The organism is Nodularia spumigena CCY9414 (assembly GCF_000340565.2).
Taxonomy (GTDB): Bacteria; Cyanobacteriota; Cyanobacteriia; order Cyanobacteriales; family Nostocaceae; genus Nodularia; species Nodularia spumigena.
This window is the reverse complement of sequence record NZ_CP007203.1, coordinates 2842928-2958270: the sequence shown is the minus strand read 5'-3', so window position 1 is coordinate 2958270 and position 115343 is coordinate 2842928. Positions and strand designations below refer to the sequence as shown.

94 protein-coding genes, 1 other RNA gene and 4 pseudogenes (1 of these 99 cut by a window edge) are annotated in these 115343 nt (G+C 40.4%); 48 read left to right on the top strand and 51 right to left on the bottom strand.

Translation table 11 applies throughout. From position 1 onward, the window contains the following. The 7 genes from hppD to pstS all read right to left on the bottom strand — a co-directional run. Positions 1–424, bottom strand: partial view of a 4-hydroxyphenylpyruvate dioxygenase gene (hppD, locus tag NSP_RS12775; protein WP_006198936.1) — the beginning only. The gene continues 608 nt to the left of window position 1, outside the view; the window shows 424 of its 1032 coding nt (coding positions 1–424); its start codon is at positions 422–424; its stop codon lies beyond the left edge, outside the window. A gap of 111 nt (positions 425–535) precedes the next feature. Further along, positions 536–1597 (bottom strand): NYN domain-containing protein, encoded by a 1062-nt coding sequence (locus NSP_RS12770; protein WP_017804121.1) that lies wholly within the window; start codon positions 1595–1597, stop codon positions 536–538. 220 nt (positions 1598–1817) lie between these two features. Beyond that, the gene (locus tag NSP_RS12765) at positions 1818–2603 is read right to left on the bottom strand and encodes a phosphate ABC transporter ATP-binding protein (RefSeq protein WP_006198595.1); all 786 of its coding nucleotides are present in this window, start codon (positions 2601–2603) and stop codon (positions 1818–1820) included. Between the two features lie 968 nt (positions 2604–3571). Continuing rightward, positions 3572–4351: a phosphate ABC transporter ATP-binding protein PstB gene (gene pstB / locus NSP_RS12760; RefSeq protein WP_017804120.1), complete on the bottom strand. Its 780-nt coding sequence runs from the start codon at positions 4349–4351 to the stop codon at positions 3572–3574. A gap of 43 nt (positions 4352–4394) precedes the next feature. Further along, positions 4395–5276 carry a phosphate ABC transporter permease PstA gene (pstA, locus tag NSP_RS12755; RefSeq protein WP_017804119.1) on the bottom strand — a complete coding sequence of 294 codons (882 nt, stop codon included), beginning with the start codon at positions 5274–5276 and terminating at the stop codon, positions 4395–4397. A 38-nt stretch (positions 5277–5314) separates the two neighbouring features. Further along, positions 5315–6307 carry a phosphate ABC transporter permease subunit PstC gene (gene pstC, locus NSP_RS12750; RefSeq protein ID WP_006198598.1) on the bottom strand — a complete coding sequence of 331 codons (993 nt, stop codon included), beginning with the start codon at positions 6305–6307 and terminating at the stop codon, positions 5315–5317. Between the two features lie 84 nt (positions 6308–6391). After that, positions 6392–7441 (bottom strand): phosphate ABC transporter substrate-binding protein PstS, encoded by a 1050-nt coding sequence (gene pstS / locus NSP_RS12745; RefSeq protein WP_006198599.1) that lies wholly within the window; start codon positions 7439–7441, stop codon positions 6392–6394. A gap of 436 nt (positions 7442–7877) precedes the next feature. Here pstS and NSP_RS24775 point away from each other — a divergent pair. From NSP_RS24775 to NSP_RS12710, 6 genes and pseudogenes are all read left to right on the top strand, one after another. After that, positions 7878–9021, top strand: a pseudogene (locus NSP_RS24775) (transposase). A gap of 257 nt (positions 9022–9278) precedes the next feature. Beyond that, positions 9279–9440, top strand: a pseudogene (locus NSP_RS12730) (transposase); the annotation flags it as partial. A gap of 70 nt (positions 9441–9510) precedes the next feature. Next, a complete protein-coding gene (gene egtC / locus NSP_RS12725; protein WP_006198604.1) occupies positions 9511–10299 on the top strand; it encodes an ergothioneine biosynthesis protein EgtC in 789 nt (262 codons plus the stop codon). Then, positions 10274–11545: an ergothioneine biosynthesis protein EgtB gene (egtB, locus tag NSP_RS12720; protein WP_006198605.1), complete on the top strand. Its 1272-nt coding sequence runs from the start codon at positions 10274–10276 to the stop codon at positions 11543–11545. The genes egtC and egtB overlap by 26 nt, the downstream gene beginning before the upstream one ends. Before the next feature lie 220 nt (positions 11546–11765). Continuing rightward, positions 11766–12800, top strand: a complete 1035-nt coding sequence (gene egtD, locus NSP_RS12715; protein ID WP_006198606.1) for an L-histidine N(alpha)-methyltransferase — start codon at positions 11766–11768, stop codon at positions 12798–12800. A 191-nt stretch (positions 12801–12991) separates the two neighbouring features. Then, the gene (locus NSP_RS12710) at positions 12992–13714 is read left to right on the top strand and encodes a hypothetical protein (protein WP_006198607.1); all 723 of its coding nucleotides are present in this window, start codon (positions 12992–12994) and stop codon (positions 13712–13714) included. Between the two features lie 365 nt (positions 13715–14079). Here the strand turns inward: NSP_RS12710 and NSP_RS12705 are convergent, their stop codons facing one another. Beyond that, positions 14080–15213, bottom strand: coding sequence for a quinone-dependent dihydroorotate dehydrogenase (locus NSP_RS12705; RefSeq protein ID WP_006198608.1), 1134 nt, complete (start codon positions 15211–15213; stop codon positions 14080–14082). A 104-nt stretch (positions 15214–15317) separates the two neighbouring features. Here NSP_RS12705 and NSP_RS12700 point away from each other — a divergent pair, with 104 nt between their 5' ends. The 3 genes from NSP_RS12700 (at position 15318) to NSP_RS12695 (ending at position 19570) form a co-directional block, all read left to right on the top strand. Further along, complete coding sequence (locus NSP_RS12700) at positions 15318–18194, top strand: sensor histidine kinase (RefSeq protein WP_006198609.1); 2877 nt, start codon at positions 15318–15320, stop codon at positions 18192–18194. A gap of 97 nt (positions 18195–18291) precedes the next feature. Continuing rightward, complete coding sequence (locus NSP_RS24180) at positions 18292–18447, top strand: DUF2256 domain-containing protein (protein ID WP_006198610.1); 156 nt, start codon at positions 18292–18294, stop codon at positions 18445–18447. A 169-nt stretch (positions 18448–18616) separates the two neighbouring features. Next, the gene (locus NSP_RS12695; protein WP_006198611.1) at positions 18617–19570 is read left to right on the top strand and encodes an isoaspartyl peptidase/L-asparaginase; all 954 of its coding nucleotides are present in this window, start codon (positions 18617–18619) and stop codon (positions 19568–19570) included. 149 nt (positions 19571–19719) lie between these two features. On the opposite strand, the gene glmU is transcribed toward NSP_RS12695, so the two are convergent. After that, positions 19720–21087, bottom strand: a complete 1368-nt coding sequence (glmU, locus tag NSP_RS12690) for a bifunctional UDP-N-acetylglucosamine diphosphorylase/glucosamine-1-phosphate N-acetyltransferase GlmU (protein ID WP_017804117.1) — start codon at positions 21085–21087, stop codon at positions 19720–19722. A 101-nt stretch (positions 21088–21188) separates the two neighbouring features. Continuing rightward, the gene (locus NSP_RS12685) at positions 21189–22427 is read right to left on the bottom strand and encodes a response regulator (RefSeq protein ID WP_006197290.1); all 1239 of its coding nucleotides are present in this window, start codon (positions 22425–22427) and stop codon (positions 21189–21191) included. Positions 22428–23450: 1023 nt separating this feature from the next. Here NSP_RS12685 and NSP_RS12680 point away from each other — a divergent pair. Further along, entirely contained in the window at positions 23451–24284 is an 834-nt protein-coding gene (locus NSP_RS12680; RefSeq protein ID WP_006197292.1) for a sulfurtransferase, read from the top strand. On the opposite strand, the gene NSP_RS12675 is transcribed toward NSP_RS12680, so the two are convergent. The 3 genes from NSP_RS12675 to NSP_RS12665 form a co-directional block, all read right to left on the bottom strand. After that, complete coding sequence (locus tag NSP_RS12675) at positions 24270–25307, bottom strand: hypothetical protein (RefSeq protein ID WP_231859461.1); 1038 nt, start codon at positions 25305–25307, stop codon at positions 24270–24272. The two genes, NSP_RS12680 and NSP_RS12675, sit on opposite strands and share 15 nt — an antisense overlap. A gap of 110 nt (positions 25308–25417) precedes the next feature. Continuing rightward, a complete protein-coding gene (locus NSP_RS12670; RefSeq protein ID WP_006197294.1) occupies positions 25418–25741 on the bottom strand; it encodes a hypothetical protein in 324 nt (107 codons plus the stop codon). Between the two features lie 110 nt (positions 25742–25851). Continuing rightward, positions 25852–26226: a TauD/TfdA dioxygenase family protein gene (locus NSP_RS12665; protein ID WP_006197295.1), complete on the bottom strand. Its 375-nt coding sequence runs from the start codon at positions 26224–26226 to the stop codon at positions 25852–25854. A 264-nt stretch (positions 26227–26490) separates the two neighbouring features. Here NSP_RS12665 and NSP_RS12660 point away from each other — a divergent pair, with 264 nt between their 5' ends. From NSP_RS12660 to NSP_RS12635, 5 genes and pseudogenes are all read left to right on the top strand, one after another. Then, positions 26491–28242: a diflavin flavoprotein gene (locus NSP_RS12660; RefSeq protein WP_006197296.1), complete on the top strand. Its 1752-nt coding sequence runs from the start codon at positions 26491–26493 to the stop codon at positions 28240–28242. A 298-nt stretch (positions 28243–28540) separates the two neighbouring features. Continuing rightward, positions 28541–30272 (top strand): annotated as a pseudogene (locus NSP_RS12655) (diflavin flavoprotein). A 550-nt stretch (positions 30273–30822) separates the two neighbouring features. Next, positions 30823–32682: an NAD(P)H-quinone oxidoreductase subunit F gene (locus NSP_RS12645; protein WP_006197299.1), complete on the top strand. Its 1860-nt coding sequence runs from the start codon at positions 30823–30825 to the stop codon at positions 32680–32682. 111 nt (positions 32683–32793) lie between these two features. Continuing rightward, the gene (locus tag NSP_RS12640) at positions 32794–34296 is read left to right on the top strand and encodes an NADH-quinone oxidoreductase subunit M (protein ID WP_006197300.1); all 1503 of its coding nucleotides are present in this window, start codon (positions 32794–32796) and stop codon (positions 34294–34296) included. A gap of 93 nt (positions 34297–34389) precedes the next feature. Next, positions 34390–35703 carry a CO2 hydration protein gene (locus NSP_RS12635; RefSeq protein WP_006197301.1) on the top strand — a complete coding sequence of 438 codons (1314 nt, stop codon included), beginning with the start codon at positions 34390–34392 and terminating at the stop codon, positions 35701–35703. Between the two features lie 430 nt (positions 35704–36133). On the opposite strand, the gene nifJ is transcribed toward NSP_RS12635, so the two are convergent. Next, the gene (gene nifJ, locus NSP_RS12630) at positions 36134–39715 is read right to left on the bottom strand and encodes a pyruvate:ferredoxin (flavodoxin) oxidoreductase (RefSeq protein ID WP_006197302.1); all 3582 of its coding nucleotides are present in this window, start codon (positions 39713–39715) and stop codon (positions 36134–36136) included. Between the two features lie 274 nt (positions 39716–39989). Here nifJ and NSP_RS12625 point away from each other — a divergent pair, with 274 nt between their 5' ends. Beyond that, the gene (locus tag NSP_RS12625; protein WP_006197303.1) at positions 39990–40931 is read left to right on the top strand and encodes an AAA family ATPase; all 942 of its coding nucleotides are present in this window, start codon (positions 39990–39992) and stop codon (positions 40929–40931) included. A gap of 86 nt (positions 40932–41017) precedes the next feature. Here NSP_RS12625 and NSP_RS12620 read toward each other — a convergent pair whose 3' ends face one another. Beyond that, positions 41018–41458: a YidH family protein gene (locus NSP_RS12620; protein WP_006197304.1), complete on the bottom strand. Its 441-nt coding sequence runs from the start codon at positions 41456–41458 to the stop codon at positions 41018–41020. A gap of 103 nt (positions 41459–41561) precedes the next feature. Here NSP_RS12620 and NSP_RS12615 point away from each other — a divergent pair, with 103 nt between their 5' ends. The 4 genes from NSP_RS12615 (at position 41562) to NSP_RS12600 (ending at position 44531) form a co-directional block, all read left to right on the top strand. Then, a complete protein-coding gene (locus NSP_RS12615) occupies positions 41562–41855 on the top strand; it encodes a hypothetical protein (protein ID WP_006197305.1) in 294 nt (97 codons plus the stop codon). Between the two features lie 3 nt (positions 41856–41858). Continuing rightward, complete coding sequence (locus NSP_RS12610; RefSeq protein WP_006197306.1) at positions 41859–42263, top strand: type II toxin-antitoxin system VapC family toxin; 405 nt, start codon at positions 41859–41861, stop codon at positions 42261–42263. A gap of 62 nt (positions 42264–42325) precedes the next feature. Beyond that, positions 42326–43066 carry a cytochrome c biogenesis protein CcdA gene (locus NSP_RS12605; protein ID WP_017804115.1) on the top strand — a complete coding sequence of 247 codons (741 nt, stop codon included), beginning with the start codon at positions 42326–42328 and terminating at the stop codon, positions 43064–43066. 91 nt (positions 43067–43157) lie between these two features. Then, a complete protein-coding gene (locus tag NSP_RS12600; protein ID WP_006197308.1) occupies positions 43158–44531 on the top strand; it encodes a cytochrome c biogenesis protein in 1374 nt (457 codons plus the stop codon). 59 nt (positions 44532–44590) lie between these two features. Here NSP_RS12600 and queF read toward each other — a convergent pair whose 3' ends face one another. The 5 genes from queF to NSP_RS12580 form a co-directional block, all read right to left on the bottom strand. Continuing rightward, on the bottom strand, positions 44591–44977 hold the full coding sequence (gene queF / locus NSP_RS12595) for a preQ(1) synthase (protein WP_006197309.1): 387 nt from the start codon (positions 44975–44977) through the stop codon (positions 44591–44593). Positions 44978–45051: 74 nt separating this feature from the next. Continuing rightward, a complete protein-coding gene (locus NSP_RS12590) occupies positions 45052–45459 on the bottom strand; it encodes a hypothetical protein (protein WP_006197310.1) in 408 nt (135 codons plus the stop codon). 130 nt (positions 45460–45589) lie between these two features. Next, complete coding sequence (locus NSP_RS12585; protein WP_006197311.1) at positions 45590–45991, bottom strand: phasin family protein; 402 nt, start codon at positions 45989–45991, stop codon at positions 45590–45592. Positions 45992–46018: 27 nt separating this feature from the next. After that, positions 46019–46115, bottom strand: an RNA gene (ffs, locus tag NSP_RS24175) — signal recognition particle sRNA small type. Positions 46116–46153: 38 nt separating this feature from the next. Then, positions 46154–46420 carry a YciI family protein gene (locus NSP_RS12580; RefSeq protein WP_006197312.1) on the bottom strand — a complete coding sequence of 89 codons (267 nt, stop codon included), beginning with the start codon at positions 46418–46420 and terminating at the stop codon, positions 46154–46156. Positions 46421–46499: 79 nt separating this feature from the next. Here NSP_RS12580 and NSP_RS12575 point away from each other — a divergent pair, with 79 nt between their 5' ends. Beyond that, positions 46500–47087 (top strand): 2'-5' RNA ligase family protein, encoded by a 588-nt coding sequence (locus NSP_RS12575; protein WP_006197313.1) that lies wholly within the window; start codon positions 46500–46502, stop codon positions 47085–47087. 309 nt (positions 47088–47396) lie between these two features. Here NSP_RS12575 and NSP_RS12570 read toward each other — a convergent pair whose 3' ends face one another. The 5 genes from NSP_RS12570 to dcuC are packed head-to-tail and all read right to left on the bottom strand — an operon-like array spanning position 47397 to position 53411. Then, complete coding sequence (locus NSP_RS12570; protein ID WP_006197314.1) at positions 47397–48869, bottom strand: ABC transporter substrate-binding protein; 1473 nt, start codon at positions 48867–48869, stop codon at positions 47397–47399. Positions 48870–48875: 6 nt separating this feature from the next. Continuing rightward, positions 48876–50351 (bottom strand): MFS transporter, encoded by a 1476-nt coding sequence (locus tag NSP_RS12565; RefSeq protein ID WP_006197315.1) that lies wholly within the window; start codon positions 50349–50351, stop codon positions 48876–48878. Between the two features lie 20 nt (positions 50352–50371). Continuing rightward, positions 50372–51310, bottom strand: a complete 939-nt coding sequence (locus NSP_RS12560; protein ID WP_006197316.1) for a DUF1822 family protein — start codon at positions 51308–51310, stop codon at positions 50372–50374. Then, the gene (locus tag NSP_RS12555) at positions 51307–52047 is read right to left on the bottom strand and encodes a hypothetical protein (RefSeq protein ID WP_006197317.1); all 741 of its coding nucleotides are present in this window, start codon (positions 52045–52047) and stop codon (positions 51307–51309) included. Before NSP_RS12555 ends, NSP_RS12560 begins: the two co-directional genes overlap by 4 nt. Positions 52048–52100: 53 nt before the next feature. Next, the gene (gene dcuC / locus NSP_RS12550; protein WP_006197318.1) at positions 52101–53411 is read right to left on the bottom strand and encodes a C4-dicarboxylate transporter DcuC; all 1311 of its coding nucleotides are present in this window, start codon (positions 53409–53411) and stop codon (positions 52101–52103) included. A 313-nt stretch (positions 53412–53724) separates the two neighbouring features. Between dcuC and NSP_RS12545 the strand changes: the two genes are divergently transcribed. Next, positions 53725–54924, top strand: coding sequence for a M20 metallopeptidase family protein (locus tag NSP_RS12545; RefSeq protein WP_006197319.1), 1200 nt, complete (start codon positions 53725–53727; stop codon positions 54922–54924). Positions 54925–55367: 443 nt separating this feature from the next. Then, positions 55368–57248 (top strand): ABC transporter ATP-binding protein, encoded by a 1881-nt coding sequence (locus NSP_RS12540; protein WP_006197320.1) that lies wholly within the window; start codon positions 55368–55370, stop codon positions 57246–57248. 105 nt (positions 57249–57353) lie between these two features. On the opposite strand, the gene NSP_RS12535 is transcribed toward NSP_RS12540, so the two are convergent. The 7 genes from NSP_RS12535 to NSP_RS12505 all read right to left on the bottom strand — a co-directional run bounded on the left by NSP_RS12535 (position 57354) and on the right by NSP_RS12505 (position 63239). Then, positions 57354–58331, bottom strand: coding sequence for a sucrase ferredoxin (locus tag NSP_RS12535; RefSeq protein ID WP_017804114.1), 978 nt, complete (start codon positions 58329–58331; stop codon positions 57354–57356). Between the two features lie 346 nt (positions 58332–58677). Further along, entirely contained in the window at positions 58678–58995 is a 318-nt protein-coding gene (locus tag NSP_RS12530) for a hypothetical protein (RefSeq protein ID WP_006195731.1), read from the bottom strand. 607 nt (positions 58996–59602) lie between these two features. Continuing rightward, entirely contained in the window at positions 59603–59788 is a 186-nt protein-coding gene (locus tag NSP_RS12525) for a hypothetical protein (protein WP_006195732.1), read from the bottom strand. After that, positions 59789–60166 carry a hypothetical protein gene (locus tag NSP_RS12520; RefSeq protein ID WP_006195733.1) on the bottom strand — a complete coding sequence of 126 codons (378 nt, stop codon included), beginning with the start codon at positions 60164–60166 and terminating at the stop codon, positions 59789–59791. 27 nt (positions 60167–60193) lie between these two features. Then, positions 60194–60817: an exopolysaccharide biosynthesis protein gene (locus tag NSP_RS12515; RefSeq protein ID WP_006195734.1), complete on the bottom strand. Its 624-nt coding sequence runs from the start codon at positions 60815–60817 to the stop codon at positions 60194–60196. An 824-nt stretch (positions 60818–61641) separates the two neighbouring features. Further along, positions 61642–62568 carry an N-acetylmuramic acid 6-phosphate etherase gene (murQ, locus tag NSP_RS12510; protein ID WP_006195735.1) on the bottom strand — a complete coding sequence of 309 codons (927 nt, stop codon included), beginning with the start codon at positions 62566–62568 and terminating at the stop codon, positions 61642–61644. A gap of 221 nt (positions 62569–62789) precedes the next feature. Further along, positions 62790–63239 (bottom strand): DUF3110 domain-containing protein, encoded by a 450-nt coding sequence (locus tag NSP_RS12505; RefSeq protein ID WP_006195737.1) that lies wholly within the window; start codon positions 63237–63239, stop codon positions 62790–62792. Between the two features lie 287 nt (positions 63240–63526). On the opposite strand from NSP_RS12505, the gene NSP_RS12500 reads away from it, so the two are divergent. After that, on the top strand, positions 63527–69214 hold the full coding sequence (locus NSP_RS12500; protein ID WP_006195738.1) for a translocation/assembly module TamB domain-containing protein: 5688 nt from the start codon (positions 63527–63529) through the stop codon (positions 69212–69214). Positions 69215–69547: 333 nt separating this feature from the next. Here the strand turns inward: NSP_RS12500 and NSP_RS12495 are convergent, their stop codons facing one another. Next, positions 69548–70633 carry an aromatic ring-hydroxylating dioxygenase subunit alpha gene (locus NSP_RS12495; protein WP_006195739.1) on the bottom strand — a complete coding sequence of 362 codons (1086 nt, stop codon included), beginning with the start codon at positions 70631–70633 and terminating at the stop codon, positions 69548–69550. Positions 70634–70980: 347 nt separating this feature from the next. On the opposite strand from NSP_RS12495, the gene NSP_RS12490 reads away from it, so the two are divergent. After that, positions 70981–71391: a heavy metal-responsive transcriptional regulator gene (locus NSP_RS12490; RefSeq protein WP_006195740.1), complete on the top strand. Its 411-nt coding sequence runs from the start codon at positions 70981–70983 to the stop codon at positions 71389–71391. 48 nt (positions 71392–71439) lie between these two features. Here the strand turns inward: NSP_RS12490 and NSP_RS12485 are convergent, their stop codons facing one another. Next, positions 71440–72138 carry a BON domain-containing protein gene (locus tag NSP_RS12485; protein WP_006195741.1) on the bottom strand — a complete coding sequence of 233 codons (699 nt, stop codon included), beginning with the start codon at positions 72136–72138 and terminating at the stop codon, positions 71440–71442. 404 nt (positions 72139–72542) lie between these two features. Continuing rightward, positions 72543–74411, bottom strand: a complete 1869-nt coding sequence (gene ftsH, locus NSP_RS12480; RefSeq protein WP_006195742.1) for an ATP-dependent zinc metalloprotease FtsH — start codon at positions 74409–74411, stop codon at positions 72543–72545. Positions 74412–74738: 327 nt separating this feature from the next. Between ftsH and NSP_RS12475 the strand changes: the two genes are divergently transcribed. The 4 genes from NSP_RS12475 (at position 74739) to NSP_RS12460 (ending at position 80762) form a co-directional block, all read left to right on the top strand. Next, positions 74739–75284, top strand: coding sequence for an NADPH-dependent FMN reductase (locus NSP_RS12475; protein WP_006195743.1), 546 nt, complete (start codon positions 74739–74741; stop codon positions 75282–75284). Between the two features lie 216 nt (positions 75285–75500). Then, positions 75501–76415 carry a DUF4007 family protein gene (locus NSP_RS12470; protein WP_006195744.1) on the top strand — a complete coding sequence of 305 codons (915 nt, stop codon included), beginning with the start codon at positions 75501–75503 and terminating at the stop codon, positions 76413–76415. Between the two features lie 79 nt (positions 76416–76494). Beyond that, positions 76495–80001, top strand: a complete 3507-nt coding sequence (locus tag NSP_RS12465) for a hypothetical protein (RefSeq protein WP_006195745.1) — start codon at positions 76495–76497, stop codon at positions 79999–80001. A gap of 131 nt (positions 80002–80132) precedes the next feature. Further along, positions 80133–80762: a Uma2 family endonuclease gene (locus NSP_RS12460; RefSeq protein ID WP_006195746.1), complete on the top strand. Its 630-nt coding sequence runs from the start codon at positions 80133–80135 to the stop codon at positions 80760–80762. A gap of 138 nt (positions 80763–80900) precedes the next feature. Here the strand turns inward: NSP_RS12460 and NSP_RS12455 are convergent, their stop codons facing one another. Beyond that, complete coding sequence (locus NSP_RS12455) at positions 80901–81785, bottom strand: DUF4351 domain-containing protein (protein ID WP_006195747.1); 885 nt, start codon at positions 81783–81785, stop codon at positions 80901–80903. Between the two features lie 105 nt (positions 81786–81890). Here NSP_RS12455 and NSP_RS12450 point away from each other — a divergent pair, with 105 nt between their 5' ends. The 10 genes from NSP_RS12450 to NSP_RS12415 all read left to right on the top strand — a co-directional run bounded on the left by NSP_RS12450 (position 81891) and on the right by NSP_RS12415 (position 89037). After that, positions 81891–82118 carry a hypothetical protein gene (locus tag NSP_RS12450; protein ID WP_006195748.1) on the top strand — a complete coding sequence of 76 codons (228 nt, stop codon included), beginning with the start codon at positions 81891–81893 and terminating at the stop codon, positions 82116–82118. Positions 82119–82230: 112 nt separating this feature from the next. Further along, entirely contained in the window at positions 82231–82518 is a 288-nt protein-coding gene (locus NSP_RS12445) for a hypothetical protein (RefSeq protein WP_006195749.1), read from the top strand. Then, complete coding sequence (locus NSP_RS12440) at positions 82518–82913, top strand: type II toxin-antitoxin system VapC family toxin (protein ID WP_006195750.1); 396 nt, start codon at positions 82518–82520, stop codon at positions 82911–82913. Before NSP_RS12445 ends, NSP_RS12440 begins: the two co-directional genes overlap by 1 nt. 207 nt (positions 82914–83120) lie before the next feature. Then, a complete protein-coding gene (locus NSP_RS24165; protein ID WP_006195751.1) occupies positions 83121–83303 on the top strand; it encodes a phosphoadenosine phosphosulfate reductase domain-containing protein in 183 nt (60 codons plus the stop codon). Next, positions 83269–83562 carry a Uma2 family endonuclease gene (locus tag NSP_RS12435; protein WP_006195752.1) on the top strand — a complete coding sequence of 98 codons (294 nt, stop codon included), beginning with the start codon at positions 83269–83271 and terminating at the stop codon, positions 83560–83562. The genes NSP_RS24165 and NSP_RS12435 overlap by 35 nt, the downstream gene beginning before the upstream one ends. A gap of 170 nt (positions 83563–83732) precedes the next feature. Beyond that, on the top strand, positions 83733–84866 hold the full coding sequence (locus NSP_RS24770; RefSeq protein ID WP_006195753.1) for an HNH endonuclease domain-containing protein: 1134 nt from the start codon (positions 83733–83735) through the stop codon (positions 84864–84866). Between the two features lie 125 nt (positions 84867–84991). Then, positions 84992–85825, top strand: coding sequence for a DEAD/DEAH box helicase (locus NSP_RS26920; RefSeq protein ID WP_338107277.1), 834 nt, complete (start codon positions 84992–84994; stop codon positions 85823–85825). Beyond that, positions 85819–85965, top strand: coding sequence for a hypothetical protein (locus NSP_RS26915; protein ID WP_006195756.1), 147 nt, complete (start codon positions 85819–85821; stop codon positions 85963–85965). The genes NSP_RS26920 and NSP_RS26915 overlap by 7 nt, the downstream gene beginning before the upstream one ends. After that, on the top strand, positions 85962–87785 hold the full coding sequence (locus NSP_RS12420; RefSeq protein ID WP_006195757.1) for an ATP-binding protein: 1824 nt from the start codon (positions 85962–85964) through the stop codon (positions 87783–87785). Before NSP_RS26915 ends, NSP_RS12420 begins: the two co-directional genes overlap by 4 nt. 94 nt (positions 87786–87879) lie before the next feature. Then, on the top strand, positions 87880–89037 hold the full coding sequence (locus tag NSP_RS12415; RefSeq protein WP_173403283.1) for a cysteine desulfurase family protein: 1158 nt from the start codon (positions 87880–87882) through the stop codon (positions 89035–89037). 7 nt (positions 89038–89044) lie between these two features. Here the strand turns inward: NSP_RS12415 and NSP_RS12410 are convergent, their stop codons facing one another. Together NSP_RS12410 and NSP_RS12405 are read right to left on the bottom strand one after the other, a co-directional pair. After that, positions 89045–89647, bottom strand: a complete 603-nt coding sequence (locus NSP_RS12410) for a Uma2 family endonuclease (protein ID WP_006195759.1) — start codon at positions 89645–89647, stop codon at positions 89045–89047. A 179-nt stretch (positions 89648–89826) separates the two neighbouring features. Further along, on the bottom strand, positions 89827–90945 hold the full coding sequence (locus NSP_RS12405; protein ID WP_006195760.1) for a ferrochelatase: 1119 nt from the start codon (positions 90943–90945) through the stop codon (positions 89827–89829). A 377-nt stretch (positions 90946–91322) separates the two neighbouring features. On the opposite strand from NSP_RS12405, the gene NSP_RS12400 reads away from it, so the two are divergent. Both NSP_RS12400 and NSP_RS12395 read left to right on the top strand, forming a co-directional pair. Beyond that, positions 91323–91916, top strand: a complete 594-nt coding sequence (locus tag NSP_RS12400) for a hypothetical protein (protein ID WP_006195761.1) — start codon at positions 91323–91325, stop codon at positions 91914–91916. Between the two features lie 160 nt (positions 91917–92076). Next, complete coding sequence (locus NSP_RS12395; protein WP_006195763.1) at positions 92077–93345, top strand: MFS transporter; 1269 nt, start codon at positions 92077–92079, stop codon at positions 93343–93345. A gap of 7 nt (positions 93346–93352) precedes the next feature. Here the strand turns inward: NSP_RS12395 and NSP_RS12390 are convergent, their stop codons facing one another. The 7 genes from NSP_RS12390 to hoxE form a co-directional block, all read right to left on the bottom strand. Further along, the gene (locus tag NSP_RS12390) at positions 93353–95539 is read right to left on the bottom strand and encodes an acetate--CoA ligase family protein (protein ID WP_017804111.1); all 2187 of its coding nucleotides are present in this window, start codon (positions 95537–95539) and stop codon (positions 93353–93355) included. 31 nt (positions 95540–95570) lie between these two features. Next, positions 95571–96020 (bottom strand): hydrogenase maturation protease, encoded by a 450-nt coding sequence (locus tag NSP_RS12385; protein ID WP_006195765.1) that lies wholly within the window; start codon positions 96018–96020, stop codon positions 95571–95573. Positions 96021–96321: 301 nt separating this feature from the next. Then, positions 96322–97773, bottom strand: coding sequence for a Ni/Fe hydrogenase subunit alpha (locus NSP_RS12380; RefSeq protein ID WP_006195766.1), 1452 nt, complete (start codon positions 97771–97773; stop codon positions 96322–96324). A gap of 166 nt (positions 97774–97939) precedes the next feature. Continuing rightward, positions 97940–98485: an NADH-quinone oxidoreductase subunit B family protein gene (locus NSP_RS12375; RefSeq protein ID WP_006195767.1), complete on the bottom strand. Its 546-nt coding sequence runs from the start codon at positions 98483–98485 to the stop codon at positions 97940–97942. 221 nt (positions 98486–98706) lie between these two features. Beyond that, complete coding sequence (hoxU, locus tag NSP_RS12370; RefSeq protein ID WP_006195768.1) at positions 98707–99423, bottom strand: bidirectional hydrogenase complex protein HoxU; 717 nt, start codon at positions 99421–99423, stop codon at positions 98707–98709. Positions 99424–99488: 65 nt separating this feature from the next. Then, complete coding sequence (locus NSP_RS12365) at positions 99489–101090, bottom strand: NuoF family protein (protein ID WP_006195769.1); 1602 nt, start codon at positions 101088–101090, stop codon at positions 99489–99491. Further along, on the bottom strand, positions 101077–101616 hold the full coding sequence (hoxE, locus tag NSP_RS12360) for a bidirectional hydrogenase complex protein HoxE (RefSeq protein ID WP_006195770.1): 540 nt from the start codon (positions 101614–101616) through the stop codon (positions 101077–101079). The genes NSP_RS12365 and hoxE overlap by 14 nt, the downstream gene beginning before the upstream one ends. Positions 101617–102041: 425 nt before the next feature. Here hoxE and NSP_RS12355 point away from each other — a divergent pair, with 425 nt between their 5' ends. The 3 genes from NSP_RS12355 to NSP_RS24150 all read left to right on the top strand — a co-directional run bounded on the left by NSP_RS12355 (position 102042) and on the right by NSP_RS24150 (position 105790). Beyond that, on the top strand, positions 102042–103121 hold the full coding sequence (locus tag NSP_RS12355; RefSeq protein ID WP_006195771.1) for an ATP-dependent 6-phosphofructokinase: 1080 nt from the start codon (positions 102042–102044) through the stop codon (positions 103119–103121). Continuing rightward, positions 103118–105283 (top strand): heavy metal translocating P-type ATPase, encoded by a 2166-nt coding sequence (locus tag NSP_RS12350; protein ID WP_006195772.1) that lies wholly within the window; start codon positions 103118–103120, stop codon positions 105281–105283. The genes NSP_RS12355 and NSP_RS12350 overlap by 4 nt, the downstream gene beginning before the upstream one ends. A 333-nt stretch (positions 105284–105616) precedes the next feature. Beyond that, positions 105617–105790 (top strand): transposase family protein, encoded by a 174-nt coding sequence (locus NSP_RS24150; protein ID WP_107806880.1) that lies wholly within the window; start codon positions 105617–105619, stop codon positions 105788–105790. Positions 105791–106019: 229 nt separating this feature from the next. On the opposite strand, the gene NSP_RS12345 is transcribed toward NSP_RS24150, so the two are convergent. Then, positions 106020–107273 carry a hypothetical protein gene (locus tag NSP_RS12345; protein ID WP_006195773.1) on the bottom strand — a complete coding sequence of 418 codons (1254 nt, stop codon included), beginning with the start codon at positions 107271–107273 and terminating at the stop codon, positions 106020–106022. A 232-nt stretch (positions 107274–107505) separates the two neighbouring features. Next, positions 107506–109428 carry a tRNA uridine-5-carboxymethylaminomethyl(34) synthesis enzyme MnmG gene (mnmG, locus tag NSP_RS12340; RefSeq protein WP_173403282.1) on the bottom strand — a complete coding sequence of 641 codons (1923 nt, stop codon included), beginning with the start codon at positions 109426–109428 and terminating at the stop codon, positions 107506–107508. 204 nt (positions 109429–109632) lie between these two features. Between mnmG and NSP_RS12335 the strand changes: the two genes are divergently transcribed. Then, positions 109633–110208 (top strand): TIGR04376 family protein, encoded by a 576-nt coding sequence (locus tag NSP_RS12335; RefSeq protein WP_042201993.1) that lies wholly within the window; start codon positions 109633–109635, stop codon positions 110206–110208. A gap of 252 nt (positions 110209–110460) precedes the next feature. On the opposite strand, the gene acsF is transcribed toward NSP_RS12335, so the two are convergent. Next, a complete protein-coding gene (acsF, locus tag NSP_RS12330) occupies positions 110461–111537 on the bottom strand; it encodes a magnesium-protoporphyrin IX monomethyl ester (oxidative) cyclase (RefSeq protein WP_006195778.1) in 1077 nt (358 codons plus the stop codon). 580 nt (positions 111538–112117) lie between these two features. Here acsF and NSP_RS12325 point away from each other — a divergent pair. After that, positions 112118–112616, top strand: a pseudogene (locus NSP_RS12325) (TM2 domain-containing protein). Here NSP_RS12325 and NSP_RS12320 read toward each other — a convergent pair. After that, positions 112613–113218, bottom strand: coding sequence for a DUF2996 domain-containing protein (locus NSP_RS12320; protein ID WP_006195782.1), 606 nt, complete (start codon positions 113216–113218; stop codon positions 112613–112615). The pseudogene NSP_RS12325 and the gene NSP_RS12320 sit on opposite strands and share 4 nt — an antisense overlap. Positions 113219–113324: 106 nt before the next feature. On the opposite strand from NSP_RS12320, the gene NSP_RS12315 reads away from it, so the two are divergent. Together NSP_RS12315 and NSP_RS12310 are read left to right on the top strand one after the other, a co-directional pair. Continuing rightward, a complete protein-coding gene (locus tag NSP_RS12315; RefSeq protein ID WP_006195783.1) occupies positions 113325–113546 on the top strand; it encodes a type II toxin-antitoxin system HicB family antitoxin in 222 nt (73 codons plus the stop codon). Beyond that, positions 113536–113748, top strand: a complete 213-nt coding sequence (locus tag NSP_RS12310) for a type II toxin-antitoxin system HicA family toxin (RefSeq protein WP_006195784.1) — start codon at positions 113536–113538, stop codon at positions 113746–113748. Before NSP_RS12315 ends, NSP_RS12310 begins: the two co-directional genes overlap by 11 nt. A 69-nt stretch (positions 113749–113817) precedes the next feature. Here the strand turns inward: NSP_RS12310 and NSP_RS12305 are convergent, their stop codons facing one another. Both NSP_RS12305 and tnpA read right to left on the bottom strand, forming a co-directional pair. Beyond that, a complete protein-coding gene (locus NSP_RS12305) occupies positions 113818–115086 on the bottom strand; it encodes an RNA-guided endonuclease InsQ/TnpB family protein (RefSeq protein WP_006194805.1) in 1269 nt (422 codons plus the stop codon). Then, positions 115079–115343 (bottom strand): IS200/IS605 family transposase (gene tnpA, locus NSP_RS12300; RefSeq protein ID WP_044482764.1); only part of this gene is annotated, 265 nt, incomplete at its 5' end. The genes NSP_RS12305 and tnpA, both read right to left, overlap by 8 nt.

Sequence of the window (115343 nt, the reverse complement as noted above, 5' to 3'; positions counted from 1 at the left end):
AAGTATAATCTGTTGTTTGTGGTGCATCATCCCCTGATCTGGAAATTAACGTATGAGACAACCCACCCCAAGCGGCTATTTTACCACACTTGCGAGAGACATCACCAAACGCCTGTGACTGAATGGGTTGAATGACAGTAGCGCCGTGAGTTTGAGCGAGTGCGATCGCACCTTCCACATCTTCCAAAGCAAAAGCCACATCTGCTACCCCTGGTGGATGTTGGCGCAGAAACTCAGCCACTGGACTCGTAGGTAATAAAGCTGAAGACAGCAAAAAGCGAACAATACCGTTGCTCACTACTTCCGTACAAGTGTGAACCGAACCGATGCGACTGTCTACTGCTGTAAACCCCAGGTGGTGTACAAACCAATCCCGCCAGACTTTGGCATCTTCAACATAGAAATGAACGTGATCAATTTTCATAAATCCTGAGAATCCAGCACAACAGCTTACCTATCTGTAGTTTTTGTCTTTTTTGCTAGATTATCAAGTATTTCCTGATTAATCATACACCACTATGGATACTCTGAGAATTTAACGTAAAGTAATTTGCCATGCTTTCCCTGTTTGTTTCAGGTTAAAAGATTTACACGACTGTAAAAATTTAAGAAAATTACCATTCAACTTTAAAGATTTGATTTGTTCTGTTATAGGTTTACCATAGCGGTGACTAAATTCCACACCCAATGGGCTAATATCAATGTAGCTGGTAGGAGATTTGATAGTTAACTCTTGAAGAATATCCTTGAGTGCTTTTTCCAAATCTGCTGGGGAATTAATCCTAGATAATAAAGGAGACTGATTATTACTACTTAATGAAGCATCTTCCTTCTCATTTATAAGTGGCGACTGATTAATTTGAAATAGTGTTATGTATATTTCAGATGATGTATCGACTTGGTGAACCGCAAATTCAGCCGGATAGTTAATAAAAATATCCCTCGCTCTTTTACCAGGTAAATGCTGAGAAACTACTTGACTGATAGTAAAATTATATTTATCTTTAAAAATCTTAGAAAGAGCGGAAAGTTTAACCCAATAAATTTTATTTTGTTTTTGCTCTGCTTGGATTAACTGTTTAATTTGCTGAAGAAAAATTTCAATTGTGGGAATCTCAGGAGTAGCTTTGGGAAATTGTGTGATGGGTTTTCCTGTAGAGCTATTCAATACTATCAGGACTTCTTCTTTCTTCATAGCCTGATAAACTATTAATCCATTTTGCTGAAGCTGGTTGCACAGATTGGTCATCACTTTATCTGACGAACAAACTATAACTTCTTTAGCATGGTTGTAACGTTCATGAACTGACGAACCCAAGGCGATCATTTTACCATCAGCATTATCTTTACCGACAGGAACGTGAATCAATTCGTATCCACGCTGATGTAATTCTACATCTCGTTTACCCATTTTAGACCAATTAGCAAAGGCAATCTTAACTTGCAGGGGATAGCTAGAAACTGTGGTTAAAAACTTCTCCATTTTAGCGTTGAGTTGTAAATTTTCTGCATCTAGCAGTAGAATAGCGATCGCTGGAGGAGAAAAAGAGCTTTTATTATTTTCCGATACTTGTACAGTCTGTTCGTCATTTGACATAATTCATGCATTACATTAGGATAGCCTGGTTTAGACCATCATCAAGGATGGTTAGTGACAGTGTATTATTATATCTAATTAAAAACAACTGATAACCGTAAAACTGCCTACAGGAAACACTTTAAATTTACCTAAATTATGGGACTAAGTATCGAAATTAAATTAATTTAAACTGCAATTGTAATGTTAAAAATGATTAAGACTGACACAAGAAAAGAGTTTAATTAAGATTGTCAAAAATATATTCGCGGGTACGATAATCAATAGGGTTAGTAAAGATTTTTTGTGTAGTTCCAAATTCAACCATTTCACCAATCCGATTTTCATTACCATGAAAAAAAGCTGTGAAATCAGATAATCTTGTAACTTGCTGCAAGTTGTGACTAATAATGACCATTGTCAATTCTGAACGAAAACGCAAACTTTGGATTAAACTTTCAACTTTCATGCTAGCAGTATGATCAAGAGCAAAACAAGGCTCATCCATGAGAATAATTTGTGGCTTGACTGCTAAAGCACGAGCAATGCAGAGTCGCTGTTGTTGACCGCCAGAAAGGTCTAAAGCCGACTTGTGCAATTTATTTTTTACTTCATCCCAAAGATCAGCATCTTTAATAGCAGATTCAACAATCACGTCTAATTCTGCTTTCGGATGCCACCCGACTATTTTAACTCCATAAGCCACATTATCGTAAACGCTCATCGGAAAAAGATTCGGCTTGGGGAGTACCATGCTAATTTGGCGGCGTAGGCGATTTAAGTTAACACGACGCTCATAAATATTTTGATTAAAAAATTCTACCCTCCCCTCGATTTGCGCTTTTGGTTCTAATTCAATCATGCGATTGAGACATTTAATAAAAGTAGACTTTCCGCAACCACTAGGGCCAATAATAGCAGTTACTTTGCTCTGGTAAATATCCATTGATATATTTTCAAATATCTTTTTGGTATTGTAAAAAAAACTGAGATTTTTGACTTTGATAGCTGGAATTAGTTGAGTCATGCTAAAGAATTAGGCAATAAATATTTACGAAAAAGCAGTAAAATTAAGTAGTAATATGTCGTGATTTCTCAGCCAATATGGACTTGTTATAGTTGCAAATAAAGAAGGCTAGGATTCATTCATTGATAGTTACCCAGCAGTATTTAGTGGATATTTGTATCAAAATCAATACTTGTGTTGGCATTAAAGGTAATTGCTTATTTTCAAAATAAACACAATAGATTATATTGATTAAATCAAATTAAAATGCAGCAAATAACATTACAGTATTTTTTAAATCACCTAACCAATTCAAATGGAAATAATAGATATATGCCTTAAATGATCACCGGATTATCTCATGATTTAAGATTGCTATCAGGTAAATAGCGGTTTTGTAGGCTTTGTCCTATAGACTCTAGTAAATTTGCTGAATCCTTGTGAGTAGCGCCAGGCTACACTAAGGCTACCTTTGTAGTCTAAACATTACTAGCCCAAATGTCGAGATCCAAATATACTGGGTATGCACCAGTGATACCAGTTTTAGTCTACTCTAATTACTGATTTGACAAAATCTGATCATTGTTATTAGAGATATTTCTCAAGAAACATTGATATATTCTCGCGTCTATAGATGCAATAGATTTTTCAAAAAATTTTAATATTTTGTAAATAACTAGTAAAAAGTTGCGAATAAATTATAGAAAAAATATCTTACTTATCTCTAAAACAGCTAAAAAATGCTTTCCGGGAACACCAAAATAAATTACCCAAAAAAGTTTGGGTGAATTGCACTACCGTAACCCACCCTAAAAATTTGAGATTTTTTTATTTGTCAGTCCCTAGGACGTATTTTCAAAGTCTAGAAGTAGGTTGGGTTAAGCGCAGCGCCACCTGTACGAAGCAAACCAAATATTGGGTAAAGTTGGGTTTCCCAAAACCTCAAACCAACCTACATTTACGTCTAATTTTGGGTTTGAAAACAGTCCCTAGCCAAAACGTCCTGAAACATAGTCATGGGTTCGGGAATCTAGAGGGTTGTTAAATATCTGATTTGTCACACCAAATTCAACCATTTGACCAATACGACTTTCATCGGTGCTGAAAAAAGCTGTGAAATCTGAAACACGAGTGGCTTGCTGCATATTGTGAGTCACAATAGCAATGGTTAATTCAGAGCGCAAACTATGGATTAGTTCCTCAATTTTCATTGTGGCGATGGGGTCCAGAGCCGAACAAGGTTCATCCATCAGCAGTACTTTTGGTTTGACGGCTAAAGCACGAGCAATGCAAAGTCGTTGTTGCTGACCGCCAGAAAGACTTAAAGCTGATTTATTTAGCTTATCTTTAACTTCATCCCACAGAGCAGCTCCTTTCAAGGCAGATTCCACGACTGCATCTAATTCTGTTTGCGAACATTTACCAGCTATTCTCATACCATAAGCAATATTTTCGTAAATGCTCATGGGAAAAGGATTTGGTTTTTGGAAGACCATACCAATTTGGCGGCGTAGTCGATTTAAGTTGATGCGGGGGTCATAAATATTTTGACCAAAAAACTCTACACGTCCTTCTACTTTCACCGAACTTTCTAATTCGCCAATACGATTAAGACTCTTGATTAAGGTGGATTTACCACAACCACTAGGACCGATAAGTGCAGTTACTTGATTTTGATAAATATCTAATGAAACCTTTTCAATTGCTTTGGTGCTGCTGTAGTAAAAGCTGAGATTTTTGACTTGAATCGCTGTTGTTAATGTGTTCATTTTTTAGAGAAATTTGTCATCAAAAGTTTCAATATTTGATTTTTTACTTAATTTTCATTTTACGAGTCACTAAGCGAGAGATAATACTGACACATAAAACTAAGCCAAGTAGGACTATAGAAGTAGTCCAGACTAATTGATGTTTTTCCGGGTCGGGGTCGTTGTAGAGGTTGAAAATTAATACTGGTAAGGAAGCGGTTGGGCTGAGTAATCCTGTTGACCAATTTAGACTAAACAAAGCGGTAAAAATTAGGGGTGCTGTTTCCCCAGCTGCACGGGCGACGGCTAAGAGAATACCTGTGGTAATTCCAGGAATGGCAGTTGTAACTACGATGCGAAAAGTAGTTTGAAAGCGAGTACCTCCTAAAGCTGCGGAGGCGAGACGTTGGTCTATGGGGACGAGTTTTAAAGCTTCTTCGGTTGTGAGGACGATTACGGGTAGCATGATTGTAGCTAAGGCAAAGCCCCCAGCGATCGCACTAAATTTTTTAGTTACTAAAACAATGACACCGTAAGCGAATACACCCACAATAATGGAAGGAACACCAGTGAGAATATTAGTGATAAAGCGTACAAAATTAGCTACTGGGTGAGTACGTCCAAATTCTGCTAAAAATATCCCCGTTAATATACCCACGGGAACACTTAATATAGCGGCAATGGTAACAATTGTTGCTGTTCCTAAAATAGCATTACCAAATCCAAAATCAATTACAGGATTGACAAACATTTCTAGCTTTAGTCCAGATATTCCCCGTGCGATAATTTCCCACAAAATGGATAATAAAGGAATTAAAGCTACAACCGTTAATCCCAAGGCGATCGCATTCATTAAATAAGTAAATAGCTGCCTTGATTTTGGTAAAGGGCTGAATAATTCAGTAGTTAAAGATTGCTCTATTTCCGACTTTTGATAACCATCCATATTTATTAATATTGTGATTTCAATTTACTGATAATGTCTTAGCGATTTTTCTTACCAACCAACTGTATCAGAAGAACAGCACCAATATTCACCGCCAGAGTCACTGCAAACAAAACTAATCCCAGATAAGTTAAAGCCCCGATGTGTAATCCTGGGTTGGCTTCGGCAAATTCATTAGCTATGACAGAAGGGATTGTGTAAGCTGGATCTAATAAAGAAGCACTGATTTGAGCAGAATTACCAATCACCATAGTCACAGCCATTGTTTCGCCCAAAGCTCTTCCTAAAGCCAGCATTGTGGCGCTGACAATTCCTGAAAATCCAGCAGGTAGCAACACTCGAAAAATTGTTTCCCAACGGGTACTACCCAAAGCCATAGATGCACTACGTAATTCTTTAGGAATTGCTAATAACACCTCACGGCTAATTGCTGCTATTGTGGGCAGAATCATAATTGCTAGGATAATTCCCGCAGTTAACATATTTGTCCCAAAAGGGTCTGTCGTATTAAATAGTGGTATCCAACTAAAATATTTGGCTATCCACTTTTGTAAGGGTTCTAAAACTGGAATAAAAATAAAAATTCCCCATAAACCAACAATTACACTGGGAATTGCGGCAATTAACTGAACCACAAATGCTAGAGTTGTTTGTATAGAAACTGGGACAAAATTTTCACTAGTAACCAATGCAACTGCTAAACCTACAGGGAAAGCAAAAATAATTGCGATCGCACTACTTACCAAAGTTCCATATATATAAGGTAAAGCACCGAAAATCTCATTATTTACATCCCAATTTTGCCCCCATAAAAACTTTATCCCAAACTTAGCAATAGCTGGTCGAGCTTCTTGAAAAACAATCCAACTCATCACAAATAGCACCGCCACAGTCATCCCGGCAAAAGTATAGACGAGCCATGTAAATCCTTGGTCAAACCAACCTTTTATGCCATCCTTAGCTATCAATTCAATATTTTCATCATTTAGAGGCAATGAATTATTGTAGGGTGAATTAGATAAATTTTTCATAAAAAATCGCAAAACTTAGACTATTTTGGCTGAATAGGGTGAACAAATAGCCCACCCTGCTTAAAAAAGAATTACAATGGTAAATTATGGTTTAACAGTACTATTCACTGTCTGCAATACCCGATTTGCCACTGCGGGGGGAATTGCCGTATAGTTCATTTCATCATTTAATTTTTGACCATCGGTCAACACCCAATTAATCCATTTTTTGACAGCATTAGCTTTAGCAGCATTAGGATACTGTCTATAAACCATCATCCAGGTGAGACCCACGATAGGATAACCTTGTGCTGGATCTCCTTCAAAAACACGGTAGTTATCAGGAAAATTCACAGATGCTAAAGCTGCGTTTGCAGACTGCAAAGAAGGAGCCACAAATTCTCCTGACTTATTTTGCAACTGTGCTGATTTGAGTTTGTTTTGGCTAGCGTAGGAATATTCCACATAACCAATAGAGCCAGGAGTCCGAGCGACTAAAGCAGCTACACCTGGATTACCCTTACCTTTGAGGACATTGGGTAAAGTCCATTTGGGAGCAGTACCAGTTCCGACTCTACCCTTGAAATAAGAGCTAATTGCACTCAAATGGTTGGTAAAAATGAAAGTTGTACCGCTACCATCAGCACGAACAGCAAATCTAATTGCTTGGTTGGGTAGATTTACACCAGGATTATCAGCTTTAATCTTCGGATCATTCCAGTTGGTAATTTGACCAGAAAAAATACCTGGTAAAGTAGTACGAGATAATCTGAGATTATTCACACCGGGCAGATTATAAACCACAGAAACAGCACCACCTGCTGTAGGGACTAAAATCACACCATTCTTGACTTTAGCTATATCCCCGTCTGTCATAGCAGCATCACTACCACCAAAGTCAACGGTTCCAGCAATCGTTTGACGAATACCACCACCACTACCAATTGCTTGGTAGTTAATTCTCATATCTGGAAATTTCTTTCTGACTTCACGAGCGTATCTTTCGTACAAAGGCGCTGGAAAAGTGGCTCCTGCACCATTGAGAGTTTGAGCTTGAGCTTTGCCAGGCGCTGTATAAATAGAACCAAGTGCAACAGCCGTTGTTAGCACTGAAGTAGTAAATGCTCGTTGCAAAATGGTGGTTGAAAAACTCATAATACCTCTATTCTTCAGGATGGATTTCGGTTTTATTTACAACCTTAGATAAGTTAATTTATACAAGGTTAATTTTTGCTTAAGCTTAACTTAATCACAGTTTAAGTTATTATTAAAAAACCTTTTGCCTTGGCAAAAAGTTAAATTAAATATCCAATTGAGTTTTCCGGAATTTTTAGTAATTAGGGCTTGCTGAATAAAGCCAAAAGCTAGATAAATAAAGGGCTTCGGGGTCAGAAAATAGGGATAAGGTGGAAGGAAAAAGGGTAGAATAAGTAAAAACCTTTGCATTAAGATGCGTTAAGATGTATCGAAAAGCGCAGAAACAAGACACGCCTTCAGAAAGCTTTGAACTGCCCTTTGGGGGAAAACTAGTACCGCAAGGCGGAAGTCAAAAGTCAAAAGTCAAAAGTCAAAAGTCTGACTTTATAGGCTTTTGATTGATTTTAAATGGTTGTCCTATTTACGCCGAACTGTACTAGCCTCAGATAACCGTTGGGTAGTCTTGGCGACAATAATACCTTGGTCAGAGTTTGAAGCAGAATACGCAGCCATATTTACAGAACAAATAGGCGCACCAGCCAAAACATTTAGGATGGCATTGGGAGCGTTAATAATTAAAGAGAAACTAGGAACAAGTGATAGAGAAACAGTGGAGCAAATCAGGGATAACCCCTATTTACAATACTTTATAGGAATGTCAGCCTACAGTAACAAACCGCCATTTGACTCTTCAATGCTGGTTCACTTTCCAGAAAGAATAGATATAAATTTAGTCAACAAAATCAATCAAGAAATTGTCAAACAGGTGTTAGAAAAAAAAGAGGAGGAGGAAGTAAAATCAAAAAAGTCAGAATCCGAGGATTCAAAAAGTGAACCGACCAATAGGGGAAAATTAATATTAGATGCCAGTTGTGCGCCATCTGAGGTTATATGAAAATAAAAAACGGAGTATAGAAGACCGGATTGTCAGTTTAAGTCAGCCACATATTCGTCCAATAGTCCGTGGTAAAGCCAGAACCAACGTAGAATTTGGAGCAAAGTTTTCCGCCTGTTGCTTTGATGGCTATGTATTTTTAGACCACATCAGTTGGGATAATTTTAATGAATCAGGGGATCTAAAATCACAGGTTGAAGCCTACAAAAATTACACTGGATATTATCCTGAATCTGTTCATGTAGATAAAATTTATCGGACACGGGAAAATCGCGCTTGGTGTAAAGAAAGAGGAATTAGAATCAGTGGTCCACCACTAGGTATACCACCTAAAAATGTCAGTCCTGAAAAAAAGAAACAAGCTTTAGAAGATGAACGGATTCGTAACTCTATTGAAGGTAAATTTGGACAGGGTAAACGCAGATTTAGCCTGGGTAGAGTTATGGCTCAACTGCCTCATACTTCTTTAACTTCTATTGCCCTAACTTTTTTAGTCATGAATCTTTCCACCCTGTTATTACGGCTTTTTTGGGGATTTTTATGTCAATTTTTCAAAATTACGTCTTTTCCCCCGGTTCATATTAATAAAATTGATGACTTAGGGAGTTTTAGACAACGAAAACTTATCTTTATTCCTGCCTGACTACCCACTCAATTCTCCTCAAGTTTTTTCTCGACTTTTTCAGCAAGCCCTAATTACTGGACTTTAGACTAAAAGCACAAATCACGGAATAACGAACCACACCAGACGCAGAGGACACAGAGTTAAGAGGGCTTAAGAGGGTTTTTGCGTAAGTCCTGTCTTTAAATGAATATCCTGATAATTCACTTTCGACAAATTCCGAATCTGCTAAAGTCGATACCAATGATTGTGCTAATTTTATACTTAAAGGTACTCTAGAGGGCTTTATGTTGCTCAAAAAACGTTGGGTAGTAGAGCGCACTTTTGGTTGGCTGATGGGGTGTCGGCGATTAGTTCGAGATTATGAGTTATTGCCCGAAACATCGGAAACCTTTATTTACCTTGCCATGAACCGGATCATGGTGAGGCGATTGGCATAGAATTTGACCCCTCAAAACTTTTCAAACACCCTCTAAGCCTAGTTTAAATTACCAAAGCAACTTTTTATCTATGTGCCGTTTACTTGCCTACCTGGGTGCGCCTGTAACCTTAGAGGATATTCTGTATAAACCTGAACATTCCTTAATAGTTCAGAGTTACCAACCGCGTGAAATGACTTCTGGAGTTGTGAATGCAGATGGCTTTGGCGTAGGTTGGTATCATAGTCAAAAAAGTACAGACCCCTTTACGTACCGAAATACAGTACCTATTTGGAATGACTTAAATCTACCTCAAATTAGCCGTTATGTAGAATCTAAATGTGTACTTGCTTATGTTCGCAGTGCTACACCTGGACAGGCTTTAGATTTTGCTAATTGTCAGCCGTTTAATTATCAACAACAGCTATTTATTCACAATGGATATATTGATAACTTTCGCAAAAAATTACACAGAAAAATCCGCAGTATATTAACTCCTGATTTTTACGAACAAATTAATGGTAGTACTGATTCAGAACACATCTTTGCACTGCTACTTTCCCAAAGCCAAATCAATAAACATCGACCTCCAGAAGATGCTTTACGCGATACATTACTAACTTTACTAGAAATGGCAAAAAGCCATCAAGTCAAAGTTTCCGCCAATATAGTCTTCAGTGATGGAAATCGTTTAATTGCTTCGCGTTTTTCTACCAATGCGCCTCCTCCGTCGCTATATTGGCTAAAGAATCATCAAAATTTTCCTAAATCTGTAATTATTGCGTCTGAACCGTTATTTACTGGTAATTGGACTGCTTGTCCAGAAAATAGCATTATCAGTGTGGGAGAAGACTGTGATATCCAGATTAAACCAATCTAGTGTCAAAGAGACTCTTGTTCGCGATTTGTTTGAATGTCGTCTGAAAACCTTGAAGCTGTTTGAGGATATGGATGAATCTACATTTTGTAGTCAGGCTCATCCTGAGTTTAGTCCGGTTGGTTGGCATTTAGGACATATTGCCTTTACTGAGTCTTTATGGTTATTAGAACACAGTGGGGGTTTGCCTTGTTCGTTTCCCCAATACAGAAAACTATTTGCGGCTGATGGTTTACCTAAATCACAACGTGTGCTGTTACCTAATATACACGAAACTCATGATTACCTGGACGCGGTGAGAAAAGAAGTTTTACAACGTCTAGAATTTGTTGATATTGAACAAGAAGAAGCTCTTTGGCGCTTTTTGATTCAGCACGAAAGCCAACACTGCGAAATTATTAGCTTTGTGCTGGAATTGATGAAGTGGGAACAGGGGAAGACAGAAGAGGTGGGAGAAAATATTAGTTATACGTCTCCCATCAATAATATTACGGAGATGATTTTCATCCCGGCTGGTGAATTTGAACAGGGAAGTAATGATACAGATGCTCTGGATAATGAGCGCCCTGCACATAAGGTGTATTTAGAGAGTTATTATATTGACCGTTATCCGGTGACTTGTGGACAGTATCGGCTGTTTATGGAGGCTGGAGGCTACCAAAATTCTCAATGGTGGTCGGAAGCGGGATGGGAATGGCGACAAACTCAGAAGGTGATTAAACCGCTTTACTGGTCTGGGGAGCGCAATTGGGATAATCATCCGGTTTGTGGTGTGAGTTGGTATGAGGCGCAAGCATATTCGCGATTTGTGGGGAAGCGGCTACCTACGGAAGCTGAGTGGGAAAAAGCTGCTAGTTGGGATGCAAATTCTGGTTGTCGGCGCATCTATCCTTGGGGGGATAAATCACCAAGTTCGGAAAATTGTAATTGCGATCGCCTCATTGGTCATACTACACCAGTAAATACCTATCCCGCCGGACAAAGTGCCTATGGTTTATACGATACTCTCGGTAATGTCTGGGAGTGGACTGGTTCCTGGTTTGATGGTTACCAGGGTTTCCAGAGTTACCCTTACGTCGGTTATTCTCAAGTTTATTTTGACAACAAGCACCGGGTTTTAAAAGGCGGGAGTTGGGCTACACGTCATTGGGGACTGCGTGCTAGTTTTCGCAATTGGTATGATCCCGGCGTGTACCAAATTTTCGCCGGTTTTCGCTGTGCTGCTAGTGAAGTGTTGACTGCTGAGTAAAAAATCATTCGTATCCGTTTTTATGAGAAAATCCTTAAAGAAGCCGTAAAAGCTTGATCAATCTGGCTCAGGCGTGATGTTATGACCTATGGCTATGTGTTTCACTTGCTTGAGTCCAGGTTTGCTTTCAAAAGGAATCTCATATACCCATTCGGCAAAAGAAGGCTACAGATGCTCTTTTTCTGAATGAGGAATTGGTATCGTACACAATGGAGGTTGAATGTCAATATCTAAAGCTGCTAGCAGCAATGTTGCTTCCCCAAAAAGCATTGAAGAGCGCTTGCAGATCCAACGTTTGGTTCCAGAAACGGAAGTAGTTACATATAATGCTGGAACTGATGTAATTCGGGGATTAACTCAAACATCTAAAACGCTTCCCACTCACTACTTTTATGATGATCGTGGCTCTGAGTTATTTGAGCAAATCTGTGAATTACCAGAATATTATCTGACACGCACAGAAACATCGATTTTACAGCAGTATGCTGGTGAAATTGCCAGAATAACTGGTCCTTGTGAATTGGTGGAACTTGGTAGTGGTAGCTCTACGAAAACCAGAATTATCCTAGATGCTTACCAGCAGCTAGGCTACCCCATGCTATATGTACCCATTGATGTGAGTGCGGGGATATTAGAAAGTAGTGCTAGGCAGTTATTAGCAGATTATCCTTCTTTAAAAGTTCATGCACTTGCGGGAACATACGAGTTAGCCTTGGCAAAAATCTTGCCCTCAGAATTACCAAGTCGGATAATTGGTTTTATTGGCAGCACTTTGGGTAATCTCAAACCTCAAGAGTGTGAGATTTTTCTGTCTCAAATTACTAATGCTCTGGAAGTAGGGGAGTATTTCTTGTTGGGGATAGATTTACAAAAGCCAAAACATATCTTGGAACCTGCATATGATGATAGCCAAGGTGTGACGGCGGCTTTTAACTTGAATATGTTAGAGCATTTAAATCGGCGATTTGCGGGTAATTTTGACACGACGCAGTTTGAACACTGGTCGTTTTATAACGAAACTGAACATCAAATTGAGTCGTATTTACGCAGTTTGCGATCGCAATCTGTAGAATTACGCGCTCTCAACCTGACGGTTAATTTTGCTCTGGGGGAAACTATCCACACGGAAATTTCTCGCAAATTTGACCTCAAAATTATTCAAGAGCAACTCACCGCCGGGGGTTTAGTACCTCTGAATGTGTGGACTGATCCTAATCAGTGGTTTGGTTTGTTGCTTTGTCAACGACAAGGATAAAGAGCCAGAGGGGCAGGGGGCAGGGAGCAGGGGGGAGTTAGAAATTACTTTAAACTTCCGGTTACTTAACAACCTTTCCTCTTCTCCCCTGCATCTTTTTCTGTAACTTTGCCAAAGGATACAAAAAAATGTCCCAATTTTTGCCAAGATAATAGTATTATTTTCCAAAAATTTTATTGGCAATAATCGGCATGAGTGAAAAACTAATAGAAAGCAACGGGAAAGGGTTCCTGGTTCTACTTTTGCCAATCTCGTTTTTGATTATTTTCCTGGTTGCTACCTGGAGAATTTTACTGGTAATCCTGATGCTGGTGATTGGTTTCAAAGTTTTGCAACAATATCAATGGCAAAAGTGGTGTCAGCAAGTTAATCCGGTTTTCCATGAGATGATTCGGGAAACTCAAGGCAAGATTACGCCAATGGATTTGGCAATTACGGGCAATTTTTCGGGGACAACGGCAAAACGCTATTTAGATGCTAAGGCTACTGAGTTCGGTGCGAGTATCCAAAACTCACAAGAAGGGGGTGAGGTTTATTACTTTATGACTGCCAGTATTCTTGGCGATATCCTTGATAGTAGTGAACCGGCGAAAGAGCTACCATCTCAACCAGTTAGTAAAACTGCGCGAGCATCGCTTTTAGCACCACCGGAACCCCAGCCAGTGAAGTCAGAACCGGAAACTGAAGCACCACCGCCAGAAACCCATCAGGAAGTTAAGCGATCGCTCGAACAGCAGTTATTGTTTGGTTCTCTGATCCAATCTGAACTAGCCAAGCGGCTAAACGTTTATTCCAGCACGGTTTACAAACGCCGCAATGATCCGGATTTTCCAGAGTGGTGTCGTTACAAAGACCCTGATGGTATCGCCTGGAAATACTCGGAAAAAACTAAGGAGTTTTTCCCACTGGAGTAAGAGCAAGTCCTAAGTTGACAATTTCATAGACAAAACTATACTTATATTGACAAAAATCAATATATATTTTAGGAAAAAATCAACTACTTGATATATAATACGGTGATATCAAGTATTGAATTGAGACTATTGCCGACGCGAAAACCAAGCAATGATGGTGGTAGTCTTTTTCAGAAACTTAATTGGAACACAATCGCGTCTGGCTAAGGCGTGAAAGTCTACTGAGGGATAACTGCTCCCATGCTCCCGTTGAAGTAGAAAGTAAAGTCTAGTTTTGTCTAGGTTTTATATAGCAGGAAAGTTAACCAAGAGCAAAGGGAGTTATTTTGTCTCAAACTCCCCCTTGCTCCCTGCTCCCTGCTCCCTTACTTTTTTTCACACGTACCTACGGCTTCGGTGATGGAATTTAACTTATTTTTTTCCAGGTATAAAAGCAAACCTTCGAGAATGCGGCGTACCATCATCGGCCCTTGGTAGATCCAGCCGGTATATACTTGAATTAGACTGGCACCAGCCGTGATTTTTTCCCAAGCGTCTTCTGGGGTAAAAATGCCACCAACGCCGATAATGGGGATTTTTCCTTGGGTTTGCTGCCAAATAAACCGGATGACTTCAGTGGAGCGATCGCGTACTGGCGCACCGCTAATTCCGCCGGCTTCATCCAGGGGTGATTTGCCGGTTTGTTTAATTACCTGAGTTTTTAATCCATCACGGCGGATGGTGGTGTTGGTGGCAATAATTCCGGCTAGTTGGTAAGTTTTGGCTAAAGCAATAATGTCAGCGATCGCCTCCCATTCTAAATCTGGGGCAATCTTGACAAATATCGGTTTTTGTGCTGGGTTTTCCTGGTGTAATAAATCCAAGATAGCACTGAGCATAGAAGCATCTTGGAGCGATCGCAACCCTGGAGTATTGGGAGAAGAGACATTCACTACAAAATAGTCGCCCAACTCTTTGAGTAAACGAAAACTGTTAAGATAATCTCCTGCGGCAGCCTCTAATGGTGTAACCTTAGATTTACCCAAATTTATCCCTATGGGTATAGAGCAGGCTAACTCTTGTCGGTCTTGTGCTAACCTTGCAGCCATTGCGGCAGCTCCGCTATTATTAAAACCCATACGATTGAGAGCAGCTTGATCCAATGGTAAACGAAATAACCGGGGGCGCGGGTTTCCTGGTTGTGCTACAAAGGTGACAGTTCCTAATTCGGCAAAGCCAAAACCCAGGCTAGACCAAATGTTAGCAGCAATTCCATCTTTATCAAAACCGGCTGCTAGCCCTAAAGGATTAGGGAAGTTTAGCCCAAACAAATTTTGTCCCAGGCGTGGATCTTTCAGACACAAAGAATGCTGGAGACGTTGATTTACCCAATGAGCAGAAGGGTTGCTGGTTTGTGATAGCCAGCTTAAACTCCGAATTGTCTGCTGATGTAACCACTCTGGATCTGTTTTGAGAAAATTGAATAATAGTGGACTAATTGCAACTTGATAGATATCCATGTAAATTTACCCAGAAGTTACAGTAATTATCCGTAGTTATCTGAATTCAGGATCTTTTTCTGGGCATCTTAATATATTACAAGCTAAGTTGATCAATAATTCAGATGGGGCAACCACAAAAATCTTTCACTGACGAACAACAGATTGTAGCCTTGAACAACGTCCTCCAAAGCTTGAGAGAAGAGGATGATATTAACATTCTAATTTCAACTACTATTTCCTATATCCAAAAACAGTTTGACTATAGTGTGATTTGGATTGCAGTTTACGATCGCCATAAGCACACATTATGTGGCAAAGGTGGCGTTATACCTGATAAAAACACAAATTTTTTATATAAACAGGTTGTGCTTAATCCCGGCGACATATTAGAGCAAGTCGTTATTGAACAAGGACCATTAGGGGTAGTAGATTTACGTAACGAACCCCGTGCCGCAATATGGCAAGAATTTGGCAAAAAATTTAACATCCAAGGCACGATTTTTTGGCCAATTCGCCATAAAAATCGGTTTTTAGGTTTACTATTACTCGGTTCACAACGTTGGGGTTACTTATTACCAGGAGACTCCAAGACAAGATTGACAATAGTTCTAGGGACACTAGGAGCAATACTGTATCAAAAAGAGATAGATTTACAGAAACAGCAAACTAAACAGCCTAATGAACCATTATTAAAATTACTAGAAAATTTACGTGTCCTTGATAATCTAGATCAAAGGCTGAAAGCAGTCGTAGAAGCAACTCATGCATTTGTCGCTCCCAGTCGGACAAATATTTATTGGTTTGAGCGACAAGGGCGTTACTTTTGGTGTCGGATGAGCAATCATCTGGCGAATATGGGGCGTAATTCTCCCGATTCCACACAAGCAGCCGGAATGACGGTGCTGGAGTTGAGCGAATTGTATTATGCTTTGTCAGTGAATGAAATTGTGTGGATTGGTGATGCACGTAGTTCTCTCAAAAGCCATTTTACGGCCAAATTGTTACAACGCTTGCGGGTGCGATCGCTATTAGCAGCACCAATTATCTGGAAAAAGGATCTACTCGGTTTTCTGGCTGTAGAAGGTAATGAACCACGAATTTGGGCAGAAGCGGATCAAAATTTTGTCCAAGGTGCGGCGGGGCTAATTTCTTTGGTTGCTCCTATCGACAGCATGGAAACCACCATTCAACAAATTCAAGATGATACGCAGCTGACTAGTCAAGTTGCCCAAGCTATTTATAACAAAGATGATTTAAACGAAACTTTGTCCACCTGTGCGACACAAGTTTTGCAGCGACTAGCTGCTACCCGCTTTTTAGTATTACAATACGAATTTGATCAGAATAATTATCAAATTATCTACCAAAGCCAACCTCATAAACGCCGACTTTTGACATTCAATTTCCATAATCTCGTAGAAGTGGATAGTTCTTTATTGAAATCTGCTACCAGTGCAGTAGAAGTGGAGAAATTGGATGAAGATCTGCGGTTTTTTAACTGGCGAAATTCTCTGCTAGAAAATGGTGTGCGATCGCTGTTAATTTGTAATTGTACTCAAGGTCATGCACCAAAAGTGCTGCTACTGATCACTCACGAAACTTATCGCACTTGGTCAACCTTAGAAAAACAACTGCTGTGGGTTGTGAGTCAACAAATTGGTGTGATTGTCCAGCAATGGCAACTGCGAAGTGATAATGAGCGCCAACAAAAGGTATTGTATAGTATTCAGCAATGTTTGCGGATTCTCGAACAAAGCGACCCCAGTCAAACAGACGCAACCGCCGCTAAGGATTTAGAAAGAACTGTTCTCGAACAAATCGCATCTATTCTCGGCTGTCCCTTGGTACTGATGTTATCTTGGTCTTCTGGTGAAACCGATGCAGAAATTATAGTCAAGCCAATTGCTGATGATCAATTTGCAATTGTTGCGGATGCACAAGTAACTATTGAGTATGAAGCTCTCATCCAGTGGGCGCTTTCCCAAAATGGTTATCTGAATTTTGCCGTAGAGCATTTACCACCGGCAACCAGAGCATGGTTGAATGGTCCAGGAATTGGTCAAATTTTAATCATCGCATTACGTACTGCTGCTATTTATGAACCCACAGCCGTAGTGGTGATAGCAGACTCTAAGGAACGTCAATGGTTACAGCTAAGTCTCGATGCGACACAAACGCTGCTGAATCAATTCGCGTGGTCACGTCGTCAACAGCGAATTACCCAACTTTTAGAGTCTAGGAACCTGGAATTACAACAACTCAATTGGTATAAACATAGTCGTCTTGAGGAAATTCAAAGAACCACAGCGCTGTTACTCAGACAAATACATGATTTGGGTATTCCTAGTCATGATCTGACTCGGACACGTTACCAGTTACTATTGCAGCAGTTAGACCAGACAACCGCCTCCATGACTGGATTGCTCAAACAGGAACAATGGCATTTACATAAGAGTGGGGAGACTATGCCCATTTCTAGTTTACTCAAGCGATCGCTCGAACGAGTAGAAACTTTATTTCAGCAACACAAGTTATGGGTGAGTGTGCATGGTTTAGGACAATCGGGTGCAGAACAAGAATCAGTTAATAATTCTTCATTCCTGCAAGGAATTCACACCTCAAGCTATCCTTCCCCAATGGCGATCGCTGGTGATATTGTCAAATTTGAATTAGTCCTGCATCAATTATTAGTATTTGCCTGTCACCGTTCTCAAAGGGGAGGCAGAATTGATATCTGGTGTCGCCGTTCAGATGAGCAATTATTAGAATTATCCATTACAGATAATGGCATCATTGAAACACAGCTACTGGCAGAGTTAGATCAAAATACACCCAAGGATGTCTTAGCGCTCTCGGTTCTCGACCAACCTCCCGGCTTACATCTGCTGATTTGCCAAAACCTCATGCAGCAGCTAGGAGGAGAATTGCATATTTATCAGTTACCCGATAGTCGGGTAGTCAGCCGTTTAATTTTGCCGTTAGCTGTCAAAAATTATTAGGAAATTATTTTTAATCTATCCTCCCTTGATCGCAAACTCGTTATAATAATTTTCCATTGCTTTCAAAAATCCCACTCACATCTCCACGGTATTCATCATGGGACGAGTTCGTTCTAAATCAGACCTACCCACAAAAATTTGTCCGGTATGTCAACGTCCCTTCACTTGGCGCAAGAAATGGCAAGATTGTTGGGACGAGGTGAAATACTGCTCAGAACGTTGCCGTCGTCGGCGTTCTGAGACTAAAAATTAAAGGAACTGGATGTACGGGCGGGTTGAGTCATATTGTGGGGTTGGGCATCCTGCCGTGGGGTGGGCATCCTGCCCGCCTTCCCCAGTAAAAAGGTTTTTCATAACCAATACTCATTTTATGGTAAAACCAACTGCAATTGATACGCAAATAGCGCAAGGGTTATAGATAAATGAATTTACAGGTGCAACCTAAAGTAATTATTCATGGCGGAGCTGGTAGTTCTCTCCACGGTAAAGGCGGATTAGAATCGGTGCGCCGATCACTATATCCGGTAGTAGAGGCAGTTTATTCTCTCCTACTGTCAGGCGCAGCTGCATCTGAGGCGGTGTTGCTGGGTTGCCAAATGTTAGAAGATGACCCCCGCTTTAATGCTGGTACGGGTTCGGTACTGCAATCTGATGGTCAAATCCGCATGAGTGCTTCCTTCATGGATGGCACTTCAGGGCGTTTTAGTGGTGTAATTAATATTTCGCGGGTAAAAAATCCCATTGAGTTGGTACACTTTTTACAAAGTTCGCCAGATCGTGTACTTTCTGATTATGGTGCTGCTGAATTGGCACGGGAGTTACAAGTTCCTTTATTCAATGCTTTAACTGATTTAAGATTAAAAGAATGGATGCAAGAGCGCCAGGATAATTTTAAAAGCACAATGGCTGGTGTGGTTGCGGAACCGGAATTGGTGGAAAGCAGTAATGCTGGACGTGGCACTATCGGTGTGGTTGTTTTAGATTCATTCGGTGGGTTGGCTGTTGGTACTTCTACTGGCGGTAAAGGCTTTGAGCGCATTGGTAGAGTCAGTGATTCTGCTATGCCCGCAGGTAATTATGCTACCAGTCATGCAGCAGTTAGCTGTACTGGCATTGGGGAAGATATCATTGATGAATGTTTAGCCGCCAAGATTGTGGTGCGGGTGACTGATGGAATGTTTCTCAAAGATGCTATGCAGCGCTCGTTTACCGAAGCTAGTAAGAATCAGCGCGATTTGGGCGCGATCGCTTTAGATGCTTCTGGGGCTATATCATGGGGGAAAACTAGTGAGGTTTTACTTGCTGCTTACCACGATGGCACAAGCATTGGTGATACTTTGGAATGGAATAATGGGGATTTAGTTGGCTGTGCTTGAGTTTTAGAGAATTTTTGAAACGCAAAGGTTCGCAAAGGTTAACGCAGAGGTTCGCTGAGGGTTTTTCTGTGGGAATTGTGATTTTTGCTTCCAATGTTTCAAGCGCCGCTTTTGTAATTATCACCAGATATGCGGCGCTTTTTTACACATCATGAAGTGGTTTTATTGTCAAGTGGTTTCTTTTGCCAATCTTGTTTAACTACTTGACGACTACGGGCAATTACTAAAGAATTATCAGGTACGTCTTCGGTGACAGTTGAACCTGCTGCGACATAAACATCGTCTCCTAAAGTGACTGGTGCTACTAAAACACTATTGGAACCAGTTTTAGTGCGATCGCCTATGTGGGTAGGATGTTTTTTTACGCCGTCGTAGTTGGCAGTAATTGTACCTGCACCAATATTTACTTTAGTACCTGTGGTGGTATCACCTAAGTAGGATAAATGTGCGGCGTTAGTGCGATCGCCTAACTGAGTATTTTTTAACTCTACAAAATTACCCACTCGGCAATTAGCACCTACTACTGCATGACCACGTAAATGAGCATAAGGGCCTATTCGGCTTCCTGTCTGCACAATGCTATCTGTGACTACAGAATACTGCACTGTTACGTTTTCACCCAATTGGCTATTTTCAATTAAACTCCCAGGACCAATGCAACTCCCTGTGGCAATCGTAGTATTTCCCCGCAGGTGAGTTTGAGGTTCAATAATCACATCTGGCTGTAATTCTACTGTATCATCAATGGTGATGCTGTGAGGGTCAATCAGGGTTACACCAGCCATCATCCATTTTTCTTTGACGCGGTTTTGTAAAATTTCGTAAGCCGTTGCTAGTTGTCGGCGATCATTGATACCGAGAATTTCTTGGTAATCTTCCACATCAACAGCCATGACTTTGCCCACTTGGGTGACAGCATCGGTGAGGTAATATTCTTTCTGGGCATTATTTGCCTGTAATTGGGGCAGAACTTTCGCTAATTCCTGCCATTTAAAACAGTAAACTCCCGCGTTAATTCGACGATTTTGTCTTTGAGCCGCAGTACAATCTTTATCTTCGACGATTTGCTGTACTACATTTTCACTATTACAGAAAACGCGACCGTAGCCCTGGGGTTCAGGTAGATGTGAGGTGAGGATGGTGGCGGCGTTTTGATGTTCTTGGTGAGTTTGTAATAGGTGTTTGAGGGTTTGGGTGCGTAATAACGGTACATCGCCATTTAGTACCAGCAAATCCCCTGTGTAACCCTCAAGGTGGGGTAATAATTGCTGGATTGCATGACCTGTCCCCAGTTGTTGAGTCTGTTCGACAAACTCCAAGTTAAGGGAGTGCATGGCTGTTTTGACGACTTGGGCTTCATATCCCACAATCACCATCCGCCGTGAAGGCGAAAGCGGTTCTACACTGTTAAGAACTCTCTCAACGAGCGATCGCCCACCTAAAGAATGTAAAACTTTGGGTAGGTGTGATTTCATCCTGGTACCACGTCCCGCCGCTAGAATTGCTACAACTACCATAATTTAGCTATCAGCTATTAGTTAACTACGTTTTCGCGCTTGATATTTTGATATATTTAGGCTCAAATTATACCAGTTAATCTAACCAACACCAAAATTTCTTAGACAGAGGCTATGGAACATCGGTAGGAGATAAACTCGATAAACTGCTGTACCAGTTTGGGATTGCGCCAACCTGAATCAGTTTCTTGCTGCAGTATACATATTGCTTCTTCCAAACTAAACGGTTTTTTATAAGGTCGTTCACTAGTTAGGGCATCATAAATATCAATGATCTGAAATATTTGTGCCAGATAAGGAATATCATCCCCTTTTAATCCATCTGGATAGCCTGATCCATCCCAGCGCTCATGGTGATTGCGAATAATGGGAATGACACCCTGCATACTACGAAGTGGTAGGCAAATTTGTTCCCCTATCAAAACGTGCTGCTTCATAATTATCCAATCTTCGGGGGTGAGTTTGCCTTTTTTCAGTAACACCGCGTCGGGAATACCCACTTTGCCGATATCGTGAAGATAACCACCCCACATTAAATCTCGAATTTGGTAGCGTGAGAGATGGAGGTATTCCCCAAAAGCCTGTCCTATTTTGACTAGCCGTTCGCAGTGATCGCCTGTATTGGGATCACGACTTTCAATGGCTCTAGCAATCGAAAACAGCACTTTCTCTGCGTGGTCTAAATCTTCATTCAAGCGCTTCTGACGCACTAAGGACTTAACACGCGCTGTTAGTTCTACGTTGTCAAAAGGTTTGCTCAGAAAATCATCCGCCCCGACTTCAATTCCCCGGATGCGCGATCGCCTGTCATTTAAGGCTGTAATAAAAATTATTGGTATGAGCCTAGTATGTTCATCCTGCTTCAGCCTCTGACACACTTCAAACCCATCCATGATCGGCATCATCACATCCAGTAAAATTAAATCTGGTTGTTTTTGTTTCACCATCAGTAAAGCCGTATGACCACTTTCCGCCTCAATCACTTCGTATCCTTCCATCGACAAAAGGGCAGCAGCACTGATCCGACTCATGGTATGATCATCAACCACTAAAATTGTCGGCAATTCTGAATCAACACTGTTCACTACAGTAGAAGCTGTGGCTTGTGGAGTTATAGATATTAAAGAATCGTAACCATAAATATCACTGTTCATCCCAGCAGGTGCTATTTTTGACTTTTCTAGCAAAAGGTGTTCCTCAAATAAGTTTAAGGGATAACCTGCCAAATTTTGCAATTCTAATCCATGATTGTTGTCAATATTATTTACTTTTTTTATGGGGGGCGAACCTCCAAATTCTTCTTCAGTAGAGTTTGTATAGTTGGAACTCCATGAAATCACGATCTCACCCCACTTTTTTCAAAAAGTTAACAGTGTTGGACTGTAAATACAAGTTTTACTATTTAACTATATTACAGTTAACAATAATCGTACCTTCAGACATTGCTTCAGGATACTTGTCTAACTATAGATAGTAGTTTCATCTGCCATGAGAACACTATAGCCATTCTGAGCTAATTTGTGAAAATCGCTAATAATTAAATAATTTTATTTGTTAGTTAATAAATTTTATTTGGTAGCCTATTTAAGCATATACAAAATTTTGGCAGCTTTTATCAAAATTTTCCACCAGCTATATAAATATTAATATTTACTTCATATTTATATAATAAAAATTTCCTCTCAAATTTAGTAATTTCTAATTCCATGATAATTAATTACCCCAAATGTTAAATTAGGTTTTGTACTGAAATCACTTCACATACAATTGCCATCAAATATCATCATTTTTGCCAGCTTATCAAAATCAAAGTATTGTATTCAGAGTTGATTTTTTTTATATTTTTCAGAGAAAACCACATCATTTTTTTTATGCCCTATACAGCATTTCCTAGTCTGCTAGGTTATATTATCTGTGGTCGAATAATTCTTGTAGTACCGATTGAAATGGAAATCGCTATCTCAGAAAATACAATAAAATTTGTAGTTTAAGATACAAATTTTACATTTGGTAATCTAAATTATAAAAACTTCTAAAAATTTGCTGTAAAAGTAGCTGGTATGTGAATTACAGTTGATGCTTGCAGTCCTCAGAATCAGTATATAGTTTGATGCGGCAGCTGTGTTGTATCCTAGACCATAACAAATATCTCATAGCCGCAAAACTCGTTTGTGAGCATATTTGACTAATTTAGTAGGAACTACAAACTTCCAAAAACTTTCCTGTTTCGCTCCAAAATGGCTATGAAACAATTCACCAAACTCTTGGGAGACAAATGTAAATGAACCATCGGCTGTGATTTGTGGTATAAATTTTCTAACTCTGGCATAGCAATTTTAATGAGATATATATTTTGAGTAATTATGGATAATACCCAACTGGTTGTTTCCCCAACTTGGCTTTTTGAACATCTTCATGATCCACACATCGTCATTGTAGATTGTCGCTTTTCTCTTGCTGATCCTCAACTAGGAAAACAACAATACCAAGCAAGTCACATCGAGAATTCTTATTATTTAGATTTGAATCAGGATCTTTCCAGTCCTGTAGGTCAGCATGGCGGTAGACATCCTTTACCTAATGTCAATGATCTCGCTCACAAATTATCAGCAATTGGAGTAAATTCCCCAAACACTTTAGTTGTTGCTTATGATGATTCGCGCTTGGCTTTTGCATCTCGTCTTTGGTGGTTATTACGTTATCTAGGACATGAGCAAGTAGTTGTATTAGATGGAGGATTTACAGCATGGCAAAAAGCTGGTTATGCTGTTACCAATGTGATTTCGCTACCCAAGTCAGGTAATTTTATACCCAAAATTAGACCAGAATTGTTAGTAGATTTTGAAACTGTGAAAAGTCGCAAAGATTTACCAGAAGTAGCTTTAGTCGATTCCAGAGAAAGCGATCGCTACCGAGGAGAACGAGAACCAATAGATACAATTGCTGGTCATATTCCCGGTGCTATTAACTATCCTTGGCAAGAAATTACAAACTCTTCTGGTTATTTACTTTCCCCATCAGAGCAACGCCAACGGTGGGAGAAACTAGAAAAAACCGCAGAAATTCTAGTTTACTGTGGTTCTGGTGTAACTGCTTGTGTGAATTTACTTTCTTTGGAACTAGCCAATATTCACACAGGAAAACTTTATGCTGGTAGTTGGAGTGACTGGATTAGTTATGAGTCAAAACTGACCTAATCGCCAATTATAATTAATACTAAAAAACCAGCCATCAAAATTAATCTTCTTGTCTGTAGAATCACCAAATCTCCAGCCACTCTGTAAATTAATCTTGCTAGAGTCAGATATTTGGTAAATCAAGCTAGCATATAGCTGATGATAATAGTCATTTCGTTGTCGTTGTGTAAAGTCTGAAAACTTTAACTGGTAATTCAGACCGACTTTCAGAGGCTGTTGTAATGTATAGTTTAAAGAAACCCGCCCAGAATTGATCATCCGACTACGGCTATTTGGCTCCGCAAAATTTAGTTTAAACTCATAAAAACTATTGAGCGTTAATTGTGGAGTGAGGGGGTCTCGTCGTCCTAAAGACAGCGACAGAGAATTTTCACTTAAAAAGCGATCGCTATTCTTAGCATAGAACAACTGTTGATTACTCCAGGCAATTGTTCCATGCATTCGTGGCGATAGCTGTTGGTAAACACTCAAGTAAAATTTTGCCCGATTGTAATTATAGATGGATTGGTTGACATAACGACCCAAGCTACCATCAATTGAGCCATTCACAAAAGTCTGAGATCCCAAAGGGAAATATACAGAAGCTAGTTTCACTCCAAAAGAAATCAAACCATCTTCTATAGGGTTAACATCAGAAGAAAAAACATTGCTGGTATGATAATAACCGAAACGAGCTTGTAAATTGCCTATAGGTTTCAACTCAGGCAAAGGTTTCTCGCGCACCCGCAACCCCATTTCCTGAAACCTATCTGACTCATCAGATATTGGCTGTCTTCCCACACGCAACCGCCGTCTTAGCCTTTCTAGCCTTTCAGCTTTATCTCTCTGAGACTGATGCAAAAGTTGCTCAATTGGTATTGGGGAAAATGGTAAAAAATCCCTTGGCTGTAATTCTAGCTGGAGTGACTCATTCAGCCGTGGACTATTACCAGTATTTTCCATATCTAAATTTACAGCCAAAGCCGTATTTACCGCAATACCACAACCCTTTGTAATATTGGAAGCTAACCAAATAGAAAACAATAAATTTTTCCAATTGTGGGGTTGCATCTGATATTTAAAAGTGGTTAATTATGTCTGGCAAAATCTGACATTCTCCACAATAAATCAAACCCCCTGCAAAACATAAATTGTTATTTACTCGCATTTTCAAAATCTGCTAACGCGTAAGCAAACTCACTAAAAGCTGTTTTAATTAAAACCTCTTTCATACTTCTGTCTAGCTGAGAGTTGCGGATGAGTTCTGCTAACTCGATAAACAGCAAAGAAAACATATAACGGTCTTGGCGGTCAACTTGTTTTAAGCCAGAGAAGATAAAATCATAAAGTTCAGTCTGTCTGGCTTTGGTTTGTTCATCCCATATTTGAAAACCAAGCCGGAAAGTCTTTAAGCGGATTTCATTACTATTGTAGGACGTATCTTTGTAGCGAATTGATACGCGCTGAGGTATGTCCATAATTTTTTAGGCATGGGGACTTAATTTAAAGTACTATTCATTCGTTTCGAGATTAATCCGGATAAAAGATGATTAACATTTCTGATATTGCTGCCAAACAGTAGAAAATATCAACTGTTGTCCACCAATCCTACACGTAAAGCAACGCGTTTATACTTGCTAGCATCGTAGGGAATACCAGCGTGCATCACTTGCGAATTGTCCCAAACAACAAGATCACCAGGTTGCCATATATGAGTATAAACTGGTGTGCGCTCCAGAACAGTTTCAAACAAATCCTGCCAAAACTGTTTTGCTAAATCCAATTTATCCTCCATACCCACAGGAATTGAGGTATCTGAACCAAGATATAATCCTTTCTTGCCAGTTACCTGATGAATAGAAACAATGGGATGCCTTTTCATTGGCACATCATGTCCTGGCTGATAGTTTCTTGGTGGTAGATGATACAATGTTCTTTCACCGTCTGAAATTGCATTTTCCAAACCCTCTAAATATTACTCCTTCTGATTCTCTGCGCCTCTGCGCCTCTGCGTGAGATAACGCCCAAAATTCATCACTATTCACTACTCAAAGTGAGTATAAGAGTTTGGAAATGGTTAGTATTGACAAAATTCAATGCTGCTTCAATGCAAATAAACAATAAATATTACTAATCAATCGCTTGAGAAATTGCGATTTTACTAATTAGGGTTTTTAGTTCAAGATAAAAGCATACTGAATTCCCCATATTTTTTAGGTGAAAAACAATGGTCATACTTACAGAAAATACTCCAGCTATTAATGTCGGACGTTTGACTGTCCAAACAGTAGAAATTGCCCATAACACCACTGCTATTCGCTGTCTCGATTGGGATCGGGAGCGTTTTGATGTGGAATTTGGTTTAAGAAATGGAACAACATATAACTCTTTCTTAATTCAAGGTGAAAAAATTGCCTTAGTTGACACTTCCCATCGCAAATTTGAGGAACTATATCTTGAGATAGTTGCGGGCTTAATTGACCCCAATAAAATAGACTATTTAATTGTTAGCCACACGGAACCAGACCATAGTGGTTTAGTTAAGGATATTTTGCAGTTAGCGCCTGAGATTACTATTGTTGGTTCTAGGGTAGCAATTCAGTTTCTAGAAAATATGCTTCACCAGCCATTTAAATCGCTGCTGGTCAAAAGCGGAGAACGTTTAGATTTAGGTAATGATCACCAATTAGAATTTATATCAGCACCTAACTTACACTGGCCTGATACTATTTTGACCTACGATCACAAAACAGGTATTCTCTACACCTGCGATGTGTTTGGGATGCACTATTGTGATGACCATACCTATGATGAAAATTTCTCCATGATTGAAGAAGATTTTAAATATTACTATGATTGTCTCATGGGACCGAATGCCCGGTCTGTCTTAGCAGCTTTAAAACGGATTGCAAACTTAGAAATTAAGACAGTAGCTACAGGTCACGGACCGCTCTTAAAACATCATATTCACCAATGGTTAAACAAGTATCTAACCTGGAGTTTAGAACAAGCTAAAACAGAGATATTAGTTGCTTTGTTTTATGCTGAAGATTACGGCTATAGTGAACATTTAGCCCATCATTTGGGGCTGGGATGTAATAAAACAGGTGTAGCTGTAGAATTGATAGACCTCAATAGTGCTGAACCACAAGAAGTGAGAGAATTAGTATCTCAAGCTTCTGGTATAGTGATTGCTATGCCATCCCAATATTCAGTTACGGCTCAAGCTGCTTTAAATACTATTTTGGCGGCTGTGCATCAGAAGCAATCAATAGGTTTATTAGAGTCTGGTGGTGGAGAAGATGAGCCTGTTTATCCCTTACGGAATAAGTTTCAAGAATTAGGATTATTTGAAGCATTTCCCCCGATTTTAATTAAAGAAACTCCAGGAGAAAGAGCAGAACAATTGTGTGCAGAAGCGGGTACAGATATGGGTCAATGGTTGACGCGCGATCGGCAAAGCCGCGCCGGAGGCGATCGCACTATCAAAAAAATCAAATCCATTAACTCCGAATTAGAAAAAGCTTTAGGCAGAATTAGCACTGGATTATATATCATTACCACCAAAAAAGGTGAAATTGAAAGTGCGATGTTGGCTTCTTGGGTGACACAAGCAAGTTTAAAACCTTTAGGGGTAGCCATTGCTGTTTCTAAAGAACGCGCAATTGAATCTTTAATGAAACGAGGCGATCGCTTTGTTTTAAATGTCCTCGGAGAAGATAACTATCAAGGATTAATGAAACATTTCCTCAAGCGTTTTGCTCCCGGTGCAGACCGTTTTGAAGGAGTAAAAACTTATCCAGCAAGTAATAATTCCCCCATCCTTGCAGACGCTTTAGCCTATATGGAATGTGAAATCACCAGCCGCATGGATTGTGGCGACCATTGGGTTATTTACAGCACTGTCCAAACTGGTAGAGTCGCCAACGTCAACGCCCTGACCACAGTTCATCACCGCAAAATCGGCAATCATTACTAAATCAATTTAAGATTGAAACCCCATCCCCAATCCCCAATGATATAGCAGTCCTAAATAATTTCTGAACCTCTTCACTTCTTCACTTGGCGACCTTCTCCCTTGGCGCTAGCCTCTCCCTTTGGGAGAAGGGGAGAGGCTAGCGCCAACGCGTTCTTCTCCCTTGGCGCTAGCCTCTCCCTTTGGGAGAAGGGGAGACGCTACGCGAATGTGGTTCGTTTTTTCATGATTTTGCGTAAGTCCTGGTTAAAAGTCAAAAGTCAAAGAGTATTAATATCCATTCCCAACTGAGGAGAATATTATGACCGTTGTTACATTCAGTCGCCCCAGAGATGTACAAGTGGCAAATATTGGTGAACAAACGCTAATGTTGCGATCGCGCACTTGGGAACGTCTAAAATTTGAAATTGAGTATTCCCGTCAAAAGGGGACTACAGCCAATTCTTATCTAATTCAAGCTGACAAAAAAGCGTTAATTGACCCTCCTGGTGAATCTTTCACGGCTATTTACCTAGAACAACTAGCCCAACATCTTGATTTCATTAGTCTCGATTATATAATTCTCGGTCACGTCAACCCCAACCGCCGAGTTACCCTGGAAAAGTTGCTTTCCCTAGCACCGCAAGCTATTGTAATTTGCTCCCGTCCTGCTGCGAATGCTTTAAAAACTGATTTTCCTGAGTGGGAATCACGCATTCAAGCTGTGCGTTTTGAGGATACTTTGGATTTAGGACAAGGACATCACTTGACATTTATCACAGTTCCTACTCCTCGTTGGCCTGATGGTCTTTGTACCTACGACCCTGTAACCCAGATTCTGTACACAGATAAATTTTTTTGGCGCGCATATTTGCGAAGATACCTTATTTGATGAAGACTGGAAAACATTAGACGCGGAACGTCATTATTACTTCGACTGTCTTCATGCGCCCCAAGCCAAACAAGTGGAAGCAACTTTAGATAAATTGGCGGTGTTGGGAGCTAGATGTTATGCTCCTGGTCATGGGCCAGTGGTGCGTTATAGCCTCAGTCGTTTTACTTATGATTACCGTCAATGGTGTCAAGCACAAAAATCTCAAGATTTAAGCGTCGCTTTGCTGTATACTTCTGCTTATGGCAGTACAGCAATTTTAGCCAATGCGATCGCTCAAGGTTTAATTGAAAATGGTGTAAATGTCGAATCCATCAACTGTGAACTCGCAGACCCCGCAGACATTACCCGGATAATCGACGCTAGCGATGGATTTATTATCGGTTCTCCCACTTTAGGCGGTCATGCACCAACCCAAATTCAAACGGCTTTAGGTATAATACTCTCAACGGCGGCGAAAACTAAGTTAGCTGGGGTATTTGGTTCCTACGGTTGGAGTGGCGAAGCCATAGATTTAATTGAAGGTAAACTCAAAGATGCTAACTACCGTTTAGGCTTTGAAACAATTCGAGTCCGCTTTAGCCCTACACAAGAAATTCTCGAACAATGTCAAGCCGCAGGTGCGACTTTTGCCCAAACCTTAAAGAAAACCAAGAAACTGCGTACTCCCCGCCAAGTCGTTCCAGAAGCTAAAATCGACCGTACCGAACAAGCCGTAGGCAGAATTATTGGTTCTTTGTGTGTAGTCACCACCCGTGATTTAGAAAGCCATAAAGGTATTTTAACTTCATGGGTATCTCAAGCCACATTTAATCCCCCAGGAATTATGATTGCTGTTGCTCAAGATCAGAATGCAGACTTAATGCGTCAACCTGGGGATAGATTTGTGCTAAATATTCTCAAAGAAGATAGAAATTTACGACGTTATTTTTTCCGTCAAAGCACATTAGGAGAAAATCCCTTTACCAATCTGGAGACAAAAACTGCTGATAATGGTTGTTTAGTCTTAACTGAAGCATTAGCTTATTTAGAATGTACCGTCACCAACCTACTTGAATGTGGTGATAGATGCTTAATTTATGCCGTGGTCGAGCAAGGGGAAGTGTTAGAAAACGATGGTGTGACTGCTGTTGAACATCGCAAATCAGGTAGCCAATATTAACAGTTAACAGTTATCAGTTATCAGTCAAGAGATATACAGCAGGTTGCAGGTAGATGAGATACAAAGAGCAACAGTGAAACTCTTGTGGGGTGGGCAAAGATGCCCGCCCTTGTGTACGGATACAATTCAAGCTGTTGAACATCGCAAATCAGGTAGCCAATATTAACAGTTATCAGTTATCAGTCAAGAGATATACAGCAGGTTGCAGGTAGATGAGATCCAAAGAGCAATAGTGAAACTCTTGTGGGGTGGGCAAAGATGCCCGCCCTTGTGTCGGATAAAATTCAATCAGTTATACTAAATTAACTCCAGCCTCATCCATAGAGTATAATCTATGGTTAATACCCAAAAATGATTATATAAGAATTAATTACAGTAGACATCATCGATTTATTTTGTTAAATAATTCCTTTTTGGTAAATATAACGGTAAAATAAAAATAATATTAAGCAAAAATAAATTTCGTCTATTTACAATCAATTGCTGACTGAGAGCCTTAAATTTGCTCCCAGAATGGCTAATTTGTGCTACAAATCCAGAGGTTAATTTCATGGCTCAGTTTCTACTGGAGACTGTTTGGCTAGTTCCTTGCTATGCCTTATTAGGTGGACTTTTGGCGATTCCTTGGTCACCAGGAATCATTCGCAAAACAGGCCCAAGACCAGCAGGTTATGTAAATTTAATCATGACCTTTTTGGCATTAGTTCATAGTGTCTTAGCTTTACAATCAACTTGGAACCAACCACCCCAAGAAATATTTATTCCTTGGCTATCTACCGCAGGTTTGAATCTCACCATTTCCTTAGAAATTTCTTCGGTAAGTATAGGCGCAATGGTGGTAGTAACTGGCTTAAATTGGCTAGCCCAAATTTTTGCCATTGGTTACATGGAAATGGATTGGGGTTGGGGTCGCTTCTATTCTTTATTGGGATTATTTGAAGCGGGATTATGTGCCTTAGCTTTGTGCAATAATTTGTTTTTTAGCTATGTAATTTTGGAAGTCCTCACATTAGGAACCTATCTATTGGTGGGCTTATGGTTTAGTCAACCTTTGGTAGTAACTGGAGCTAGAGATGCTTTCTTAACCAAGCGGGTAGGAGATTTATTCTTACTAATGGGAGTCTTGGGTTTATGGACTTTATCAGGTACTTGGGATTATACAGAGTTAGCAGTATGGGCTAGTAATACTCAAGTAGATCCAAAGGTGATTACATTAGTAGGTTTAGCATTAGTTGCCGGGCCAATGGGTAAATGCGCTCAATTTCCTTTGCATTTGTGGTTAGATGAAGCGATGGAAGGCCCTGTTCCTAGTACAATTTTGCGGAACTCGGTAGTAGTTGCGAGTGGTGCTTGGGTATTAATTAAACTGCAACCTGTCTTAACTTTATCACCTGTGGTTTCAGCGTTTATTGTCGCCATTGGTGCAGTGACTGCTGTGGGCGCATCTTTAATTGCGATCGCTCAAATTGACTTAAAACGCTGCTTATCTTATTCTGTTAGTGCTTACATGGGCTTAGTGTTCATTTCTGTAGGTACACAACAAGAAGAAACAGCACTATTGTTGGTACTTACTCACGCTGTAGCATCTGCACTCTTGGTAATGAGTACCGGCGGTATTGTTTGGAATGGTATCACCCAAGATGTGACTCAACTTGGTGGTTTATGGACACGTCGCCCCATTTCTGGGTTAGCTTTTGTAGTGGGAACTTTGGGTTTAATTGGTTTTCCCCCTTTAGGTAGCTTTTGGGCTTTGGTGAAATTAGCTGATGGACTGTGGGAAAGTTCCCCTTGGTTAGTGGGAATTATTATTTTAGTTAACGCCTTAACAGCCTTTAGTTTAACGAGAGAATTTGGCTTAATTTTCGGTGGTAAAGCTAAAGAAATGAGTGAGCGATCGCCTGAAGTTCATTGGCCGATGATGCTACCCATGATGATTTTATTTGGCTTTGTACTACATTTGCCTTTAGTGTTACAAAGCTTATCGATCTTACCTGATTGGGCAAGTCTAAATAAGGATGTCGTCCTATTACTGATTTGGTCAAGTATTTTTGGTTGCAGCATTAGCGCTGTCATTTATTTGGGCAATATTCCCAAACCAATTCGCCTCCCTTGGAAACCTTTACAAGATTTATTTGCTTACGACTTTTACACACCCAAACTCTATCGCATGACAATCATTTTTGGGGTGGCTCAACTTTCTAAACTTGCTGATATGATTGACCGTTTTGTAGTCGATGGTATCGTGAATTTAGTGGGGTTGTTTTCGCTGTTAGGTGGCGAAGGTTTGAAATACAGTAACTCTGGACAAACCCAATTTTATGCATTTACTGTGCTTGTGGGTGTAGGCTGTTTATGTGCATGGGTAACTTGGCCATTCTGGGGAGTACAGTTTTTAAGTCTGATTTTTTAGTTCATGGCTAATTTGTCTGTTTCTGTGGTGAGTTATAAATGGAAGAGATAATTGACCACAGATGAACACAGATACACACAGATAAAGAGATGGAGCGGGAATTTACAGAATATGTTGAGTTTTCTCATTTGGATACCAATTGTTAGTGCTGTAATTATTGGGTTTTTACCCGGTAAATTTATTGCAGCTAGTCGGATTCGGTTAATAGCTTTAATCGTCTCAGGTATAGTTTTATTTTGGAATTTGTTTATTTTGCTGAAATTTGATATCAGCAATCCGGGGATGCAATTTCAAGAAAATATTCCTTGGAATGAAACTTTGGGTTTAAGTTATCAAATAGGTGTTGATGGGTTATCAATTTTAATGTTAATCCTCAATAGTTTACTTACTTGGATTGCTATTTACAGCAGTGATAAGTCAACTGAACGCCCCCGACTTTTTTACTCTCTAATTTTATTAGTTAGTGGAGGTGTTGCTGGAGCTTTCTTAGCAGAAAACTTGCTGTTATTTTTCCTGTTTTACGAACTCGAATTAATCCCCTTCTATTTATTAATTTCGATTTGGGGAGGAGAAAAACGGGCTTATGCAGGTATTAAGTTCTTAATTTATACTGCTGTTTCCGGTGCTTTGATTTTAGCAACCTTCTTAAGCATGGTATTTCTCACTGGTTCTACCAGTTTTGCTTTCGATGCTGTATCTACACAAACCCTATCCGCAGGTTTACAATTACTCCTCCTAACGGGAATTATTATCGGCTTCGGGATTAAAATTCCCTTGGTTCCCTTTCATACTTGGCTACCTGATGCTTATGTTGAAGCTTCCGCACCCATTGCGATTTTGTTGGGTGGGGTGTTGGCGAAGCTGGGAACCTATGGACTGTTACGATTTGGAATGGGGATGTTTCCTGAAGCTTGGAGTGTGGTAGCTCCCACCTTGGCAATTTGGGGGGCTATTAGTGCGATTTATGGGGCGGTAATTGCGATCGCTCAAACAGATATCAAACGCATGGTAGCATATAGCTCTATCGGTCACATGGGTTATGTATTACTAGCTAGCGCCTCCAGCACATCCTTAGCACTGGTGGGTGCAGTTGCTCAAATGTTTAGCCACGGTTTAATTCTCGCCATTCTCTTCCACCTAGTCGGAGTCATAGAAGCGAAAGTGGGAACTCGTGAATTAGACAAACTCAATGGTTTAATGAGTCCTATTCGCGGTTTACCTTTCATTAGTGCTTTACTGGTTCTCAGTGGGATGGCTAGTGCCGGAATTCCCGGTTTAACAGGATTTGTGGCGGAATTTATTGTATTTCAAGGTAGTTTCTCAGCCTTTCCCTTACCCACACTTTTATGTGTCGCCTCTAGCGGTTTAACAGCAGTATATTTCGTTATCCTCCTCAACCGCACCTGCTTTGGCAAGTTGGATAATAATTTAGCTTACTACCCCAAAGTCGTCTGGGCTGAAAAAATCCCCGCTATAGTTTTAGCAGTTCTGATTATCTTTTTAGGCATACAACCCACTTGGTTAGTGCGTTGGAGTGAACCGACAACCACAGCAATGATAGCGACAATTACCCCAATAGAAAAAACCATAGTTGCTGAAATTGCTCTCAAATAATTATCAACTTTCATCTGTGTACATCTGTGGTTGATTATCTCTTCCAAATCAACAGTAATTAGCAGAAAATTAAAATCAAAATTCAGAGGCAAAATGGTACAAGCACCAGAAAATTATACCACAAAACTACCTCCTTCCCAACACGAATTTGCTGATATAATTCATCGCCTAGAAGCTGGTGGTTCGATGTTGCCAGATACCCCAGAAAACTTAATGCAAATTATCGGCATTTATAAAGCTTACGCCGTCCCAATGGATTTCTACTGGCGTGACTTGCTCTATATTGCTGAAAACGTATTTTTAGACCCCTTACCCTTCTTTAAATACTTCTTACCCAAAGAATATTTAGAACTGCATAATCATTATGCTGGCGATGATGCCGAGTTGAGAGTTTGGCGCGGTGAAGCAACTGCACATCCTGAACTTTTGGCATTTATAGAAAAGGGTGAAACCACGAAAATGCCCAAGTTATTGCATCACTTATTCCATGACCGCATCAACATGGAATTTGCTGAAGCCTGTATGCGGGCTATGCTTTGGCATAGAGGTATGGGTGGTAAATTTGACCCTTACTTGGACACCGAAGAATATAAAGCTAATGCTGATAGGGCTATCAAAGCTTATTTCCAAGGAAACCCCGTAATGTTGGGACTTTATAAACTGTTCCCAGATATGTTTATAGAACAGTGCCGTCAAATGTCCTACTATTCTAATTTGGGGCTATTCTGGGAAGTTATGGCTCCGGTATTTTTTGAGATGTCTGATTTGTATGATGAAGGGAAAATTACCACTGTTCCAGAAGCAATGGATTTTCTCGTAAATGGAATTTTTGCAGTAGCAAGTCGTCCGATTTACCATCATGTTTATATCCGTGGTGAATGCTACGAAATCGTTCCGAAATCTAAAGGTTTTGTCTGGCTTTATGAAGCGGCTTTACCTTACGTAGAAGCTGTTTTTTATCGTACCGCTCCCTTCCGAGGGACAAAATCTTATAATGCTCAAGCCGGACAAGTACCAACAGACCAAAAAGATTTCCACTATGGAATTCTCTATGCAGATGTTTTTCCAGTCGGTACTGCGGGTATTCCACCCACATTGCTGATGCAAGATATGTTACACTTTTTACCAGACTATCTTGTGGATTACTACAAAGGTTATTGTCGAGGCGAAGAAGATATGTTGATTCAGTTGGGAATTAGTTTTCAACGCTCAATGTATAATGTCACTTCTGCGGTTATTCAAGCATTACGCACTGCCCTTTGTCATCCTTTAGATGACCCCAACCCTGAGCATTTACAAGCGAATAGAGACTTTTATGAGGCTCAATTAAATCGCTTCACTCGTCCCGAATATGATATCCGTAATGCGGCTCGTCTGCGTGATATTCAAAGGGATGATTATCGATAGAGCAAGTCCTAAGTTGACAATTTCATAGACAAAACTATACTTATATTGACAAAAATCAATATATATTTTAGGAAAAAATCAACTACTTGATATATAATACGGTGATATCAAGTATTGAATTGAGACTATTGCCGACGCGAAAACCAAGCAATGATGGTGGTAGTCTTTTTCAGAAACTTAATTGGAACACAATCGCGTCTGGCTAAGGCGTGAAAGTCTACTGAGGGATAACTGCTCCCATGCTCCCGTTGAAGTAGAAAGTAAAGTCTAGTTTTGTCTAGGTTTTATATAGCAGGTGGACAATTATAGCATTAGCGTTGCTGAAACCAAGTATGAATTTATGTGTAGAGACGTTCCATGAAACGTCTCTACAGAGGTTTTGACATCATCACAAATCCTGTTCATACTTCAAATTAGCAACGCCAAAGCATTACCTATTGGCTAAATATTGATACATTTGCCAACGGGCGTTAACTTCGGCTTGGGCTTGTTCTAAGAGATGTTGAGCAACTTCTGGCTTACTTTTAGTCAACATTTTGAAGCGATTTTCTTGATACATTGATTGTTCTACTGATTGCGTAGGCGATCGCATATCCAATTGCAAAGGATTTTTACCTTGATTTTGCAACTCTGGATTGTGGCGATACAACAACCAACGTCCTGATTCTACCAGAGATTGTTGATGTTTCATCCCTGTAGTCATGTTAATACCGTGAGCTATGCAATGACTATAAGCAATAATTAATGAAGGGCCATCAAAAGCCTCGGCTTCCAAAAATGCCTTTAGGGTATGTTCATCTTTTGCACCCAAAGCTACACTGGCTACATAAACATTACCGTAGGTCATAGCCATTAAACCTAAATCTTTCTTGGGTGCGGGTTTACCACTAGCGGCAAATTTTGCTACGGCGGCTTTGGGTGTGGCTTTGGATGATTGCCCGCCCGTATTAGAATATACTTCTGTGTCCATGACTAAGATATTCACGTTGCGCCCACTGGCTAACAAATGGTCAATACCATGAAAGTCAATATCATACGCCCAACCGTCACCACCGACAATCCAGACGCTTTTTCTGACTAAATAATCAGCCAGGGATTTGAGATTTTGAATTTGGGATTTGAGATTAGGGTCAGGAGTGAGTATTTTATCTAACTCTTGTTTGAGTAATTCTACCCTTTCCCGTTGTTCCCAGATATCGGCTTCCGATTTTTGTTCAGCAGTCAGGATAGATTTTACCAACTCATCAGAAATATCCCCACTCCCTACTCCCCACTCCCTACTCCCCAGTAATAATTCCGCCGCAAATTCAGCTTGTTTATCCAACGATAAACGATAGCCAAAACCAAATTCGGCGTTATCTTCAAATAAACTATTTGACCATGCGGGTCCACGTCCTTCGGCGTTGGTTGTCCAAGGAGTGGTGGGGAGGTTTCCGCCGTAAATTGAAGAACAACCGGTAGCATTGGCAATTACAGAGCGATCGCCAAACAATTGTGTTAATAATTTTAAATAGGGTGTCTCACCACAACCAGCACAAGCACCGGAAAATTCAAATAATGGTTCTTGCAGTTGTTGTTGGCGAATTTGGTTGACTTTTAACAGTCTGCGGTCAGGATTGGGTAAACTCAAGAAGAAATCCCAGTTTTGGCGCTCTTGTTCCCGCAAAGGTAGCTGCTGCGCCATATTAATCGCTTTCTGGGATGGCTGAGATTTATTTTTAGCCGGGCAAATATTTACACAGATAGCGCATCCTGTACAATCTTCTGGGGCGACTTGAATCGTAAATTTTTGATTGCTAAAACTCTTGTCTTTAGCATCCACATATTTAAAGCTACTGGGTGCATTAATTAACTCATCTGGTTGATAAGCCTTAGCGCGGATAGCAGCGTGGGGACAAACCATGACGCACTTACCACACTGAACGCAGACATCACCTTCCCATACAGGTATCTCTTCTGCAACATTACGTTTTTCCCATTTCGCTGTCCCTGTGGGAAATGTCCCATCAGCCGGTAATGCGCTCACGGGTAAATCATCACCATGCCATACCATAATTTCACCTAGAACATCCCGGATAAATTCCGGCGCACTGTCTAGCAATTTTGGATTTTGGATTTTGGATTTTGGATTTTGAATTGTTTGGGGGATGTCTACTTTATGCAAGTTTGTCAGGGTGTTGTCTACTGCTTGCAAGTTTTTCTGGACAACTTCTGCACCTTTTTTACCGTAAGTCTTTTCAATGGCTTTTTTAATTTTGGTTATTGCTTCGGCTTCGGGTAAAACACCTGCTAAGGCGAAAAAGCACACTTGCATAATGGTGTTAATTCTGCCACCCATACCACTTTCACGGGCGACTTGGTTAGCATTAATTACAAAGAATTTTAGCTGTTTATCAATAATTTGCTGTTGTACTTTTGGGGGTAAATATTCCCAGACTGTATCCGCATTATGAGGACTATTTAATAGTAAAGTTCCCCCAGAAATCGCATCTTTCAAAATATCTATGCGTTCCAGAAAACCCCAGTGATGACAACCAATAAAGTTAGCTTTGTTAATTAGGTAAGTTGAGCGAATTGGCTGGGGACCAAAACGCAGGTGAGAAACTGTCATTGAACCGGATTTTTTGGAGTCGTAGACAAAATAACCTTGGGCGTAATTGTCGGTTTCTTCCCCTATAATTTTGATAGAGTTTTTATTAGCACCCACTGTCCCATCGGAACCTAAGCCATAGAACATGGCGCGAATTACGTTATCTGGTTCGGTGGAAAAGTTGGGGTCAAATTTGAGGGAGGTGTGAGTAACGTCGTCATTAATACCGACAGTAAAGTGATTTTGCGGTTGTGTTTGGGCGAGATGATCAAAGATGCTTTTTACCATTGCTGGGGTGAATTCCTTGGAGGAAAGACCATAACGCCCACCAATAACCGATTTTAGATTTTGGATTTTGGATTTTGGATTTGCTTCATGGATAGCAGCGACTACATCTAAATATAAGGGTTCGCCGGCGCTTCCTGGTTCTTTGGTGCGGTCAAGGACGGCGATCGCCTGTACACTGTTTGGTAAGACTGCAATAAATCTGTCTACATCAAAGGGGCGATAAAGTCGCACTTTCACCACGCCCACTTTTTCCCCTTGGGTGTTGAGATAATCGACTGTTTCGTGGACTGTTTCACAACCGGAACCCATGAGAATAATTACCCTTTCTGCATCACTCGCGCCGTGGTATTCATAGATTTGGTAATGTCTCCCTGTGACTTCTGCAAATTCATCCATGAGGCGTTGGACAATGGCGGGAGTGGCGTTGTAGTAGGGGTTTGCAGCTTCACGTCCTTGGAAAAATACATCAGGATTTTGGGCTGTTCCTCGCAATAGGGGACGGTCTGGAGTGAGGGCGCGATCGCGATGAGCTAAAATTAGATTTTCATCAATGAGCGATCGCAATTGCTCATCTGACAATAACTTGATTTTCTGGACTTCATGTGATGTGCGGAAACCATCAAAGAAGTGCATAAATGATACACGCGTTTCTAGAGTAGCCGCTTGGGAAATAAGCGCAAAATCATGGCTTTCCTGGACTGAAGCAGAACACAGCAAGGCGAACCCTGTAGCACGGGATGCCATGACATCACTATGATCACCGAAAATTGATAAGGCGTGAGTGGCGAGGGAACGGGCGGCGACATGAACCACAGCGCTAGTTAGTTCACCGGCGATTTTGTAGAGGTTGGGTATCATCAACAACAACCCCTGGGACGCTGTGAAGGTGGTACTCAGGGAACCCGTTTGTAACGCCCCATGTACCGCAGCAGCAGCGCCTCCTTCACTTTGCATCTGCACCACGCTGGGTATAGTATTCCACAGGTTGGGCTGGTTTGCGGCTGACCAAGTATCTGCCCATTCACCCATTGCTGAGGAGGGGGTGATAGGATATATGGCGATTACTTCGTTTAATTTGTAAGCAACACGGGCTACAGCTTCGTTCCCGTCAATGGTTGCAAAGGTTTTGTTCATGTTTTTTGGGTCTTTGTTTGTGGCGATCGCTTGGTTAGAATAAAATTAAATATATGAATTTGTAGGCAGTTTTTATATGTTATCTCTGGGAGGTATTTCTATCTATTTAATATTAGTTATGTACTCATTATTTATCGGCTTCTGTTAATGCGGGTTTGAGGGGGTTTTTTCTGGTTTATGGGGTGGGGGGATGAGTGTTTTTTAAACGCAGAGGTTCGCTAAGGTAAGCGCAAAGGTTCGCGGAGAATTTTTGAGTTTATTGAGGTATAATTGAATGCGATTATACTGCATTTACACACAAGCTATATCAATTATGACTTTTCGAGATTTAGAAATAGATGCTGAACTCCGACGGATGAAGCGGGAATTACATCTTTCTAATAAGAATTCCCCATCTGAAGGTTTAGGAAGTGTGACACAAGAATTAAATAATCTTGTGGGGATGGGAAATATTAAAGATGACTTGAATACTTTGATCAATTTCCTGAAAATTCAAAAAATGCGCCAGGAACACGGGTTAAATAAAGTTAATCTTTCTCTCCATTCTGTCTTTTATGGTGGTCCTGGAACTGGTAAAACTACAGTAGCTCGTTTGATGGGGAAAATATACAAAGAATTAGGTTTTCTTGAGCGCGGACATATTATTGAAACTGATAGATCCGGTTTGGTCGCCGGTTATGTTGGACAAACTGCAATGAAAGTAAATGAGGTAATTGATTCGGCTTTAGATGGAGTATTGTTTATTGATGAAGCTTACGCTTTAGCACCAGAAAGTTCAGGAAAAGATTTTGGACAAGAAGCTATAGATACTTTATTGAAAAGAATGGAAGATCATCGAGATAGGTTAGTCGTTATCGTGGCTGGTTACAGTGAGCAAATGTCACGTTTTATCAATTCTAATCCAGGTCTAGAGTCAAGGTTTAATAACTATTTTACTTTCGCAGATTATCAACCAGATGAATTATTAAATATTTTTGAAATGTTCTGCAAATCAGGAGATTATAGGTTAACTAAACGAGGAAAGGAAAAATTATTAACACAGTTCACAGAGTTGTATGCTCACAGAAAGGAAAATTTTGGTAATGCTAGACTCGCCAGGAAGATTTTTGACGACACAATCAAAAGGCAAAGTAATAGATTAGCAAAAATAGGTGAACATAATAAAGAAAACTTAATAACATTGACCTGGGAGGATATATCAACCTTAAAGCGTTAACGAAAATAGAAAGAATTCATCTGTGGTTAATTATTTCTTAATCTACTTCATAAACCTGAAATAAGCTGGATATAAACTTTAAGAATTTAACGAAGATGGCGCGACGGTGGTTGATTGGGTGTAGAAGAAGGGCGCGGAAAGTCTGTATTTCGTAATAAGAGTAAAGGAAGACTGAGAATACCGAGAATTATTACTACTCCGGTCATAATCCACACTGGTAAACGGTGGGGTCGATAATCGGCGCGTTCAATTTCCCAGAATACTTGATTGTACCGCCATGCAGCTAAGGCGATCGCTACAATTCCAAAAATTACAAACACAGTCCCCAAGTTTTCGGAGTTAAATATGGGGTTGACTAAAGGCTCTTGTTGTGTGATAACCAAATTTAATTGTCGCATAAATAAACCGAATCGGGCGATCGCAAACCCAAAACCAATCAATGAGGTGGATGTACGTAGCCATGCTAAAAATGTGCGTTCGTTGGCTTGATGTTCCCGTTGACGGTCAATTTTGGGGATTCTACTCATAATTAAACAGCAGTTTTATAGCAACACACAAATTAAAATAAACCTTAAAAATAGTAATTTTTGCTAAAATAGTATTTACCCTCAAAAAATATGGAGTACAAATATGCAAGATATCTCTTTTCAAACTGAACCAGCCTTTAAACGCATTTCCGCAATTGTAGAAGATTTGATTGCTCATAACGATTTGTATCAGGAAAGATTAGATAAACAGCAGATGATTAATTATATTTTTGACCTGTTTAGTCAAGCCGATACATCACCAGATATAGACCAAATTAATCAGGAGGATTTGACTAAGAGAATTAATAGTATTTTAGTTCTCCATGCTGTAGCAGGAACTTTAAATGATTTAACCCCGGAAGAAATGGCAATATTTGATGAAGCCGTAGGTAGATAAAAGATGAATTATCTCCTAGATACTAACATTGTATCGGCTATTTTAAAAAATAATCCCAAAGTCATCAAACCGCTAGATAACATACGTATTCAAAATAAAAAATTTTTCATTAGTGGCATGACTTACTATGAAATTGAAAGGGGACTTTTAGCGATAAAAGCTAGTAGAAAGTTACTTTATTTCGAGAAATTATGCAATGACTACCCTGTTTTACTATTAGCTGATATGGCAATATTTAAAAAAGCCACCGAAATTCATGCTGATTTAAAAATTAGAGGTTTACCAATCCAAGACGCAGATGTATTTATAGCAGCTACAGCTATGATTCATAATCTTATTTTAGTTTCCCATGATTCGGATTTATTAAGAATACCTAATTTAAAATTAGAGGATTGGTTGCAAGGTTAAATATCTGCCAAAAATAAGTTAGAATGCTAAATATAACAAGCATTTGCAGCTTAAAAATTCCCATGCTGGAGACTCTACAAACACGACTTTACGAACTAGAACAATTTGCCAACACCCTAGTATCTAACCAATTAACGCACCTCAGCTTACTCAGTATTGGCATTATTTTCACCGCCGGCTTACTCACCAGTCTTACCCCTTGTATGCTGTCCATGCTACCAATTACCATTGGTTACATCGGGGGTTATGAAGCCAAAGGTCGCCTCCAAGCAGCCGCACAATCGACATGGTTTGCTTTGGGTTTAGCAACGACTTTAGCAGGGATGGGTATTATAGCAGCTTTTGTAGGAAAAGTCTATGGTCAAGTGGGAATCGGCTTACCAATTATCGTCAGTATTATCGCCATTCTCATGGGGTTGAACTTGCTAGAAGCCTTACCTATACAATTTCCCTCCCTGGGTGAAACTAATTGGATTTCCCAAGATTTACCGCCGGGTGTGCGTTCTTATTCCCTGGGGTTAACTTTCGGTTTGGTCGCGTCTCCTTGTAGTACCCCGGTTTTAGCTAGTTTGCTGGGTTGGGTTGCGAGTACACAAGATTTAATTCTCGGCGCTATTTTGTTACTATCCTATACGGCGGGTTATGTAGCACCTTTGATTTTAGCAGGTACTTTTACGGCTTCGATTAAAAAGCTGCTAGAACTGCGGCGCTGGTCTGGTTGGATTAATCCCGTTAGCGGTGTGCTATTAGTAGCATTTGGGGTATTTTCTTTAATTTCTCGATTTCCTTTGGGAAGTTTTTAATAGTGTTACATCTAAAATCCGAAATTTAAAATTCTCAAGTCCCTAGATTCAGGAATAAATCTAAAATCTAAAATCCAAAATCTAAAATTGTATGACTGTAGAAAATTCAGCGTCCACAGAATTAAATTGGTGGTTAGTGCCTGGGCGATTTTTACGCAGGGAGATTTTACCTGTACTGACTAATTTACGACTAGCGATCGCACTCTTATTAATTATCGCTGTTTTTAGCATCAGTGGCACAGTCATTGAGCAAGGTCAGTCACCTGCATATTATCAGTCTAACTACCCCGAACATCCAGCATTATTTGGTTTCCTGACTTGGAAGGTAATTCAGGTAATTGGTTTAGACCATGTATATCGCACTTGGTGGTTTCTCGGTTTATTAATTTTATTTGGTACGAGTCTCACAGCTTGTACATTTACCCGTCAGTTACCAGCTTTAAAAACCGCCAGACGCTGGAAATATTACGAAGAACCCCGGAAATTCCAAAAATTAGCCTTGAGCGCTGAACTAGATACCGGTTCCCTCAATTCTTTAAACGAACTCTTACAAAATCGCCGTTATAAAATCTTTCAAGAACCAGAAAAAGATCATATTCTCTACGCGCGCAAGGGAATAATTGGACGTATCGGACCGATTATTGTCCATGTGGGTATTGTAACTATTCTCCTGGGGGGAATTCTCGGCGCGATGACTGGATTTATGGCTCAAGAAATGATATCTAGTGGTGATACATTTCAAGTCAAGAATATTATAGATGCTGGTCCCTGGGCAAATTTCCAAATTCTCAAAGATTGGTCTGTGCGGGTAAATCGTTTTTGGATTGATTATACTCCCACTGGTGGAATCGACCAATTTTATTCAGATATGTCAGTCTTGGATAAACAGGGAGAAGAAGTTGACCAGAAAAAGATTTTCGTTAACCAACCTTTGCGTTATAATGGAGTAACATTTTATCAAACTGATTGGGGAATCTCAGCAGTTCGCATTCAATTTAATAATAGTCCCATATTTCAGTTACCGATGGCGGCATTAGACACCAACGGCAAAGGACGCATTTGGGGAAGTTGGATACCCACTAAACCAGATTTGAGTGATGGCGTTTCTGTAATTGCCAAAGACTTGCAAGGAATGGTATTAATATATGATTCCACCGGGAAGTTAGTAGACACAGTACGCACGGGAATGTCAGCCAAAGTCAATGGCGTAAATCTGAAAATTGTCGATGTTCTGGGAAGCACTGGTTTACAAATTAAATCTGACCCAGGTATCCCCCTAGTTTACACAGGATTCGCCTTATTAATGTTAGGCGCAACCATGAGTTATTTCTCTCACTCCCAAATTTGGGCATTAAAAACAGGCGATCGCTTGTATATTGGTGGTAAGACTAACCGCGCCCAAGTTGCTTTTGAACAAGAAGTATTAGAGATATTAGATAATTTGAGTTCTAAATCTGGAGTTTAACGCAAAGGTACGCGAAGGTTAGCGCAGAGGTACGCGGAGTTTTTCCTCTGCGTTGACATCTATTTCTGATGATGTACTTCTACTACGGTATGGACATTACCACGGGGAGTAAAATCTGCCTTGACTGTGACTTCTAAAGGATCACAAGCAGCCACAAAATCATCTAAAATCTGATTGGCAGATTCTTCATGAGAAATATAGCGATCGCGATAACTATTAATATACAGCTTCAGAGCCTTCAATTCTACCACACGCTCATCAGGAACATAGGTAATATAAATCGTCGCAAAATCAGGATAACCCGAAAACGGACACTTACAAGTAAATTCCGGCAAAGAAATACTCACATCATAACGCCTACCCACACGCGGATTAGGAAAAGTAATTAACTTACCCTCAGTAATCTCACGTTCACCATACTTCATCTCAGGAGACAAATTGCTCATACTGCTTTCAATATATAACTTTTAAATCCAAAAACTCTGCGTACCTTTGCGTTAACCTTAGCGCCCCTCTGCGTTTAAAACCTCTCCTCCTCCTTTTCCCAATCAGGACAATTTGCATCATCCCACCCATGAGGATGCATCCCACAGACTAATAGATTACCACCATAAACCTGACCGTGGTAATGATGACAACCAACACAAGCCGGATTTTTTTCTAGAGTAGGTTCTACCCCGTAAGGAAAACCAGGATCTCCATCTCCCACCACATCTTCCAAGTCCCAGTATAATTCCAAAACTGGGTCAGTCAGTTCCTGGAAATACTGGTCAATTTCAGTAGCGATAGAATTTTGGACATGATCAGAAAATTCTTCGCTGAGTTCAAAAAATATATCTACCATTTCAGTCATTCCCAGGAAGAAACGTTCTACTTCATCAGCCACGGTTTCCACTACTTCTGCTAAATCTTTTTGCCATTGTTCCATAAACCTACGCCCTTACCGAATATAAACAGGACGCTTAGTGCTAACAGGCTTATAGCACTATACTACATCCTAGGCAATGTATATTATCAAGTTTCTGCACATAAAGCTATGTCTATATGCTTCTAACTGCTTACTTATCTTTTTGCAGGTCTTGTAATTCTCTTTGCAGTTGTAACACTTGTTCACGCAAGTGATCAACATTATCTGCTGAAGAATCTGCTGATTTTGGGGAATCTTTGGCAGTTCCCGCTTCATCTTCTTCTAAAATTTCAATGCGGCGGGGTTCAGAAGCTGATGATTTCTCCGGCGTTTCACTCGGTTTGGGCGGCTGTTGAGCTTGCTTCATCATATCTTCGACGAAACGGCGGGCTTCTTCTGTATTCATTTCGCCCTTTGCCACCATTTCATCCGCCAGTTTTTGAACTTGCGATCGCAGTTCGCCCCACTTTCCGCCTGCTTTCTCACCTGCGTAGGAAGCTAACCCGACACCGAGGTAAAAAGCTTTTTGAACAAAATCTCCAAAACCAGGCATTGCTGCTGACCGCTCCTAACAAAATAGGGCGACCCGGAGACTACGCCTACCATAAGCATCCCGTATTGCTGCCACCTTCCGGTTCTGACAAGATTTGGGCGTTACAGTCGCGTAGATCCAGGTCTAAACATCAGTATAACATGAAAACTCTGTAAGTGTGTGTTACTCCACAACAATTTTCCATTCATAAAGCTGATAACTCACACAATCGTTCTGCACCAATGGATCAAGAGCCACAATTGCTTGGGCTTCATCCATAGAAACCGCCTCAAAGATCAACATTCCCCCCCTGTCTCCTGCCCAATAGCCTGTTCTGGCTTTGTGTCCTTTGGCAATCAAATCTTCAACATAGGCTTTATGGGCGGGTACGTATTGGTCAAAAATCGGTTTATCGACTTTACCAGCTTCAATTTTGACGAACAAAGGCATTTGCGGGCAACCTCTTGATTTTTGTATCGTATATATATTTGTAATATTCTTTAAGCTTCGCTGTTCAACATCAACTTATATGAGCCGTTTTTTCATCGCCCTGCTACCACCACAGCACATTCAGGACTACGCCAACGAAATTAAACAGCACTTCGCTGATCATTATGCCAGTTGTGGGGCCCAAAAGTCGCCGCCTCATATTACCTTGCAACCGCCCTTTGAATGGTCAGATGCTAACATTCCACAGCTAGAAGCAGCCCTGAAAGACTTTGCTCATAAACAACAGTCAATACCAATTACACTCAACGGTTATGCAGCTTTTCCTCCCCGCGTCATATACATAGATGTAGTTAAAAGTCAAGCACTTTTGACATTGCAAGCTGAATTAATGGCTTATGTAGAAAATAATTTAGAAATTGTTGATAAAACATCTCAAACTCGCCCCTTTACCCCCCATCTCACAGTTGCATTTCGGGATTTAACAAAACAAAATTTTAGAGCTGCTTGGCCAGAATTTGTCCAACGTTCCTTAGATTTTAACTTTATGGCGGAAAATTTAACACTGCTACTTCATGACGGTCAGCGTTGGAATATCAAATCAGAGTTTGCATTCTGCTGCTCTGAAACCCAAAACCTGATAAATACTGACAAATCAGACATTAAATAGTTTTGGTGTTTTCTTCGGTGCTTCATACCCTCAGTAATTTGATACCATCCAGAGGGAGATAACCCGTAACATACTGGCTGCATAACGAGACATTTAAAACTTTTAACACAGTGTTTACTTTTACATTTACAGTAGGTTGCAGGTAGATAAGGTACAAGGAGGAACAGTGAAACTCTTGTGGGGTGGGCATCCTGCCCGCCCGAACGTACCTACCAAAATGAAAACTGCTGTATATTCTAATTGCCTTCTCAATTCACACAAACCTCAATCGAAAAAATTTAAGGTTTGAACTTTCTTCACTTCTCTTTACTATTGGTTGTTGCAACTTTTTCCAGAATTGTTTTCTGCTGTTGAATCTAAGATAAAGTCATAGCCAGTATCATTATCCTCAACAACTTTGATGATAAAAGCTTGCGGTTGCCGACGTTCACCTGATTGAAAACTAATTTCACCAGTTGATCCACATATTGGTATGTTTTTGTGTAGTTCTTTTGGTAATTCTTCACGATTTGTATTTCGCTTCAGTCCTTCGATAATAACTTTGGTGGCATCATAAGCCATAGCAGTTCGCCAATTGACTTTTCTCTGCCACATTTGTTCTGCTTTCAGGGGAAAAGGATTATTTGCAAAAGCATCTGGATGCCAAGGAGTAACTAGCACCATGTTTTTAAGAGCTTCCTTTGCTTTTGATAGTATTTCATCTGTGTACAGAGTGGAAGTACTAAATAAAGCTAGTCGTCCTTTACTTGCTTTTGCTAAATCTATAAATGAATTAATTGTCGTAACTGATGTTGCCAAGAGCAAGCTGTCTGCTTGCATAGCTTGAGCTTTTGAAATTGCAGTATTTGGTTGAAAATTATTTTTTGACACATTACAGTCGTCATCCTCCGAAACAACCTGAGCTTCAATGTCTGTAAATAGCCTTTTGAAGTTGGTACTAACTTGCTCTTTGCTATCAAAGCAAATAAATAATTGTTTATAATTTTGTGAATTATAATATTTTCTCAGATGATTAACTAAAATATTTACATTAGGTACAATTTTGAAGATATACTCATATTGAGGATTAGTTATATCCAAGTCGTAACTAGTGGGTGTTACCATCACTAATTTGTTATCATTATAAATCTTAGCAACCTCTGTAGAAATTTTACTAGCATTATGCCCAACCATCGCAAGAATATTAGTATTGCTAATAGCTTGTTCAGCTATTTTTTTGGCAACGGGAATATCATTTTTATCATCTGCAATACCTACTTGTAACCACTTACCATTTATACGGTCATTACTCTGATTTATCTCATTTTGAGCCTGAGCGACACCGCGTAAAATTTCCTCTGCTATATATAATTTATGACTAATTGGAACACTGACAGCAATCTGGAGATGTGAATGACTTTGAGATTGGGCGTTATTTTTATAAATTAGTGTTTCAGGGTCAGGATAGATTGCAAACGCCTGTTGAAATTTGTCTACTGCATTAGCTGGAGCTTTAATCCTAAATAATAGTTCTATACCTTGTTGTTTATAATCATGAAAATTATTTCTATCTAACTTTTTTTCTATATTTTTCTCTATATCTGTGGGAATCAATTGCTTGTCTCCAAAACTAATTAATTTTTCCTGACAATTTATATTTAAAGGACTATCCTCAATTTCACATAAAAATTTGTTTGGAATAGAAGCAATCTGACTGGCAAATCCTGAAGATATGCTAACTGTTAAGATAACGGATATAATTAAATAAATCCATTCACGCCGATTTAATTGTCTGTTTAACATTTGCAATTACTTTTGTGATAACTTGAGGTAAGAATCAATTATTGTGAACAAAGTGTGACGAAGGTAATAAATTAGGCAAAAAACTGATATAGCAAATACTGAAAATAAGGCTATTAAGAATGAATAAACATAAGCCCAAGCACCATAAATTAATCCAAAAACTATACTAGTTCCCAGTGTAACTATCCCCAAAATTAATAAATACTTATGCTTGCTTAGATATGGAAAAAAAGCAAATATTACACCAGAAATTATACCACAGATAATTAATACTGCAAGCCAATAACTATGGCTAATCATGATAGTAGATACCCAAGAGCTAATAAATATTGCTACTAAGCCGAAATTGAAACCAGTCAAGCCGACATTAAACAATAATTCTAAAATATTTGGAAGTATCCAATCTTTTAGATATATCGATTCTTCACTCTCCTTTTGAAAAATCACTGGTAGCCAATTATGACCATTTATTGGAAGTTTTTCCCTTGCTTCTTTAACAGCTAGACATAATGGTTGTCCTGAATAAAAATACTTGAGAAAGTTATCTAAAAATTCTATGGCGAAATCATCTCTGATCTTCTCCCGCATCACAATCGTAGTTAGAGCATGATTTTGGTCTAAAGTATGCCCTATTTCCATGCCTAAACAGGAATTAAATATAGCCAAACGTAACCCTTTCTTGATTGCCATATTTAGAGGCTTTTTTAACTCGGATATTTTTATATCTAAGTGGGTGTTATTAATATTAAATCTAATTATATCCGTTGGCTTTGCACTCTCTCCCACTCCATGTCCTACAAAGAAAATAATATCATATCCATTAGAAAGGATATTTTCTAAAGATTTTTTGAATTTATCTATATTGCATAATTCATTTTTGCGGTTGGTAGCAGGGAAAACATCAATTTTTATATGAGTTTTTCTTTTTAAGTTTTCAATAATATCTTGATCGCGTTTCGGAGAAAAATTTGTGCGATCGCCTAAGAGGATGAGTAATTTTAATTGTGTTTTATAAGGAGGAAGGTAATTTTTTTGAGTTGTACATGAATAAGAACTTAAAGTAATTTCAGTATTGCTGTATTCTGACAATATGTTCCAACAATACCAAGGAACTCGTTGTAAGAATAAATCATCAGTCTTGATAATTATGCGGCTAGGAGATTTTTTCGATGATTCTAAAAAACGCAAGAGACTTTCTTTACCCTTTTTAAAACCATCATGATCTAGCCAATGATTAATTTCTGTTTCTAAATCCTCTGCACACTTTTGGATATAATCAATAGGCAAGCTATTACTTGGTTCTTCTGCTTCTAATCTAGAAGGTTTATTTGATTGATTGATAGCTTTTTGCCATTGCTCATAGGATAGTTTGATTCTGGAAAAAGAAGGTAATACCTGCCGAATAACTTCAGTTCCAATTTTTAAGTCAACTTTCACATTGTGATTATAGTCAATATCTAGCGTAAGAATAGCTATGTTCATTTGTTCTTTAATACCAAACTTTAAGCTACAATAAAATTTTCTGTGACAATCACATCTCCCAGCACTATTTTGATGCTAAAATGCTCTCCAACTCGACCATTAAAGGTTTTAACTTGAAGATGAGTAGGATTTTCAGACTCAATTTCATGAGGAAATATTTCTCCAGATTCCTCGATAATAAATAGTTGCAAAGGAGGCAATTCGCTTGTGTTTATCGACTCTAACTGCAAGCGTATCAGCTTTCTCTGTTCATCTTTAAATGCCATCTCAACAATGAGGAGAAGCTTTTGTAAGCCTAAATCAATTTCTACAACTAAGTGATTTTCAGAATCTTGATGATTTTCGCTAAGTTCTCTTAATTCAGAACTGCTTCTGTGTGCATAGGATAGGGTAGGTTCTTCTAAAACATCTTGAAAAGCCTGCTGAACTCGGTGAATAATATTGATAAGTTTTTGCCCTGATATGGCTTCTTGAGCATCATATATATGGTCAATCAGTACATCAATAGATTTTAAATCAGAAATTGCTATTTGTTTCACAGGATTTTTACTGATAGAATTGATAGGTAAAAATCCTAAAATTTCAGCTTGAGTGAGAGTCTCATTCAACTGTACGACAACATAACCAATGAGATTTTCTGCTCCTTCCAGTGGTAATTTAAACGTTGTTTTTCCTGGAAAAACTGGGCGACACTCTATTTTTTTATCAATGTTTTCTAACGTCAATTCAGCTACATCAAAGAGAGAATATAAAACTGCATTCCAACTGTCACTTCGCTCTAAATTTGCTGGAATGTCCAACCGTTTCAAATATTCATTGACGGCGTAAACAGCCAAAGTATTAAAATAAACTCTTTTTAATTTGTCAGGAGTTGCTTGTTGAGAAGCAAATTTCTCAGCTAGGCGATGGACGGCTACATCTATGAGGATAATTGGGAGATTTGATTTGGTACTATTCATAGTTTTACCTCAGATTGATAGTAGTTATCTTTGTAAATTTTGTAGGCAATTTCTTTGAGCAGCTTACGACAATTGGGACGTTGAGTATGTTGCCAGCAGGTATTGAGGTTTTGATATTTAATATCATACTCTCTGGCAATATCAGCTAGTGAATTGGGTGGTTCTTTGAAAATTAGCCTTGTGATCAGTAACTGACAATTACATTGAGGATATTTTTTCGGATAAAAATTTCTGAAGATACTATCTGGATCTTGTTCAACATAAAGACGAATTTTTTCAACTACATTTTTAATGTGTTCCGCTTCTTCATCAATTATCAGCTTATCTAATAAACTTGATTCCTGATTATCATCTATCAGTAAATCTTTATACGTTAGACTATAATTTCTCTCACCAATTGGTTTATCTATACTAAAAGTTGTAAATTTTTGATCATCATTTGGAATATATAAATCTTTAATACGCCAATAAAGATACCCATTAATCCACCTCTCTAAACTTTCTCTCAATGAACTAGAACTCGGTTGAAAATTTTGGATATTTTTACCAAGCCATACCCAGGTTTTATTTAAGGCTTCGGAATAATCTTGGTGCTGATCTTTGATTAATTTGAGAGATTGTTGACAGAGAATGAGAAAGTGATTGAGAGCTTTTGTTCTCTCTCTATTCAAGACTTGTGAGCGGCGAATTATGTTAAACAATCTCATTAATTCTGCTTCGATTTGATTTTCATCCATAGTATTTTGCTACCTGATTCACAATCTCTATATAACAGTAAATCACATGATACTTAAACCCAGTTACATAATGTTGCTACAATTACTGCTGCCAACCCAGCTAAAAGCGGTAATACCACGCATTTGACCAAATTTAGAGGTGGTTGCTTAGATATCGTAGCGCTCATAATTACAACGGCGGCTACTGGACTCAAGGTGCGTCCTAACTGTGCTGCTACTGCTGCTAGTGCGCCAATTTTTACAGGATCTAAATTCATCGTTGTAGCTACTGGTACTAGTACATTCATCACTGCTATGGCAGGCGCACTTCCAGAGCCTGTTACTCCTGCTAGGGTAAAAGGTAAAATCAAACTGGTAATCTTGACTGCAACTGGACGGTTTGCTAGCGCATTTCTCAGAACTTCTATCAATCCATTGGCTTTGATACCGTCAGTGAAAATGGTGGCTACAATGATGATGGAAATGATGTTGGCATAAGCAAAACCTGCACCTTCAAAAAATGCTGCTACCAAACCGCCTGACTCTTTGGGAGTAGTTAATCCTGCGGCTGTAACTGCAATTAACATGGCAGCAGCGATAGAAACACTATTATTAGAAAACTCCTTGGGAAGCTGTACCAAGGCAGGAATGATAAATAGCAATGCTAATGGTAGTAGTGGCACTAGTGCTTTAATCAGATTCAGATGAAATGGTTTGCCTGACTGTGCAACATCTGAATCAACTTTAGTTATTTCTGGTGATAGTAATACCGCCTTCTGAGATAAAATTACAGCTAGGATGCAAAATACAATTAGCGTGGTGATGCTTGCCAAAAGGTTAATAGGTAATACCTGTGCTACTAGTTTTGCTACTGGTTGTCCTGTGAGTTCTGCTAGTTTGACAATCTCTACTGCGCCTGGGTTGAATAACTCGCCTCCCATTGAAGAACCGAGCAATAACAGCGAACCTGCTATGACTGGCGTGATATTAACAGCCAGTAGTAAAGGTAATAATACAGTTCCTACGATTGCTGCCGTGCTTGACTGACTGACAATCGCCATATTGACGATGTAAGCCGCAATAATTCCTCCTGGAATTAACAACCATCTTCCATGACGCAAGGGAGCCAGTAATAGATGTGTGAGGTGGCGATCGCACTCTGTTAGTCTTAATACATAGGCAAACCCCATTGCTGTACAAATCGGCACAACCGTCTTTTCATTTGTCATTTGTTGAGTAATGGTGACAAAAAGTTGAGGTAACTTACCTGCAATTAAAAACAAACCCGTTGCAGATAACCCTAAACTCAGGCGCACATCAACACGCTTGAACATGAAGATCATGGCAATCAAAATAATTACCAACGGTGCAAAAGTTGAAAGCATCTTTGGTTCCTAAAGTAAATTTTTCAGCTATCCGCTATAAATTACTACACTCTGTTTTTTCAGACTTATGCAAAATCCTCAATCTCTGTAGACTCATTAGTGCATAACTTCTCATCAAAATGGGTGACAACCTTATAGCGTTTCCTAATCTAGTGAGGTACGTATTCATCTGTGTTCATCTGTGTAGCCTACGGCAAGCCGCTAACGCGTCTACATCTGTCTGTGGTCGAATAATTCTTGTAGTACCTATTTAGTTGGGAATCGCTATATAGAAAGTCAAAAAATTCATCTAACCAAATGAAGGATAAAACTGATGGAAAATAACCTATTCCAATTGCGACCTGAAATTCAAGCATTGCAACCAAGCTTAGTAGACTGGCGACGCAAATTTCACCAACGACCTGAACTGGGTTTCCAAGAACAACTCACTGCTCTTTTCGTTTCACAGAAGTTGCAAGAATGGGGCATTGAACATGAAACTGGTATCGCCCAAACTGGTATTGTTGCGACAATTTACGGAAAAAACACCACAAAAAAATCGCAGACAAAACCAAAAGTGCTGGCAATTCGGGCTGATATGGATGCTTTACCTATCCATGAAGAGAATGATGTGCCTTATCGTTCTCTTCACCCAGGAGTAATGCACGCTTGCGGTCATGACGGACATACGGCAATATTACTTGGTCTAGCTCATTACCTTTCTCAACATCGAGAATTTACTGGAATGGTGAAACTCATCTTCCAACCAGCTGAGGAGGGTTTGGGTGGTGCTAAAGCAATGATTGAGGCTGGGGTATTAAAAGATGTGGACGGAATTATTGGTCTACACATTTGGAACAACTTGCCACTTGGTACAGTAGGTGTTCGTAGTGGTGCATTGATGGCGGCTTCCGAGAGTTTTAACTGCAAAATTTTCGGTAAGGGAGGACACGGTGGATTACCCCACCAAACTGTTGATGCGATTATAGTTGCTACCAATACCATCAATCTTTTACAAACAATTGTGGCTCGCAATGTTGATCCACTAGAGTCTGTGGTAATAACTGTTGGTCAACTTCATAGTGGGACAAAACGCAATGTTATCGCCTCTACTGCTGAGTTCAGTGGTACTGTACGTTATTTCAATCCCGATTTATCAAATTTTCTGCAAAAGCGTATTGAGCAAGTGATTGCTGGAGTTTGCCAAATCTACGAGGCTAGTTATGAATTTGACTATCTGCACATCTCGCCTCCTGTTATTAATGATGCAGTTTTTGCAGAAATAGTTCGTTCTGCTGCTTTATCTGCAATTGAAATTCCCCAAAGGGTTGTCTCTGACTGCCAAACGATGGCAGGTGAAGATATGGCTTTATATCTCCAAGAAGTATCAGGCTGCTATTTCTTTTTAGGTTCTGCGAATTTGCAACAAGGGTTGTCTTATTCTCACCATCATCCTCAATTCGACTTTGATGAAACTGTTCTAGGGATAGGGGTTGAGATATTTCTTCGCTGCATAGAAACTTTTTACGGATAATTTAGGAACAAAATTTTAGGTAAGCTGTTGAGCATTCAACTTGCACAATTTGGACGGGCAAGATGCCCATCCCACAAGAGTTGTATTTAAATATTTTGTGCAAAATCAGGTTTTTTCAGCTTATATGCTGGGGTTAATTATTTGGGCATTTTGAGAACAGTCCCAATCTTTGGGAGAGTAACCATCAATGCCATAAGCGAAAACCAAGGTTTTATGTATATGTTGCCAAAAAACCCTTCCCTACGGGACGCTACGCGGTAAGCGCAGCTATGCCGTAGGCTTTACGGCATAGCTCTGGGTAAAAGATTTGGGTCTTGGGAATCAGGACTCCTGCCCACAGAGGGAATCTCAGACCAATAGAACTATGGATGGAGGCTATTCCTGATCAATTGGGAAGCTCCGTCGGTCTATAGGTTGGGGTAGTTCACTATAATGCTCTTATTATGAGCAGCTACCAATCTTTAGACAAATCCGACACAGATAACCGCGCGAATAACAGTGACTGGCGGTTATTTTTACGACTATTGCCTTATGCCCGTCGCAGTGGACGACTGTTGACACTGGCACTAGTACTACTTATACCAATCGCATTAGCCAACGCTGTCCAACCACTGCTAATTGGACAGGTTATTTCTTTGATTCGCAATGAACCCAGTACCTATGAGTTTCTGAGGAATCGCCCCTTATGGCAAGGGTTAAATATCCTGCAAGTATTAATCCTAACTGCCATTGTGATCCGACTGCTATTAACTGGTGTTCAGGGTTATCTATTACAGAAACTAGGGCAGAAAATCACCGCAGCCATTCGCCAGGATTTATTTCATCATGTGACATCTTTAGCCGTGCGTTTCTTTGACCGCACACCCATAGGTAAAATAATTACTAAACTCACCAGCGATGTGGAAGTATTGGGAGATGTCTTTTCCACTGGGGCGATCGGCATTGTGTCCAATGTGTTGACAATGCTGGTAATCATCGGTATAATGCTTTCGATTGAATGGAAGCTCGCTTGCTTGCTGCTGGTGATGCTGTTGCCAATTACCTGGTTGATTATTTACTTTCAGCAACAATATCGCAAAGCCAATTACAAAGCACGGGAAGAACTTTCGGCTTTAAATTCCCAGTTACAAGAAAATGTAGTTGGTATTAATGTCGTGCAGTTGTTCCGACGAGAAAGATTTAATGCTAACTTGTTTCGCCAAGCCAACCAACGCTACACCCAGCAAGTAGATCAAACTATTCTTTATGATTCGGCTGTTTCAGCCACTTTGGAATGGATCGGACTAATTGCGATCGCTGGAGTACTTTTACTAGGTGCTTGGTTACTTTTAGATCAAACCCTCACCTTCGGTGTATTAGCAGCATTCATTTTATACGCCCAGCGATTATTTGATCCTTTAAGGGATTTTGCCGAAAAATTCACCGTCATTCAAGCCGGTTTTACTTCCATTGAACGCATTACCGACATTTTGGATGAACCCATAGAAATCCGCGACGGTAGTAATCCGCGATTTTCCATATTTGATTCTAGTCTCAGCTATATAGACGAGATCACTACTAATATGGAATCCCAGGAGTTCAATCCTACCCCCGAATTGGGAGAAATTCGGTTTGAACACGTCTGGTTTGCCTACAAAGACGATGATTATGTCATTAAAGACTTAGATTTCGTGATTCATCCTGGTGAAAAAGTAGCCTTAGTAGGTCCCACCGGTGCGGGAAAAAGTTCGATTATTCGGCTTTTGTGCCGTCTTTATGAACCCAGCAAAGGACGCATTTTAGTAGATGGTGTAGATATCCGGGAGTTACCACAGTCCGATTTACGGCGCTATATGGCAGTAATTTTGCAAGAAGGCTTTTTGTTTGCTGGTGATGTTAAAAGCAATATCACTTTAGGCGACTATTACACCCTTGAGGAAATTCAACAAGCTGCTATTAAAACAAATGTGGCTGAGTTTATTGAAAATTTACCCCAAGGCTATGATACTCAACTGCGGCAACGTGGTACAAATATGTCTAGTGGTCAAAAGCAACTTTTAGCCTTTGCTCGTGCAGCAATTCGCAACCCGCAAATTTTGGTGCTGGATGAAGCTACTGCTAGTTTAGATGTCAGTACAGAAACTTTAGTGCAAGAGGCATTAAACCAACTTTTAGTCAAACGTACTGCCATTATTATTGCTCACCGCCTGTCCACAATTCGCAATGTCAATCGAATTTTTGTATTGAAACGAGGTGAATTAATAGAACAAGGTAGCCATGATGAATTGATACAACAACAGGGACTCTATGCTACTTTACATAATTTGCAAATGTTGGGTTCTTGAATCTAGATTTTTTTAACCCAGAGGGGCGCATTCGCCTAGCGGCTTGTTTTGTCATCCATGTTGGGTAGATAGCAACCTCCGGGATGATTTTTGTCAACCAACTTTTTAATTACTGCAAGTTGGAACTTTATGACAGACAAGCCCGATACTATCTACAGCATATTTGACAAATACAGATTTTTCTTCGGCATTACAAGAACCTTTTATTTGTAATGTCTTTGTTTTGTCTTGGACGAGTTTTGCTTGGTAAATAGACAAAGAACCACAGGGTTCTTCAAAACTTAACTCGGCGAGTATTGTATTGTTATCTAAACTTTGCTGAATTATTTTTCCCGCGACTTTGTTATTAAACCAATTCCATCCGTAGCGCAGCATAAGTTCTCTTTCTAATATTTGCACCGGAGTTGGTAGAATTCCCCAGCCTCTGTATACTTTCCTGAGAGATTGTATATCACCTGTACGGGTTAAAATTGACCGAAATGATTCTTGATTGAGAACACCATAATATCTGCCCTCTGGTAAATCTATTGCTGTTGGTGCAAATCTATGTCCACCAAAATGAGTGGATTTCCAAATACGGACATTATCCAATTGCAAATCAGCAATAGTATCGCTCGCTTGGAAATAAAAAGGATTTCCATATCTAGCACAACACTGATCATGGCTACCGTGGGTACATACTAAAATATCTCTGGTAATATTTGTATCTATTTCATAATCTGGTATTTTACCCCATAAACATTTTTTGACTACCCCCGCTACTTGTTCAATGTGTGGTAACTTGAACTCATATTTTTGGTATCCATGACTCAGCCCCTCTTTTTTTTGATAAATCAACAGGGTGGTGTAGTCTACTTTGTGTGAATAATTATTAGCAATTAAGAGAAATCTGACGGATAATTTAGCCCGGCGGACTTCTTCTACTAAAACCTGTAAATTATTTGGTACCCATTTAGATTGAAAAGCATCGTATGTCCAGGGTTGAGGACATTCAACCAAAATATATGTTTCGTAATTTGTCGCACTACTAATAATATCTTCTCCTACTTCTCGTGCATGGTCAGAACAAAAAAAAGTATTCATCGAAATTTACTCATTAGTGAATTTTATGGACAATTGGCTCTGAGAACAGGCTAATGTAATTTTGGCTACGATACTTCAACCCTAAGAAATAAACGAGAATAATCTGCATTTACTAGCCAAAAGCAGGTAGCCACTTTATAACATCATTTTCAATAAACGTCTTTCTGATTAATAAAATCTCCAGATTAGATTTCACTGACCGAAAAATTTTAGATTTTGGATTTTAGATTTTGGATTGGGAATTTTCGGTACAAGCCCCGCCTCTTCAGGGCGGAATTAATCCAAAATACTCGCTGCGCTGCGTACGCTTCGCTAACGCCAATCTAAAATCCTCAAGCTCCACCCTTTAGGTTGGAGTAAATCCAAAATCCAAAATCGTAAATCCAAAATTGATTGGCCTCCAGAGAGATATTACAATCAGTTTAAATTTCGTTTTGTATTGTTTTTTATCCCGTGGGTCAAAAAAAGATAATTTTCCAAACTCAGTTTTTCTCAACTGACTAGCATCACAATACATAGCTAACCTGAAATTAACTAAGGCTCCAACAAGAGAAAATTCTGGTTTTTTCCGGTCATTTTCTCTGAAAACTACTCTGTTATTCCAATGGCTGTTCCAGGTTTCTATGACACTACTTACTTTTAATATATCAAAAAAGAAAATCATATTGCTAATAATTCTCAATTAATATAGAAAAAACAAAACATCAAGCTGAAAGCAAGGCTACTTTCGGCGGATGAATTTGCTCAGTATGTGCACTGAGAAAACAGCCTCAGTGTTGTTTGCGTTTCCCCAGCTGATTTTAACCTTTTATCTCATCTAAGCTAATAATAGTTAGATACATTCCAATATTTCTTAGACTAATAAATTGACTCTAACTGAATTAAATGGAAAATGCAAGTTTTTTTCATTTTTCTAACTTTGGTTAATTTTTATTTTTTTACAACCTCTGATTCAATTTTAGGTTAATTAACATGGAATTAAAGCAAAAGTTATGATTATAACTATTGAAAGTTTAAATCCTATATATAGGGTTGTTCCCAGATGAAGATATTTTATTGTTATAGCAGCAATCAGGGACTTTTCTTCAGTTGATTGAGACTAATCAGGACTTACGCAAAATTATGGAAAAACGAACCACGTTCGCGTAGCGTCTCCCTTTGGGAGAAGGACACGTTGGCGCTAGCCTCTCCCCTTCTCCCAAAGGGAGAGGCTAGCGCCAAGGGAGAAGGACAGGAAGTTAAGAAGGTTTCAGAGAGTTCTTGCGTAAGTCCTAACTAATATCTGAATTTTCGGTGAGTTTCCAGCGAAACAATCTTGGTAGCTGTGACACATTTAAGACATAATTACCACTCCATAGCAGGATTTCTAAAATTAACAAATTTTGTATCCACCAGAGTTGACTTCCAGAACCCAATAGTGTTAAACCTTCATACATCTGCCAGATGCGGTAAGGCACTTACAAGTAGGGAACCATTACCCAAACTACGTTGTGAAACTGTTTTAATGAGATGCTTTCCGAGAGTATTTGTAATCCTAACATGACAAAGTACCAAGCAAGTACTGATAATACAGAAGTGTAGCCCCACAATACACCCCATAAGACCATTACCGCCAAAGGTAGCAAGATTCCCAGTATTTGCACCGTGGTAAACCACAGTTTAAACCATTTTGGAAGCGGTTCGGGAATCTTGTAGGGTTTTGCGTGTTTCCACGCCCAACCCACAACTATAAAAAAACAGGTTGCGGATAGGAAAAACAGTAGGTTTTCCAGAAATAAGTGGAGGTTCATGTTTAAGGCAGTCATGGCAGTATTATCTACCTTTAATAATCTCATGCCATAGGCCTTTAGTCGTATTTTTGATTAACGACCCAGCCAAGTCTTAAGTAAATCCAGAAGACTAGAACCACCCCAAAACACTGCAATCAAAATTGAAATACTCGAAATTGCCGCTATCAGACAGATAACTAAACCGCCTAAGCTAATCGCACCATCATCTTCGAGCAAACCAAAGCTAGTCACGAAAACTCCTATGGCTGGGAGGGTATTGGTTCCCGGAATGGGAATAATCATAGAAATTCCCATCAAGGCGATCGCACTGCCAATGGTGACTTTACCTGGTAGAGTAGTACAAATATAGGACAAACGCGGCCGAGCGATCGCTTCAATTTTTTGCAACCAAGGATTTCCCGCCTTCAAAAGCTTCTGGACTGTTTCCAGTTTAATGGGATGATTGAGCATTCTTTGGGGTAGCCAGGGAATTTCTGCCCCGAAAATCAGCTGTACAGCCAACACAACTATCAAAGCACCGAAAGGCATCGAGTAACCAGGCGCAGGAACTGGTAAAGCTGAAGGAAGAGACAGAATCACCAGCAAAAACCCAAAAATTCGTTCCTTTGCTAACAGCAGAATCTCTGCCAAAGTAACTTTTGCGGTGCGTTCTTCGTCAAAAAAATAGCGTTGTAACTCGTGGGATAGTCTAGCCATTGATTCCGGAATCTTAGTACAATTTAGTCAAAGACAGGACTTACGCAAAATCATGAAAAAACGAACCACATTCGCGTAGCGTCTCCCCTTGGGAGAAGAACGCGTTGGCGCTAGCCTCTCCCCTTGGGAGAAGGACACGAAGGAAAGAGGGTTGCAGAGAGTTATTGCGTAAGTCCTAAAAGAATATACCTATTTTTATACAAACAATAAGTATTAACTATTAAATATCGAGCATTACCATGAGATTCACCATCACAACTAGCTAAATTGCTAATAAACTATACCAAAGAAAATTTTCATATCCGGTGAAATTTGGCATAATCAATTTATTATAAACTATTGCTATTAATTATGTTCATACTAATTGAATAACATTGAATAATCATATGGATATTTTTCCAATAATCAGTGTGAGCAATTAGTTTATTATTCACCCATAAGTAGGTAAATATATAATCAATAAAATTTCATAAATACTATTCAAAATATTCATCATAGCTAATAGTCAATTGGGCGTTGCTGAATCAAAGTATGAAATACAAAAATTACCTTTCTTTTTCTTTGTTCCTACTCTTCCCTTCCCTTCCCTACCCTTCCCTTCCCTTCGGGACGCTGCGCGAACGGGACGCTGCGCGATCGCCTAATGCGTGAGGCAAATTCATACAGGACTTACGCAAATTTATGAAAAAACGAACCACGAAGGACACAAAGGACACAAAGTCAAGAGGGTTTCAGAGAGTTCTTGCGTAAGTCCTATCATACTCGAAATCAGCAACGCCTAATTGATTGTTAGCCAATTAACCATGAGCGGCAATGAGCAATTCTCAAAGTTGTTTGTCGTTTTTATAACTAGCAACAGCTACCCGGAGATTACCTTGGTGTTGGGCGAGCAAGCGATCGCCTGCTTCTTTTTCTAAACCAGTCCAGTGCATCAGCAACGCCAGCTTCACCCACTTCCCACTACGTTCGAGTAAAAAACCAGCAGCTTCCCGACTTAAACCCGTTAAGTCTTGCAACATCTGTAAAGCGCGATCGCGTAACTTTTGATTTGTCACCGCCACATCCACCATACGATTACCGTAAACTTTGCCCAGCTTCACCATTACCCCAGTAGAAAGGATATTTAAAGCCAGCTTGGTGGCTGTACCAGCTTTTAAGCGAGTTGAACCAGCCAGGATTTCTGGGCCAGTTAATAAGCGAATATCAACATCAGCATCAAAACGCACTTGTTCTGTAGGTACACAAGCAATAAAAATAGTCCTAGCACCTCGTTGACGGGAGGCGTGGAGCGCTCCGTGGACAAAAGGAGTTGTGCCACCGGCAGTAATCCCGACTACCACATCTAGCTGAGTAATATGGCGTTGAGCGATCGCCGCCTCACCATCTGCGGTACTATCTTCTAAATCTTCAGAACTGCGTACCAATGCACCAGCCCCACCAGCAATAATCCCCTGTACCAACTCTGGGGATGTGCAGAAAGTAGGTGGACATTCAGCCGCGTCTAATACCCCTAACCTGCCACTTGTCCCCGCGCCAACATAAAATAAACGACCTCCCTGGCTCAAACGTTCTGCGGCCACATCAATTGCTTGAGCCAACTGAAGTTGAGCCGCCGCCACCGCCGCCACAGCTTTTTGGTCTTCGCGATTAAACAAATCCACCAACTCAACAGAACTAAGCTGGTCTAAGTTAAGACTATCAGCATTTACCTGCTCAGTTAAAAGATAGCCCCGTGACTGCAAATTTGACATGGTTTACTCTTAATATAAATAGAAATCTTTCTTTCCCCACTCCCCAGAAGAGGCAGGGGCGCACCGGGGAGTGAGAAATTACTTTAAACTTGCGGTTGCTTACTTAACAACCGTTCCTCTTCTCCCCTGCCCCCTGCCCCCCTGCCCCCGTTCCTCTTCCCCCCTGCACCCTGCCCCCTGCCCCCCTGCCTCTTCTCCCCACTCCCCATTCCCCATTCAGTTCACAATAAACCTTCTAATTTGCGCCGCATATTTTCTAATTCAGAATCAGACATTTCTGGTGCAGCTGGCGGTACTTGGTTAGAGCGGTAGCTATCCTCATCAGTATCCTCCTGTTTTTCAGCTTGCCAGTCAGTATTCTCCAAATTCATTTCCGGAGGTAAGATTAAATCGCTATTAGCCGGAACAATTTCCCATTCATAACCAGCACTTTCACAAAACTCCTTAATTTCCTCCGCATCGAGCATTTCCACCGTGGGAGTAGGGAAATCCTGAGCTTCCAATAACAAAGCAAAGCGGAGAGCGTCGTCTTCTGACTCGAACATCAAAATTTTATTGCGTACAGTCCCGGACTGCGAGGCTGCGGCATCACCCACCCGAATCGAGTGAATTCCCTCGTTTTCTGTGTGAGCATTGAAAATTAATACAAAAACACGCATGGGCGTAATCATCTATCCTTCTCTTTTGCGATCTACCTATATTATTAAAGTTTGAGACTGTGCATTTGGAAAACCCACAGCTACAACTTTCACTTTATTTAGATTTTTTCGCAGTATCAATATATTGAGTTAGCAAGCAGTAGCAAATTGAACTTTGGACAATTATTTACCCAATCATCTAAATAATTGCATATCCCCAAATCTAAAATAGGTTTGTATCCTGGAATAGGCATCAAAATAATATTTGTCAGTTACTGCTAGTAGCCAGCAAGCTACACCCAGCCATAAGCAAAATCATAATGACTAAATCTCCCAATACAGATCACCATTCCCATTCCTCCCCCAACAAGCGTTTGTGGTTGCTATTATTGAGTCGCGGTGGCATTGCTCTGGGCGTACTGATGCTAGTGACAATGGGCGGCGGTATTTGGCGCTTGTGGAGTTTTGTCCAAAATGAATTAACCCCCCTAGCAGCAAGCGGCCTCACGAACACACTCAACCGTCCGGTAAACTTGGGAGAAGTTACAGGCTTTTCCTTGAGAGGAGTAGAATTTGGGGCTTCAAGCATCCCCGCAACATCCACAGACCCAGACAGGGCAGTAGTTGATGCTGTAGAAGTGGGTTTTGATCCGTGGCAATTAATTTTTCAGCGTCAACTCAAGTTGGATGTCACTTTAGTTAATCCAGATATTTACATTGAACAAGATAATCAAGGGCGGTGGATTACTACGAAAATTGCCCCACAAGGTAAACAAGCCCTGATTAAAACTGATTTAGATAAACTCAGGTTTCGCAACGGTAAACTGGTATTGCTACGGCAAGTAGGCGATGAGGGAGTCATATCCTCTTCATCCACCATTCCCCCTGTAGCGTTTTCACAAGTCAACGGTACAGCCCAACTGCTCAAAGAAAACCAACTGATTAAGTTTCAAGTCAGGGGTGAAGCAGATAGTGGGGGTAATGTTGCTCTTCAAGGGGAGGTAATTCCTCAAACATTAGCAGCTAAATTACAACTGCGATCGCAAGATTTATTCGCGGCTCAAATTACCGACCTAATTAAGTTACCCTTCGACTTACAGGCGGGTAAAGTTAATGGCAACTTGCAGATTCAACTCACACCAAAACAGCCACCCCTATTATTTGGCAATGCTAACTTACAAGGGGTAACGCTGCAAATTCCCAACGTACCCCAGGCTTTTCTCAATACCCAAGGGGCAATTCGTTTCCAGGGAAGGGAAGTACAGCTAAATAATCTTGCTAGTAATTACGGCAAAATTCCTCTGGTGGCTACGGGAATCATTGACCCGACAACAGGCTATAAATTGGCAGGGCGTGTGAATGCTGTAAGTGTAGCCAATGCCCAAGGAAGTCTCAATATCACAGCCCCAGTACCTGTAACTGGGCAGTTAAAAGCTAACTTGCAAATGCTCGGCTCCATCACCAAACCAGTACTTTCAGGCTCAGTTGCGACTATTAAAACTGCTCAAATTGATCAAATTGATTTTAATAATATTAGTAGTAAATTTGAATTTGCTCCTCATGCTAATTTAATTACCTTGACAGATATTCAAGGCAAAGCCGCAGTGGGTGGCGAAATTACCGGTGTTGGTAAAATTAACCTGGGTAAAACTCCCCAATTAGATTTTAATTTCGCAGCGAAGAAGATTTCCGGAGATGCGTTAGCTAAAATTTACGAAACCATCCCCCCGATTCAAATCGGTACTGTTTCCGCCACAGCTCAATTAACTGGTGCGGCAAATAATGTGCAAACTGTGGTCAAATGGCAAGCCCCAGAAGCCACCTATGCTGGTACTGGTGAAACCGTCATCGCCGCAGACCGTAGCCTCACCTTCCGCAATGTGGCTTTGAATGTCGGCGGTGGGATGGTACGAGGTTCTGGTAGTTTTGCTCAAGGGCGTTGGCGAGCCGATACCCAAGCCTCTGGTGTCGGGTTAACACCTTTTGTAGACCCAAATCAACTGCAAAGTATTTCTTTGACAGGGGCAGAATTCAATGGTCGTCTCATCCTCGAAGGTAGCGCCGAACCATTTCAAATTGCCACCATTCGCAGTGAAGGCGCAGGAGTAAACATTGGTGGTGGGACAATTGCCGTTTCTCGTATCCAGTTGCAAGACAAAAACTTTTCGGCTCAACTGGTGGCTAATGGTGTGAGGCTAGGGCGGATCTTGAAAGCATCCCCGCCGGCTTTGGCTGGTTCCTTGGCGGGTACGTTTGAGGTAGCAGGGAACACAGAAAATTTTGGACTCAGCACTTTACGCGGCACTGGTGAAGCACGGCTGAATGTGGCAGGTGGAACTGTGACTGCTTCTAAGATCCAATTAGCTAATGGTCGATATCAAGCACAAGTGCAAGCCAATAATCTGGCTGTGCAGCAGTTGGCAGCAGTGCCAAAACAGTTTCAAGGCGCTTTAACTGGTCAATTTCAGGTCGCAGGGTCTGTGGAATCCTTCAGTCCAGAAGCTATCCAAGCCAGTGGTCAGGGACGGTTGAATATTGCCGGGGGAACCATTACAGCCTCTAATATCCAATTGGCTAACGGTCGATATCAAGGACAAGTTCAAACTAATAATCTCCCTTTGCAAGAGTTGGTAGCAGTCCCACGACAATTCCAGGGAGGGTTAACTGGTGAATTGAATGTGGCGGGGTCTGTTGAGTCCTTTAGTCCAGAAACTATCCAAGCCACTGGTCAAGGACGGTTGAATGTTGCGGGGGGGAGCATTACAGCCTCTAATATTCAACTGGCTAAAGGTCGCTATCAGGCTGTAGTTGATGCGGCGGGGGTGGAATTAAATCAGTTCAATGAGCAGTTACGGGGAAATTTTGGCGGTAAGTTGCAGGTGGCTGGTGTCTTGGGTTCTGCCAAATTAGCTGATGTGCGGGCGGCTGGACAAGTACAATTGTCTCAAGGTATCCCCGGTATTGAGCGACCGTTGAGTGCTGCATTGGCTTGGAATGGGGAAAAACTCGCTATTGAACAAGCTGTAGCCACTGGGTTAAATGTCAGTGGTGATATATTAACTAATGCTGCTAATAACGCAGGTATCCCGGAAATTACTCAGTTAAATCTCAACGTCCAAGCCCAGAATTACAACTTAGAACAGTTACCCATCAATTTGCCGAATCAGTTGGCTGTGGCGGGAAATGTGGATTTTGACGGACAAATCACTGGTAATCTGCCTTTGCCCAATGTCACTGGGAAAATCGGGTTACGGGATTTGGTTGTCCAAGATATTGCTTTTGAGCCTTTGTTAACTGGAAATATCCAGTCTGTACAGGGACAAGGTTTGAATTTAGATTTGACAGGGAATAGGGATGATCGCATTGCGTTGAAACTAGATGCCCAAAATCGCCCCCAATCTTTTATAGTCAAGCGCCAAGAAGCATTAGCGACAGGTGAAGCACAAGGGGATGATTTGGCGATCAAAGTCGCCAAGTTTCCTTTAAAAATTCTCAATTTGACACCACCGCCGAATTTGCGTCTAGGTGCTGGTGCGGTGGCTGGGCTGTTAAGTGGGGATGTGCTAATTAATCCGCAGACATTGGCAGCAAGGGGGAATTTAGCGATCGCCTCTCCAGAAATTGGCCGGATTACAGGCGATCGCTTGGCGGCTGAATTCCGCTACAGTGATGGTAAAGCCACACTCACCAACAGCGAATTTGTCAAAGGCGATAGTCGTTATACCTTTGCTGGCAATTTTGGTCAAACTCCCCAAGGGCAGCAACTACAGGGGAAATTAAATGTCAATCAGGGTAATATCCAAGATGTGCTGAAAGTAGCGCAAATATTTGAATTACCAGATTTTCAACGCGGTACAGAAGAGCCAACCTACGGCACAGCCACGGATCTAGCAACTAAATCTCGTGGATTACCTCAACAGCCTTTATTAACCCAACTCAAACGCTTTTATGAAATTGATGCACTGCAAGCGGCACAAGAACAACAACGGCGCGATTCTAATCCCATCCCAGATTTAGCAGACTTACAAGGGACTTTTAACGGGGAAATTGCTGTAGATACTGCCACAGCTAAGGGCTTATCAGTTCAATTTAATTTGAACGGTGAAAATTTTACCTGGGGTCAAGAAAAAGAACCCAATCGTTTCTATAGTTTGAAAAATATAGTTGCCCAAGGCAGGTTTGAAGATGGAATTTTGCAATTACGACCATTACGGATTGCTTTAGAAAATGGCAGTCTCGGCTTCACAGGTAACATTGGCGGTGATGATCAATCTGGTCAGTTGCAAGTTAGTAATTTTCCTATAGAGTTACTAAATAATTTTGTTAACCTCCCAGTTGCTATCTCCGGAAATCTCAGTGGTAAAGCCGTTTTAGCAGGTACTACTGCCAACCCCCAAAGCAAAGGGGATTTTAAAATTACAGAAGGAAGATTGAATCAGCAGCCAGTTGAGTCAGCCACAGCCAGTTTCAGTTATGCTGATGGGCGCTTAAACTTTGGCAGCACTGTCTCGGTTGTGGAAACGCAACCAGTGAATATTAATGGCAGTATCCCTTATCAGTTACCTTTTGCTTCTGTAGCACCAGAAAACGAGCAAATTAGCTTGGATATCCAGGTAGAAAATGAGGGATTAGCAATATTAAATCTCTTGACTAATCAGGTAGCCTTTGAGAAGGGAGAAGGAGAAGTAGACATTGAAGTGCGCGGAACCAGAGAAAAGCCGATAGTCAAGGGCATAGCCACCGTTAATAATGCTACCTTTACAGCCCAGGCTCTACCAGAAAAAATCAAAGATGTCACAGGGAAAGTTCTGTTTGATTTTGACCAGATTTTAGTAGAAAACCTGGAGGGTCGGTTTAGCCGAGGTAATGTAGTAGCATCTGGAGAAATTCCCATCTTTAACAACGGACAAGGAATTGAGAATCCCCTCACGGTTGCTGTTGATCAGCTAACTTTGAATCTTAAAGGCTTGTACCAAGGAGGCGCTAGTGGCAATTTACAGATTACAGGTTCTGCCCTGAATCCAGAAATTGGCGGTCAAGTGAATTTATTCGATGGTCAGGTTTTACTTGCAGATGCTCGAAACCCAGAGCCACCTGCCAATAGTAATGGCTTATCATCCTCTTTCCGAAACGTTACGCAAACAACAGCCAATAAGCAGATTCAACCTGATGGCGAGGATGCCTTAACTATGTTTAATAATTTAAATATAGAACTGGGTAAAAATGTAGAAGTCAATAATCCACCTATTTTGAGCTTTCGAGCTACAGGTAATCTCACAGTTAACGGTTCCTTTGCTCAACCAATACCCGATGGTACTATCAGGCTAGAGCAAGGTGGAGTGAATTTGTTTACGACACAGTTTAACCTAGCGCGTGGTTACAAACATACAGCCACCTTTAAAGCCAACCAACCCCGCGACCCCGAATTAGATGTGCGCTTAGTCGCTAAGGTACTAGACGTAATTCAGAGTAGTGATTTCACACGAGCAAATACTGCCGGTTTAGCGGCTTTAGAAAGTGTGCAGGTTGAAGCCAATCTCCAAGGTTTTGCCAGTCAAATCAATGAAAAACTGGAACTCACAAGCAGTCCATCTCGCTCGGAAACAGAAATTGTCGCTTTGTTGGGGGGTGGATTTGCCGGTGGTGAGGGAGGTGGAAATACCACTTTGGGACTGATTAACATTGCCAGTTCAGCTGTATTCAGCAACTTTCAGTCAGCCTTTAATCAGATTGGTAGTAGTTTTGGCTTAAGTGAACTACGTATATTTCCCACAATTGTTTCTGATAATCCGGAAGCGGGAAGGAGCAATTCCACCTTAGAATTGGCTGCTGAAGCGGGAATTGACGTTTCTCCCAAAGTTTCTATTTCCAGTATCAAAATTTTGACAGCAAATGATCCATTTCAGTGGGGTGTAAATTACCGCATCAACGACGAAATTCGTTTGCGTGCTTCCACAAATTTAGAAGATGACAGTCGGGCTGTAGTGGAGTTTCAACGGCGGTTTTAAAAAGATGCCAAATCAAGATTTCCTCACCCAGAAGGCAAAGAGAACAGAAAATTCCTATGAATTAGTGTTAATTTATACTATTTATAATTTGGATAGTCGTTATACTCATTTTTAGGTTCTACCTGGGAATTATGAAGTGGCTTTGCCACTTCATTTTTATTAGGACTTACGCAAGAACTCTCTGAAACCTTCTTAACTTCGTGTCCTTCTCCCAAGGGGAGAGGCTAGCGCCAACGTGTCCTTCTCCCAAAGGGAGACGCTACGCGAACGTGGTTCGTTTTTCCATAATTTTGCGTAAGTCCTGTTTATTTATCTTTTCTGAGCAAATGTCTATCAATCATTAGACTTTGTATCCTGCCATTTTTCGCGGGGTTCTTTCATCTCCACATTTTGCGATCGCGCTAACTGCCAACTCTTCAACATTAGGGGTTTTTGTCGTTCCAGATGATTGACAAACTGCATAATTGACTGGTCTGCCTTAATTGGGGTTTTCAAATCAAACTTAATGGTCTGCACAATCTTAATGTCATCCTGAATCAAATATTTACCCACAATTTTAGTCAGCCACAGCAGCACTCGATTATATAACCAACCAAAAATTCCCTGACGTTTCTTACTAATCAGTATTACCTGACCTTCAGATTGTCCCCCTTCCAGGAGGCGCACGGCAAACATAATGTGAACATGGAGGAAATCAGTCCCAATTGTCACGATGTTAGTGCTACCGTACCAATAGCAAATATTGCTCACAATATTTTTACCGAAGGGACGCATCAGCCGCAATAAAAATGAATTTCTACTAATAGGTGTAGTATTACTGAAGACAATAGCATTCTGATTGATTTCCTGTTTATCAAAATGAATTGCTGATGGTAGTTTGTGAACTGTATTAAAGTGTTGAGAGTCGATAGGATTAATCATCACCGCATTAGGGTGACAGTTCATCAAGAAATAATCACCAAAGGCAACATCACATTCTTTGTTTTCTAACTCCAGCACAAAGGGTAGGGGTTGCTTGGGTATCTCTCCAGTCCAAACCCAAATCATCCCATACTTTTCAGCCGTAGGCCAAGTTTTTAACTTGACAGTAATAGGCTCATCTAAACATGGGATATCAACACAGAATCCTTGAGCATCAAACTTCCAATGATGGAAAAAACAACGCAGTTCGTTACCTTCTACTTTACCTTCAGCCAGGTGAGCGCCCATATGCGGACAGTAGGCATCAACAATAACGACTCTTTTATCTTTACCACGGTAAATCGCTAATTCTTTCCCCAAAATTGTGACAGCCTTTACCTTCCCAACCCCTAGATGTTTTGATGGGATAACCCAGTACCATCCCTCAACAAAACGTTCAGGATTATTGAAAATTCTCGGTTTATGGATTGAGTTAACGTTCTGCAAATTAACATTCATTTTCAGAGTTTCACTTGAAGTGAAGCGGTTAATCTAGAATTAGCATGATCATCACCAAGAAACGGTTACTTTTATTACTGGGAAACATGGTTGCAGAACTAATTAATCAAAATCCCTAGATTTAACCATGAAGAGAACAGATGAAAATGTAATTTTTTTGTCAATTAAATAATTTTGGATTTCTACTCTTATTAACTCAGGAGAGAGATTTGCAAAATAAAAACTTAGTATAATCTCTAATTAGATCAAAATTTCCACTACTGATACTAGTATTTTGCTAACCTCTAAGATATGTTAGCTATTGAGGAAATATGTCATAATAACTACAAGAGTTGGGGAAGTCTGCCGTGTTAACTCAGGATAAAAAACTGTTTTTAATTGGTCAAGTCACAAATCTCAGTGGAATTCCGATCAGGACAATTCGCTATTACGAAAGTTTAGGTTTAGTAGAATCATCAGGACGCACAGAGGGAGGTTTTCGCCAATTCTCAATGGATGTGCTGACTCGGTTAGCTTTCATTAAAAGGGCGCAAAGTTTAGGGCTGAGTCTGGAGGAGATTCGAGATATTCTTCAAGTCTATGACCAAGGAAAACCCCCCTGTGGCGATATTAAAGACAAGTTAGAAGACAAACTTGCACAGATTGATAGCCAAATTGCTCAGTTACTGACTTTGCGCTCGGAAATTGGGGAATTACTGGCGGGATGGAACGATAAACCTGGTCAGCAAGAGGATACAATCTGCCCAATTATCCAGTAAAAATGCTGAGTGCCGCTATACCCCCAGGGCTTGACAGCACTCAGCACGTTATTCTTCAGTTAAAAATTCTTGTTCCTCTAGGTAACGAATAGCTAATCCATCAACTACCTTAATCACTCCTTTAGTGTAGGTGGCGGCGTTATGTGCGGCTCTCCATGCTGCCCAATTAGGAACAAATCCTGTGAGGGTGACTCTGCCATTTTCGACTACAACATTGACATCTTCAGCTTCTACAAAGGTATTATGCTCTAAGGCGTTCTCAATGCTTCTGGCAATTTCCTCATCTTCAGGTTTCTTCGTAGGCACAACTGCTAGTTCATTGATAATATCAATTACCCCGGTAAGCCCATAACCTATATCTTCTACCTGAAATTTCTTCCAATAAGCGTCTACTGTACCTCTTAAGGTCAGCAAGCCGCCCATGACGCTCACATCAATTTTGTTAGCATCAATATCTGTATCCCAAGTGAGAGCATTTGCTACATTTGAGGCGATTTCATCATCTATGGGAACAGGAATTGAGTCAGGATACTGGACTTGTAAGTGATTAATTACCTCAATAATACCCTCTATTTCTTTAGTATCTTGTTCTGCTATAGTTTTGGCTCGATAGCTAGGTACTGTTCCCCTCAAGGTAACTTTGGCATCATCAACAGTTACACCAACATTTGCTGCATTCACCCGGTCATCCCAGTGAAGTTTATCTACAACTTTAGCTTGCAGTTGTTCGTCTGTCGCTACAGTCATAATTACACCTGTTTGGTTGTTTTTATCTCATCTGTGCAGGAACGATAATATCAGGTTCTGATGTTGAGTTATGTTTTCCACAGTCATTGCACTGCATATCTTATGCCTCGTATGCAGCAGGGAAGACCAGACTAAACCTAACTACATCTGGGTGAGTTTTACAGGAATTACACAACAATTAATATATAATTGTGGACTATTTTACTATTAATTATATTTTGCTTTCCTCTTTCTTGAGAGGTGAGTCTGAAACTCTGATTTATATACTCGCGAAGGATGATGTTTTTAATTTAGAGGTTATGGCAAAAGTTAATTCAATTTTGTTGATGTTTGATCAAAATTGATCTCACATACACCACAAACGAATAAATTTCAGCCCGCGTGGGCGAGCTGAGTTTGTTTGGTTAATGAGATACAGCTAGTGTTTCATCAGTCACCTGGGTATATTCTGTGACGATTTCGCGGAATCGTTCTCCTTCAATGGTTTCTTCGTCTGCTAATAAATCGACTAAATACTCCAAAGCAGCACGGTTGTCTTCCAACAGTTTTTTGGCTTCTAGGTAGCAATTGTTGATAATTTCGCGGACTTGGGAATCAATTTTGGCGGCAATTCTTTCGGAATATTCTGGTTTATTCATCCAGTCGCGTCCCAAAAATACTTCGCTATTCTGAGTTTCTAAGGACAATAGTCCTAAATCAGACATCCCGAACCGTGTTACCATTTGCCGTGCCATGTTGGTAACGTGTTGCAAATCATTACTAGCACCTGTTGTGACTTCTGGCTGACCGAAAACGATTTCTTCGGCGGCGCGACCACCCAATGTAGAGGTAATTTTGGCTCTGATTTGAGAACGGGAAATTAAACCTTGTTCTTCGTTGGGTGTAAACCAAGTTAAACCGAGTGCTTGACCCCGTGGAATCAATGTCACTTTCTGCACTGGGTCATGGTCTTTGAGTAATGTGCCAATTAAGGCGTGTCCGACTTCATGGTAGGCAATCAAGCGCTTGTTCTTGCTATCTACTAAGGCTGTGCCTTCCATACCGGCTACGACTCGATCTATGGCATGATCGATTTCGAGGATGGTAATTGCTTCTTTGCGTCTTCTGGCTGTGAGAATTGCGGCTTCGTTGAGTAGGTTGGCTAAGTCTGCACCTGTAAAACCTGGGGTTCGCCGTGCGATCGCCTCTAAAGATACACTAGAGTCAAGTTTCTTATTGCGTGCGTGGACTGACAGAATTTCGGCTCGTCCTTTGAGGTCTGGAGCATCGACCATCACTTGTCTGTCAAAGCGTCCTGGTCTGAGCAATGCGGAATCTAAGACATCTGGGCGGTTAGTGGCTGCAATAATAATAATCCCTGTATTACCTTCAAAACCATCCATTTCGGTGAGCAGTTGGTTGAGAGTTTGTTCTCTCTCGTCGTTACCGCCACCGATACCAGTCCCACGTTGTCGTCCCACTGCATCGATTTCATCGATAAAGATTAAGCATGGGGCGCTGTCTTTGGCTTTTTTAAACAAATCGCGCACACGGGATGCTCCCACACCCACAAACATTTCGACAAATTCTGAGCCGGAAATGCTAAAGAAGGGGACACCGGCTTCCCCGGCGATCGCTTTTGCAAGTAAAGTTTTACCAGTCCCTGGAGGTCCAATTAATAAAACTCCTTTGGGAATACGCGCGCCTACAGCCGTAAATCTTTCTGGCTGCTTCAAGAAGGTAACGACTTCTCCTAGTTCTTCTTTCGCTTCTTCCACCCCGGCTACATCGTCAAACTTCACACCCGTTTTGGCCTCCATTTGAAAACGAGCGCGAGATTTACCAAAGTTCATCGCTTGGTTAGAAGCATTGGTAGAGCGTCGCAGGAATAATAACATTAACGCTACCAGTGGTAAAATCCACATGAGGTTAATTAACAACCCCACCGCCACAGTAGCGTTAGCAGAGGAAACCTGACCAAAATCAACGTCTTGTTGTATAAGGGTGTTAATTAACTCAGTGTTTTGTTTTAAAAGCCTGACTTCTATTGGTGGTGCATCTGGCTCTTGTCCCTTGAGATAAACCTTGGCTATCTGTTGAGTTTCATCAAGCTCTACTTTTTTTACTTTCCCTTGCTTAGATTTACTGAGTAACTCACCATAACTTAGGGTTTGGCGCTCTGCTTTTTGCGCCAAGGCGGGAGTACCCATAAAAATACCCGGCAACATGAGTAAACTGGCTGCTAGAGCTGCTGTACGCTGTTTTATCAATGCCTTTTTCCCGAAATTTTGCATAATAATTACCTTTTGTCTAGTAGCATCAGCTGAGGGCTGATTTTATGCCTATTCTTCTAGCAAAAATTGCCATAACTGGAAATCACTATTTTCTCATCTAGTCTAACTTCTAGACAAAGCTATTCCCCAGTTTCTCTGGTTTGCTATGGCATTTTTGACTTTTAGTGATAAAAAATACAACTACAGCTACTTGACAGCGATCGCCACCCATTCTCACAATGTAAATTGACGATAAAAATATAAATCGTTACTATAAACATAGTCGTAATGATTCCGCCTTGTAGATATCCTGGTGGTGTAGCAAAATATTGAGTTGATGGGTGAATTATGGTAAAAATTGTTGGGCTTGGTGGTAGTTTAAGACCTGATTCCTACACCCAAATCGCTTTAAAAGTAGCAGCACAACGGGTAGAAGCCTTGGGTGCAGAAGTAGAAATTTTAGATGTGCGGCAATTGAATTTACCATTGTGTCATGGTGGAAAAGATTATTCAGCATACCCAGACGTGCAACGGTTGCGTGATACCGTGAGTGGTGCTGATGGGTTAATTTTAGCAACACCAGAATATCATGGCGGTGTGAGTGGTGTTTTAAAAAATACTTTAGATTTGATGAGTTTTGATGAACTCTCGGATAAAGTCACCGGACTGATTAGTATATTGGGAGGTCAGTCTAATAGTAATGCACTCAATGACCTGCGGATCATTGTCAGAGCAGTACATGGCTGGGTGATACCAGAGCAAATTTCTATTGGAAAAGCCTGGAGTGCTTTTAGTCCTGAAGGGAAGTTGCTGGATGAAAAGCTAGCTGAAAGATTTGATAATTTTGCTCAGAGTTTAGTAGACAATACTCGCAAGTTGCGCGGAGTTGATTAGATACTGTCAACACCGAGAGACTCAGATCCGCGAATTCTTGAAGAATTCGGGGATTTTTATTTGGGTTCCTGATTTTCACTGAATTCAAGCAAATATCAGGAAAATCAACTGGTTAATATCATTTAAATTTAAATAAATTTTTTACTGAATTAACTAAATTTTGTCTCCTTTGAGTCATAATAACAAAAATAGTTGCTATTTATACATTTTATCGTGATGCAAACTACACTGAACTTAAAAAATATTGAAACTCCAGTAAATCCCGTAAATCCAATATTTGCCAACCATGAAACTTTTCACCCTCGTTTTGGTTGGCTGAAAAAAGGATTTGATGCTGTGAAAACAAATTCCGGAATTTTCTTACAAGATGATGCACCTGTGCGTTTGGGTGTGGGTAAGAATATGGTACGCTCTATGCGCTATTGGTGTAATGCTTTTAAAATTATTGATAAAAATAATTCTCCAACAAGTTTTGGTGAGCAACTTTTGGGAAACGATGGATGGGACCCTTATTTAGAAGACCCTGCATCATTATGGTTGTTACATTGGAATTTGTTAAAACCTACTTGTGAAGCTGCTGCTTGGTATTATATATTTAATATATTTCGGGATTCAGAGTTTACAAAGGCAGACATTTTAGCAGGACTTAACGAGTATATAGACAATTTCAATAAAAATATTGCTGAATCTTCGTTTATTAAAGATGTAAATTGTATTTTAAGAATGTATGCTTCACAGGATTTTGTGAGCAATAATAGTCCAATTGAAGATTCTATTGATTGTCCTTTTAATGAACTGGGTTTAATTCGGACTTTTGGGAAAAATTATCAGTTTAAAATTGGTAATAAAACGAATTTACCAGCAGAGATTATAGTTGCTGCTTGTTTAGAATATGCCGCTTGGGTAGGTAGTACAAAAACAATTGCCATTTCTCGTTTACTTTATGATGAAGGTAGTCCGGGGATGGTGTTTAAATTAACTGAAAATGTTTTGTGTGAAGCTATTGAGATAGTTATTCAAAACTTTAAGACGCTAATTCTTTCTGATACGGCAGGGTTAATTCAGTTATCTTTTAATGAAAAACCAGATATTTTAACTCAAGAAGTTTTAGGAAAGTATTATAATTCTTGATACAGCAAATGGTAATAAATGATGATCGAACGCAGATGAATACAGACTAGGGAATGGTATAAAAGAATTAAGTAAATTTATGACTAACCAAAAATTATCCCATTATTTCAGTCTTGAGCGTCGCTATACTCGTTCAATTAATTTAGAACGGGATTTAGAAAGTGTGGAAGCTTTAGAGGGTTATATTCTCACTCAAAGAGCAGTTGAATCTCTAGGAAGGATTATTAATACTTTTAGTTCTGATGCAGGAAATAGGGCTTGGACTTTAACCAGTGTCTATGGTACTGGTAAGTCTGCTTTTGCTCATTTTTTAATTTCACTGGTTGCTGGTTCTGAGAGTAGAATGCACAGGACAGCTTTATCTATAGCTGAGGAAGCTTTAGGAACAGAAAACAATATTTATCAATTAATTCAAGAAAAAACTAATTCTGTAGGATTAATTAGGGCTGTTGCTACGGGACAAAGAGAACCAATTAGTCATACTGTTATCCGGGCTTTATTAATTGGTGTTAATAATTTTGGGAATCTGACTGAGAGAAATAATATTAATGTTGTTCAAAAATTGCTAGATTTAGAAACTGAAATTAATGCTGGTAGAACGGTTGACAGTAAAGAAATTCCTGGTTTGGTTTTAGAACTGGCTCAGGAATCTCAAGCGGGTATTTTACTGGTTATTGATGAACTGGGTAAAAATTTAGAGTATGCTTCTCATGAACAAGGGGCTGAAGATTTATATCTTTTACAACAGTTAGCTGAGTTACCCAAAGATAGCAAAACTCCTGTTTATATTTTAGGGATTTTACATCAAGCTTTTGCTGAATATGGTCAACGTTTAGCATCTGTTCAACGCAACGAATGGGCGAAGATTCAAGGAAGATTTGAGGATATTCCTTTTGCGGAATCATCTGGGCAAATGATGCGGTTAATTGGTCAAGCAATTGACTCTTCAGCATCTGAAAAAATTAGCTGTGCTATTCATAGTAATGCTCAGGAGTGGTTTGAATATTTGGAATCACAGATTATTGGTGAAGAAGTCACTGATAAGGTAATTGAGGCAGTTTATCCGCTACATCCTTTGTCTGCTTTGGTTTTACCAACACTTTGCCAACGTTATGCTCAAAATGACCGTTCTTTATTTACGTTTTTAACCAGTAGTGAACCTTTATCTTTTCGGAATTTCTTAGATGAAGTCACGGTTGCAGATGATAGCTTTCCGACTCTGAAATTATACCGGATTTATGACTATTTCATTGAAGCGGCTGGGATGGGTTTAGCTTCTCGTCCTAATTTGCAAAGATGGGTGGAAATTCAAGATTTAATTAGTGATGCTAAACGCTTAGAAGAAGATAGTCTCAGGGTACTTAAAACTATTGGGATTTTGAACCTCATTACTGTTACGGGTTCAATGAGAGCGACGAGAACTTTAGTCTGTTTAGCTATGTGCGATTCTCCCTCAACAGCACAGCTTAATTATTGGCAAGATATTATTGATCAATTGCTGAATCATAACTTAATTACTCATCGTCGTCAATTAGATGAATTGCGGATTTGGCAAGGTTCTGATTTTAATGTTGATAGTGAGTTATCTAATTATATCGAACAAGAGCGATCGCCTTTAGTAAAACTGCTATCTTTCCACCGTCCTCTCAGACCTTTAGTAGCTCAACGTCACAGCTACCAAAAGGGGACTTTACGTTATTTTGAACGCCATTATTTAGATAAATCCCACGATTTGCAGCAATTAAGTTGTAGTAGCGTTGATGCGGATGGTTTTGTGGGGTATTGGGTAGATGAAGAAATTCCTGATGCTGTTCCTTCCACAACGAGCGATGGTAAACCCTTGGTCATTTTGAGTGCAGCGAATTTAGCTATTTTGAGGATTCGCACCCTAGAATTTGTGGCTTTGAATAATATCAAAAAAACAGCTAAGGAATTACAAACTGATGGGGTGGCGAGAAAAGAGGTAAATTATCGTTTACTAGAAGCTGAACAATCTTTAGATGAAAACCTCAGTCAATCTTTTAGTATTGGGATAAATCAGAAATGTTGGGTAGAAGGAAAACTCACCAAACTCAATAATGTTACTGATTTTAATGGCAAACTTTCAGATATTTGCGATCAAGTTTATCATCAAAGTCCCATTCTCTGGAATGAATTAATTAACCGTCGAGATTTAACCTCTCAGGGGACAAAAGCTAGACGAGAATTGATTCAGGCTATGTTGGAACATCAAAATGAGGAAAGATTAGGGTTAGAAGGTTATGGTCCCGAAGTTTGTATGTATTATTCTCTGTTAGAACAAACAGGGATTCATCAACAGGAAGATGATTATTGGGACTTTTTACCACCATCAGAAAATTCGGGTTTGAATTCTCTTTGGGATGTGGTAGAAGATTTTTGTTTATCAGCGATGGAAAAAAGCCAAACTTTTGATTTAGTTTATCAACGTTTAGCCGCACCTCCCTATGGCGTTAAGCAAGGTGCAATTCCTGTGATTATAGCGGCGGTTCTGTTGTATCACGCTGATGATTTGGGAGTGTATCAAGATGGAACATTTATTCCAGTTTTAGGAACAGAACATTTTGAATTATTAGTCAAATATCCTGAACGTTTTGCAGTTAAGTATTTTGCAGTTTTAGGATTAAGGGCGGAAGTATTCAAAGAGTTAGAAGCAATTTTACGAAATCCGCAGTTAAAACAATTGACTAAGGTTCGTAATGCAACTTTGTTAACGGTGGTTACTCCCCTTTATCAATTTGTGAAGAAGCTGCCTAAATATACTCAAAAGACCCAACGAATTGAAAATGAATCGAGAGCGATTTTAAGGGCATTACAAACTACTATTGAACCTGATGAATTGTTATTTAAAGCTTTGCCGCAAGCTTGTAATTTACCTGCAATTGGTACTGAAGCTGGGGATGATGGGATAACAGCTAAAACCCTCCGCATTAAGTTAGTTAAAGCTTTGCGAGATATTCATACAGCTTATGATCATTTGTTGGGTGATTGTCAAAAACTGCTATATGAAGCTTTTGGTGTTAGAAGTAAGGAAACAAAACTGCGGGAAGATTTACGGGTCAGGGCGAATTATTTGGCGGGAAAATGTATTGAACCTTTATTAAAACGCTTTACTCAAGCCGCATCGGATGAAAAAGCCAGTGATTCTCAGTGGTTGGAAGCTTTGGTGATGATTGTGGCTGATAAACCGGCAGAATCATGGACTGATGAGGATGTGACTGCATTTGAGATGAAGTTAGCCGATTTGGTGCGCCGGTTTAAGAATCTGGAAGCTGTACAAAAGGAAGTAGCCGCTAAGGGTGAAGGTTTTGAGGGAAGACGGATTACCATGACTCGTCCAGATGGTGAAGAAATTCATCAAATGGTATGGGTAGATCATGGGAGAGAATCGCAGGTTGAAAAGATTGTTGATAAAATTCTGGCTGAATTACCGGATGATTTGCAGTTAAGACAAGCGGTTTTGGCGAGGTTGAATGAACGGATTTTAACTCCTGCTTTCAGCGAGGGGGTGATTCAGATTGCAGAAAAACGACCTGATGAAAATATCCAGGGGAAGAATTTTGGCTAACAGAGGCTTTATGATGGGGGAAGAGAATCTTAAATCATTCGTGAAAAACAAGATTCCTAACTTCTTTGAGAAGTCGGGGATCTGAACCTCTTAATTTTCACAGAAATCAAAGCGATTTTGGAGCAGTGACAATGTTAGGTTTACTAGCAAAATTGAGCCAATGGGAAGAATTAACAAGTCAATCAGCATTAAACAACGTTGATTCTGACCAAATTTTACTCATGAATGGCATTAGCTGGGATATATATGAGACACTATTAAAAAGTTGCCAAAATAATTCTCATTATCGCTTTAAATATTTAGAAGGTACTTTAGAAATAATGTCACCTAGTCGCCGTCATGAGGTTGATAAAAAAATTATAGCTTTATTGTTGGAAACTTATTTTTTAGAAATTGGTATTGATTTTTATCCTTTAGGATCAACGACTTTTAGAAGAGAAGCAGCCGCTAGAGGTATAGAACCAGATGAATGTTATTGTTTTAATTCTGAAAAACCTGTTCCTGATTTGGCGATTGAAATAGTTGTCACCAGTGGGGGAATTAATGATTTGTTAATTTATCAAGGTTTGGGTGTACCAGAGGTTTGGTTTTGGCAGAATCATCAATTTTCATTATATTATCTGCGTGGTAATAAGTATGAGCAAATAAATCAAAGTCAACTTTTACCAGATTTAGATTTAAAGCTATTGGCAATTTTAGTGATGTCTGGTGAAAAACCAAAGGATTTAATTTCCAAGTTCCGTGAAAGTATTCGTAAATAAAATTTGAGCGGAAGAAGAAGATTTACTTTGTTTAGTTTTTTATGGATAATTTTAGTTTATTGAAATAAAAGAACCCCACCCCCAACCCCCTCCCCGCAAGCGAGGAGGGGGCTATGATAAACTTCATTTGATGGGGATTTATTTTGGTTGTTGGTTTAACCAAGTTTCTAAATCACCTACACTAGAAAAGTCTAGTAATGCTTCTCCTAGATTTTCTAATTTTTCAATGGATAATCCTTTAATTTTCTCGATTAATGATTCATTGATTTCTCCAATACGGCGATTGAGTTGACGTATAATTAAACGTTGTTCTCCAGACTGTACAGCTTGTTCTCTGTCTCTTTGATACAGTGGTTCTAATCGCATAACTAACTCCCTATCATCTGCTTCTAATTCTTGATTTACTTTCAAGTTTTCACGCAAGTTATAAACTAATTCCAAGGTTGCTTTCTGGTATGGATGATTTAATGGTAACGCCTGCAACTCTATAATCGCTTGTGATTGTACATTTCCTCTACCCAAAAGTCGTAACCATAATGTTTCCGGCGTTTGCGGTAGTTGATGTATCGCCACAATTGCTGTTCGCAAAGCATCTGGTAGAAAATGTACTCCCGATAACCAACCTTCTTTTTGTCTGGTTCCAAAGCTAGACAATCTAGTTTCAGATACGGTAGGTGTCAGAACCCACAATTGGGGAATTTCTGAGTCTTGAAGTTTGGTTTTATTTGCTTTAGCTTCTCGCCGCAAGCAAGCCTTGATTTCTAATAATTTGAGAATACAGTCGCAGATTTCATCGTTGGAGGCTGGATTGCGGAATGGTTCCAATATTGCAGGATTTTGAGCAAATCTTCCTAGTAAACCCAGTATTTGTAAGTTAGAATTTTCCTGTTTGTCAGGAGTGAATAAAACATCTATTTCCTTAATCTCTCCTGAGACTTTTTCTGATGACTTGACTTCTCCATAATCTTTGAGTATTTCTTCCAGATAGTCTTTAGCAAATTTGTCATGTATAAAGCGTGTCATTCATAATTCACCTAATTTAATATTGTCAAGTCGGATTAATGCCTATCCAATCGTACCATACATATTTATGTATAGTACAATATATATATTGAAACTTCACGCTTTATGATGGGTATTGATGATGTGCAAAATTTATTTGTGATAGAGAAGCGTCAAGGACAAGAATATCTTGGTTTCTATCTTCCAGAGGGTAAGAGGGAACTGTTTAAGGATTACTGTCAATTTATTGACAGCACAATGAGGAATGAACTGGAGAAGTTTATTGATGAGTGCATTTCTGATTCCACGTTTCAGCAATACTTAGAAATGAAGCGTAAGTTAAAAAATAAGTAATGCTTTTGGGACAGAGGTATGTAGTGTAACTCTTATGGATAGTCTTGTTTTGATTTTTGGGGTTTTCAAATCAGATTATGAATGGGTATGTTAGCGCAGGAGATAATTAAACATGAAAGTTAGAGGGATAAAACGTGGTCAAAATATTGAAATTTTAGGACAACTTAGTAATATTCCAGATGGAACCGAAATCACAATAGAAGTAGGATTTATTACCAATCCAGTTACAGAACCAAAACCACTATTAACAGAAGAAGAGAGATTAGCTAGACTCAATCAATTATTTGGTGCTTGGAAAAATCAACCGGAATTAACAGAAATATTTACTGAAATTGACCAACAACGCCATATTTATCAAGGCAGAAATATAGACTCACTGGATAATCAGGATAACGGCTAATGTATCTACTAGATACGAATATTTGTATTGCCCTACTGAAAGAAAATCCCCAAGCTGTGACTAAATTCAATCGCTTTTTTAGTCAATGCTATCTGTCCATCATTGTAGTTTCAGAACTATACAAAGGTGTTTATTGTTCTCGACAAGTAGCCAAAAATCTAGAGACCTTAGAACAGTTCATCGAATTGTTGCCAGTGGAACAATTTGATTTAGATGCAGCTATGGAATTTGGCAAGATTCAAAGCGAACTCCGAAACATTGGCAAACCAACTGGAGAATTTGATGCCTTGATTGCATCTGTGGCTCGTTCTCGTGAGGATATTCTGATTACTAATAATATCAAAGATTTTGAAAATATTGCCAACTTAAAATTAGATAACTGGTTAGAAACTTGAACAATGCGCGTGACTACCTCTGGAAGATTAGCTATACCAGCAATACTCATATACTAAAAAATAGAGTAGCTAGTTTAGAAAAATCCAACTAACCAGTAATTTCACTGTATTTAATAAAGTTTTTGCAAAATGCTATACAAAAGATTTCCATGTTTGCTAAAATATGAGAAATATAAATAAACTTGCCAAAAAGCACTAAAAATAAGCATGGCAGAGAAAAAGGTTAAACATATATTAGGTATCTCCGGGGGTAAGGATAGTACCGCTTTAGCAGTATTACTACATAAGGAAATTCCAGAAATGGAATATTTTTTTTGTGATACCCATAAAGAGTTACCGGAAACTTACGAATATCTTGACCGCATCAAAGCACGACTGGGGATTAGATAAAAAAATTATAGCTTTATTGTTGGAAACTTATTTTTTAGAAATTGATATTGATTTTTATCCTTTAGGCTCAACGACTTTCAGAAGAGAAGCAGTCGCTAGAGGTATAGAACCAGATGAATGTTATTGTTTTAATGCTGAAAAACCTGTTCCTGATTTGGCGATTGAAATAGTTGTAACTAGTGGCGGAATTAATGATTTATTAATTTATCAAGGTTTGGGTGTACCAGAGGTTTGGTTTTGGCAGAATAATCAATTTTGATTATATTATCTGCATGGTAATAAGTTTGAGCAAATAAATCAAAGTCAACTTTTACCAGATTTGGATTTAAACCTATTGGCAATTTTGCTGATGTCTGGTGAAAAGCCAAAAGATTTAATTTCAAAGTTACGTGAAAGTATTCACAAATAGAATTTGATCGCAAATTGAATATGTATAACTTACCAATTGCTGATAATTTAAATATTTCAGCATTAGCAGGACTATTTGATTCAACGACTAACTCTTATAAATATCTTTATTTTTTATCATTATTAGATATTCTTAAACGAAGAAATTTTGATAATCTATCAGCCATTAGTTTTCGGGAAATTATTGTTGAGATGTTGGCTAATGCTTGGTATCCTCACAAATATTTTAAACTTTCTTTTGGGAAGATAGACCAAATCGCTAATAAATTAGATAATTTGGAATTAGAACTTAAAGAACCACTTTTAAATTTTAGAGAGCCGGATAAGAAAATTCTACGTAATACTATTAATAATCAAAATATTGAAGATATTATTAGCTCTATTAATCGCTATGTTTCTTATCGGTTAATTCGTCCTTTCTTTACTCAAGAAACTAGAAGATTAAAAGATTATGATGTTAATCCAACTATCATTAATTTAGCTAACAATCAATTCTATAGACATAAGCCTTTATATTGCTTTAACGCTGACAATCAAAAAGATTGTAACGCAATTATTATACACCCTGATTGGGTAGAATATTTAGAGAAAAATTACACAATAGTTAGGGGTTGGGTATCTTGGGAATGGTTAAATTATATGCAACAAAGAAACCCTAGTATTCCCAATGTGGTTAAAAAACTATTTATGCCACAACAAAGAGATTCTTTAATTAAACAAACTCAATATTGGAAAACTATTTTAGAACATCAGGATATTAAATGTATTTATTCTCAAATTCAATTAAATAAGGATGAAATATCATTAGATCATTATCTACCTTGGTCATTTGTTGCTCATGATCAATTATGGAATTTAATTCCAACTACAAAATCTGTTAATTCTTCTAAATCTAATAATCTACCATCTGAAAAATATTTTGATAATTTTGTTAAGTTGCAATATTTAGGCTTAGATATTTATCATCAAAAAGTTTCTCAAAATAAATGGTTAAATGATGTCGAATCTTTTGTTGCAGAATTGAAAGTTAATCAAGCCAATGATTTATTAAATTTAGAAATTCTAAATAATGCTTATGAAAGAACTCTTAAACCTTTAATTTCTTTAGCAACTATTCAGGGTTTTAGTGCTAATTGGGTTTACGCTGAGAAATAATGAACCAACTCTAGTGATTTGGTTGGCATATAGTGAAGAACTTTGTGAGCAAGCGGTTACAGAATTTCAAAAAGCATGGGACTGTGTAGGCGTTCAGCTATGTTGGGCGTTTACGCCATCGCACCATCTCAACTTACCGCTTCTGGGGTAGCCATGATTTAGATTTAGAACAGGTTGAAGATGGTTTCATAGTAGCAGGATTAGCCAAAGTATACAACGCCGCTAAAAAGAGTATTCGCTTTATTAATCAACTCGGTGTGCGTTCCTCTTTGGTAGTTATAGACGAAGCCCATCAAGCTGTAGCCCAAACCTATCAACTCGTATTAGATGCTTTAGTTGTCCCCTACGAAAAAACCGCCTTACTGGGTTTAACCGCTACACCCGGACGCACTTGGGCTGATATTAACACTGATGCACAACTAGCGAAATTCTTCGCCCAACAGAAAGTTACTTTAGAAATTCCAGGTTATGACAACCCTATAGATTATCTGGTCGAGGAACAATACCTAGCTCAAGCTAACTATCGCTCCTTATTCTACGAAAGTGGTATTGAACTCAGTCCCCAAGACCTGAATCGGATTAATACAGAGTTAGATATTCCCCAATATATTCTCCATTGGTTAGCTGAAGACGAACAACGCAACCTCCGCATTATCCTGGAACTCGAAGCACTCGCCCAACATCATCACCGCATTATCGTTTTTAATACCTCCGTTGAACACGCTCAACTCATCACTTCAATTTTGCGTTTAAGAGGCTTCAATGCTGATGCTGTGACAGGTAACACCCCCAAATCAGAACAAGAACGCATCATCCAAAATTTTAAAGACGACCAGCCCCAAACCAAGATTTTATGTAACTACGGGGTTTTAACTACTGGCTTCTCCTTGCACCAAAAACCAGTGCGGCCGTTATCGCCCGTCCCACCAAATCCCTTGTACTCTACAGCCAAATGGTAGGACGAGCCATCAGAGGACTCAAAGCTGGCGGAAATGCTACCGCCGAAATTGTCACCGTTGTTGATAGTCAACTCCCCGGTTTTGGGTCTGTAGCATCAGCTTTTCACAATTGGGAAGACGTTTGGAGGAAAAACCCATGAATAGCAACCCCCATGATATTGTTCCGGCTCACCTGGCTGTGCAAGCAATGCGGGATAATGGTTATAAAAATGCGGCTTATGCGATCGCCGAATTAATGGATAATGCCATTCAAGCCGGTGCATCTCAGGTAGAATTACTCTGTGGTGAACGTAAACAACAGGTAGAAGAAAGAAAGCGATCGCGCATTGAACAAATCGCAGTATTAGATAATGGTAAAGGTATGGATGCTGACGTTTTACGTCTAGCCCTGCAATTTGGTAATGGTACTTATTTAGCTGAAGATAAACATACCGGAATCGGTCGTTTTGGCATGGGTTTACCATCTTCCTCTATTTCCCAATGTCAACGGGTTGATGTCTGGACATGGCAAAATGGAGTAGAAAACGCACTCCATAGTTACCTTGATCTAAATGAAATTAAAAGTCGTCAGATGACGGAAGTACCAGAACCTACTACTCAACCAATTCCGATGATTTGGACAAAAATCGCAGATGAATTTGGTCATAGTGGCACATTAGTAGTTTGGTCAAATATAGACCGTTGTATGTGGCGAACTGGAAAAGCAATTATTGATAATTCTGAATTTGTGATCGGGAGAATGTACCGCAAATTCCTGAATGATGAAAAAGTTAAAATTCGCATGGTAGCCTTTGATTTAGATGCCTTATATGATATTATCTTGGCAAAAAATGCTCGTCCTAATGACCCAGGCTATTTAATCGAAAAAACATCCTGTCCCGCACCTTATGATAATCAAGCAATGTTTCAGCCCTGGGAAGGAGATACATCTTATGAAGCAACTTATAAGATTAACTTTAAAGAAAAAGAACATGATGTAAAAATTCGCTTTTCTTACGCTAAAGAATCAGCCCGTCAAGCCGAACCAGGAAAAAACCCCGGTGATTTACCTCATGGAAAACACGCTTCTAAAAATGTTGGTCTTTCTGTAGTGCGTGCAGGTAGAGAATTAGAATTAGACCAAAACTTAGTTAATAATTATGACCCTACAGAACGCTGGTGGGGCATTGAAGTAGACTTTCCCCCATCTCTTGATGATATTTTTGGAGTTACGAATAACAAGCAATCAGCCCGTAATTTTGCAGAAATTCTCCAACTAGATATTGAATCTTTATTAGAAGAAGGAAAAACCGTTGCTCAACTTAAAGAAGAACTACTCCAAGACGAAGATCCCAAATATCCATTATTAGAATTAGCGCATAAAATTAGCAGTCAACTGAGTGTAATTCGGCGTTTAATCAAAGCACAAACTAAAGGAACTCGTACCAGTGAAAAACGCCACGACCCTTATAAACCTGAGAAAGTAGCTACAACTATTACCCAAGAACGTAAAATACAGGGTCATAAAGGTAAGAGTGATGCAGATGAACAATTACCAAAAGCAGAACGAAAACAAGTTATTAAAGAAACTTTAAAAGCAGAGGGAGTAACTGAAACACAAGCAGAATTATTAGCAGCAACAACTGTAGATGATGGTTTAAAATATACCTTTGCCCAATCTCCCCTTGATAGTTCCGCTTTCTTCTCTGTGAAATCGAGAGGAGGAGCAATTATTGTGAGCTTAAATACCAATCATCCGGCTTATGAAAATTTAGTAGAAATCTTAGAAATGGATGTAGATAAAGCCGATATTGAGACTTTACGGACTCGGTTGATTAACTCCTTAGATGGTTTAAAATTACTATTAATGGCATGGGCGAGATATGAAGATGAATTAGATGGTAAACGCAAAGAAAACGCCCAAGATACTCGCATTGATTGGGGGAGAGTTGCCAGAAGATTTTTAGAGAATGAGTTATGATGAAAACTCACGCACCAGGCGCAGAGGCGCAGAGAGTTTGGATAATTCTCTGCGTACCTCCGCGTTACCTTTGCGTACCTTTGCGTTTAAAAAAATGACTAGACAAGAAACGATAATTTACCTTGATTATCATGCAACTACTCCCGTTGATTTGAGAGTAGCAGAAAAAGTCATGTATTATATGACTAATGCCTTTGGTAATGCCAATAGTGTAGATCATATATATGGAGATGAAGCAGCAAAAGTTGTTAAACAAACCCGTCAACAAATAGCCGAATTAATCAATGCTTCCCCCAAGGAGATTATTTTTACCTCTGGTGCAACAGAAAGCATTAATTTAGCCATTCAAGGTTATGTTTCCCAACAGCATCACCCATGCAAAATCATTGTTTCCCCTGTGGAACACAAGGCGGTTTTAGATACTTGTGCTGCATTAGCGAAAAAAAAGTTAGCCGAAATTGTTTGGTTAAAAGTCAATCAACAAGCTCAAATTGATTTAGAACATCTGGAAAAAGTCTGCGCTGAGGGTGCTTCTCTGCTGTGTGTAATGGCTGCTAATAATGAAGTGGGTACAATTTATCCTACTGCAAAAATTGGGGCGATCGCATCTTCCTACAATATTCCTTTTCTCTGTGACGCTTCCCAAGCCGTAGGTAAAATTCCTCTCAACTTTCAAGACTGGGGTATTACCTATTTAGCTATTTCTGGACATAAACTTTATGCGCCCAAAGGAGTTGGTGCGTTAGTCATCAAAAAAGGTGAACACCTGCAACCAATTATATATGGTGGTGGACATCAACAGGGAATCAGATCAGGTACACTCAACGTCCCCGGAATTGCTGGTTTAGGTGAAGCTTGTCACTGGAGACGGTTGGAGATGGAAAAAGATGAACAGGCGATCGCACTTATGCGAAACCAACTCCAAAACTTGCTACAATCACAAATACCTGATTTAGTCATTAACGGAGACTTAAACAACCGTTTATCAGGTAACTTACATATTGCTATCCCGAATATTCCTAATAGTGCAATTATTGCGAGAGTTCGCCATCAATTAGCCATTTCCACAGGTGCGGCTTGTTCTTCCGGTGTTGTTACACCCTCTCACGTTTTACAAGCGATGAATCTTGCAGAAAATCTGATTGAAGGAGCTTTAAGAATTGGTATTGGTAAATTTACAACTAGAGCCGAAATAGAAAAGACATTTTCTCTGATAATCAATGCAGTCAATAAAATTCAGCAACTTCTTTAAATTCCAGTCAACTCCAAACCTCAGTTAAATCCAACATAAACCCAGGTAAAATATCTTCCCCTGATAAACTAACAGGATGATCTAAAACTTCCACATTTCTACCAGGACGATAAATTTCCACTCGTTGATTTTTGCGGTCAATCAACCAACCCAAACCAGCACCATTTTCTATATATTCTCTCATCTTTGCTTGCAACTTTTCTAGAGAGTCTGTTTTAGAACGTAATTCCAGCACAAAATCAGGACAAATTGGCGCAAAAGTTTCTTGCTGTTCTAAAGTCAGAGCATCCCATCTTTGTTTACTTACCCAAGCTGCATCAGGAGAGCGATTAGCACCATTCGGAAGACTAAAACCTGTTGAAGAATCAAAGGCTTCCCCTAATTTAGTTTGACGGTTCCACAACCACAGTTGTCCAGCGATTTCAAAGTTTCTTTTTCCGGTATAACTTCCGGTGGGTGGCATAATAATTAACTCCCCCGTAGCATTTCGTTCTAATTGTAAATCTCGGTTAGCCAGTGCCAAATCAACAAATTGCTCATGGGAAACTTGAAGTGTGAGTGTATTTGGGATATTGACAGCAATAGCTGGGGTTAAGTTAGGTTGTGTCATCATTCCCTCCTGAAACTGTTGCTTGTGAAGACGGTTGCACCCAAATCTTCTAGTTACTTTCAGATTAACAACGAAACTTGAGCTATGGGGATGATATTCTCTCAGGGTGACAAAAAATGTAGAGACGTTGCATACAACGTCTCTACAACGGTTAGATCAGATTTAGATTTGCTCGATGTCTAATGATGATGATGGTGATGGTGACTTCCCGCTAACTGGGGATTAACCGCCATAGCTTCCTGATTCATTAACTCCGCAATATGAGCATTTGCCCATTCAGCAGCCATTTCCAAAAATTCTGGCTTGTCGTTAACACAGGCCATTTGGACATAACTCACATCAGGATGCTTTTTCGCTAAATCATGAATGATGTGGTGTACATCTAATAGAGTTTCGTGGTTTTCTGTCGCAAAGCCAATGGGCATAAATATTACTGCTTTTGCACCCAATTGAATCAAGTTATTAGCAGCTTGTTCGGCATTTGGCAATGTCCATTCAATTAAAGGTGTGTCATGGTTCAGCCAACCCACGGAAATTAAAGGATAGCGGTTAATTAACTTATCCCGGACTAAATCATATAGTGTTTGACTTTCGGTAATTCCAGAGGTGAATCCTTTGGCTTTGTGGGGACAACCATGATTCATTAAGATAATACCGATTTGAGAAGGTAGGTATGCTGCACCTACTTCGGCGGAAATCTTTTCCTCAACGAGATTAGCCAATAAATCAATGTAGGCTGGTTCGTTATAGAAGGAGGGGATGTAACGCTGTGCTTTTACCCAATGTTCTTCTCCATCAGGAATCTCAGCTAAAGCATTGTTAACTTGCTCAACTGCAATTCCACTGGTAAAGATGGAATCAACGACTAATAAGGGGTAAATGAGGATTTTCTCGAACCCTTGGTTTTTAATTTCTGCTAAAACTTGATCAGGTAGGTAGGGCGCACAGAAGTTAAAGGCTTTGAAAACTTGGATGCGATCGCCCCACTTGGCTTGTAAGTTCTTTTCTATACCAGCGCGTTGCTGTTCAAAGATGGCATTGTGTGGGGAAATAAAATCATGGTGAGTGTGTCCCCATTCATGACGGTCAAATAACGCCAATAGCTTTGCTAAAGGGGGATAAATCCAGGTTGGTACTGGTGCGAATTTTGCAGTCAGTAGATTTAAAGCCTGTTCGTTATAGTTAGCAAAATCTTCATAGCTTTCAACTTCACCGTAGCCCATAAGTAAGACAGCAACTCTGTCTTTACCTGATAACTGCTCGTGGATGTGTTGCTGTTTTTCTGGGGTTGCAACCACAATGATTTCCTCAATATTAATCTATATAAACCAGAGTTGAAAGCCGATTAAGTTAGGGAATAACTTTATTGCTCTGTTAACTCGTAGTTTATTATCCCATCCAGGGGGATAGGACAGCTACAAAATTAACAATAATATATCAAAAGCCATACTGGGGTTATTACTCGTTACTGAGTATGAAAAAATAAATATTTTAGGATTCTGTATTTCACATCTTATTTGTGTTAAGGGTAAATTTTCATATATCCTGAAGGCAGGGTTGAGTAATTGAGTAAAGTGATCTTGGTAGTCTGTTTACTCGGAATTACTGTTAACCAAGTCTGATTGAATACAAAAGTTGTGATAAATAACAAAAAACCTGTTATTACTGAAGAGGAATGAGTATAATCATTTGCCCTGGAATTCATGAGCCAGCGTTAACGAAAAAGTTTATCTCAGAATGCTTTTTTTCAGGCGCTGATAGTTTAAACGCGTCAGAATGGGGCGAAATCCTGATTTATCCGGGTGAAAGTTTATTGGCTTTATCATCACTTCACATTTTGCAGTTTTTAAGCGATCGCTTGCAGAATGAGCTAAAATCGCCAGTTGTATTCATTAGCTTTAGTGCAGGTGTAGTGGGTGCAATGGGCGCAGCCTGTTCCTGGCAAATGTTAGGGGGTAATATCAAAGCTTTTATTGCTATAGATGGCTGGGGAGTACCACTGGCGGGAAACTTTCCCATTCATCGCCTGAGTCATGATTATTTTACCCATTGGAGTTCTTCATTATTGGGTGGTGGGCATGATAATTTTTATGCAGAACCAGCAGTTGAGCATTTATCCATGTGGCGATCGCCCCAAACAGTCAAAGGTTGGTGGGTAGATCCATCTATAAAAGATTCTCCCCCGCCTGTGCGCCTGACTGCAACTGAATTTTTGCATCTACTAATAAAACCCTGTGAACACAATAAGTCCCGAAACCAGAATGACTAAGGAGAAGTAAAGATTAAACAATTCCAAATTAAGAGCAAATTTCCAATTTCCAATTCAAAAATAATAATTAACAAGAGCAGGAGATCAGGAGACCCAGGGAAAATATTAGTTTGTTTATTCCCCAATCCCCAATCCCCAATCCCCAATCCCCAGTATATAAATGTTTCCCACTGAACCAGCTGCTGTCAATAACGGATTTAGCGCCCTGCTAAAAAATCGTAGTTTTATGCTCCTATGGATTGGGCAGCTGTTGTCCCAGTTAGGAGATAAAATATTCTTTGTCTTAATGGTGGTGCTGCTGGAGAATTACCAACCGCCTCCGGGTTTAGCCCAAAACTCCATGTACTCAATTTTGATGCTGGCTTTCACATTACCGGCGATTTTATTCGGTTCTGCGGGTGGTATCTTTGTGGATCGCTTTTCTAAAAAGTTCATTTTAGTAGGCGCTAATGTATTGCAGACATTATTAATGCTGCTCATAGCCTTTTTACCACGAGAGTTTTTTATTCTCTTGATCTTAACCTTTGCAATCTCCACCTTGGCACAGTTTTTTGCTCCAGCAGAGCAAGCTGCTATTCCTGTTTTGGTACGAAAAGAGAATTTTATGGCAGCTAATGCACTGTATAGCAGCACTATGATGGGAGCATTAATTGTGGGTTTTGCCATTGGAGAGCCAATATTAAGTTTAGCCAAAAGTTGGTTAGGAGCAGGCTATGGTCAAGAAATGGTGGTTGGTGGATTATATTTATTATCGGCATTAGCGGTACAGCCAATTAACTTTCGAGGTGAAAACAAATTATCTGGCGATGATCTGCGTACAGAAATTAATCCTTGGGCTGACTTTAAAGCAGGCTTGCGCTATCTGAGTCAAAATCGTTTGATATTAAATGCCATGCTGCAACTCACTACTTTATATTGTGTATTTGCCGCATTAATGGTTTTGACGATTAGATTAGCCGCCGAATTTGGTTTGAAGGAAAAACAATTTGGCTTTTTCTTAGCCGCAGCTGGGGTGGGTATGGTATTTGGTGCGGCAATTTTGGGTCATTGGGGTGATAAATTGCATCATAAGCCTTTACCCCTGATGGGATTTTTGATCATGTCGTTGGTTTTAGGGGTGTTCACTTTCACCCATAATTTAATTCTAGCTTTAGGACTCAGTGCATTTTTGGGTATAGGTGCGGCTTTAATTGGTGTACCGATGCAAACTTTAATTCAACAGCGCACACCACCCACTATGCACGGGAAAGTATTTGGCTTTCAAAATCATATCGTGAATATTGCTTTATCTGCACCCTTAGCAATTACCGGCCCTTTAACTGATGTTCTCGGCTTAAGAACTGTTTTGGTAGGAATGAGTATAGTAGTAGCAGGTGTGGGGATTTGGGCTTGGAAAAACACCCGCCAAGTTCTACAAGACGTAATTTAAGCCAAAATTATATTTCTGGAACTTCGGATGAGAATTCTTTGTGCTTCAGGATAATTCGAGCATCGAGGGCAATTAATTCCTCAGATGAAGCTAGCAAGGGGTTTATATCAATTTCTTTAATCCCAGGCTGTTCTACAACTAATTGACTAAATACTACCATTAATTGTTCAAGGGCGGCAAGATCAATACTTTTTTGTCCTCTGACTCCTTGGAGTGCTTTGTAAATTTGTGTTTGCTCCATCATGCGTCGGGCTAAGGTAGTATTTAGGGGTGGAAGTGCGATCGCGCGATCGCGAAAAATCTCCACAAGTTTTCCTCCTGTACCAAAAACCAACACCGGGCCAAATTGTGCATCAAGACTACTACCAATAATCAGTTCATAACCAGCCATTTTTACCATTGGCTGCACAGTTACACCTAAAAAATGCTCAACACCTACTTTCGCACTCACTGATTCTGCAATGGCGTTGTAAGCTAGTCTAACAGCTTCAGCATCTCTGAGATTTAACTGCACACCGCCAACATCAGTTTTATGCGTAATGGTGTGGGAAAAAACCTTTAAAACAACTGGATAGCCCATATTTTCAGCACATCGAACCGCTTCATCCTCACTTTCAGCCACGCAAGTAGTCACCACCGGAACACCATAAGCTGCTAGAATTTGCTTTGATTCAAACTCTGTGAGCATAGTTCGCTCTGCCTGACGTGCTGCTTTGATAATTTTCTCAACACAGTTCCGGTCTGGTATCCCTGAAGAAGAATCAATTGCAGATATTACAGGAGTTTCGTAGATACCACGGAGGTTATAGGTAGACTGCCACATATAACTAAACATCCGAGCCGCAGTATCAGGATAAGGATATGTGGGGATGTGGTTTTTATTGAGAATCATCTCACCTGCGGCTACATCGGCTCCTCCCATCCAACTAGCAAGGATGGGTTTACCAACCATCTGCGCGTAGGGTTTCAATTGTTCGGCTGTTTGGGTGGGATCTGTCATCGCTTGGGGAGTAAGAATCACCAATAAGCCATCACTATTGGGGTCTTTAGCGGCAATTTCTAAGGCTTGAGTATATCTGTGTGGGTCAGCGTCACCTAAAATATCAATGGGATTACCATGACTCCAATGTGCTGGTAATATTTGGTTAAGGGATGCGGTAGTCTCTTCAGAAATTTCGGCAACTTCTCCACCTGTAGCAATCAGAGCATCAGTAGCCAGCACTCCGGGACCACCTGCGTTAGTCAAAATTGTTAAGCGTGGCCCTTGGGGACGGGGTTGTTTTGCTAATAGTTCTGCCATATCGAACAAATCAGAGATACTGTTGACGCGTAATACCCCACAACGCCGGAAAGCTGCATCGAGAACTTGATCACTTCCTGCTAATGCGCCAGTATGAGATGCGGCGGCTTTTGCGGCGGCTTCAGTACGTCCGGCTTTAATCACAATAATCGGCTTTGTTAAAGCAACTTGACGCGCTGCTGACATAAATGCTCGCCCATCGCCGATGGCTTCCATGTAAATAACAATACTTTTAGTATGCGGGTCATCACCAAGATAGTTAATTAAATCCCCCCAACCGACATCAAGCATGGAGCCAAGGGAAACAAAGGCGCTAAATCCGACGTTTTCTGAAAAACTCCAATCAAGAATAGCCGTGCAGAGCGCTCCACTTTGACTAATAAAGCCGACATTCCCAGGACGTGCCATTGCACTGGCAAAAGTCGCATTTAAACCCGTGCGCGGACTCATTACACCTAAGCAGTTAGGGCCGATAATCCGCATTTTACCCCGATGGGCTTGTTCTAGGATTTGCTGTTCTAAGGTGATACCCTCAGCACCAGTTTCTTTAAAACCAGCACTAAGGATAATTGCACTTTTGACACCTGCATCTACGCATTGAGTAATAATACTTGGGACTGTTGGTGCTGGGGTAGCAATTACTGCTAAATCTACTGCTTCGGGAACATCAAAGATAGTCGGGTAGGCTTTGATTCCCAGTGTGCTGTGTCGTTGGGGATTGACTGGGAAAACGGTTCCACCAAAAGGATTACTGATTAGGTTCCATAATAGAGTGCGTCCTACACTGTTAGCTCTTTCACTAGCACCAATTACCGCCACACTTTTGGGCGCAAAGATAGCATCCAGAGGATTTTGCTTCTGAGTTCGCAAAATATCATGTATGGGCTTTTCCATGAGTTGCTGCTTTGTGGTGGTGAGGAATATTTTAAATGATCGCACTGGAATTTGCGTCTATAATTTGGGTAATTTTTTGTAAAGCGATCGCCATTCCAGTTTCGGCAATTGGTGATAGACTATATCCTAATTCAAAGTTGATTCCTGGGATTTTGATCCACCAAGCGGGCGGACTATAATTATACAGGGCTTGAGTTAGGGCTAAGAGCGATCGCGGATCGGCTGTATGTCCAGAGATGATATTGCAAGATGTCGGGGAAAGGGATTGTATTTGTACTTGAGAAGTTTCGGATATTAAACAAGCATCAATAAATATTGCTAAATCAGCATGGGCTAAAACCTCAGCTAGTTCGGGGGTGAGTTGGTGAACAGCAATGGATTTTACCTGTGATAGCTGCAAGGTTTTGGCTACTTTTTGACCAATACCATCATCACTACGTAATTCATTACCATATCCTATAGCGATCGCATGAAAATTCATATTATTTGGATTGATTTATATCACGCAGAGGCGCAGAGAGAATGAGAGAATGAGAGTTTGAGAGAGGAGCATCCCAATTTGCTAAAAACATAGAAGACTAATGTAAAAAACCTATTAAACCCTCTTACCTTGGCGTTCTTCTCCCAAGGGGAGACGCTACGCGAATGCGTCTAAAGCCCTTCGGGCATACGCTGCGCGAAGGCGGTTCGTTTTTCCATTCTTCTTTAAGCCAAAATACCATAAATAAATTGAACTTGCACATTTGGGATGTTCCTACGAACTACGAATTACGAATTACAAATTATTCTCGCCAAACTTCGTTAACTATACTCCCGTTTTTATCAATTAATTGAATATGTAATGGCATTTGTCCGGCTGCATGAGTTGAGCAACTTAAGCAAGGATCAAAGGCTCTGATTCCGGCTTCTACTCGGTTTAATATTCCTTGGGAAATTTCTGCACCATTAATAAAATGTCGGGCAATTTGCGCCACTGTGCGATTCATTCCTAGATTATTTTGACCTGTGGCAATTATTAAGTTTACTTTCTGCATTAAACCATTTTCATCTACTTGATAATGATGAAATAATGTTCCTCTGGGGGCTTCACTTACTCCGACTCCAGATAATTGATTAATCCCCGCTTCAGCCCGCAGTCTATTTGATAGTAAATCTGGATCATCTAATAAAATTTCAATGCGCTCAATTGATGCTAAAATTTCAATTAATCGCGCATAGTGATAGAAAAATGATGAGTTAACAGTGCCTTTGCCTCTGTCTCTATACTCCCGTAATTCTACATCAGCTAAGGGTGTCCCAATCTGACTACAAATATTCAGCCGGGCTAGGGGACCAACTCGATAAATTCCACTATTTAAATTACAATGGTCACTCTGGTCAGGATAACCCAAAGGGCGATAGTAAGGAAATTTTAAATAAGAATGAGATTCAACTGCTTCACCAATGAATTCTTGATAATTAGTGGGGTCGAGTTGATCAGCTATAATATTTCCGGCACTATCTACAAAACGAATATTTCCGTCGTAGTTTTCCCACAAACCTTCAGGAGTTACTAAACCCATAAATAAGCTGGGGAAATTTCCAAAGGTTTGGGCTTCTTGTTGATAATTATTGAGTAATTCTTTAAATCTACTCAGTGCATTTAATATTGTGGTGCGTGCTTCGGGAATACGGTTCTGAATATGGGTACGTCCTTCTGGGGATAAGGCTTCGCGCACACCACCAGGAACAGCCCATGAGGGGTGTATTTTTTGCCCTCCTAATTGTTCAATAATCTCTTGTCCAAATTGACGCAAGCGGATACCTCCACGGGCTAGTTCTGGTTCGGCTGCAATTAACCCAAATATATTGCGTTTTGCGGGATCGCTATCCATTCCTAATAATAAATCTGGGGCGCTGAGGTGGAAGAAACTCAAGGAATGGGATTGAATAATTTGGGCTAAATTCATTAACCGCCGCAGTTTTTCGGCTGCTTTAGGAATTGTAACAGACAGGATGCGATCGCCTGCTTTGGCAGAGGCTAATAAATGGCTGACTGGACAAATTCCGCAAACTCTGGCGGTAATTCCTGGCATTTCCCACAGGGGACGACCTTCACAAAATTTCTCAAATCCCCGAAATTCTGTAACATGAAATCGGGCATCGCTGACTTGTCCTGTATCATCTAAATAAATGCTGATTTTGGCGTGTCCTTCTATGCGGGTTACTGGATCTATAATGATTTTTCTAGGCATAATGTTTTGGGGTTTTAATGATAATTTTTTTTCAGGCAGAGGCGCTGAGGCGCACCAGAGGAGGAGTTATGGAACCTCACCCCAGCCCTCTCCTTACTAAGGAGAGGGAGCAGGATTAGAACAATTAATTTTATGCTTTAAGATACATTTTGCTGGCGTGTTTAAGTTAGCCAAATTTAATCATGTCTCGTCCTTCTAGTTGTGGTTTTTCTCCTCTTAATAGTGGTTCTAATGTGGCTTTGATTCTAGTTGCTGAGGGTGGACATCCTGGCATATAAATATCAACTGGGACTATTTTATGGACTGGAACTACCCGGTCTAGTAAGGTGGGAACAATGCCAGGTTCATGGGGAATTTGTCCGTGAATATCGGCGGCTTCGATGTAACAACGCTGAAGAACTGGTTCGGCACTACCTAAAGGGTTACGTAAGGCGGTAACATTACCTGTAACTGCACAATCGCCAAAGGAAACCAGAATGCGCGATCGCTCTCTAACTTGGTGTATCATTTGCAAATGATCTTCGTTGGCTACTGCACCTTCAACTAACACTACATCTACTCCTTGGGGATATTCTTTGATATCAGCGAAGGGACTATAAACTAAGTCTACTTGTGCAGCTAAATCTATTAGCCATTCGTCTAAGTCGAGAAAGGACATATGACAGCCGGAACAGCCGCCTAACCACACTGTTGCTAGTTTTAAACGTGTCATAATAATTCGTAATTTGTAATTCGTAATATTTCCTTCGGAAACGCTACGCGAACGCTTCGCTGATGCGCCTTTGCGTGAGCCTATTCATATTTGAAATCAGCAACGCCTATTTTTTTAGTGTTTAGGAAACGTTCGCGTAGCGTGCTGGAAGCTCTACCGCAGAGACGCAGAGGACACAGAGTTATGAGAGTTTCAGAGGTTTTTTCGTAAGTTTTAATTATTTAAAGGTTCCATTGGTGTTTCTCTCTGGCTGTAACTAGGAAATCAAGTTTGGCTCGGTCGCGTTTCATTTCCCCCACACTTGAACCTTTGTCAAATAGCGCTCCTGTAGGACAAGCATCAACGCATTTACCGCAAGAAGTACAAGTATCTGAAGTTCCCCAAGGTTGATTGAAATCGGTGATGACGTGGGAATTTGTCCCCCTTCCCGCCATATCCCAAGTGTGCGCTCCTTCGATTTCATCACAAACACGTATACAACGAGTGCAAAGAATACAACGGTTATGGTCAACACCAAAACGATCATGTGAAACATCAACTTTGCGATCAGGGAAATGATAATCTAAACGGACATGATCCATACCCAACTCAATAGCTAAATCTTGCAATTCACAATTACCATTAGCGACACAAACCGAGCAAATGTGATTACCCTCAGCAAACAGCATCTCAATAATTGTACGGCGATATTTGTGTAGGCGATCGCCATCTGTCCTCACCTCCATCCCCTCAGTCACCTTAGTCACACAAGCAGGCTGAAGCTTATCACTCCCAGCAATCTCCACCAAACACAACCGACAAGCCCCCACATCCGTCACCCCCTGCAAATGACACAAAGTTGGAATATAAATCCCCGCATCCTGAGCCGCTTGCAGAACAGTCTCCTCCTCCCGACCACTAACCAACCGCTCATTAATACTTAAAGTCTTAACAACCATCTCACCTTCATCCTCAAAAAATAAACTCCGCGTACCTTTGCGTTAACCTCCGCGCCCCTTTGCGTTTAAATCAACTCCAAATACTCATCCCGAAAATACCGCAAAGTACTAAAAACCGGATTAGGCGCAGACTGACCAAGACCACACAAACTCGTATGCTTCACCATGTCGCATAACTCCTCCAGCAACTCCAAATCAGCCAGAGAAGCCTCACCCGCACTAATCCTCGTCAACAACTTATACAACTGCACCGTTCCCACCCGACAAGGAATGCACTTCCCACAAGACTCATCCATGCAAAATTCCATAAAATAGCGGGCGACATCCACCATATTCGTACTTTCATCCATGACAATCATCCCCCCCGAACCCATAATGGAACCAAGTTCAGTCAGAGATTCATAATCCACAGGACTATCAAAAGCCGATGCGGGAATACATCCCCCAGAAGGACCACCAGTTTGCACAGCTTTCACCACACCGCCATTCGGTACACCCCCGCCCATAACTTCCACAATCTGCTGTAAAGAAGTTCCCATTGGCACTTCAATCAAACCAGTGTTAGTGATGTTCCCAGCTAAAGCGAAAACCTTTGTACCCTTGCTTTTTTCAGTCCCAATACTGGCGAACCATTCCGCACCATTACGGATAATTGGTGCAACATTGGCGTAAGTTTCGACGTTATTAATTAACGTCGGATAGCCCCATAAACCAGACTCAGCCGGGTAGGGAGGACGGGGATGAGGAGTACCGCGTTTACCCTCAATCGAAGCCATTAAAGCCGTTTCTTCACCACAAACATAAGCCCCCGCACCGATGCGAATATCAATTTTAAAATCAAAGCGTGAGTCAAAAATTTGACTTCCCAAAATGCCAAAGCTTTGCGCTTGACGAATTGCAGTTTGTAGACGATTGATCGCTATGGGATATTCGGCTCTAATGTAAATATAGCCTTGATTTGCACCTACAGCATAAGCTGCGATCGCCATTCCTTCTAAAACCCGATGCGGATCACTTTCGAGAACGCTACGATCCATAAATGCACCGGGATCTCCTTCATCGGCGTTACAAATTACAAACTTGCGATCGCCCTCGGCTTTCGCCACAGTCGCCCATTTCAAACCTGTCGGATAACCAGCACCACCACGTCCCCGTAAACCACTGCGGGTAATAGCATCTACTACCTCGCTAGGAGTCATTTCCCGCAAGACATGGTAAAGCACTTGATAACCTTGAGCCGCAATATAAGATTGAATGCGTTCTGGATCAACCTTGCCACTGTTTTCTAACACAATGGACATCTGGGATGTAAAAAATGGATGTGTTAAATCACTCTGTGAAACTGTTGTTTCTCCCCCATTCAGAGCAGTAATAATTGAAGGTGCATCATCAGGTGTAACTTTTTCGTAGAGCGTACTTGTACTTTCTGGTTCAGTGTTTTTTTCTACTTGTACTAATGGTCCTTGACAGCACAAACGCATACAGCCAACGCCATAAACTTCCACTTGTTCCGCCAAATTTTCTGCTGTTACAGCCTCTTCTAGACTCTGTTTGACTGCTTGTGAATTAGTAGCTAAACAAGCAGCTGCAATACAACAGCGAATTTGCACAGGTTTGTGTGAATCAGATTCTTTGCGGGCAATTTCGGTTAATTCAGCTAGATCCATTTTGCAGCCATCCTTTGATGCGATCGCCAACTGATTCCGGAGTTTGGTCGCCTAAAACGGTATCATCAAATACTACAACAGGCGCAATTCCACAAGGGCCGAGACACCTGGCTGTTAGCAGTGAAATTTGACCATCTGCTGAGGTTTCACCAGGGCGGATATGTATAGAATTTTCCAGACTGTTCAGGATTTCTTCAGCGCCTTTGACATAACAAGCTGTACCTGTACACACCATGCAACTATGCCTACCAATAGGTGCAAGTGAAAAAAAATGGTAGAACGTCGCAACGCCATAAACTGTACTAGGTGGTAATTTTAATTGATGCGCGATATAAACTAATACATCCTTTTTTAAATAGCCAAAAAGTTCCTGCGCCTTGTGCAATATCTCAATTAATGCATCCTGTTGATACTGATAGCGTTTGATAGTTGCTGACAGCATTTTTAAACGCTTATCCTCGTGAATATCTGTTGCTGAGGGAGCTTTTGCTTGGTTGTTACTTTTAACAGCAGATGCTAAATCCATCGCTCTCGCCTCTTAGTTGCGATGCTCCAAGTCTAACAATCCATTAAGATGATAGAAGAACAATTTGATAAACTTGTGATGAAAGTTAAACTTAATTTTTTGATGGGGTTTAGTTCAGTAATCAGGATTTAATAAGTCAGGAAAAAACGAACCACAGAGGCACAGAGTACACAGAGGAATGAGGGTTTGAAAGGTCTTGGCGTAAGTTTAACTAATGTCAAGAAAAAACAGCAATAGATACAATTATTCCCAGGTAATTTATATAGGACTTACGCAAGAACTCTCTGAAACCTCTTAACTTTGTGTCCTTTGCGTCTTTGTGGTTCGTTTTTCCATTCTTCTATAAACTACTTGTCCTCACCATTTAGATAGATTTTTTGGTTTGTAATTGACAGAACAAAGTTTTAGATTGAGGTGTCATGACTATGCAAAAACGACTGGGTATTCTTACCAGTGGTGGCGATTGTCCGGGACTAAATGCTGTAATTCGGGCAGTTGTGAGTCATGCTACCCTCACCTATAACTGGCAGGTAGTGGGTATTCCTTATGCAACCAGAGGACTTTTAGAAAGAAAGACTATTCCTCTGGGCATACATAGTTTAGACCTCCGTGGGATTGACCCTTTGCTGAATATGGGAGGCACGATTCTTGGTAGTATTAATAAAGGGGATACTTTAGCTCATGCTGAGGAAATTATTGCTGGTTATCAAGCTTTAGAATTAGATGCTTTGATTGGGATTGGTGGAGATGGGAGTTTAGCAATTCTTACCCAACTCCAAAGTTTAGGAAATTGGCAGTTTGTGGCGATTCCGAAAACCATTGATAATGATGTCGGTCAGACGGAACGAGTTGTGGGCTTTGATACTGCGGTAAATACCATTGTTGATGCTCTCAATCGTTTGACGTTTACAGCTGCTAGTCATGACCGGGTAATGATTGTGGAAGTGATGGGACGCAAAGCCGGTCATTTAGCACTACAATCGGGGATTGCAGGGGGTGCAGATGTGATTCTAATTCCCGAAATTCCCTATTCAATTAAAGCTGTATGTGAACATTTGGCAGAATTGCGCGATCGCTGGGGACGTAGATTTGGCATTATAGTTGTCGCAGAAGGCGCTCAAATCGCCGTAGATTCAGCCACATATCCATCCTGTGAACATCCATCCTGTGGTATGGGTCAATATATCGCCGATGAGATTGGTTATTGCACTCAGCATCAAATTGATATTCGGGTTTCCGTTTTAGGACATATTCAACGCGGTGGTATACCCTCAGCCTTAGACCGTTTGATGGCTTCGGCTTTTGGTAAAGCGGCGGTAGATTTGTTAGCTGATGGACGAACTGCACAGATGGTAGCTTGGAAAAATGGACAAGTGGTAGCAGTTCCTTTAGCAGCAGTTTTAGCTTCCAGTCCATGTCTTGTAGATCCAAATAATTTCTTAGTCCAAACTGCGCGATCGCTCAACACTTACATCGGAAATGTTACTTTGGAAAAAATACCATGATCGCCACTAAATCAAAAACCAATCAGCCAGTAATTGAGAAATCAAAAATTGACTATTATATAGTACATAAAATTCCCGGTAGAATCAGATTTCGTGTTCCTCTGTTAGCCCATGACCCCGATTATGCCCAAAGCCTCCAAGAATTACTAGCATCTGATAGTCGGATTGTGGCAGTTCGTGTTAATCGCTCTTGCAGTTCTGTGGCGATTAAATATCAATTATCTAGTGCGAAAAATGGGTTAATACCAGCATATTTAGTCAATTTGCTCCGTGATGCTAAAAATAGAGAAGTTGCAAAAAAGTCACAAAAAACTGATTATTCTGGTCTAAAGTTGCCGGCTTTGGCTACTACTTTCGCTTTATTGGGGTTAGGTTTTCCCATTCCCAGAGCAATAATTGCCGCAACAGTGGCACTGGCGGCTTTACCTGTTGCTCAACGTGCTTATACTAGCATTACAGAAAAACGCAAATTAAATATAGATTGCTTAGATTTTATGGCGATCGCCTTAACATCTGCCCAAGGAAATCTCTTAACACCAGCTTTGGTAATCACACTACATGAAATTGGTGATCAAATTCGCGATCGCACCGCCAGAGTTACCGAACATCACGCCGCCGATTTATTAAAATCTTTGGGAAATTACGCTTGGGTGGAACAACCAGATGGGCAGAAAATACGCATCCTAGCCACAGAAGTACAACCAAAAGACACCGTGATCGTCTATCCTGGGGAACAAATCCCCGTTGATGGACAAATACTGCAAGGAAAAGCTTTAATTGACCAGCAAAAGCTGACTGGTGAATCAATGCCGGTTTTACGTCAAGTGGGACAAGCGGTTTATGCTTCTACCCTGGTGCGGGAAGGAGAAATTTACATCAAAACTGAGCGAGTAGGCGCAAACACTCGTGCTGGAGCCAGTATAGAGTTAGTCAAAAAAGCCCCTGTGTACGATACACGCATGGGTAATTATGCCGCAAACATCGCCGACAAAGCAATATGGCCGTCCCTAATTTTTTCTGGACTGGTGTTAGCCGCAACCCGTGACCCATCCAGGGCTGCATCTATCCTGACTCTCGATTTTGTCACCGGGATTCGCGTTTCCCTACCCACAACTTTCTTAGCAGCCTTACACCACGCCACTAGACATGGTGTTCTCATCCGCAGTGGTCGAGCTTTGGAAAAATTGGCACAAGTGGATACTTTGGTATTTGACAAAACAGGCACTTTAACTAAAGGTGAGATTGAAGTTGTGGCAGTGGAAACTGTCGGTGAGAGAATTTCTAGGCAAAGGCTGTTAACACTAGCTGCTGCTGCCGAACAACGGCTGACTCATCCAGTTGCCGAAGCTGTGGTAAACTATGCCGAGAAACAGGGAATTGAAATTCTCCCCCGGCCAGAATTTGTCTATGAAATTGGTTTAGGTGTCCGAGCCGAAATTGACGGTGAACAAGTTATAGTGGGGAGCGATCGCTTTTTGCGTCAGTGTGGTATTTCCCTCGACTGTCCCCATGATCTAAATTCCCGCATTTCTGCCCATGATGCTTTGCTGTATGTCGGGGTAAATCAGGAGTTCCAAGGAGTCATTTATTACACAGACCCCCTGCGCCCAGAAAGTCCCACCGTAATTGAGAAACTCCAAAGTGAATACGGTATGGAAATACATCTACTCACAGGCGATAATCAGCAAAGGGCGATAGCTGTCGCCGAAAAACTGAATCTACCCCTATCCCAAGTTCATGCTGAAGCATTCCCAGAACAAAAAGCCGAAATTATCCAAAAAATACATGAATCTGGTAAAACTGTAGCGTTTACTGGCGACGGCTTGAATGATTCCATCGCCCTAGCTTATGCCGATGTAGCGATTTCCTTTGGTGGAGGTTCCGAGGTAGCCAGAGAAACAGCCGATGTTGTCCTCATGGATGATAACCTGAGTAGTTTTTTAGAAGCAATGGCGATCGCCCGCCAAACCCAAGCAGTAATTAAACAAAATATCAGTTTAGCCGTCCTTCCCAATTTAGCAGCATTAGGACTAGCCACAACCACAGGGTTGCATCCCTTAGCGGCGACAGTAGTCCACAACGGTTCAGCAATTGCAGCCGGGTTAAATGGCTTGCGTCCCCTCATGCATCAAGATCCGCCAAGACAGAGGAGCGAATGTTAAGTAGGTGGGCGCGAAAATCTATAACTTTGTCATTGCGTTCGCGGAGCGTGGCGTTAGCCATACGGAGCAACGCGGAGTTAAGCAACGGCAAGGGTTTTAGATAATTTACATGATGAATTGCGCGTGAGTTGACGACAGTCCTCTTGCCTGTTTCCCCGCAGGGGAAACAGGCAAGAGGACATGGAGGAAACGAACATTTTGTATCAGGACTTACGCAAAAACCCTCTCCAACCAAGGAGAGAAATCAATTAAAACGCCTGAGAAAAAGCCTAAAAAACAAGAATTAAGTCCTGAACAAAAAATTAAAAATAAACAGCTTGTCCTGAACAAAAAATTAAAAATAAACAGCTTGAATCAGAGCGCATATTTGTAGAACATTTAATTCGTTTAGTGAAGATATTTAGAGTAGCTCAAGAAAGATTTAGATTAAATTCCTCTAAATACAAACAGATAATTATGACTATTTGTGGACTTGTTAGATTACGCATTGGCACATTTATTTTGTAGCTATAAAAAATTTAAATTATCCGCAATTAAATTATCAAGGAAGAGATGCTACTTTTGGCTAATTACCAACAATACGCATTTCTAATCCTTATTCTAGCGTAAAATCTCAGGGTCTTTGCAGTTAGCGATCTCTCCCCAAGAACAGCATAACCGCGAGGGTTTGATAGTTTTCGGAGATGTATAATGAGTTGGGAAGCCTACACTCACCCGTCAGGGGAGTGTAGGTAGTTCACAACTTCTGCCCAGCAAAAATAGATCGTACTTCACCGTTACGACGCACGATCGCTTCGCCATTGGCAACATCAACTAAAGTCCAGCCAGTAGCACCGATGCTTTCTCCCATATGTACCCGGCGAGTTACGCCTTCAAATTCAAATAAAGCAGCAGATTTGTCGCCTAACTCCATTAATCCCGCTAAGGTATGGGTAGCAGATGTTGCAGGGGTTTGTAAATATGCCTGCTGTGGGGTATCTGTTGGCGGTGATGGTGGCCGCACTGGCACAGATGGCGGCTTCACAGTAATTGGTGCGCTCTGCACGGTTACAGGTTTAATTTCTGGGCGCACCGGCTTGGCTGGGGTTTGCACAGACTCCGGTTGAGAGGTCGGGGAATTAGTTGCTACCTGTGGTTGAGTTGCAGTAGCGACGGGAGTCGGTGGTGGCGCATAGCGCATTGGTGACGGCGCTTGATAAACAGGAATGTAAATGCGCTCGACGACGTTTGTCGAACGGCTAGGAATAGGTTGTGTGTTGTTAGCAGCTAGAGGTGCTGTTAAATCACCAGCCACAGGTGAGGAGTTGGAAACTCCCCCATTCGCCAGTTTGGAATCAGCAGATTTACCATTACTGGTTTTTTCTTGCTTCTCGATCATCGCCAGCGCTCCCAGCATATAGTTAACCAAGTCTGCCTGAGCATCTACTGGGGGAGATAGCTGTGTCTGGGTCTGGGGTAGATAGATATCTGGTTCAGTCAATCTGGAAGTGAGAAGAGTCAGCAATCCAGATTGGACTATATATATAGTGCCTGCGATCGCTGCACCGGCAATCAGCAATTTTCTCAGATTCAGCCTAGTTTTCTGGTGCTTAGTAATGGCCCCAGATTTATTAACTACAACTGTACCAACTTGCTCGTTCTTACTTATCGAAATTGTTTTTCCAGTCCGGGTGAGGGAGTTTCCTAAAACCACCTGCGGCACATTAATTGTTTGCAGATGATCATATTCTGAACCCACTGGTGTGGTAGCTTCACCCGAATTGTCAAACCAATCCCGTGCCGCAGTTTGTTCTATAGAACGTGGTGTGCGACTGCCATACTTTAAAGTATGGTCAGGCAGATTCTCGCTCACGTTCAAAATTTCGTCAATATCGGCAAAGAGTTCATCCATCAAACCATCAGCATAGAAATCTATCGACCACGGCTCATTGGTGATCAAGTCTTCTGATAGTTCTGGAATAATCAGATGGGTTCTGGCTGCTTGTAACATAAGGCATTTTAGGTTGTGGCTGCCAGGACGGGACAACGCCGCCCCTATGCCTGGAAATCAAGATTTTTGCACCAAGCCCCCAAGCCCTCGTCAAAATTAGACGAATTGATGGCTTGGTAGTATTAAATTCAACTTTAATCCGGAGACTGCTGATGATGCCATTACTTAATTATTGTCATCTATCATACCACTTCCTTCAGTTTTACTATACTCAATCTTGAGCAACTTTAGGTTAAGCTAATGCCTTTAATTCTGACTGGCTATTGGTTTTACGTAATTCTAAATATATTAACAAAGCGTTAATATCCGCCGGATTCACTCCGCCAGTGCGCGATGCTTGACCGAGAGTAAGGGGTTTTACTTTACTAAGTTTTTCCCGTGCTTCTTTAGAAAGGGTATCAATTGTGGTGTAATCCAAGTCCGCAGGTAGCTGGCGATGTGCTTGACGGGCAATTTGTTCTATCTGATTTTGTTGTCTAGCGAGATAGCCAGAATACTTGATGTCAATTTCTGCGCCTTCTTTTTCTGCTTGCTTGAGGTTGGGGTTTCCCAGTCCGTAGCTGTCGAGGTCAACATAATGAAATCCTGGACGGCGCAGTAATTCAGCTAGGGTAATTGAACCTTTTATTGTTTGTTGGGATACAGAAGCGATCGCCTGGCCAATTTCATCATGTTCTTTAATCCTGGTAGCATATAGCCTGGCTTTTTCTGTGGTAATCTGTGTTTGTTTGTCAGTAAACAAATTCCATCGGCGATCGTCAATCAAACCGATTTCCCGTCCCAGAGGTGTCAGCCGTTGGTCAGCATTATCAGAACGCAGCAGTAAGCGATATTCCGAACGGCTAGTAAGCATTCGGTAAGGTTCCCGTAAATCTTTAGTACACAAATCATCAACCAGCGTGCCAAGATAACTGTGTTCACGGGGGAAAACAATCATTTCTTCACCGCGAACCAACCGCGCCGCATTAATTCCCGCCACAATTCCTTGAGCTGCGGCTTCTTCATAACCAGTTGTACCGTTAATTTGTCCCGCACAGAATAAACCAGAAATTTTCTTAGTCATCAGTGTGGGATAACACTGAGTTGCTGGTAAATAGTCATATTCCACAGCATAAGCTGGACGCAGCATCGTACAATTTTCTAAACCGGGGAGACTGCGTAACATTTGCAATTGCAAAGTTTCCGGCAACCCTGTAGAAAACCCTTGGATATATAATTCGGGAATATCTCTTCCTTCCGGTTCAATAAATATTTGGTGGCTTTGTTTATCAGCAAAACGGACAATTTTATCTTCAATACTGGGACAATAGCGAGGTCCCTTAGCTTCCACCCAACCACCATAAACCGGTGATAAATGTAAATTATCGCGAATTAGCCGATGAGTTTCCGCCGTCGTGCGGGTGATATAGCAAGGAATTTGTTCTTTTTTTATCCACACATCGGGGTCAAAACTAAACCAGCGTACTTCTTCATCCCCTGGCTGGATAGTCATTTTGCTGTAGTCAACTGAGCGCTTATCGACTCGTGCGGGAGTACCAGTTTTGAGCCTGCCGGTTTCAAAGCCCAAGCGATTTAAAGTTTGTGTCAAACCCTCAGCCGCAAATTCCCCAGCCCGTCCAGCTGGCATAGATTTGTTACCCACCCAAATCTTACCACCCAAAAAAGTACCGGTTGTCAAGATTACCGCTTTGCAGCCAAAAGCCACACCAAAGTAAGTTTCAACACCAATCACCTCATCATTAGCACCCAGCACCAAGTCCGTCGCCATTGCTTCGCGAATGCTCAGATTTTCTTGGTTTTCCACAATAGTTTTCATCACCGCCGCATATTCGCGCTTATCACTTTGAGCGCGTAATGCCCACACCGCCGGACCTCGTGAAGAGTTGAGGATGCGCTTTTGTAGATAAGTGCGGTCTGCAACCTTGCCAATTTCCCCACCCAGTGCATCCACCTCATGAGTCAACTGGGATTTAGCTGGCCCCCCCACAGCTGGATTACAAGGTTGCCAAGCAATTTTATCTAAATTGAGTGTCAGTAGCAGAGTCCGACAACCGAGGCGGGCAGCAGCAAGAGCCGCTTCGCAACCGGAGTGACCTGCACCGACGACAATGACATCAAAAGCGTCTTGAAATTCCACAGAATTGTGCATGGTCATCTTACAGGACAAGCAAGTTTATAGTTATTAATTATTTTAACCAATTCAGTGCAGGGATTAATAAAAAATCACCAGAATTTGCCAAAGCAAACATTTCTCTTTCATTTCTTCACTTGGCGCACTTGGCGCACTTGGCGGTTCGTTAAACAATATCTCAAAACTTATAATAAAATAGTTACACACTCAACCTCTGGAGTTCTCTTCGTGGGCTTATTTGATGATTTAAGTCGGTTTCTAGAAAATCGTTTAGAAGAATTCTTGCGTAACAATCCGCATTTGGAGCTAGAAGCGTTGTTAGAACAGCTGCGGCAGCAAGAGGAAGATACCTTAAAATTGATTGCAGAGTTAAAATTACAGGAAAAGCGATCGCAAGACGAAATTCTCTCCACCGCCCAAGAAATTCAGCGTTGGCATATCCGGGTTCAAAAGGCTAAAAATGCTGGTAAACAGGATTTAGCAGCCGCCGCACAGGATAGAGAAGCCGCCCTATTGCGGGAAGGAAATCAGCGCTGGGGACAGATGCAGGGGTTAAAAGAACGCATAGCCCAATCTGAAGAACTACTGCGGAAAATTCAAGTGCGGCGACAGGAGGTGCAAGCCAAAGCTACAGAAGCCGAAACAGCCCGCACTCAAGCTCAAAGTCAGCAGCGCTTAAAAACAGATGCTTGGTGGAATCCAACTAGCAGTTATACCAGTGGTTTAGACGATTTAGAAGAAAAGTTTCGCCGTTGGGAAACTCAAGATGAGTTGGAACAAATGAAGCGTAATTTGGGCAAATAAATTAGGATGGTGCGTTGCGCTATGCGACAACACACCCTACCAATTTAAAGGTTTTTTAAGGAGAGGGCAGAGTTTGACGCACATAAAAAAGTGGTTCTGTATATAACAAAACCACTCAAGCTTACAAAAAATTTAGTTGTCTAACCTAGTACACCACGGCGTAAATCAGCCAACTATTTCAAGTCAATAAAAAGTCTATAGAATAAACTTTTTGACTTTTGACTTTTGACTTTTGACTTCCGCCTTGCGGTGCTAGCGCACTCCGCCATGTGTGGCAACAGTATCAATGGGTTTCATTAAGTACAAACGCAGGAACTGCCAAGCATGAGAGAGATAAATTGGCGCTTTTTGGAAGATTTGTAAGAATTTGGGGGTTTTAGAGTTAGCGATCGCAGACAATTTTTCGTTATTCTGGATACACACATCCAATCGCTGATAAAATTCAGGATTTTCTACATCCAGCATGAGCGGAAAGACTCTACCCGCATTTTCATTGGTCTTTTTAATGACATGGATGTCGTATTCTCTCGCATCTAGTCCAATAGCAGCATAAAAGTCCTTACGCTGAATGTCATTGAGATACATGGTTCCAAATACTGATAGTAGGAAGAAGCGACTCCACAGCTTCGCTTTCCAATCATTCAACATTTGTGGCTGGGTTCTCATAATAGCGTCAAAGAAATCTCCATGACGGTTTTCATCTTGACACCAGTTTTCAAAGAATCGGAAAATTGGATAAATTCTATCTTGGGGATTTGCTTCTAAATGACGGTAAATGGTGATATAGCGCCAATAACCAATTTTTTCTGAAAGATAAGTCGCGTAGAATATGAATTTTGGCTTAAAGAAGGTATAAGCGCGACTCTTGGTCAAAAAGCCTAAATCTAGGGACAGATTGAAGTCTGACATCGCTTTGTTCAAAAAGCCTGCATGACGAGCTTCATCCCGTGACATGAGGTTGAAGCACTCGGCTAAGACGGGGCTTTTGTCCTTCAAACGGCGGCCGAGTTCTTTATACAGCAAGAATCCGGAAAATTCGGCGGTGCAAGAACGTTCTAGAAATTCTACAAATAATTGGCGAGTTTCTCCGTCAATGTGATCCCAGGATTGCTCAAACTCGGCATCTCTGACGAAGTGATGGCGGTTGTAGTCAACACGGAACTCTTCGAGAATGGCTTGTAACTCGTCTTCGTTGACGGATATATCCATCCGTGCCATTTCATCAAAGTCGGTGGTGTAAAACCGGGGTGTTAACAGAGTTTCTTTTGCCGGGGTTTTCACACCTGGCCGCATTTCTTCAAAGCCTGGTTTTTTGAGGGAATCTACCATGTCTTAATTGCTCTTTTGTTTTTATTATCTTGAGTACACCAACAGAGCTTATACCAATTCATTATTCAGAAAGTCAGACTCCATCTAGGTTTCCCATGATTGTATCTGTGGCATCCTGTTGACCAATTGGTACAAGGGTAATGCTCTCACAAGGCGCAGGAGACGAGAATATTGATTTGTATAAAATTCAGTCTACCAAGTTGCTGCCTAGAAAATAGTATAGAAAAAGTTAAGAGTTGCAACAATATATCAACGTTTAAGGAACCAAGAACCAAAAATTTGTAGTCAGATCCATAATGATCCTATGCCAGTTAATAAGTTTGTTAGAGTCTGATTAGAGTAGCACATACCTATGATAATTGACAAAATCATTATATTTTCAGTAATTTCTTGTGGTTTTTAGTACAATATCAGTAAGTGATTTTTTTAAAAGTTATTCACTGAAAACTAATGAATATTCCATGAATGGCATGATTAATTCAGACTATTAAATTACTCTGGCTGACTATGCTGATGTAAGAAAACAGCATAAACAATCCATCTTCAACAACAAGAGAAAATCCAAAGGGTTGAAAACAAGATGAATCCTGAGAAGAATCAGCATAAAGACCGCCTTCTTGTCTCTTATATCTTGAGTGCAGCATTTTTTTTCGGCTTAGGAGGCCTGCATCGTTTATACAATGGCAAAATTGGAACTGGTCTTTTGTGGCTGTTCACTGGCGGTGTGTTTGGGATAGGGCAGTTTGTGGATTTGTTGCTAATCCCGAATATGGTTGATGATTACGAAGAAAACCTCAGAGCCAAGGCAGGTTTATCTCCTTTGGGTGTACCTGTAAATCAACAGGCGATCGCTACTCAAGTCTACCGCCCAACTGGTAACAAACTGATGATGGCACTGCTTAAAGCCGCASAGAAAAAAGGGTGGGAGTTTGACTGTGACTCAAGGTGTAACTGCTACAGGTGCAGGGTTTGCGGAAGTGGAAGCTATACTCAAAGAAATGTTGAAATCAGATTATGTGAGGATAGGTAACGACCCCATTACCGGAGCCGTTACTTATTACTTTGACGAACTTAACTAATTTCTACCTAGCCACTTTTGACCGTTCAAACGTTGCACTAAACCAAATACTAAAAGGTCTAGTGTAATTTTGCGCTCATCAATTAAGAATGACTCAAGTGTGCTAGGTCTTTTACCTTCGTTACAAGAAAATCCTTTTTTCCCGGTAATACTTTCCTCTGGGAAATACACGTTAAACTGACGTTGACCATTTTGCCAACTACCAATGACTTGCCAGCATTCTTCGGCTGACTGAAAGCCAGCGATGGGAAGTTTCTGTTTCGCAAAAGCCAGCTGCAAATCTTCTACACCTTCCTGGGCGATCGCATTTTGCAAAGTTGGCAAGTAGTGTTGCTCCATAAACTCCACAAAGGGCTTATCTTCTACCGCCGGGGGTTTTTCCTTTTTTGCGGCTTTGGCGGCGGCTGGGGGCTTTTCTGCCTTGGGTGGTGCTGTTTTTGTCGTAGCGGCGTTGGGGTTAACTTCTGGGTTCGCTGCTTTGGGATCTGGCGTGTTGGCAGTAGGGAGGTTTGTTGCTACTGGTTCGTTAGTGCTGGGAACTTGTTTGTCAACATTGCTGGGAGCCGCTTCTCCGGTTTGATTGTGATTTTTTTCTTCTGCCATTGCTCAGGTCAATCCTTTGTCTAGGGGAGCGATTTTACCTTCATTTTGACATAGGAGCGCTTGGCGATCGCTGTAAACTATAAAGTGTAACTAAAACTTCCATCCCATGAAGCCTTTGCAAGACTACACCATTGTGATTCGTCCTGATGACAATGGCACATTTGTGGCTTATGTTCCAGCGATTGTTGGTTGTCACGCTTGGGGACAAACACCAGATGTAGCCCGTACCGAACTCGTTTATGTGTTTGAAATGATTCAGGAAGAATACGAAGAACAAGGGCGTTCTTTGCCTCAAGATGTTGAACTGGTGATTGCAAATGCCAGCTAAAGCCAGTGAATTAGAACGGACGGCACGCAAACTCGGTTTTGAAAAAGTGCGACAGAAAGGCAGTCATGCTCGTTGGCAACATCCAGATGGAAGATCAACCACAATTCCTATTCATGGCAATGCTGAAATTGGTAAATGGTTGTTTTATGAAATTCTTAAACAGTTGGGTATTACTGAGGAAGAGTTTAACCAACTCCGATAAATACTGTATGCGATGCACCCCCAAATCAAAGAGTGCGATCGCCTGAATCTCAATTGATACTCCCCAGCCCTAAAGGGACGGGGATTCTTGAAGAGTCCACAAACGGATCTTCAAAGGCGCTATCAATTCGCCGCTACTGATTCCACTGAGATTAAATCCCAGTTTTACCGCTACTTTTCTTAAAATATTGGCAGCCCCATTCGCATCTGCATTTATTTTTAGTCCGCTAGAAGCCTGATACAAACCACGACTAACTCTTCTTCCTGACGCTTTCCACCCTTCTGGTTTGGAACCAAATACAGGTAGAAAATCGCCATCAACGTAGGATGCTTTAGAAGTGTAAGATTCTTCCGTTTCTATAAACTTGATGCCATATTGCTTACATAATTGGGCAATACGGTCTTTTAATCGTGCAGTAGGTATTTGGACAAATTTCTGATTAGTTTTTGAACCCAGATTTATCTCTTGTCTGTGTCCTTTGTTCCAACCAAATACAATACTACCAATCTGAAATTCTAAACAATGGTTGACTACAATTCTTGCTGCTTTATTTACTGCATCTCTAACTTGTCTGTTACGTTTCTCGGTTATACCACCTAATTGTTTACTCCAGAATCCTTGGGGTTGATTCTTTTTAAGGACTGATACCCGTTTGTTGTACCATTGATTTAAGCTTTTGAGGTGCAATCCATCAACAATAAAGCTAGTGGCTGTATTACTTACACAAGTTAGCCAATTGTTTAAGCCTGGATCTATACCTAGGACTTTCTCAAAGTCTAATTCTACTTTTATTTCTTCAACTGAATAAATAAACTCAGCATAGAAACATCCATTGCGAGGACAAATCCGAATCTCTTTTAGATCAGAATATTTTAAGTTTGACGGCATCGGTAAATAGAAGGCATCTATTCCGAACCATGCTTTAACTTTAGTGCCTAGAGGAAAGCGTAATTGCCCATTCTTCAATTTGACATCTGCGCGAGGGAAAGTAACTAACTTGAGAGCGTTTTTCTTATACCCTGGTAATTTTGGACGCTGCTCAACAGTTCCACCTTTAACGCCTTTGAGCAATCCAATAAACGACCGAAATGACTCAAATACAGTTGTTAAAGTTTGCTGTGCTACGTGGGAATAAAGAGCCTGAAAATGAGCGTTAGATTTCAATAGCCGATGCAACTCAGCTTTGCTCGGTATCTTGCCAGTTTTAAAGAATAACTGGCGAGAATAATATAGTCCACAGTTAGCAAGTTTGTTTGACTGTTCGCAAACAAACTCTAAGATGGCTCTCAATTCTTTGTCTGGACTGATTAAAACTTGTTGGCAACCATAATTAGACATTTTTTTGATTTTCGATGTATTGCTTAATAACTGAAATCGGCGCACCCCCAACAGTTGAAACAAAATAGCTATTTGTCCAAAGTGTTGGTAGCCGACTTTTTAGCCAAGGAAACTCTTGTCTCAAAAACCGAGATGAACGTCCTTTCATATATCGAATTAATTTTGCAATTCCAAATTGAGGATCTACCTCGACTAATATGTGTACATGATCTGGCATTACTTCCATCTCGATAAGTTCGCTCTTGAACTCTGTAGCT

Excerpts from the sequence above, each read along its gene's own strand:
- NSP_RS12710 (WP_006198607.1), top strand. The coding sequence starts at position 12,992 with ATGAGTGAAAAACTAATAGAAAGCAACGGGAAAGGGTTCCTGGTTCTA.
- NSP_RS12535 (WP_017804114.1), bottom strand. The coding sequence starts at position 58,331 with ATGAATACTTTTTTTTGTTCTGACCATGCACGAGAAGTAGGAGAAGAT.
- dcuC (WP_006197318.1), bottom strand. The coding sequence starts at position 53,411 with ATGCTTTCAACTTTTGCACCGTTGGTAATTATTTTGATTGCCATGATC.
- NSP_RS12625 (WP_006197303.1), top strand. The coding sequence starts at position 39,990 with ATGCGATTATACTGCATTTACACACAAGCTATATCAATTATGACTTTT.
- NSP_RS12500 (WP_006195738.1), top strand. The coding sequence starts at position 63,527 with ATGACTAAATCTCCCAATACAGATCACCATTCCCATTCCTCCCCCAAC.
- NSP_RS12680 (WP_006197292.1), top strand. The coding sequence starts at position 23,451 with ATGGATAATACCCAACTGGTTGTTTCCCCAACTTGGCTTTTTGAACAT.
- acsF (WP_006195778.1), bottom strand. The coding sequence starts at position 111,537 with ATGGTAGATTCCCTCAAAAAACCAGGCTTTGAAGAAATGCGGCCAGGT.
- glmU (WP_017804117.1), bottom strand. The coding sequence starts at position 21,087 with ATGGTAGTTGTAGCAATTCTAGCGGCGGGACGTGGTACCAGGATGAAA.
- NSP_RS12455 (WP_006195747.1), bottom strand. The coding sequence starts at position 81,785 with ATGACACGCTTTATACATGACAAATTTGCTAAAGACTATCTGGAAGAA.
- NSP_RS12390 (WP_017804111.1), bottom strand. The coding sequence starts at position 95,539 with ATGGAAAAGCCCATACATGATATTTTGCGAACTCAGAAGCAAAATCCT.
- NSP_RS12320 (WP_006195782.1), bottom strand. The coding sequence starts at position 113,218 with ATGGCAGAAGAAAAAAATCACAATCAAACCGGAGAAGCGGCTCCCAGC.
- NSP_RS12445 (WP_006195749.1), top strand. The coding sequence starts at position 82,231 with ATGAAAGTTAGAGGGATAAAACGTGGTCAAAATATTGAAATTTTAGGA.
- NSP_RS12700 (WP_006198609.1), top strand. The coding sequence starts at position 15,318 with ATGGGGCAACCACAAAAATCTTTCACTGACGAACAACAGATTGTAGCC.
- NSP_RS12385 (WP_006195765.1), bottom strand. The coding sequence starts at position 96,020 with ATGAATTTTCATGCGATCGCTATAGGATATGGTAATGAATTACGTAGT.
- NSP_RS24180 (WP_006198610.1), top strand. The coding sequence starts at position 18,292 with ATGGGACGAGTTCGTTCTAAATCAGACCTACCCACAAAAATTTGTCCG.
- NSP_RS12570 (WP_006197314.1), bottom strand. The coding sequence starts at position 48,869 with ATGTTAAACAGACAATTAAATCGGCGTGAATGGATTTATTTAATTATA.
- NSP_RS12530 (WP_006195731.1), bottom strand. The coding sequence starts at position 58,995 with ATGATTTTCTTTTTTGATATATTAAAAGTAAGTAGTGTCATAGAAACC.
- NSP_RS12540 (WP_006197320.1), top strand. The coding sequence starts at position 55,368 with ATGAGCAGCTACCAATCTTTAGACAAATCCGACACAGATAACCGCGCG.
- NSP_RS12305 (WP_006194805.1), bottom strand. The coding sequence starts at position 115,086 with ATGTCTAATTATGGTTGCCAACAAGTTTTAATCAGTCCAGACAAAGAA.
- NSP_RS12565 (WP_006197315.1), bottom strand. The coding sequence starts at position 50,351 with ATGAACATAGCTATTCTTACGCTAGATATTGACTATAATCACAATGTG.
- ftsH (WP_006195742.1), bottom strand. The coding sequence starts at position 74,411 with ATGCAAAATTTCGGGAAAAAGGCATTGATAAAACAGCGTACAGCAGCT.
- queF (WP_006197309.1), bottom strand. The coding sequence starts at position 44,977 with ATGAGCAATTTGTCTCCTGAGATGAAGTATGGTGAACGTGAGATTACT.
- NSP_RS12545 (WP_006197319.1), top strand. The coding sequence starts at position 53,725 with ATGGAAAATAACCTATTCCAATTGCGACCTGAAATTCAAGCATTGCAA.
- NSP_RS12590 (WP_006197310.1), bottom strand. The coding sequence starts at position 45,459 with ATGGAACAATGGCAAAAAGATTTAGCAGAAGTAGTGGAAACCGTGGCT.
- NSP_RS12470 (WP_006195744.1), top strand. The coding sequence starts at position 75,501 with ATGCAAACTACACTGAACTTAAAAAATATTGAAACTCCAGTAAATCCC.
- NSP_RS12310 (WP_006195784.1), top strand. The coding sequence starts at position 113,536 with ATGCCAGCTAAAGCCAGTGAATTAGAACGGACGGCACGCAAACTCGGT.
- NSP_RS12600 (WP_006197308.1), top strand. The coding sequence starts at position 43,158 with ATGACTGTAGAAAATTCAGCGTCCACAGAATTAAATTGGTGGTTAGTG.
- NSP_RS12495 (WP_006195739.1), bottom strand. The coding sequence starts at position 70,633 with ATGAATGTTAATTTGCAGAACGTTAACTCAATCCATAAACCGAGAATT.
- egtC (WP_006198604.1), top strand. The coding sequence starts at position 9,511 with ATGTGCCGTTTACTTGCCTACCTGGGTGCGCCTGTAACCTTAGAGGAT.
- NSP_RS12765 (WP_006198595.1), bottom strand. The coding sequence starts at position 2,603 with ATGACTCAACTAATTCCAGCTATCAAAGTCAAAAATCTCAGTTTTTTT.
- NSP_RS12705 (WP_006198608.1), bottom strand. The coding sequence starts at position 15,213 with ATGGATATCTATCAAGTTGCAATTAGTCCACTATTATTCAATTTTCTC.
- NSP_RS12505 (WP_006195737.1), bottom strand. The coding sequence starts at position 63,239 with ATGATTACGCCCATGCGTGTTTTTGTATTAATTTTCAATGCTCACACA.
- pstS (WP_006198599.1), bottom strand. The coding sequence starts at position 7,441 with ATGAGTTTTTCAACCACCATTTTGCAACGAGCATTTACTACTTCAGTG.
- NSP_RS12475 (WP_006195743.1), top strand. The coding sequence starts at position 74,739 with ATGGTAAAAATTGTTGGGCTTGGTGGTAGTTTAAGACCTGATTCCTAC.
- NSP_RS12645 (WP_006197299.1), top strand. The coding sequence starts at position 30,823 with ATGGCTCAGTTTCTACTGGAGACTGTTTGGCTAGTTCCTTGCTATGCC.
- NSP_RS12440 (WP_006195750.1), top strand. The coding sequence starts at position 82,518 with ATGTATCTACTAGATACGAATATTTGTATTGCCCTACTGAAAGAAAAT.
- NSP_RS12400 (WP_006195761.1), top strand. The coding sequence starts at position 91,323 with ATGAGTATAATCATTTGCCCTGGAATTCATGAGCCAGCGTTAACGAAA.
- NSP_RS12450 (WP_006195748.1), top strand. The coding sequence starts at position 81,891 with ATGATGGGTATTGATGATGTGCAAAATTTATTTGTGATAGAGAAGCGT.
- NSP_RS12350 (WP_006195772.1), top strand. The coding sequence starts at position 103,118 with ATGATCGCCACTAAATCAAAAACCAATCAGCCAGTAATTGAGAAATCA.
- NSP_RS12770 (WP_017804121.1), bottom strand. The coding sequence starts at position 1,597 with ATGTCAAATGACGAACAGACTGTACAAGTATCGGAAAATAATAAAAGC.
- NSP_RS12465 (WP_006195745.1), top strand. The coding sequence starts at position 76,495 with ATGACTAACCAAAAATTATCCCATTATTTCAGTCTTGAGCGTCGCTAT.
- NSP_RS12520 (WP_006195733.1), bottom strand. The coding sequence starts at position 60,166 with ATGAGATTATTAAAGGTAGATAATACTGCCATGACTGCCTTAAACATG.
- NSP_RS12610 (WP_006197306.1), top strand. The coding sequence starts at position 41,859 with ATGAATTATCTCCTAGATACTAACATTGTATCGGCTATTTTAAAAAAT.
- NSP_RS12620 (WP_006197304.1), bottom strand. The coding sequence starts at position 41,458 with ATGAGTAGAATCCCCAAAATTGACCGTCAACGGGAACATCAAGCCAAC.
- NSP_RS12605 (WP_017804115.1), top strand. The coding sequence starts at position 42,326 with ATGCTGGAGACTCTACAAACACGACTTTACGAACTAGAACAATTTGCC.
- NSP_RS12460 (WP_006195746.1), top strand. The coding sequence starts at position 80,133 with ATGTTAGGTTTACTAGCAAAATTGAGCCAATGGGAAGAATTAACAAGT.
- hoxU (WP_006195768.1), bottom strand. The coding sequence starts at position 99,423 with ATGGTTGTTAAGACTTTAAGTATTAATGAGCGGTTGGTTAGTGGTCGG.
- nifJ (WP_006197302.1), bottom strand. The coding sequence starts at position 39,715 with ATGAACAAAACCTTTGCAACCATTGACGGGAACGAAGCTGTAGCCCGT.
- NSP_RS12345 (WP_006195773.1), bottom strand. The coding sequence starts at position 107,273 with ATGTTACAAGCAGCCAGAACCCATCTGATTATTCCAGAACTATCAGAA.
- NSP_RS12670 (WP_006197294.1), bottom strand. The coding sequence starts at position 25,741 with ATGGACATACCTCAGCGCGTATCAATTCGCTACAAAGATACGTCCTAC.
- egtD (WP_006198606.1), top strand. The coding sequence starts at position 11,766 with ATGTCAATATCTAAAGCTGCTAGCAGCAATGTTGCTTCCCCAAAAAGC.
- pstA (WP_017804119.1), bottom strand. The coding sequence starts at position 5,276 with ATGGATGGTTATCAAAAGTCGGAAATAGAGCAATCTTTAACTACTGAA.
- NSP_RS12415 (WP_173403283.1), top strand. The coding sequence starts at position 87,880 with ATGACTAGACAAGAAACGATAATTTACCTTGATTATCATGCAACTACT.
- NSP_RS12355 (WP_006195771.1), top strand. The coding sequence starts at position 102,042 with ATGCAAAAACGACTGGGTATTCTTACCAGTGGTGGCGATTGTCCGGGA.
- NSP_RS12380 (WP_006195766.1), bottom strand. The coding sequence starts at position 97,773 with ATGCCTAGAAAAATCATTATAGATCCAGTAACCCGCATAGAAGGACAC.
- NSP_RS12640 (WP_006197300.1), top strand. The coding sequence starts at position 32,794 with ATGTTGAGTTTTCTCATTTGGATACCAATTGTTAGTGCTGTAATTATT.
- pstC (WP_006198598.1), bottom strand. The coding sequence starts at position 6,307 with ATGAAAAATTTATCTAATTCACCCTACAATAATTCATTGCCTCTAAAT.
- NSP_RS12410 (WP_006195759.1), bottom strand. The coding sequence starts at position 89,647 with ATGACACAACCTAACTTAACCCCAGCTATTGCTGTCAATATCCCAAAT.
- NSP_RS24770 (WP_006195753.1), top strand. The coding sequence starts at position 83,733 with ATGTATAACTTACCAATTGCTGATAATTTAAATATTTCAGCATTAGCA.
- pstB (WP_017804120.1), bottom strand. The coding sequence starts at position 4,351 with ATGAACACATTAACAACAGCGATTCAAGTCAAAAATCTCAGCTTTTAC.
- hoxE (WP_006195770.1), bottom strand. The coding sequence starts at position 101,616 with ATGGATTTAGCATCTGCTGTTAAAAGTAACAACCAAGCAAAAGCTCCC.
- NSP_RS12395 (WP_006195763.1), top strand. The coding sequence starts at position 92,077 with ATGTTTCCCACTGAACCAGCTGCTGTCAATAACGGATTTAGCGCCCTG.
- NSP_RS24165 (WP_006195751.1), top strand. The coding sequence starts at position 83,121 with ATGGCAGAGAAAAAGGTTAAACATATATTAGGTATCTCCGGGGGTAAG.
- NSP_RS12635 (WP_006197301.1), top strand. The coding sequence starts at position 34,390 with ATGGTACAAGCACCAGAAAATTATACCACAAAACTACCTCCTTCCCAA.
- NSP_RS12585 (WP_006197311.1), bottom strand. The coding sequence starts at position 45,991 with ATGCCTGGTTTTGGAGATTTTGTTCAAAAAGCTTTTTACCTCGGTGTC.
- NSP_RS12315 (WP_006195783.1), top strand. The coding sequence starts at position 113,325 with ATGAAGCCTTTGCAAGACTACACCATTGTGATTCGTCCTGATGACAAT.
- murQ (WP_006195735.1), bottom strand. The coding sequence starts at position 62,568 with ATGTCAAATTTGCAGTCACGGGGCTATCTTTTAACTGAGCAGGTAAAT.
- mnmG (WP_173403282.1), bottom strand. The coding sequence starts at position 109,428 with ATGACCATGCACAATTCTGTGGAATTTCAAGACGCTTTTGATGTCATT.
- NSP_RS12580 (WP_006197312.1), bottom strand. The coding sequence starts at position 46,420 with ATGCCTTTGTTCGTCAAAATTGAAGCTGGTAAAGTCGATAAACCGATT.
- NSP_RS12615 (WP_006197305.1), top strand. The coding sequence starts at position 41,562 with ATGCAAGATATCTCTTTTCAAACTGAACCAGCCTTTAAACGCATTTCC.
- NSP_RS12575 (WP_006197313.1), top strand. The coding sequence starts at position 46,500 with ATGAGCCGTTTTTTCATCGCCCTGCTACCACCACAGCACATTCAGGAC.
- NSP_RS12375 (WP_006195767.1), bottom strand. The coding sequence starts at position 98,485 with ATGACACGTTTAAAACTAGCAACAGTGTGGTTAGGCGGCTGTTCCGGC.
- NSP_RS12420 (WP_006195757.1), top strand. The coding sequence starts at position 85,962 with ATGAATAGCAACCCCCATGATATTGTTCCGGCTCACCTGGCTGTGCAA.
- NSP_RS12555 (WP_006197317.1), bottom strand. The coding sequence starts at position 52,047 with ATGGATGAAAATCAAATCGAAGCAGAATTAATGAGATTGTTTAACATA.
- NSP_RS26915 (WP_006195756.1), top strand. The coding sequence starts at position 85,819 with ATGGTAGGACGAGCCATCAGAGGACTCAAAGCTGGCGGAAATGCTACC.
- NSP_RS12485 (WP_006195741.1), bottom strand. The coding sequence starts at position 72,138 with ATGACTGTAGCGACAGACGAACAACTGCAAGCTAAAGTTGTAGATAAA.
- NSP_RS12365 (WP_006195769.1), bottom strand. The coding sequence starts at position 101,090 with ATGGATCTAGCTGAATTAACCGAAATTGCCCGCAAAGAATCTGATTCA.
- NSP_RS12660 (WP_006197296.1), top strand. The coding sequence starts at position 26,491 with ATGGTCATACTTACAGAAAATACTCCAGCTATTAATGTCGGACGTTTG.
- NSP_RS12560 (WP_006197316.1), bottom strand. The coding sequence starts at position 51,310 with ATGAATAGTACCAAATCAAATCTCCCAATTATCCTCATAGATGTAGCC.
- NSP_RS12515 (WP_006195734.1), bottom strand. The coding sequence starts at position 60,817 with ATGGCTAGACTATCCCACGAGTTACAACGCTATTTTTTTGACGAAGAA.
- NSP_RS12695 (WP_006198611.1), top strand. The coding sequence starts at position 18,617 with ATGAATTTACAGGTGCAACCTAAAGTAATTATTCATGGCGGAGCTGGT.